Source organism: uncultured Lacinutrix sp., assembly GCF_947500325.1.
Classification (GTDB): Bacteria; Bacteroidota; Bacteroidia; order Flavobacteriales; family Flavobacteriaceae; genus Lacinutrix.
On record NZ_CANMRQ010000012.1, the window covers coordinates 1 to 107464 of the forward strand.

Genomic DNA, 107464 nt, shown 5'->3' on the forward strand with positions numbered 1-107464 from the left:
AAATCCTGTGAAGCTAGCTTCACAGGATAGTAATTAATTATTTTATAATCTGTCAACCTATTTTAGGACGACTCATAGATATAAGATTATAATTAACCACAGGCTCCAATAAGAGACCAGCCAGTAGCTGTTCGTTCGTATAAATTTCCTTGGTAAGTAACTCTATCACCTTGTGAGTAACTTTGTGTATTAGACCAAGGGGAAACACCATCACATATATCTGAAGTTACAGCTTCACAAGGACCTAAAAGCACCCAACTAGTAGCTGTGCGTTCATATAAATTACCTTGATAGGTTACCCTATCTCCTTGCTGATAATTTTGTGAACTTGACCATGCAGAAACACCATCACAAGTATTTCCTCCACCAGTTCCTCCTCCAGGATACATGATATTAACACCTTGAATATCTCCAGTAGAAAGACCATTTCGTTGAGTATTATATGTCGATCCATTTGTTCTAACAATGGTTGGTTGTCCATTAGCAGAAAAAGCATATGAACTGTACAACATAATAGAATTAAAATCTAAAGCAGAAGTGTATTCATCTCCATCTTGACCTTGCTGTGCATAGGTTTGAAAATTAAATGCTCTTCCTTGTTGAATATTCTGAAAATTTACAGTGATATAATTATCTCTATCTATTCTACTTTGTTCGTGCCATAAACCAATAGCATGGCCAATTTCATGAATTGTACTTCCTGTAGAGCAACCACTAGCGAGTGTAATATCTTGTTTTCCTCCAATTTTTCCAACAAAAGAAGAACAACCACCACCAGGTTTAAAATAAACATAACTTGATTGATTTGTGCGCTGTACAAACTCTATCGCTGTGTTATTTTCCCAATGTGCTATAGCGTCTATTACGCGTTGTTGGTTTGGGAGATTGGGATCTATACTATAATGTACAATATTATTTGGCCATCGTCCTCCAGTACGCCCTACACTCCTATTTTCATCATTAGATGGAGTCGTAGTTAACTGGTCTAAAGCAAATACAATGTCTCCGTCTAAAACGTAAGTGTCATTTATTTTTTCTACTGTAACTTCTGTTAAACCATAATAGAGTGTATGAATAGAGCCTTCAGTATCAGGATAAGCCAATTCTGTTTTAGTCAATAAAAGTTCATCTTCGAGTTGTTGTCCATCTTGATAGATTTCATTTTTTTGGCAAGAAGCCAATAATAAAGAAACTCCAATTGAACAAAATAAGAACTGTTTAATTTTCATAATTGTTGGTTTTGTGATGAATTTGATTAAGTCATCATGATTATTAAATACCTAAAAAAATAGGTCTTATTCCTATATACGGTATACTAATCTATTTTGGTTTTTTGGGAATTTCGATAAAGAGTAACGAGTTAAGTATTGACTTATATATTTAAGACTTTATCTAAAAAGTTTTTAATGCTTTCTTGGTTTGCTCTAATAAGTTCTAATCGAGCATTTTTAATATCCTTAGGTATTTTATCTTGAGAAAGTTTAAACTTACCTTCCCAATTAGTAATCTCTATTTCAAATAATTTTATATAGTCAAGGTTTTTATCTAATCTAGGGTTATTAGGCTCTAAAACATATTTATGATCAGGTTGCTCTAAAAACGTGGTCATATCAATTAATGATTGTTTAAGTAAGTTTTTATTTTCTATAGTATTTACTTTTCCTTTTAAGTGAACTTTAATGTAGTTCCATGTTGGCAGCTGTGTAGTTGTATATATGCTAGGGGAAATGTAGCATTGCGGTCCAGAAAATATAATTGTAATATCATTATCGTTTTTTAATAATTCAGCTTGAGGATTATAAATGTCTATATGGCCAATAAGTTTCCCTTTATTATTATAAATTAGAGGAAGATGAGTAATTAAAGGAGTATTATTTTTTATCGATATAATTGTAGCTAATGGATAAGTTTTAATCACTTCAATCATGTGATTAATATTATCATCTTGATGTTTTGGTGGCGGATACATGTCTTTTATTATCAATAAAGAATTATGGGATGCAATTTTGAATTAATGAATTTCCTATTCGTGATTGATCTTAGAGCTATGCTCCAAATTGTTTTAAATGATGATCTAAATGTTTAAACTGCATTTTTGCCCATTGCTCATTAGTGAATTTTCCAAAAACTGGATGTGGTTGCCAACTTTCCTTATCTTTTTCTTTATATAATTCTTTAATTAAATTAACAAGCGCTTTTTTTTCTGTTTTAAAATCTTTGCTTTCAATAATTTTAAAAACAGGAACGGTTGGTAAGTTTTTACGATAAGGTTTATCATTATATAATGATTTTTTTACAAAAATTTTTATTAACCAATTAGGTTTTAATCCATAGTCTTTTTTTTGCAACATAATATTTAAAGGACCTTGACAATGATAAAGCATTTGACCAACATCCATTTTTCCCCACTTAGCGCTTGAGGTTTCATTAATGTTTTCTATTCTATTTAGAATAGTATTATAAGTTTCAGTTTTAAAAATAGATTCCATAATGCGGTAAAATTATATTATAAATCTACAATAATTATTTCAGTATTTTTCGGTTTTATAAACTGCTTTAATAATTGAAATTAGATATGAAAAAAAGATGTAGATTTACTAAATGAGTAAAAAGCATGCTTCATTTTCAATAAAAAACTGGTCACAAGGTGATCAGCCAAGAGAAAAGCTATTATATAAAGGAAAAAAAACGTTAAGTGATGCTGAGTTGGTGGCTATATTAATAGGCTCAGGAAATAGGGAAGAAAGTGCAGTTGCTTTGTGTAAACGTATTTTAGATAGCGCAGAAAATAATTTAAGTGAATTAGGAAAGTTATCTATTAAACAGTTAATGCAATTTAAAGGTATTGGAGAAGCTAAAGCAATTACTATTATTGCTGCATTAGAATTAGGTAGACGTAGGAGAGGAAGTGAAGCATTAGAAAGAAAACAGATAACATCTAGTACAACCGTTTTCGAATTTATGCAACCAGAAATTGGGGAGTTACCTCATGAAGAATTTTGGATTATTTATTTAAACAATTCTAATAAAGTTATTCAAAAAAAACAATTAAGTAAAGGAGGTATTGCTGGAACATTAGTCGATGTTCGTTTAGCTCTAAAAACAGCTTTAGAGCTAGGAGCTGTGAGTATAGTACTAGCACATAATCATCCATCTGGAAATTTAAAACCTAGTCGTGCAGATAAGGAATTAACTCAAAAACTAAAAACGGCTACAGAAAGTTTAGATATAAAAGTCTTAGATCACCTAATCATCACAGAAAGTACTTATTTTAGCTTTGCAGACGAAGGTATATTATAAAATTTTAATTTAGAGCTTACTTTAATTAATGTTACTTGTTTATACACATAAAATAACACCAAGAGTTAAATACATTTTTAAGCAAATATGTACTCGTATATTAGGTATGCCAGTAAGTTTTACAACTAAGGTAGAAGATTTTATAGCACATAATAACCTTAAAATATCTTATACAAGACAACCATTAAGTAATGAAATATTTATACGTTCTCATGAATTACTTTTTGAACAAGGTTTAAGCGATTTAGATATAAAAGTTAATGACTGGGAAGAAACAAAATGCTTTTTTTCTAATGGAGAACAAAGTGCATTACCATTTGATATTTTTGCAGCATCTTTTTATTTGTTAAGTAGGTACGAAGAGTATTTGCCACATGTAAAAGATGAATTTGGGCGTTTTATGGCAGAAGAAAGCCTCGCTTTTAAATATAATTTTTTAAAGCAACCTGTAGTAGATATATGGGCTTATAAATTTAAAAAATTGTTAATGTCTCGTTTCCCAGAAGCAGTATTTCCAGAGCGAACTTATACAATCTGTCCAGTTATAGATGTGCCAAACGCTTATTTATTTAAAATGAAAGGGATTATGAGAACTCTAGGTGGTTCTTTAAAAGATGTTTTTAGTCTTAAATTTAAACAATTATATAATCGATATACTGTACTTTTTGGATTAAAAAATGACCCTTATGATACATTTAAATATATTATAAATAGACAAAAAAGTAGCTCGTTTAAGTTTGTTTTTTTCTTCTTAATTGGTGATTTTTCAACCTATGATAAGAATATCAATATTCAAAAGAGAAAATTTGTTTCATTAATTAAACAAGTGGGAGATTATTGTCGTATAGGTCTTAAAACATCTTATTTTGCTATAGAAAATAAAGATATATTGAAGACTGAAAAATCTAGAATGGAAAGTATTATAAATACGTCACTTAAAGCTTCTAGACATTCGTTTTCTAAATTAAATTTACCAGAGTCATATAGAAATTTAGTCGAAATTGAAGTGCCAGAAGACTTTACAATGGGGTATATAAACCATATTGGATTTAGAGCAGGTACTTGTACTCCTTTTTTGTTTTATGATTTAGATTACGAAATTCAGACACCTCTTAAAATTAATACTTATCATGTTTTGGATTATGCCTTGTTAAAACATCAATCTTTATTAGATAAAAAGATGATGTTGCAGCAAATAATCACTGAAGTGAAAAAAGTTAATGGCACCTTTGTATCAGTATTTCATAATTATACTTTTAGCAATACAAATCCATGGGAGAACTATAAAGAATTATTTAATGTGATATTAGATTCAGCTAATGAAAAATAAAATAACAGATGTGTTTTTTGATTTAGACCACACATTGTGGGATTTTGATAAAAACTCTAGAATTACTTTTAAAATGATTTTTGAAAGCAATAAAGTCGAGATAGCATTAAATGATTTTCTTGAAATATACGAGCCTATAAATCTTAAATATTGGAAACTTTATAGAGAAGAAAAAGTTACCAAAGCAGACTTACGTTATAGAAGACTTAAAGAAACTTTTGACGCTCTTAATCTTACAGTAAAAGATGAATTAATTAATAAACTATCAGAAGATTATATAACCTACTTAACAAATTATAATTATATTTTTGATGGTACTATTGAGATTCTAGATTATTTAAAACCTAAATACAAATTACATATCATAACTAATGGGTTTCAAGAAGTACAGCAACAAAAATTAGAAAAAGCGAAAATTTCTCATTATTTTGAAACAGTTACAGATTCTGAAATGGTAGGAGTAAAAAAACCTAACCCTAAAATATTTAACTATGCATTAAGTATAGCTAATATTGATAAGTCTAATGGCATAATGATTGGAGATAATTATGAAGCAGATGTTCTAGGTGCTATTAATATAGGTTTAGATGCTATATGCTTTAATTATCATAAAGAAAATTTAGCTAGTGATATAAAAGAAATAAATCATTTATTAGAATTAAAAAAATACTTATAACAAAAAAGATAAAGATGATAAAAAGAAATATAATAATTGTGTTTGTAATGCTTATTACTATTACTGGTTTTTCTCAAAACAGTTTAAATGATTATAAGTATGTTGTGGTGCCAAATCAATACGAGTTTTTTAAAATAGCAGATAAATATCAACTTAATTCATTAAGTAAGTTTTTATTTAATAAGTATGGTTTTAAAGCTTATATGAAGGATGAAAAATTGCCAGATGATGCAGTAATAAATAAATGTTTAATATTAAATGCAGATGTTTTAGAAAAGAAAACAATGTTTAAAACTAAGCTAGCAATAGAACTTAAGAATTGCAATGGGGATATTGTTTTTACTACACCACAAGGCGAGTCTAGAAAAAAAGAATACAAGTCATCATATAATGAAGCACTCCGAAATGCTTTTAAGAATTTTTCAACTATGAATTACAAATATGTAGAAAACAAAAATGCATTTCCTTCTACTGCAGCAATTGTTGAAACAAAAGAAAGTAAAGTGGAGATAGAAAAATTAAAAGAAGAAATTAAGGAACTTAAGGCAGATAAAGTTAGTGCTGTTAAAGAATCAAATAAATCGGTAGAGGAGAAAAAGATTATAAATGATGTTGAAGTGAAACCTGAAATGATTAAAAAAAATGAACATCAATTATATGCTCAAGCTATAGATGGTGGTTTTCAATTAGTAGATAAAACACCAAAAGTTGTTTACACTATTTATTATTCTGGTAAAAAAGATGTTTTTATTGTTAAAGGTAGAGATGCTATTATTCATAAAGTTAATGGAGTATGGACAGTTTCAGAATTTAAAAATAATGAAATGGAACTTAAAGCACTAGATATTAAATTTTAATACCCATATTTTTCTTTCCACCGTACTTTTAAAAACTCACGTTGTGCATTTTCTCTAGCATTATTACCTGGTTCATATAAGATGGTATTAATAATCTCTTTTGGTAAAAATTCTTGAGCAGCAAAGTTGTGTTCATAATTATGAGAATACTTATAGTTATCCCCATAACCAATGTCCTTCATTAATTTTGTTGGTGCATTTCTAATTGATAATGGTACTGATAAATCACCAGTATCTTTTACTAATTGTTGTGCCTTTCCAATTGCCATATAGGCAGCATTACTTTTTGGTGAACATGCTAAATAAGTAGCACATTGACTTAATATTATACGAGATTCTGGATAGCCTATTGTTGATACAGCTTGAAAAGTAGTATTGGCCATTACCAGAGCTGTTGGATTTGCATTACCTATATCTTCACTAGCTAGAATTAATAATCTTCTGGCTATAAATTTTACATCTTCGCCACCTTCAACCATTCTAGCTAAATAATACACTGCTGCATTTGGATCACTACCTCGAATAGATTTTATAAATGCAGATATAATATTATAATGTTGTTCTCCAGTTTTATCATAGCGAACAGTATTATTCTGTACTTTATCTAAAACACTTTTGTTAGTAATTGTTATAGAGTCTTTAGTTTCTGAATTAACAATGAGTTCAAAAATATTAAGTAATTTTCTAGCATCTCCGCCAGAAAGCCTTAAAAGAGCATCGGTTTCTTTTAGTTTTATTTTTTTTTTAGATATATGCTCATCTTTTTCTATAGCACGCTTTAAAAGCTGTTCTAAATCCTTTTTATCAAATGCATTTAGAATATAAACCTGACAACGTGACAATAATGCTGGAATAACTTCAAAACTTGGATTTTCGGTAGTAGCACCAATTAAGGTAACCCAACCTTTTTCTACAGCTTGTAATAAAGAGTCTTGTTGTGATTTACTAAACCTATGAATTTCATCTATAAATAGAATGGGGTTTTTTGTAGTAAATAATCCACCGCTTTGTTTTGCTTTATCAATAACATCACGTACATCTTTTACTCCAGAACTAATAGCACTTAAGGTATAGAAAGGTCTGCTAGATTCATTAGCGATAATATTCGCTAGAGTCGTTTTACCAATTCCCGGTGGACCCCAAAATATCATAGATGGTATTAAACCTTGAGCTATTTGTTTGGTTAAAGAGCCATTTTTTCCAACCAGATGTGCTTGGCTAATATAATCTTCTAGAGTTTCTGGTCTAAGTCTTTCTGCTAAAGGTATATTCATAATTGTAAAATTAAATATAAATTCTCATTTAAACAGAACCCCAATAGAGTCTATTTTTTACGTTTTGATAATTTTTTACTGACATTATATCAAAAAAATATTATTGGAAAGTTAATTGCTATATTTAAAATATAATGAAAAATGATAAAGAACCTTTCAAGTTTTCTATAGATGTAATTATCTATCCCATTTTATTTGTATTATTAATATGGTTAGTTTTTGCAGTAGAAATTCGTTTTGGTTACCGTTTTAATAAGTTTGGTGTTTTTCCGAAAACACTAAAAGGATTAAGAGGTGTATTGTTTAGTCCTTTTATACATTCAGGTATTTCTCACTTATACTCTAATACTATTCCTCTATTTGTTTTGTCATCAGCATTATTCTATTTCTATAGGCCGATAGCATTTAAAGTAATTGGTTATGGTATTTTATTATCCGGATTAATTACCTGGTTAATTGGTAGACCTTCATACCATATTGGGGCTAGTGGTTTAATATATGTACTATTTAGTTTTAATTTTTTTAAAGGAATATTTGCAAAACACTACAGGTTAATTGCTTTGTCAATGTTAGTTATTTTTTTATATGGAAGTATGTTTATATATGCTTTTCCTATAGATGAGCAAATTTCATGGGAAGGTCATACAGCAGGGCTAATAACTGGTTTTTTGTTTGCTCTTATATTTAGAAAAGAAATCGCAAAACCTAAAAAGTATATTTGGGAAGAAGCGCATTTTAATGAAGAAGAAGATGAATTCTTAAAACATTTTGACGAAAACGGTAATTTTATTGAAAGTATACCTGAAGATGAATCACTAAATGAACCAACAGAAATAGTATATACGTTTAAAGAAAATAAAGATTAAGAATTTATAAACGTTGTCTTACTGCCTCATACAAGAAAGCACCACAAGCAACAGATACATTAAGAGATTCTATTGTGCCAAGTAAAGGTAATTTAGCTTTAGCATCTGCTAATTTTAATACAGAAGGATTAATACCACGACCTTCACTTCCCATAATTATTGCGCAAGGCTCTTTAAAAGAAACATCATAAACTGTATTATTTGTTTTTTCTGTAGCTGCTATTACTTTTACTCCAGACGCTTGTAAATGAAACATGGCGTCTTTAATATGGTCTACTTTACAAATAGGAACTTTAAATACAGCACCAGCACTTGTTTTAATTGTATCACCATTTACTGGAGCTCCTCCTTTTTTCTGAATAATTATGCCATCTACACCAGTACATTCAGCCGTTCTTATAATTGCACCAAAATTTCTTACATCACTTAATTGGTCTAATAATAAAAATAGAGGAGTAGTTGTATTGGCTATGGTAGTATCAATTAGGGTTTCAAAATCATGGAAAGCGATAGGTGATATTTGAGCAACTGCTCCTTGATGATTGTTTTTTGTTAGCCTATTCAATTTTTCAATTGGTACGTACGATGAATTAATACCTTTTTGACGAACAAGTGTCAATAGTTCATTAAATAAATCACCGTTGAGTCCCTTTTGTAAAAAAACTTTATCTATAGTTTCGTTTGCACTTATGGCTTCTATAATAGCTCTTAATCCAAAAATCTGTGTACTCTTTTCCATGTCGCAAAGTTAAGTAATATGTATAAAAAAAGAGGCTGAAATTCAGCCTCTTTAATATTTATAATAAATAATATTGGTTTTTAGTCACCATTACCAGTTAATACAACATCTACAGTAAATGTTCCAGTAAATAATCCCTGAGAAATATTTAATACAAAAGTATCTGTACATCCGTTATATGTACCAGTACCACCAGTAGCATAACCAGCAGCTCCAGTTACTAAAACAGATCCATCATCTTCAATTGAAATTGTAGATGGGTAAGGGAATGATCCTGGAGGAACACAACCACCACATAAAGCATTAACAAAATCAGGTCCCCAAGTACTATCTAAAGTCCACATGTTAGTTTCACCTGCAACAGGTACTAAATTAACAGTATATGGAGCAAAAGCTCCTGCAGGAACTCCTAAATCATCAGAGTAAGCATCTCCAGCATATGAAGTAGAAGGGCTTATAGGTCCAATACAAATTCTTTGTGTTGTTTTAAAGCTTTCTCCAGCAACACCAGCAGTAACTGTACTTAAACTTGTACCTGTTAACACAACGTCAAATTCCATTGGTTCTGTTAAAGCAGGTAATTGTAATAAGTTAAATGTAATGTTACCTAAGTTTGCATAATTTATTCCAGTGTTATTATCTGGACCAGACCAGCTAGTTACACCAGCAGGAACAACAGTACTAGTTCCATAAACAGTATTAGGATTTAAACCAGAAATACTTACTAAGTCATACTTTACAGTCAAATCAGAGCTAGTATTAGGTACTTGAATGTTTAAATCAAGTACGATTTCATCAGCGAAACCTTGGTTTATTTGAATTAAAGCGTCGGAGTTTTGCATAAATTGAACCCAACCTAATTCTTCTTCTACAAAAGAATTTGAACCATCGTTATCATCACAAGAAAAGAATGAAATAACAAGAGTTATAAGGAAAAATGATTTTAATATATTTTTCATAATTTGTTTAGTTTATTTAATTTTACTATTGGTTAACGCAAAATGGAGTTGCTTGAGATCCACCGAAGTTTCCTCCACCAGTTGCATGAGTGATTACTGAACAACTTAATGTATAGTCTCCTGTAATGTTTCCGTCAAATTGACCATCACCAAAAGAATCATATATAGTGAAAGTATAACAACCATCAGCTAATGTGAAATTTTCAGTTATTTGTTGACCACCTGGTATTTGAGCATAAGGTCCTCCAGACTGTACTACAGCACCTGTAGAATCTGTTATATCCCATGTTCTTTCATCAGCATATTGATCTTCATTTAATACTAACATCATATCATTACAAACAACAAATTTTAAATAACTAAACTCAGTTGAAGCAGAACCAACTACAGCAACATTGCTAGGTAAATCTAAGTTTAAAATTAAAGTTTGATTTACTAATTCTGGTAAGTTAGCAAAATTTCCAAAAGTAACATCTAAAGTTCCATCATACTCACCAGCAGGAATTGTTAATGTTCCAATAGTATAATCAGCTGGGTTTCCTGTAGATTCTGGATCCACACTTACATTATATGATCTAGCTGAAGAAGATGTTGTAGTTGCCTGTACAGTTACTGTTTTTGTAACTTCTCCATCAATAGGTACGATAGCTGAAGTAAAAGTAGTTCTAAAACCAACACCTGTTTGACCACTATTGTCATAGATGTTATTTACGTTCGCATCATCTTGCGTACATGCCATAAAGCTAAAAGCTATAAGGCATGATAATATAAATTTAAATTTTTTCATAATATTATTTTTTTTTTGAATTAATAACCTGGGTTTTGTTGAACCGCTGCATTAGCAGTCACTTCAGATAAAGGAATAGGTAATGTAAATCTGAAATCTGAATTACTTAAAGTACATCCAGCTAAAAATGAACATTCCCAAGCATCTCTATCGATAGCTCTTCCACCCATGTCACCTAAACGCTTTAAATCAACCCAACGGTGACCTTCATATAATAACTCTAAACGTCTTTCATCTAAGATAGCTCCAAATGCTTCAGTTTGATTAGCATAAGATGGTATTGGCTGTGCAGTACCTAATCTAGCATCACGTAGTTGCTTAATAAATGTAGCAGCAGCAGTGAAATTAGAAGCACTAGCAGCAGCTTCAGCACGAATTAATAACATTTCTGCAGATCTAAATACTTTTAAATCATTCATTAATGGTTGTCCATCACTACCAGGGTATTTTTGAACTAATAATACATCATCATTTAAATAATTGTTATTTCCATCGTATCCAGTATCAACAGTTGAATCACCAGCATTAAAAGCTGTTGTTAATCTAACATCAGATGTTCCATCTAAAATGTTAAATACTGCACGGCTCATTTCCATGTATGGACCACCTCCAGCTGAAGAATCGATAAAAGCAAATAAGCTTCCAGCCCATCCACCACCAGTAAGACCTTGGCCATCGAATGAATCGTTTCTATTTCTTTCTAAACTAAAGATTATTTCAGTAAAATCAGAATCATTAAACATGTTAACGTACTGAGCTTGATTTGCAATAGGGTAAGATGCTAATAAACTAGCAGCATGACCATCGGCAACAGTGTATTGACCTCTATAGGCAGCCATTCTAGCTCTTAAAGCAGTTAAGAAATCTTGACCCATGAAAGTTTGGTTTGTATTACTAGTAATTAAACCAGCAGCAGCATTTAAATCAGATTCAATCTGAGCGTAAAAATCACCATTTGTACTTCTTGGTACATCTGCAAAAATGTCTGTAGCAGGCGCAGTTACTAAAATTCCAGCTAAAGCACTGTCATCTCTATAATCTGTTGAGAAATACGTAAGTATCTGAAAGAAAGAATATGCTCTAATTGCATAAGTTTGACCTAAAATATTGTCATATGCAGTTTGATCTTCACTTGAATCAACAGAACCAGCAGCAGCAATTATTCTATTTGCAGTACCTATAGCTCCGTAATATGATAACCAAATATTAGAAACATAACCATTTCCACTATTTAAGTTAAAGTTTTGGATATTAACATTTTGTCCTCCATTATCTCTACCTCTTGTAGATTCATCAGTAAATGCAGCAGTAAAGCCGATTTCATTCGTAGTATCTAAGAAATTATAAGCACCAAGTAAGCCTGCTTGTAAATCTGCAACACTTGTAAAGGCGTTTTCTGCGCCTAGTCTTCCAGGTTGCTCAATATCAATGGCATCGTTACAGCCAAAAAGAGAAACAATCATGAAAGCTCCAATAAGTTTATATATATTTTTCATATTTTCTATTTTCTATTTTCTATTTTTTAAAATCCAAGTTCTAAACCTACAGATAAAGTTTTAGGAGTTGGGTATCCATTTTGAGATGCACCTAATGCTTCAGCATCAAAACCTCTCCACTCAGTAAACGTAATTAAGTTCTCTCCGCTTACGAATAATTTAGCAGAAGAAAAACCAACTTTGTCTAATACATTACTAGGTAATGCATATCCTAATTGTACGAATCTTAATCTTACATAATCAGAATCTCTCTGGTGTCTGTCAGATAAACCTTCATCACTTAAGTTAGTTGCATTTAAAGATGGGATATCAGTAATATCACCTGGGTTTTGCCAAGCTCTTAAGATATCTCTAGAGTGTCTAAATTGACCAATAGCAGTTGGATCAATAAATCCAGAGTAATCAAAATCATAACGCTCAACACCTATAGTATAGTTGAATTGAGTAGTAAAGAAGAAATTTTTGTAGTCCATATCTAAACCAAAACTACCTTGCCAGTCTGGATAAATATTTTGACCTGTAGCTCTTTGATCTTCTTCTTGTAAATCTTCAGTAATATTATTGTTAATATCTAAGAATAATAAGTTACCATTCGCTGGGTTTACACCTACATAAGGAGCTGCATATATTTCAGCTAATGGACCTCCAACTCTGTTTCCAAAAGGAATATCTCCACCATCACCTAAGCTAATAAACTCTTGTTTGTTGTAGTTTGTTACTCCGTTTAATGTAAGATTGAAACCACCGTCCTTTTTAGCTTTAAAAAGATCGTAGTGTAATTCAATATCAACACCTCTGTTCTCTAATTCACCTACGTTTGCTCTAATTCCAGTTGTACCACCGTTTATAGAACCTGCAATAGGAGCATTAATAAATAAATCTTCAGTATTCTTCTTGTAGAAATCAACAGAACCTCTTAATCTTCTTTTTAATAATTCAAAATCAAGACCAATGTTAGCTTGTACTACAGTTTCCCATTTTAATTCATTGTTACCAATTTGGCTTACAGCGATACCATTTTGACCACCATATTGACCACCAGTAGCAAATAAATCTCTAGTTAAATCTGGTCCAGAGAAATATGCAAATTGACCAACAGCATCTACAATTCTTTGGTTACCTGTAGTACCATAAGAACCTCTTAACTTTAATACATCAAAGAATGAGTCTTGCATAAATGATTCATTAGAAATATTCCAACGACCAGCAACAGAATAAAAAGTACCCCATCTATTAGATTGTGAGAATCTATATGATGCATCTCTTCTTACCGTAGCAGAAAAACCATATCTCTTATCATAATCATAATCAGCAAACGCATAGTAAGAGAATAAACCAGCATTCTGGATATTAGCTCTACCTGTATCTACGTAATTATCATCATTTGCATTATCATTAACAAAACCTGAACCATCACCAGGGTAAAAAGTAGCAGGATCAAAACCTAATTGTCTAAATCCAAAACTTCTTAAGTGAGCTTTAAAATATTCAGTAAATAAAGAAACCTCTAAACCATGCTTTTCATTAAAAGTTTTAGCATACGTTAAGTTTTGATTAAAGTTAAATGCTAAAGTTCTTGTAACATCTTGATCAGAGAAACCAGGAGTGTTATCTCCTGTTGCTGCAAATAATTGAGCGTTAAAAGATGTAGGAGCTTCAACTCTTAATAATTGTTCATCAGTAAAATCTGCACCAATAGAAGCACCGTAAGTTAAATCATTAGTTAACTTATAACTAGCATTCACATTTGCAATTATTTTAATTTCATCCTCACGACGAGTATAAGTATCTAATCTATCTAAAAGGAATAATGGAGTGTTAGCAAACACTACAGGTATATTTCCTCCTTGACCAGCAACATAAGCATTAGGAGATATATAAGGAACAGATTGGTTCGCACCTAATACAAAGTTACGGTTAATAGCTCCACTTCCAATTGAATTTGGCTCATTAGATTCAGAATAGTTAATAGATACTGAAGTAGCATAGTTAAACTTATCGTCACTAGACTTTCCAGAAAGATTGTTTCTAAAATTGAAACGCTTTAATGTACTCGCTCTTTTTAAGATACCTTCTGTATCGTTATATCCAAAAGATGTAAATGAGTTTACATTTTCACCACCAGAAGATAAACCTAAAGTATGACTTTGAGATAATCCAGTTCCGAAAAATACATCAAGCCAGTTAGTATCTGCTTGTCTTGCTCTAATATCTAATTCTGTATCAGATAATGTTGCACCAAATCCAGAACCAAAATCTTTTTCTAGCTGTAATTGCTCTCTAGAATTCATTAAGTTGTAATCATGGTTTTGTAATGTAGAGAAACTAGTAGTTCCAGTATAAGTAATTTTTAAACCAGAATTATAGCTACCACGTTTTGTTGTAATTTTTACAACACCATTTGCACCTCTGTTACCATAAATTGACGTTGCACCGGCATCTTTTAATACAGATAACGATTCAATATCATTAGGGTTTAAACTTCTAAAGTTATCTTCATCAACAGGTACACCATCTATAATAAATAAAGGTTCTGTGTTACCAGATAAAGAAGATACACCTCTTAAGTTAATTGTACTATTTGCTCCAGGTTGACCACTACTTGTTGTAATGTTAAGACCTGCTACTTGACCTTGTAACGTTTGTACAAACGATGCATTAGGTCTAGCTTCTATTGTAGAAGCTGTAATAGTTGTAGAGGCAATATTAGACGTTTCTTTAGTAGAAGTTCTAAATGCTTCAATTACTACTTCATCAATAGCAGTAGCATCAATAGCCATAGCAAAACTAATGTTGTTTGCAGATCCAACTGTTTTTTCAATAGTCTTATATCCTACAAACGAATAAGATAATACGTCGCCAGTATTAGCAGATATTGAATAGTTACCATCAAAATCTGTTTGTGTACCATTGCTTGTACCGCTTACAATAATATTTACTCCAGGTAACGGTAGTCCATCCTCATCGGATATTGAACCTGAAATTGTTTTTCCTTGTGCGAACGAGAGTTGCACAACAAACGCTAGTAATAGCGTTAAAATTCCACTAAACTTTGTTTTCATTTTATATTTTATTTGAATTAGTCTGTGCCAAAAATCATAATAAAAAGTTAATTAACCAACTTTTTTGTCATAATATTTCATTTAGATTTGATAAAAATGGATATAATCCACATAATTTTGAATATATCTGAGTCTTAATATTTAAAATTAGTAAGCTTGTTTTAATAAGCTATTTCTTTATTATTTTTTTTATAAACGTTTCATTGTTGTTTGTACTTATACGTGCTATATACACCCCAACTTTCATATCTTTTAGGTTAATAGATTTTTGGTTTTTAATCTCTTTTACCTTCTTACCATATATATCATATAGAGTTATTAGGTGTACTAATGATTTTGATTCAATAGTAATAAAATCCATAGTGGGATTTGGATGCACTTTAATCTTAGGAGTATTAATATAACTATAGTCATCTACACTCAATATATTACAATTGTCTATGTTTGGGTTTAACTCTATAGGGGATGAAGGGGTTAAATCACGTCCTGTAAAGGCGACATAGTCTGTTGGATATTTTGTAGCGCGAAAGACGAAATTTGCTATTGGAGTATCACCTTGCGACAAAATCCCAGTATTGGAATCGGGATTTATATATTCCCAAACTATATTATTACTTGGATCAATTTCAAAAAAATAACCAGAATCACCATCACAAATAAGTGTGTTTCCATTTTCAAGCCTTGTAGCACTTGATAGAATGGCAGAAAAAAAATTTGAAGGCGTAGGATCACTATAAATCCATTCTGCAGAGTTTGGCCCATAAGCATCGCTAGTTGTAAGGTAAAATCCTGGCGATGATGTTGGTGGATTTATAATATCTATAGAGGAATAACCTCTAGAGTTACCATTGTTAAATATAATTATTTTACCTGCATCGGTTAATCCATCTTCAATCCAATGTGGAAAGTGTTGACCAAATAAAACTCTATCTGTAGCAGATCCTCTATTGTATGCTTGTGGATTTCCCCATCGGTACAAAATATCTCCACCTTTCCCGTAAGTTCCGCCTGTATGTGCTGCTGCTTCTGCTGTAGTAGTTGAATGATCAATAATATATATTTCACTCATTAATCTTGAGCTTAGTATTATTTGATCTAAATCTTCATTGTATTGTATTGAGTTTATATGTAACCAATTAGGATTTACATTATTGTTATTTAAGAAGTTTATATTCAATAATTGTGGATTGTCTGCAACTACACCATAATTACTTTTAGCTGGATCTATGTCTTGAATAAGATGGTCTTTAAAATTCCATTCCCATATAATATTAGCTGTATTTGTTCCGGTAGGCTCTAATTCTAATATTTGTTCATTATATAATTTCGATTCGCTTATTAAATTTGGATCTCTACCTGCTTCTATAGCATCAATTTCTGTAATAGTTGTTACAGCCAGCATAAGGATGTTTCCATTTGGTAAAGGGTATATATCATGGTGTTGACTAACAAGGTTCGTTGAGTATATGTATTCCCATATTAAATCTCCATCCCAATTATATTTTTCAATTTTTCCACCAACGCCTCCAAATGAAATGTCATTATTTGCAACTCTCCCTGCTTTTAATAAGTCTCCATTTTCTAATAGATAAACAGAATTACCTGGAGGCGTATTTGTTATCCATTCATGTACTCTTTCTCCACAATTATTTATTAAATATGTACTATTTGAATTGTTTGGAGCAAATAAAGTATATCCATTATATGCATCATTTTCATTAGTTATAATACCAACTGTATTTTGAGAATATAGTAGATTTATAAGTAAACTGATTATGATTATTAAGTATTTTCTTTTCATAATAAACGAGAAAGCCACCTCAATAGAGGTGGCTTAAATTTAATTTTTAATAAATTAATTACATGTGTTTGTTCCAGATGTTATATCACCATCTATAGGTGTTGGTCCATCAGCAAACATTGTAGTACCATCTGGTGCTGTCAATATATAAGTGTTTTCAGAATCGTATCCTGGTCCACCGCCATTTCCTGCTCCAGCATTATATGTAAATGTATATTGAGCGCCATCTTCAATAAAAACATCAATAACTTGAGTTTCTAAAGTATATCCTTGTACGCCATCTAAATCTTGATTTGAATAATTACTAATATTACCATTAACATCTAATGAAATGAAACCTCCGTTCCATCCATCACCATAAGAATCAGACATTGATAATGACCATGCACAACGTTCGTTGTGAGGATTAATAGTTATAGTAAATGTATCATCAACAAGAGCTTCTGCCTTAGAAACTGAAAATAATCTTAATTGTATCGTTTCTGCAGATTCAGCTTGATTGTTTTCTGCTATAGTTATAAAGTCACTCAAAGTATAACTTGTTAAGTATGCAGGCATTTCAGCGTAATAGCCGTCACCACCAAAAAAACCACCACCTTGATCGTCAACTGTACCTAGATTAAAACTGTAATCTTCTCCTTCAACTGCAGTACCTCCCACAACTTCAACTCGAACTTGAGATATACTTCCTATAGGAAATGACAACTCGAAATCCATAGAAACATTTTCCCCTTCAGTAGCTGTTGTTGATTTTGCTGCTAAACTTAATGTTGGCTTTCCTTCTCTTACTAGTGTCTCATCTTCATTACATGATGTAATAGAAAAAGAAAAAGTTAATAGTAAAGCTATTAGAGGAAGCTTATTATATATATAATTTTTCATGATTTTTAATGTATTTAATTGTTAATTTGGCACTAAGTCAAAGCTCATATCAATTCCGGTATTGGTATTTGCAACATCACAGTCATTGACTTGAATAGTTCCATTAGCTAGTAATATTCCCGAACCAGTTACTACATTAGAGAAATCTCCAAGAGTACCAGTGAAAGTTATTGAATTATCATCATTTAAGAAGAAATCTAAAGCGAATACACCGTTGAAATTTGGTAAATTATCCATCTGATAAAGGTTGCATCCTAGAGCAATGATATTTACAGCTTCACCATCTCCATTAGATGAACCATTTATAGTATTTGCAGCTGTATATGCGCCAACTAGTGGAGGATCACATCTAGTAACATTTATTACTAATTGACCGCCAACACTATCAGGACCTGATACAGGTACCAAATTAATAACTAATTGTTTTGGTTCGTCAAAAGGGATGTTTGTTGGTATAATTTCATAACTAAATAATTCATCAGCTACTTCTCTATTTGCTGGAATAGTAAAAGTATCAGAAGTACTAGTAATATTATAGTCTGCATCTGTAAGAGTAGTAGAACTGTCTACTTCATATCTAAAAACCATGTTAGAAGAAGCATAGATACCACTATTTCCACCTGTTAATTGAACGTGTATATCTCCAGATGATTGTGTGTCAGTAATTGTCGGAGTTAATACATAAGTGTCAGTAGATCTTTCAAAACCTACAACAAATGGTGTTTCAGCAAACACTTGAGAATCAGCTTCGTCATCAACTAAACATGAAGTGTAAGTGAGTGCGATAGCTATTAATGCGAATATTAATTTGATTTTTTTCATTTTCTTTTTTTTATTAGTTAACATCCCAGAAAATCTTTGTGCTAAATGCTGTCTGAGTCGTTTGACTTGGTACATTAGCTGAATTACCAGATATTTCCGATTGAGGATATAATAGTCTATTTGGTCTAGATCCTGTTTGTTGTGTTAAAGATAAAGGAACATTAGGAAAACCGGTTCTTGTCATTTCTATCCATGCTTCTGCTCCATTGATACAGCTTAATGCTATCCATTTTTGAGCTAATATAGCTTCAATTGGGTTAGAGCTATTCCATCCTAAACCTTCAGTGTTAGCAACACTAGCTATATAACCTGCAGCAGATCCAGCTCCTAACTGGTTAAATGAAGCCGTTATTCCACTTTCAAACAGGCTTTGAGCATTACCTCCAATATTATAACCTCTTTGTGTTGCTTCAGCTTGTAAAAATAAACTCTCGGCAGCAGTCATAATAATAGCATCTCTTGAAGCATTTGCATCACTAGCAGCTTCAACACCAACACCAACTCCCATTTTACAAAGTGTAGTTCCAGCTGGAAGACTACCTAATAAAGCACCTTGTTGTATACCTACGTATAAACCAGCATCATTAGTTCTAAATAATCTTTGTAATCTACTATCTCCATTATTTTGTAGTAAATCTATTATGTATTCAGAGCCAACTGCACTTCTATTACCTCCTGTAGGAACTCCGTTAGCTTGAAAACCAAAACTTCCATAAAAAGGAGTCTGTCTTCCAGCATCATTTGCATAACCAGGATTCATTGTAGCGCTTTCTCCGGCACCTAAGAAGTCTGATGTGGTTAACCCATTTAATTCACTAGTAATATGATTTTGAGTTTCAGCATCCGTCATTAAAGATTGACGCATTAATATTCTTAATTTAATAGTGTTAGCAAATTTTTTCCACATAGTCATATTTCCTTGAAATATTATATCAGAATTAGCTACAGATTCTGCGTCAGCGGAAGCATTATCAATTAAAGAATTTGCAATGTTTATTTCAGAAACTAAATCTCTGTATATAGATTTTGCATCATCATACGCAGGCGTAATATTCTCGTTTAATTGATGTCTTTCAGAATACGGAATATCACCATATAGGTCTACTAAGTATTGAAAATAGAAGGCTCTCATAATACGAGCTATAGCTTTATGGTTGTCATAATTTTCTTCACTTTCAAAATTAATGATACTTGTGAAATTTGAAGTTCTAGTATATAGATTATCCCATATATTATCATAGAATGTACTAGTAACATTGTATCTAAATTCGTCGTTATATGGCCCAGAAAACTCTAGAACATTACCACCCCAAGCTCCACCTACAGTATTTCCAAGATTATTCATTGTAACTATAAGCGTACTACCACTTCTTGTTAAAGCTCCAGGTAATACTATATCTGGATTTGTTTGGCTGCTTAATGGGTTGTTTGGATCATTATTTATATCTAAACTTCTTTCACATGATATAAGAAACATCATTGCTAAAGTAATAGATAGTATTTTATTTATTTTTTTCATAATTTTTTTTATTAAAAAGTTACGTTTAAACTAAGTGAATACGTTCTTGATGGTGGTGTTTGGCTATAGTTACCTAAACCTGTACCAACTTCAGGATCATTATATCCTCTGTTTTCTCTTGGTAAAAAAGTATATAAATTTCTTCCAGAAAGTCCAAGTCTTAAACTTTCTATAGGAGTATTTTTAAGATATTTGCTATTTAAATCATAATTTAAAGAGACCTCTCTAATTTTAAGAGCTGTTGCATCCAATACAAAGTTTTCATCAAAACTTTCATAGTTATCTTGTATATAAGATTGGAAAGCAGCAGGAGTAGACCCACCAGTTAAAACACTGTTATTAGTTACGCCTGTACCTTGTACAGTAGAATTTGGGAAAAGGAATGCTTTTCTTCCGTTTTGAGCAGATTCTATAGTACCACCAACTTGATTTAAGTTATTAGCTACATTTGAATAGAAACTATGTCCTGTTCTGTAATCTAAAACAGCATTAAACGTTAAATTCTTATATCTAATTCCTGTTTTGAAATTTAAAATATAGTCAGGAGTTACCTTTCCTAATGTTTGTAAATCTGAACTTTGTATAGGGTTTCCGTTAGCATCTAGAACAACTCTACCTTGGTCATCTCTAGTGTAGCCGGTTCCTCTAATAAGTGGATACTCTTCACCTTCTATAGCAAATACACCAACAGTACCTACTTGACCTCCAGCTCCGTTTTGATAAAATCTAGTTAAAATTTGTGTAGAATTATCAGTTACTTTGTTTACGATAGTTTTATATGTAGAGTAGCCTATAGCTGCATTCCATTCTATATCTTTCGTTTTTATAGGTGTAAATCCTAAATCTAATTCAAAAGCCTTAGTTTCTGTTTCTCCAACATTAAGTGTAGCATTAGTTAATCCAGAAGAAGAAGAAGCTGTAGTCGTTAATATTTGATCTGAGTTTGTTTGAAAACTATAAGCTATATCAAGATTTACACGAGGAATGTTATTCAATTTTAATAAGTCTAGATTGGCATTAAATTCAAGTGTGTTAACAAATTCATTAACAATATTAAAGTCTGTACCAGAAGTTGAATTGACGAATGAGTTTAAGTTTCCATACGGGAAACCTGGAGCTTGAGTTGCTAAATTATTAATGTCGTATGGACTTAAAGCATTTGCATTACCTGTTTTTATAAATGATGCAGAAATCTTTGCTTTATGTAAAATATCATTTTTTATACCTGGAAAAGCTTTAGTAGGTATAAAAGAAATACCAGCACTTGGATAGAAAAAAGATTGGTTAGCTTTGCTTAGTGCACTATCCCAGTCATTTCTTGCTGTAAGATTAACAAATACGAAATCTTTGTATCCAAATTGAGCATCTGCATAAGCACCTATAAATCTCCTTTCAGAAAAATTTTGAGTTGTTCTTGGTGTTCCAGTAATATTATCAATACTAAAAAGACCGTCTATAACTAAATTATTTCCTCCAAAACTAACAAGATCAGTTTTAATTTGAGTTGAGTTTAATCCACCATGCGCTAATAAAGAAATATTCTCTGTTAAATCATAATCAAAAGTTGCAATTAAATCTGTGTATAACGTTCTTTCTGTATTTTTTAATTTGTCAAAAGAAGAAGCTATACCTTGAGGTGTACCTAATATACTTATATCTGTTCCGTCTTCATTTGTGCTATCTAAACGGTCAAAATCTTCAAGATTTACAGAACTTCTTAAAAGAATGTTTATGTTATCGTTATAGAAATATTGTAATTCACCTTGAAGCTCAAAAGTATTAACTTTTGCTAATCTACGGTCATTTTCTACTAACCAATATGGATTGTCGGCATATAATGTCCAGTGGTCTATTATATTACCAGAATCAAAATCTTGAACTCTTACATTGGTAGGAGTTTGATTTAAATTTCTATATAAACCAGTCGCTGATCTATCCGTTTTTTCATCAATATATCTAGCAATAGCACTAACTCTAAATTTGCCGCTTCGTTTACCAGTATTAACACTAAAGTAGTTTTTAGTATACTTATCATTAGGTACTAAACCAGATGTTTCTCTTCTGTTTAAAGAAAGGTTAATGTAACCATCTTCATTACCAGAAGCAAAACTTAAAGAATTAAGAAAAGTTGTACCAGTATTAAAGAAAGGTTTAATGTTGTCTTCAATATGCTCATAAGGAGCAAATCTCCAATCTGTAGCTCCTGGAAACGGTATACCAACTACTTGAGAAGAACCGTCAAATTCAGGTCCCCAAGCACCTTGATCAGTCCAATCTAAGTCACCTTCCCATCCTTGTCCAAAACGATCTTGTCTTTGTGGTAAATATGCTATTTCTTCAACAGTAGCAGTTGAATTAAAGTTGATACTGAATTTAGAATCATCTTTAGTTCCTTTTTTTGTTGTAACAATTATAACACCATTAGAACCTCTTACTCCATATAAAGCTGCTCCACTGGCACCTTTCATCACATTAATATTATCTATAGTATTTGGATCTATAGTATTTAGAATCCCTGTGCTAGATATTACATTATCAATTACAATTAAAGCTTCATTACCTCCAGATATCGAACCTAAACCTCTTAAAACAATATCAGTATTAGGGTTTACACCTGTTGAAGTTGTATTAATCTGAAGACCAGACACCTTACCAGAAAGTGATTGAACAACGTCATTAGTTTGAGCATTAGTTAATTCTTCAGCTTTTACAACTTGACTAGAAGATGTTAACTCATCTGCTTTTCTTTTAATACCTAATGCTGTTATTACTACTTCATCTAAAGCAGAAACATCAGGTTCCATAGTGAAGCTAATATTGTTATCGCTTCCTACAGTTACTTCTTTATCAAAATACCCAATAAAAGTATATATTAATACATCACCAGTATTGGCCTCAATGCTGTAATTACCATCAAAATCTGTTTGAGTACCATTGTTTGTCCCTTTCATAATGATATTCACTCCAGCCATAGGTAGACCATCCTGATCTATAATAGTACCAGATATTGTTTTTTCTTGCGCAAAAGAGAATTGCACAACAAACGCTAGAAATAGCGTTAAAATTCCACTAAACTTTGTTTTCATGTTTGTTTTTTTGTTTGAATTAGTCAGAAGTAAAATTCCTAATTAATTATTAAAAAAACAACGTTTTAGTTAAATTTATTAATATCTACATGTTGGTATTTGATTTAAACTGAATTTTGAAGACTAAAATATAGCGGTTAAACTTAAATGAATTTTTGAATTTGAAAATTTAAATTGTTGACTTTCTGTTTTTCCATTTGCGTAGTTAAACCTTAGTAGGCCTGCTTTTGTTAGAATTCCAAAACCTAAGCCAAACCCGTATAGATTTTCTTTTATTTCATCAATTTCATTATTTAAATTTGCAAAATCAATTATGGTATGAGCATAAATATTATTGCTTAATTTATATCTATACTCAGTATTTAAAGCAATCAATTTTGTAGCTAAAAGACTACTTTCTTGAAATCCACGGATTGAATTAATTCCTCCAAATCTAAAAAGTTCATTTTTTAAATGGTTTTCAGAAATTAAAAAAGCGCCGTAAGTCCTAATAAATATACTATTCCTATCATTTAAATAGAGAATATGATGAGCGTTTAAAGTGAGTTTTGTTTGCTCTTCTTTAATGTTGTTTAAATTTCTTGATCCAAAACCTGCTTCTATAGATATTAGTGTGTTGAGTTGAAAAAGAGTATTGTAATTTTTTCTATTTTCATAGTCATAACGAATAGTGTAGAAATTGGATTTATAATCATCTAGAGAATTTATGTTTATATTGTTTAATAGATTGTTAGATTCAATGGACTCTATTCCTAGAAAAAATGTGTTTTTTGAATTTAGTAAATAAAATAATTTTGCTTTTTGATTTGTTGTAGAGAAGCTACTATCTTGTTTGAGTATGTTTAATTCCAATTCGGTTCCAATTGGAGTGCCTAATATATAGGGGAGATTTAGTTTGGCTTCGAAATTTTTTTGTTCTGTTTCATTACTCTTATATAAAAGTTTTAGTGACTCACCATAGTTAAAATTGTTTATTAGATTTAAATCTAAATACCCGTTAAAGTCTAGTTTGTTAGTTTCTTCATCTGTGCTAAAACCTAAAAAGCCATCAAAAGTATTACTGTTAGATTTTTCAATATATAAATATAATTGAGTAGAGTCTTTAGTAAATAAAATTTCGGGCGCTTTAATTTGATTTGCAAAACGTAAATTATCTAATGTATTAATCTTCTTTTTTATAGTTTCGATACTAAAAGTTTCTGAAGGTTTGATTTTTAAATAATGTTTTAAATACGATTTAGGAAACTTGTCATAGCCTTTTAATATAATTTTATCTAAACCTCTTTTAGATTCTCCTTCAATTATTATAAGGTTTGCAGTTAGTGTTTTGTTATCTTTTGGTTTTATTTCTGAAAGTCTAATTTTTGAAAAAGGAAAACCTTGATTAGCAATTTTACTATTAATAAAAGAAAGTACTCGTTCAGTTTCAGTAAAAGGAATGTTGAAAAAGTCGTCAAAACTTTCATTGGATACTATATCTATGATCTGTTTATTAACTTTTTTGTTGTCGTAATATATATTAATAGTTTCATATTTGTTATTTAGTTGAAGATTAAAAACAAAAGAACTGTCATTTGTTTTTTTTGATGAAATTATAGAGCTTTCAATATATCCCGTTTTAATTATGTTTTTATGTAGCGAATCAACTTCAGAAGAAATAGAACTATAATCTATATGATTTTTTTTATAGTTATAGTTATTAATAATTATAGTTTCTTTATCGTTCGCCCCGGTAACCTTAAGGTTTAAATTTTGGGCGATTAATTCCGTAGAAAAAAAAGAAAGGCATAATAAGTATAAAATAATTTGTTTTTGCAAGTTATGGATAGATTAAATATTGTGTAAAACTAACGGAAAAACTACTCATATAATATAGTCTGAAAAGGAAATTTAAAAAAGTATTGAAAATTAATCTTTTACGATTTGAAATTCAAAAATTAATTTCTACCTTTGCAGCCCTCTTAGAAGAGGTAAAATAAATTTATATATAATAGATATATGCCAACAATTTCACAATTAGTACGAAAAGGAAGAGCCAAAATAACCAAGAAGAGTAAATCGGCTGCTTTAAATTCGTGTCCTCAAAGAAGAGGAGTGTGCACGCGTGTATACACAACGACACCAAAAAAACCTAACTCAGCAATGCGTAAAGTAGCGCGTGTTAGATTAACAAATGGTAACGAAGTGAACGCTTACATTCCTGGAGAAGGTCACAATTTACAAGAGCACTCGATAGTATTGGTTAGAGGTGGAAGGGTAAAAGATTTGCCAGGAGTTAGATATCACATTGTTCGTGGAGCTTTAGATACCGCAGGTGTCGAGGGAAGAACGCAACGTAGATCTAAGTATGGAGCAAAACGCCCTAAAAAGTAATTTTTAAAAACTTTAAGAAGAAGACATGAGAAAAAGAGCAGCGAAAAAAAGACCGCTTTTACCAGATCCACGTTTTAATGATCAGTTAGTAACTCGTTTTGTTAACATGATGATGTGGGATGGAAAGAAGTCAGTAGCTTTTAAGGTATTTTACGATGCAATAGATATCGTAGAGTCGAAAAAAACAGATGAAGAAAAAACAGCATTAGAGGTTTGGAAAGATGCCTTGTCTAACGTTATGCCTCACGTAGAAGTGCGTAGTCGTAGAGTTGGTGGAGCAACATTTCAAATTCCTAACCCAATACGTGCAGACCGTAAGGTTTCTACAGCTATGAAATGGTTGATTAGTTTTTCAAGAAAGAGAAATGAAAAGTCTATGGCGCAACGTTTAGCTTCTGAGATTTTAGCGGCAGCTAAAGAAGAAGGAGCAGCGGTTAAGAAAAGAGTTGATACTCATAAAATGGCTGAAGCAAATAAAGCATTCTCTCACTTTAGATTTTAATTAGAAATGGCAAGAGATTTAAAATTCACAAGAAATATTGGAATCGCGGCTCATATTGATGCTGGTAAAACAACAACAACAGAGCGTGTTCTTTATTATACAGGGGTTTCACATAAGATTGGAGAAGTGCATGATGGTGCTGCTACAATGGACTGGATGGAGCAAGAGCAAGAACGTGGTATTACTATTACGTCTGCGGCTACAACATGTGAGTGGAAGTTCCCAATTGAAAACGGAGAACCTACACCAGAAACAAAAGGATATCATTTTAATATCATAGATACTCCAGGTCACGTAGATTTTACTGTAGAGGTAAATAGATCTTTACGTGTATTAGATGGTTTAGTATTTTTATTTAGTGCAGTTGATGGTGTTGAGCCACAATCTGAAACTAACTGGAGATTAGCAGATAACTATAAAGTGCCAAGAATTGGTTTTGTTAACAAAATGGACCGTCAAGGGTCAGACTTTTTAGGTGTTTGTCAACAAGTAAAAGACATGTTGAAATCTAACGCGGTGCCAATCGTTTTAAACATTGGTGATGAAGAAGATTTTAAAGGTGTTATTGATTTAGTGAAAAATCGTGCTATAGTATGGCATGATGCGACTCAAGGAGCAACTTTCGATGTTATCGAAATTCCTGAGGATATGAAAGAAGAAGCTCGTAAGTACCGTGCGCTTTTAATTGAAGAAGTAGCAAGTTATGATGAGAATCTTTTAGAGAAATTTATGGAAGATGAAGAGTCTATTACAGAGGAAGAAGTGCATGCTGCACTTAGGGCTGCTGTAATGGATATGGCAATTATTCCTATGATTTGTGGTTCTGCATTCAAAAACAAAGGTGTACAATTTTTATTAGATGCTGTATGTCGTTACTTACCTTCTCCAATAGATAAGGAAGGTATTGTTGGTATGAACCCAGATACAGAACAAGAAGAAATTCGTAAACCAGATGTAAAGGAGCCTTTCGCGGCTTTAGCATTTAAAATTGCTACCGATCCTTTTGTAGGGCGTTTAGCATTTTTTAGAGCGTATTCTGGACGTTTAGATGCGGGGTCTTATGTGTTAAATAATCGTTCTGGTAAGAAAGAGCGTATTTCACGTATCTACCAAATGCATGCTAACAAGCAAAATGCAATTGAGTATATAGAAGCTGGAGATATTGGAGCTGCTGTTGGATTTAAATCTATAAAAACAGGAGATACACTTTCAGCAGAAAAACATCCTATAGTTTTAGAGTCTATGGATTTTCCAGATCCAGTAATTGGTATCGCAGTAGAGCCAAAAACTAAAGCAGATGTAGATAAATTAGGTATTGGTTTGGCTAAACTAGCTGAAGAAGATCCAACATTTACAGTGCGTTCAGACGAAGCTTCAGGGCAAACTATTATATCAGGAATGGGTGAGCTTCACTTAGATGTAATTGTAGATCGTTTAAAACGTGAGTTTAAAGTTGAAGTGAATCAAGGGCAGCCTCAGGTTGAATATAAAGAAGCTATAACAGCTTCTGCAGACCATAGAGAAGTTTATAAAAAACAATCTGGTGGTCGTGGTAAATTCGCAGATATTGTATTTACTATTGAGCCTGCAGATGAAGGACAAGTTGGACTTCAGTTTGAATCTGTAATTAAAGGTGGTAATGTTCCTAAAGAGTTTATTCCTTCAATTGAAAAAGGGTTTAAGCAAGCAATGATAAATGGGCCATTAGCAGGTTTCGAAGTAGATGCTATGAAAATTACTTTAAAAGATGGTTCTTATCACGATGTGGATTCGGATCAATTATCTTTCGAATTAGCAGCTAAATTAGGTTTTAAAAACGTTGCCAAAGCAGCTAAAGCTGTAATAATGGAGCCTATTATGAAGCTAGAAGTTATTACTCCAGAAGAGAATATGGGTGATATAGTAGGTGATTTAAATAGAAGAAGAGGTCAGGTAAGTGACATGGGAGATAGAGCTGGTGCAAAAACTGTAAAAGCAACTGTGCCATTATCTGAAATGTTCGGTTATGTTACAACATTAAGAACATTGTCTTCTGGTAGAGCAACTTCAACAATGGAATTTTCACACTATGCGGAAACTCCTTCTAATATATCTGAAGAAGTAATTAAAGCAGCTAAAGGTATAGAAGCTTAAAACTAAAGAAAATGAGTCAAAAAATTAGAATAAAATTAAAGTCTTACGATCACAATTTAGTTGACAAGTCTGCTGATAAGATTGTAAAAACAGTAAAGAGTACTGGTGCTGTAGTAACTGGGCCAATTCCATTACCAACACACAAGAAAATTTTCACTGTATTACGTTCACCACACGTAAACAAGAAGTCTAGAGAACAATTTCAATTAAGCTCTTATAAGAGATTATTAGATATTTACTCTTCATCTTCTAAAACAATTGATGCTTTAATGAAACTTGAATTGCCAAGTGGAGTAGAAGTAGAAATTAAAGTTTAAGTAGAACTAACATGTCCTAAGCTGCGAGCGAAGGAAAAACGGTAAAAATACAATTCAAGGCTGAAACGTATTTTCAGCCTTGAATGTTTTTAATAAATAATAACAATAAATAAATAATAATTATGTCTGGGTTAATTGGAAAGAAAATCGGTATGACCAGCATCTTCGATGAGAATGGAAAAAACATTCCATGTACAGTAATCGAAGCTGGACCATGTATCGTTACCCAAGTCAGAACTGAAGAAGTTGACGGCTATGAAGCTATTCAACTTGGTTTCGATGACGCGACAGAAAAAAGTGCTACAAAAGCTGATTTAGGTCATGCTAAAAAAGCAGGTACTTCTGTTAAACGCAAAGTTGTTGAGTTTCAAGGTTTTGATGAGGAGTACAAGTTAGGTGATGCTATCACTGTAGAACACTTCACAGAAGGTGAATTTGTTGATGTTTCAGGAACATCAAAAGGTAAAGGATTTCAAGGTGTTGTAAAGCGTCATGGTTTTGGTGGTGTAGGTCAAGCTACTCACGGTCAACATAACCGTTTAAGAGCACCAGGATCTATTGGAGCTGCATCATACCCTGCTCGTGTTTTCAAAGGAATGAAAATGGCAGGAAGAATGGGTGGAGACACTATAAAAGTTCAAAATTTAAGAGTTTTAAAAGTAGTTACTGAAAAGAATCTACTTGTGGTTAAAGGATGTGTTCCTGGTCATAAAAACGCTTATGTAACGATTAGAAAATAATGAAAGTAGCAGTTTTAGATATAAACGGAAAAGAAACAGGTAGAAAGGCAGACCTTTCTAGCGATGTTTTTGCTATTGAGCCTAATAATCATGCAGTGTATTTGGATGTTAAACAATATTTAGCAAACCAAAGACAAGGTACTCATAAAGCTAAAGAAAGAGCTGAAATTACCGGATCTACACGTAAGATTAAGAAGCAAAAAGGAACTGGTACAGCGAGAGCAGGTTCTATTAAGTCTGGTGTTTTTAAAGGTGGAGGTCGTATGTTCGGTCCTAGACCAAGAAACTACAGTTTCAAACTTAATAAGAACTTAAAAAGATTAGCTCGTAAATCAGCTTTCAGTATTAAGGCAAGTGAGAAGGCAATTGTTGTTTTAGAAGACTTCAATTTCGACTCTCCAAAGACTAAAAATTTCACTAATATTTTGAAAGCTTTAGACTTACAAAACAAAAAATCTCTCTTCGTGTTGGGTGCGTCAAATAATAATGTATATTTGTCGTCACGCAATTTAAAAGGGTCTGAAGTTGTAACTAGCTCAGAATTAAGTACTTATAAGATTTTAAATGCAAATCAAGTAGTGCTTTTAGAAGGTTCTTTAGAAGGAATTGTAACGAATTTAAGTAAATAAGAAACAGATGAATATCTTAATTAAACCTATAATCACAGAAAAAGCGACTGCAAACAGTGAGTTAAACAACTGCTTCAGTTTCTTCGTGAACACAAAGGCGAACAAGGTAGAAATTAAAAAAGCAGTGGAAGCTGCTTATGGAGTTTCTGTTGAAAAAGTTCGTACTATAAATGTCCGTCCAGATAGAAGTACTAAGTATACAAAAACTGGTATTCAACATGGTAAAACAAATGCAATGAAAAAAGCAATTGTACAACTGGCGGAAGGTGAGATAATTGATTTATACACTAACATGTAATTAAAGACAAATGTCAGTAAGAAAATTAAAACCAATCACACCAGGACAGCGATTTAGAGTTGTTAATGGATTTGACGCCATTACAACTGATAAGCCGGAGAAAAGTTTATTAGCTCCGAAAAAACGTTCAGGTGGTAGAAACAGTCAAGGTCGTATGACTATGCGCTACAAAGGTGGTGGTCATAAGAAAAGGTATCGTATTATCGATTTTAAAAGAGCTAAAGCAGGAATTCCTGCAGAAGTTGCTTCAATCCAATACGATCCTAACCGTACAGCGTTTATCGCTTTATTAAATTACCAAGATGGTGAGAAAACTTATATCATTGCTCAAAATGGTTTGCAAGTTGGACAAACTGTTGTTTCAGGTGAAAATGTAGCTCCAGAAATTGGAAATGCAATGCCTTTAGCGAACATTCCATTAGGAACAATCATTTCTTGTGTAGAATTACGTCCAGGACAAGGAGCAGTTATGGCTCGTAGTGCAGGTGCTTTTGCTCAATTAATGGCAAGAGATGGTAAATTCGCAACTATCAAATTACCGTCAGGTGAAACAAGATTAATCTTAGTTACTTGTATGGCTACAATTGGTGTAGTATCTAATTCAGATCACCAATTATTAGTGTCAGGTAAAGCAGGTAGATCAAGATGGTTAGGTAGAAGACCAAGAACAAGACCAGTAGTAATGAACCCGGTAGATCATCCAATGGGTGGTGGGGAAGGTAAATCTGCAGGTGGTCATCCACGTTCTAGAAACGGTATACCAGCTAAAGGATATAGAACACGTTCTAAAACTAAAGCGAGTAATAAATATATTATTGAACGTAGAAAAAAATAAGACATGGCAAGATCATTAAAAAAAGGACCTTACGTTCATTATAAATTAGAAAGAAAAGTGGCTGCTAATGTAGAAGCTAACAAAAAAACAGTTATCAAAACTTGGTCAAGAGCAAGTATGATTACTCCGGATTTTGTTGGACAAACTATTGCAGTTCACAATGGCCGTCAATTTGTTCCAGTATATGTTACTGAAAACATGGTAGGTCATAAATTAGGAGAATTTTCACCAACAAGATCATTTAGAGGTCATGCTGGAGCTAAAAATAAAGGTAAAAAGTAGTAGCTATGGGAAGTCGTAAAAAACAAATGGCAGACGCTATTAAGGAAGGTAAAAAGCAAGTTGCTTTTGCTAAGCTTAATAACTGTCCTACATCACCGAGAAAAATGCGTTTAGTAGCCGATTTAGTAAGAGGTGAACGCGTAGAAAAAGCACTTAACATTTTAAAGTTTTCTCAAAAAGAAGCTTCTAATCGTTTAGAGACATTGTTGGTTTCTGCAATTGCAAACTGGCAAGCTAAAAATGAAGATGCATCTATTGAAGAGGCTGAACTTTTTGTTAAAGAGATTAGAGTTGACGGAGGATCTATGTTAAAAAGATTACGTCCAGCACCTCAAGGTCGTGCACACAGAATAAGAAAACGTTCTAACCACGTAACAATCGTAGTTGGAGCTAACAATAATACACAAAGCTAAGATAGATATGGGACAAAAGACAAATCCAATCGGGAATCGCTTAGGAATTATCAGAGGATGGGAATCTAACTGGTACGGAGGAAACGATTATGGTGATAAACTTGCCGAAGACGATAAGATTAGAAAATACGTTCACGCGCGTTTATCTAAAGCTAGTGTAAGTAGAGTAATCATCGAGAGAACTTTAAAACTTGTAACCGTTACTATTACAACTGCAAGACCAGGTATCATTATTGGTAAAGGTGGGCAGGAAGTAGACAAGTTAAAAGAAGAGCTTAAGAAAATTACTGGTAAAGAAGTTCAGATTAACATCTTTGAGATTAAAAGACCTGAACTTGATGCATTCTTAGTAGGAACAAGTATCGCTCGTCAAATTGAAAATAGAATTTCATATAGACGTGCAATTAAGATGGCTATTGCTGCTACTATGCGTATGAACGCTGAAGGAATTAAAATCCAAATTAGTGGTCGTTTAAATGGTGCTGAAATGGCACGTTCTGAACACTACAAAGAAGGACGTATTCCTTTATCAACTTTTAGAGCCGATATTGACTATGCTTTAGTTGAGGCACATACTACTTATGGTAGATTAGGTGTTAAAGTATGGATCATGAAAGGTGAAGTATATGGTAAAAGAGAACTTTCTCCTCTTGTTGGATTATCTAAGAAGCAAGGAAAAGGTGGACGTGGTGGTAGAGATAATAAGAACCAATCTCGTCGTAGAAAGTAATTTTTTAAAGAACAAGAAAAATGTTACAGCCTAAAAGAACAAAATTTCGTAAACAACAAAAAGGACGTATGAAAGGTAATGCCGGAAGAGGGCATCAACTTTCAAATGGAACTTTTGGAATAAAATCACTAGACTCGAATTTTTTAACTTCGCGTCAAATAGAAGCAGCACGTATTGCAGCTACTCGTTACATGAAAAGAGAAGGGCAACTTTGGATTAAGATATTTCCAGACAAGCCTATTACAAAGAAACCTCTTGAAGTACGTATGGGTAAAGGTAAAGGTGGTGTAGAATATTGGGCAGCAGTAGTTAAGCCAGGTAGAGTCCTTTTTGAAATAGGAGGAGTGCCATTAGACGTTGCAAAAGAAGCATTACGTTTAGCAGCACAAAAATTACCTGTAAAAACTAAGTTTTTAATCGCTAGAGATTACGAAGCATAATTTATTTGATATTATGAAACAATCAGAAATTAAAGAATTATCTGTAGCTGAGTTACAAGATAAACTTAGTGAGACAAAAAAGAGTTATTCAGACCTAAAAATGGCACATGCAATATCTCCTTTAGATAACCCAATCCAATTACGTTCTGTAAGAAGAGACGTGGCAAGATTGGCAACGGAATTAACTAAAAGAGAATTACAATAATTCTGCTTAATGATGGAAAAAAGAAACTTAAGAAAAGAACGTATAGGAGTTGTTACAAGTAACAAAATGATGAAATCAATTGTGGTTTCTGAAGTTAAAAAAGTAAAACACCCTATGTACGGAAAGTTCGTGTTAAAAACGAAGAAATACGTTGCACACGACGAGACAAACGATTGTAACATTGGAGATACTGTAAAGATCATGGAAACAAGACCTTTAAGTAAATCTAAATGTTGGAGATTAGTTGAAATAATTGAAAGAGCGAAGTAATTATGGTACAACAAGAATCAAGACTAAAAGTAGCAGATAACACTGGAGCAAAAGAAGTATTAACAATACGTGTTCTAGGTGGTACTAAAAGAAGATACGCTTCTGTAGGTGACAAAATTGTTGTTACAGTAAAAGATGCAACTCCTAATGGAAACATTAAAAAAGGAGCTGTTTCTACTGCAGTTGTTGTACGTACAAAAAAAGAAGTAAGACGTCCAGATGGATCTTATATTAGATTCGATGATAATGCTTGTGTACTTTTAAACCCAACGGGTGAAATGAGAGGAACACGTGTATTTGGACCTGTTGCTAGAGAACTTCGTGATAAACAATTCATGAAAATTGTATCATTGGCACCAGAGGTGCTTTAATTGATAAATCAAGATGACAAAGCTTAAAATAAAATCTGGAGATACTGTAAAAGTAATTGCTGGAGATCATAAAGGATCAGAAGGGAAAGTACAAAAAGTATTAGCCGATAAGAACAAAGCGATCGTTGAGGGTGTAAACATGGTGAAGAAACACACTAAGCCAAGTGCACAGAGCCCACAAGGAGGAATCGTAGAAAAAGAAGCTCCTATTCAAATATCGAACTTATCATTGTTAACTTCTAAAGGAGAAACAACAAGAGTTGGGTATAGAATGGAAGGAGATAAGAAAGTGAGATTTTCTAAAAAATCTAATGAAGTAATATAGTTATGGCATATTCACCGAGACTTAAAGAAGAGTATAAAAGCAGAGTAATTGCAGCTCTTACAGAAGAATTTGGTTATAGTAATGTAATGCAAGTACCAAAACTAAAAAAGATAGTAGTATCTAGAGGAGTTGGTGCAGCAGTTGCAGATAAAAAATTAGTTGACTACGCAGTAGATGAACTAACAACTATAACAGGACAAAAAGCTATAGCAACACTATCTAAAAAAGATGTTGCAACTTTCAAATTACGTAAAGGTATGCCAATTGGCGCTATGGTTACGTTAAGAGGAGAAAGAATGTACGAATTTTTAGATCGTTTAGTAACTTCAGCCTTACCACGTGTAAGAGATTTTGGAGGAATTAAAGCTAAAGGTTTTGATGGAAGAGGTAACTACAATTTAGGAGTTACTGAACAAATTATATTCCCTGAAATTGATATTGATAAAATCAATAAAATCTCAGGAATGGATATTACATTTGTAACTTCTGCTGAAACAGATAAAGAAGCAAAATCATTATTAACCGAATTAGGATTACCTTTTCAAAAAAACTAAGTTATGGCTAAAGAATCAATGAAAGCCCGCGAGGTGAAAAGAGCTAAAACAGTAGCTAAATATGCTGAGAAACGTAAAGCTTTAAAAGAAGCTGGAGATTATGAAGCATTACAAAAGTTACCTAAAAATGCTTCTCCAGTACGTATGCACAATCGTTGTAAATTAACTGGAAGGCCTAAAGGTTATATGCGTAATTTTGGTATTTCTCGTGTTACATTTAGAGAGATGGCAAATCAAGGTTTAATACCTGGCGTTAAAAAAGCAAGTTGGTAAAATTATAAATTGGTCTAAGGTTCGCAATAATGCGAAAACCAAGTCCGCAAATCAATACATATGTATACAGATCCAATTGCAGATTTCTTGACTAGAATTAGAAACGCAGTGCGTGCTAATCACAGAGTTGTAGAAATTCCTGCATCAAATTTAAAAAAGGACATAACTAAAATCTTATTCGATCAAGGATATATTTTAAGTTATAAGTTCGATGATTCTTCTGTACAAGGGACTATTAAAATAGCTCTTAAGTACAATAAAGAAACAAAAGAACCAGTAATTAGAAAATTACAAAGAATCAGTAAGCCTGGTTTACGTAAATATTCTAGTTCTACTGAATTACCACGTATTCTTAACGGGTTAGGTATTGCTATCGTTTCTACTTCTCATGGAGTAATGACAGGTAAGCAAGCACAACGTGAAAATGTTGGTGGTGAAGTTTTATGTTACGTTTACTAATCTAAAAGGGAGAAAGAGATGTCAAGAATAGGAAATAACCCAGTTGCAATTCCAGAAGGAGTTACTGTAGAAGTAAAAGATAACGTAATCACAGTAAAAGGTAAAATGGGAGAATTATCTCAGCCTTATGATACTGTAGATATTAAAGTTGAAGATGCTAATGTGTCAGTAACACGTTCATCAGATAATAAAGAAAGTAAAGCTAAGCATGGTTTATACAGATCACTTGTTAACAACATGGTTGAAGGTGTATCTAAAGGATTTACCAAAGAGCTTGAGCTAGTTGGAGTAGGATATAGAGCAAGTAACCAAGGTAACAGATTAGAGTTAGCTTTAGGTTTCTCTCATAACATTGTTATGAGTATTGCACCAGAAGTGAAAGTGGAAACAGTTTCAGATAAAGGTAAAAATCCATTAATTAAGTTAACATCACATGACAAACAACTTGTTGGACAAGTAGCTGCGAAAATTCGTGGATTTAGAAAACCTGAACCTTACAAAGGAAAAGGTATTAGATTTGTAGGTGAAATAATCAGAAGAAAAGCTGGTAAATCAGCATAATAATTAAGTTATGGCGTTAACAAAAAACGAAAGAAGACTAAGAATAAAAAACAGAATCCGTAAGATTGTTTCTGGTACAGAAGCGAGACCTAGATTAGCTGTTTTTAGAAGTAATAAAGAAATTTATGCTCAAGTAGTTGATGATGTTACAGGTAAAACTTTAGCAGCAGCATCTTCAAGAGATAAAGACATTAGTTCTGCAAAAGGTAATAAGTCTGAAGTAGCTACTTTAGTAGGGAAATCAGTTGCCGAAAAAGCAATCAAAGCTGGAATTAGTACAATCTCTTTTGATAGAGGTGGATACTTATATCACGGAAGAGTAAAATCATTAGCTGAAGGAGCTAGAGAAGCAGGACTTAAATTCTAAGAAATTATGTATCAAAAATACAAAAGCGCAGAGTTAGTAAAACCAAGTGGATTAGATCTTAAAGATCGTTTAGTTGGTGTACAGAGAGTTACTAAAGTAACAAAAGGTGGTAGAGCATTTGGTTTTTCAGCAATCGTTGTGGTTGGTGATGAAGCAGGTGTTGTAGGACATGGTTTAGGAAAATCTAAAGATGTAGCAAGTGCAATTGCAAAAGCTATTGAAGATGCTAAAAAGAACCTTGTACGTATTCCTATTATTAAGGGAACATTACCACATGAACAAAAAGGTAAGTATGGTGGAGCAAGAGTAAACATCATTCCTGCAGCTCCTGGTACAGGAGTTATTGCTGGTGGAGCTGTAAGAACAGTTCTTGAAGCAGTAGGAGTACATGATGTATTATCTAAGTCTCAAGGATCATCAAACCCACATAATGTAGTAAAAGCTACTTTTGATGCATTATTGCAATTAAGAAGTGCTCAAACTATTGCTCGTGAGAGAGGTATTTCATTAGAGAAAGTTTTTAACGGTTAATATTTACAGAAATGGCAAAAATAAAAGTAACAAAAGTTAAGAGCGCAATCAATCGTACTAAAAGACAAAAGTTAACATTATTAGCTTTAGGTTTAAAAAAGATTGGTCAAACTGTTGAGCACGAAAACACTCCTAATATTTTAGGAATGGTAAGAAAAGTTAATCACTTAGTTTCTGTAGAAGAAACTAAATAACAATATACTGAAATGAATTTAAGTAATTTAAAACCTGCAGAAGGTTCAGTAAAAAACCAAGGTAAAAGAATAGGTAGAGGACAAGGTTCTGGTAAAGGTGGTACTGCTACACGTGGTCACAAAGGAGCAAAGTCTCGTTCTGGTTATTCTAAGAAGGTAGGTTTTGAAGGTGGTCAAATGCCTATTCAAAGACGTGTACCTAAGTTTGGTTTTACAAACATCAACCGTAAAGAATATCAAGGAATAAACTTAGATACTTTACAACAATTAGTTGATGATAAGAAAATTAAAGATACATTAGACTTTGATACTATCGTTTCTTTAGGTTTAGCTGGAAAGAATGAACTAGTGAAAATCTTAGGAAGAGGAGAATTAAAAGCTAAATTAAATGTAACTGCACATAAATTTACTGCTACTGCTAAAGCTGCTATTGAAGCTGCTGGTGGAGAAGCAGGAACTTTATAAGACCTATTAAAGAATATGAAAATTATAGAAACGTTAAAGAATGTTTGGAAAATTGAGGAGCTAAGAAACCGAATCATATTTACATTAGGTTTATTATTAGTATACCGTTTTGGAGCACAAGTTGTACTTCCTGGTATAGATGCAGCTCAATTAACTAATTTACAAAATGAAGCTGGCGGTGGTGGTATTTTTGGTTTATTAAATGCCTTTACAGGTGGAGCATTTGCAAATGCTTCAGTATTTGCATTAGGTATTATGCCTTATATCTCCGCTTCAATTGTAGTGCAATTAATGGGAATAGCAATTCCTTATTTACAAAAATTACAAAAGGAAGGTGCTAGTGGGCAAAAGAAAATTACGCAAATCACGCGTTGGTTGACTATTGGTATTTGTTTAGTACAAGCGCCAGGTTATTTAGCTAGTTTAGGCCCAATGTTTGGTATTCCAGATTCTGCATTCTTGTTAGGTCAAGGTGGCGTATTCTATTTCTCATCTATAGTAATTCTAGTAACTGGCTGTATTTTTGCAATGTGGTTAGGTGAAAAAATTACAGATAAAGGAATTGGTAATGGTATTTCATTATTAATTATGGTAGGTATTATTGCTACATTACCAAAATCATTTTTACAAAATGCAGCATCTAGATTAGATACTGGAAATAATGTAATGATGATTCTTTTTGAAATGGTTATATGGTTTGCTATTATCGCAGCATCAATTCTATTAGTAATGGCAGTTAGAAAAATAGCTGTACAATATGCTAGAAGATCTGCAACTGGAGGTTATGAGAAAAATGTATTTGGAGGAGCGAGACAGTTTATTCCATTAAAGCTTAATGCTTCTGGAGTTATGCCAATTATCTTTGCTCAAGCAATTATGTTTGTTCCAGGTTTAATTGGAGGATCATCTTTATTAAAAGATACTTCTGCTGGAGCTTGGATGCAAGCTAACTTTTCTGATATGTTTGGATTTTGGTATAATTTAGTATTCGCTTTATTAATTATAATATTTACATATTTCTATACGGCGATTACAGTACCAACAAACAAAATGGCAGACGATTTAAAACGTAGTGGTGGTTTTATTCCTGGTATTCGTCCAGGTTCTGAAACTTCAGAATATTTAGACAAAATTATGTCTCAAATTACACTACCTGGTTCTATATTCTTAGCTTTAATAGCTGTGTTCCCAGCATTTGTATTTAAGCTAATGGGTGTGCAATCTGGTTGGGCATTGTTTTTTGGAGGTACATCACTTTTAATTATGGTTGGAGTTGCAATTGACACTATGCAACAAGTAAATTCTTACTTGTTAAATAGACACTATGACGGCTTAATGAAAACTGGTAAAAATAGAAAAGCAGTAGCTTAATATATTATACTATGGCAAAACAAGCAGCAATAGAACAAGACGGAACAATAATAGAAGCATTATCTAATGCTATGTTTCGTGTTGAATTAGAGAATGGTCACATTGTGACAGCACACATATCTGGTAAAATGCGTATGCATTACATTAAATTGTTACCAGGTGATAAAGTAAAATTAGAAATGAGTCCTTACGATTTAACTAAGGCTCGAATAACTTATAGATACTAAGACTTATGAAAGTAAGAGCATCAGTTAAAAAAAGAAGTGCAGATTGTAAGATCGTACGAAGAAAAGGCAGACTTTACGTCATTAACAAAAAGAATCCTAGATTCAAACAAAGACAAGGGTAATTATGGCAAGAATTGCAGGTGTAGACATACCAAAACAGAAAAGAGGAGTAATCTCTTTAACTTATATCTACGGAGTAGGTAGAAGTAGAGCAGTAGAAATTTTAGCAACAGCTAAAGTAGACGAAAGCATCAAAGTACAGGATTGGACAGATGATCAAATTGGAGCAATCCGTGAAGCTGTTGGAACATATACTATTGAAGGTGAATTACGTTCTGAAACACAATTAAACATTAAGCGATTAATGGATATTGGATGTTACAGAGGTATTCGTCATAGAGCTGGTTTACCTTTAAGAGGTCAACGTACTAAAAACAATTCTAGAACTAGAAAAGGTAGAAGAAAAACAGTTGCTAATAAGAAGAAAGCAACTAAATAATAATAAGAAATTTAGTCTTTAGTGTTTAGACGTTGGAAAGAATCTGTTTGAAATTTTATGTAGGTTTAGGATTCTAGCGACTATCAACTAATAAACTAAGAACTAGAAAAACATGGCAAAGACAAGTACTAAAAAACGTAAAGTTATAGTTGAATCTGTAGGTGAAGCTCACATTACTGCTTCTTTCAACAATATCATTATCTCTCTTACTAACAAAAAAGGTGACGTAATTTCATGGTCATCTGCAGGTAAAATGGGATTTAGAGGTTCTAAAAAGAACACACCATATGCAGCTCAGTTATGTGCTGAAGATGCTTCAGGAGTAGCTAAAGAAGCTGGTTTAAAGAAAGTAAAAGTATACGTAAAAGGACCAGGAAATGGTAGAGAATCTGCTATTCGTTCTATCCACAATTCAGGAATTGAAGTAACAGAAATTATTGATGTTACTCCATTACCTCACAATGGATGTCGTCCTCCAAAACGTAGAAGAGTATAATTTATATATTTTATAAAAATTAATATCAGCTATATTACATAGCTGATGTTGTTTTTTTATGTAAATTTGCAAACTGAAAAAATAATTAACAAGTATCAACGAGAGATCAACGATTATCGAAGGATAAGATTAAGACCTTAATTCATAATCACTCTCAAAAAACAATTAGAAATGGCAAGATATACTGGTCCTAAAACTAAAATAGCTCGTAAATTTGGCGAGGCAATCTTTGGAGAAGATAAAGCTTTTGAAAAAAGAAATTATCCTCCAGGACAACACGGAAACAATAGAAGACGTGGAAAAAAATCTGAATATGCAATCCAATTAATGGAAAAGCAAAAGGCTAAATATACATATGGTGTATTAGAGCGTCAATTCAGAAACATGTTTAAAAAAGCAACTGCAGCACCTGGAATTACAGGTGAAGTATTGTTACAATTATGTGAATCTCGTTTAGATAACGTAGTATTCAGAATGGGTATCGCTCCTTCAAGAAGTGCTGGTAGACAATTAGTATCTCACAGACATATTACAGTAAATGGTGAATTAGTAAATGTTCCTTCTTACCAATTAAAAGCTGGAGATGTTGTAGCTGTAAGAGAAAAGTCTAAGTCGCTTGAAACTATTGAGAGATCTTTATCTAACTCAAGTAATGTATTCGAGTGGATTACATGGAACAGTGAGAAAAAAGAAGGGACTTATGTTTCTATTCCTGCTAGAATCCAAATTCCAGAAAACATTAACGAGCAATTCATCGTAGAATTATACTCTAAATAATAAATTAATCATATTGGTATTTGGCCAAAGGATTTATTTGTCTTCTTCAAACTTATAGATCGCGCAACCAAATAACAATTAAAACGAAGAAAAATATGGCAGTATTCAATTTTCAGAAGCCCGACAAAGTAATAATGATTGATTCTACTGATTTCGAAGGTAAATTCGAATTCAGACCATTAGAACCAGGTTACGGTTTAACAGTAGGAAATGCTCTTAGAAGAGTTTTATTATCTTCTTTAGAAGGATTTGCAATTACATCTGTTAGAATAGAAGGCGTGGATCACGAATTTTCAACAATGGCTGGTGTAGTAGAAGATGTTACTGAAATTATTTTGAACTTAAAACAAATGCGTTTTAAGCGTCAAATAGAAGATGTAGATAACGAATCTGTTTCTATATCTATTTCAGGTCAAGATAAAATTACAGCAGGTGATTTTCAGAAATTCATTTCAGGTTTCCAAGTATTAAATTCAGAATTAGTAATCTGTAACTTAGATCCTAAGGTGAATGTTTCTATGGAAATTACAATTGAAAAGGGAAGAGGTTATGTTCCTGCAGAAGAAAATAAAAAGGCTTCAGCTCCAATAGGAACAATCTTTACAGATTCAATTTATACACCAATAAAAAATGTTAAGTATAGTATTGAGAACTACCGTGTAGAGCAAAAGACAGATTACGAAAAATTAGTTTTCGAAATCCAATCTGATGGTTCTATTACGCCTCAAGATGCTTTAACAGAAGCAGCAAAAACATTAATTCACCACTTCATGTTATTCTCTGATGAGCGTATCACATTAGAAGCTGATGAAATTGCACAAACTGAAACTTATGATGAAGAATCACTTCACATGAGACAGTTACTTAAAACTAAGTTAGTAGATATGGATTTATCTGTACGTGCACTTAACTGTTTAAAAGCTGCTGAAGTAGATACTTTAGGAGACTTAGTATCATTCAATAAAAATGATTTAATGAAGTTCCGTAACTTCGGTAAGAAATCTTTAACAGAGCTAGAAGAATTAGTGAATGTTAAAGGTCTTAATTTCGGGATGGACTTATCAAAATACAAACTAGATAAAGACTAATACATCATATTTTGCTCCTTGAAAGAGAGTTGAGCAAGATGGTGATTAAAACAAAATGTCATGAGACACGGAAAAAAAGTAAACCACTTAGGTAGACAAACTGCTCATAGAAAAGCAATGTTAGCAAACATGGCTTGTTCTTTAATAGAGCACAAACGTATCAACACTACAGTTGCTAAAGCAAAAGCTTTAAAACAATTCGTTGAGCCAATGATTACAAAATCTAAACAAGATACTACACATAATCGTCGTATAGTATTTTCAAGATTACGTCAAAAAGAAGCTGTTACAGAATTATTTAGAGATATAGCTGCTAAAGTTGGTGATCGTCCAGGTGGTTACACACGTATTATCAAGTTAGGTAATCGTTTAGGAGATAATGCTGATATGGCAATGATTGAGTTAGTAGATTATAATGAAATCTATAACGCAGATAAAAAAGCTAAGAAAACTACACGTAGAAGTCGTAGAGGAGGAAAAGCTACTGCTGCACCAGCTCAAACGCAAGCTTCAAACGAAGAAGAATAATGTTAATAAGCATTTAATATATAAAGGATAAACTATTTTAGTTTATCCTTTTTTTTTTAGATTTTTGCAAAACTTTTGTTCACCGTGTTAACGGAAATAAGAATACACAACTACTATAATGAAATATCAAAAATTAAAAAAAGCATTAATCCTATTAGCAGATGGAACAATTTTTCACGGGAAAGCTGTAGGTAAAGAAGGAAGTGCATTTGGAGAGGTTTGTTTCAATACTGGAATGACTGGTTACCAAGAAATCTTTACAGATCCATCCTATTATGGACAATTAATGGTAACTACCAATGCACATATTGGTAATTACGGAGTAAATAAAAATGAAGTAGAATCAGATTCTATTAAAATAGCAGGTCTTATTTGTAAGAACTTTAGTTACGAGTTTTCTCGTGATGATTCAGATGGTTCTTTAGAAGATTTTCTTAATGAAAATAATTTATTAGCAATATCTGATGTAGATACTCGTGCATTAGTAGCATATATTCGTGATAACGGAGCTATGAATGCTGTTATTTCAACAGATATAGATAATATTGACGGTCTTAAAAAAGAATTAGCAGCTACACCAGATATGAATGGTTTAGAATTGGCTTCAAAAGTATCAACTAAAGTACCATATTTTGTTGGTGATGAAAATGCCGAAATTAAAATCGCTGCTTTGGATATAGGTATTAAAAAGAATATATTACGTAACCTATCTAAAAGAGGTGCTTACATAAAAGTGTTTCCATATAATTCTACTTTTGATGAATTAAGTGCATGGAATCCTAATGGTTATTTTCTATCTAATGGACCTGGAGACCCAGAACCTTTAGTAGAAGCGCAAGCATTAGCTAAAGAAGTTATAGAAAGAGATTTACCATTATTTGGTATTTGTTTAGGACATCAAGTTATTGCGTTAGCAAATGGTATTTCTACTTATAAAATGCATAATGGGCATAGAGGTATAAACCATCCAGTTAAAAACTTAGTTACTGGTAAAGGTGAGATTACTTCTCAAAATCATGGGTTTGCCATTAATAGGGAAGAGACAGAAGCTCATAGTGATGTAGAAATTACTCATGTACATTTAAATGATGATACAGTAGCAGGAATTAAAATGAAATCTAAAAATGTATTTTCTGTACAATATCATCCAGAAGCTAGTCCTGGACCACACGATTCATCATATTTATTTGATGAATTTATTAATAATATAAAATCTAAATAATATAAAAAAGGCAATAAAAATATAGTTTTATTGCCTTTCTTATTTTACTAAAACGTTATAGAGTAAAATTTCAATATTTCTGAAAGGAAAACTATTTACAACCCAGAATTTAACTGTAAATTTGGGGTTTATTAAAATAAAATCAACTTATGAGTATTATAATCAACGTTCACGCAAGACAAATTTTCGATTCAAGAGGTAATCCTACAGTAGAAGTAGATGTAGAGACAGAAAACGGATATGTTGGAAGAGCAGCAGTGCCTTCTGGAGCATCAACTGGAGAACATGAAGCTGTAGAACTTAGAGATGGTGGTGATAAATTTATGGGCAAAGGCGTTACTAAAGCTGTAGATAATGTAAATTCTATTCTTGCTGAAGAGCTTTTAGGAGTAAATGTATTTGAACAAAATTATATTGATACTTTAATGTGTGAGATAGATGGTACTCCAAACAAATCTAAATTAGGAGCGAATGCTATTTTAGGAGTGTCATTAGCAGTTGCTAAAGCAGCAGCAGCAGAACTTGGTATGCCATTATATAGATATGTTGGAGGTGTTAGTGCCAACACACTTCCAGTACCAATGATGAATATTATAAATGGAGGATCGCATAGTGATGCACCAATAGCATTTCAAGAGTTTATGGTAATGCCTGTAAAAGCAGATAATTTTTCTCATGCTTTACAAATGGGAACCGAAATTTTTCATAATTTAAAGAAAGTATTACATGATAGAAACCTAAGTACTGCAGTTGGTGATGAAGGTGGTTTTGCTCCAACTTTAGATGGTACAGAAGATGCTTTAGATACTATTGCTATAGCTGTAAAAAACGCAGGTTATACTTTAGGAGATGATATTATGATTGCTTTAGATTGTGCAGCAGCAGAGTTTTATGTAGACGGAAAATACGATTATACAAAATTTGAAGGAGAATCAGGAAAAGAAAGAACAAGTAAAGAGCAAGCAGACTATTTAGCAGAATTATCTCGTAATTATCCAATTATCTCTATAGAAGATGGTATGGATGAAAATGATTGGGAAGGCTGGAAATATTTAACAGAACAAATTGGAGATAAAGTACAATTAGTTGGAGACGACTTATATGTTACTAATGTAGAGCGTTTATCTAAAGGAATTAGTCAAGATATAGCCAATTCTATTTTAATTAAAGTAAACCAAATAGGAACTTTAACAGAGACAATTGCTGCTGTAAATATGGCGCATAATGCAGGCTATACTTCTGTAATGTCACATAGATCTGGTGAAACAGAAGATAATACTATTGCAGATTTAGCTGTAGCGTTAAATTGTGGGCAAATAAAAACAGGTTCTGCTTCACGTAGTGATCGTATGGCAAAATACAATCAGTTAATACGTATTGAAGAAGAACTAGGAAACGTAGCTTATTATCCTAAAGAAAAAGCCTTTAAAGTAAAGCAGTAATATTTTATTAAATACAATTAAAAGCGATTATTTATTTTATAATAATCGCTTTTTTTATGCCATAACTTTTAACAATATTATAATTGTTAAATCCTTTGTTAACTAATTGGATAAATCGCGACTTATTTTGTAAATTAGCAATCCGCAAAAAAACAAGAAAATTCAAATAAAAATATGTCAAAAACTGCTACGCTAGAAATAGATGGACAAAAGTACGAGTTTCCTCTTATTACAGGAACAGAAAATGAAGTTGCAATAGATGTAAAAACCCTTAGAGGAGCTACGGGTGGTATCACAACAATAGACCCAGGTTATAAAAATACTGGTTCTTGTGAAAGTGGTATTACATTTTTAAATGGAGAAGAAGGTATCTTAAGGTACCGAGGGTATGCTATTGAAGATTTAGCAGAAAAAGCAGATTTTCTTGAAGTTGCGTATTTATTAATTTTTGGTGAATTACCAAATAAAGAACAGTTGGATAAGTTTCATGCAGATATTAAAGAAGAATCTGTAGTTGATGACGATATTAAGAAAATATTAGATGCTTTTCCTAAAGCAGCACATCCAATGGGAGTGTTATCTTCTTTAACAAGTGCTTTAACAGCATTTAATCCTTCTTCAGTAAACGTAGATTCTGAAGAAGATATGTATAAGACTGTTGTGAAGATCATGGGGAAATTTCCTGTATTAGTAGCTTGGACTATGCGTAAGAAAAGTGGTTTACCATTAAATTATGGAGATAATTCATTAGGCTATGTTGAGAACATTTTAAAAATGATGTTCGAAAAACCAAATGAAGAATACAAGCAAAATGAAATACTAGTAAATGCTTTAGACAAATTATTAATCTTGCATGCAGATCATGAACAAAACTGTTCTACATCTACAGTAAGAATTGTAGGGTCTTCTCATGCTGGTTTATTTGCATCTTTATCTTCGGGGATTTCTGCCCTTTGGGGACCATTACACGGTGGAGCTAATCAAGCAGTTCTAGAAATGCTAGAAGCTATCAAAGAAGATGGAGGCGATACTAAAAAGTTTATGGCTAAAGCTAAAGATAAAGCAGATCCTTTCCGCTTAATGGGCTTTGGGCATAGAGTTTATAAAAACTTTGATCCAAGAGCTAAAATTATTAAAGTAGCTGCAGACGAAGTGCTAGGTGATTTAGGTATTGAAGATCCAGTATTAGATATAGCAAAAGGATTAGCTTCTGAAGCATTAAGTGATGAGTATTTTGTAAAACGTAAGTTATATCCAAATGTAGATTTCTATTCTGGAATAATTTATAGAGCTATGGGAATACCTGTAGAAATGTTTACAGTAATGTTTGCTTTAGGTCGTTTACCAGGTTGGATTGCACAATGGAAAGAAATGAGAGCACGTAAGGAGCCAATTGGACGTCCAAGACAAGTTTATATTGGAGAAAATTATAGAGCATTTAAAGCTTTAGACAAAAGATAAAATTAAAATTTTATATACTAAGCTTCATAAGAAATTATGAAGCTTTTTTTATATTTACGCTATGCTAAAACTAAACGTAAAAAACGAAACTTCACGCTTAAGAGCTGTTGTTTTAGGTACTGCAAAAAGTAATGGTCCAACTCCAAAAGCAGAAGATTGTTACGATCCCAAAAGTAAATTACATGTCTTAGCTGGAACCTATCCAGTTGAAGAAGATATGGTAAATGAAATGGAAGCCGTAGCTGCCGTTTTTAAAAAGTACGACGTTCAGGTATTTAGACCTGAAATTATTGAAAATTATAATCAAATATTTTCAAGAGATATTGCATTTGTAATTGATGATAAATTAGTTAAAGCAAATATTTTACCAGATCGTGAACGTGAATACGAAGCAATACAACATGTTTTAGATCAAATTAATCCTGAAAAGATTATTGAATTACCAGAAGAATGTCATGTCGAAGGTGGCGATGTCATGCCTTGGGATAATTATATTTTTATTGGAACATATTCTGGAGAAGATTATCCAGATTATATTACAGCACGAACTAATACAGATGCTGTAATCGCTTTACAAGAACAATTTCCAGATAGAATAGTAAAAGCCTTTGAGCTTAGAAAAGATAATGTAGATCCTAAAGAAAACGCATTACATTTAGACTGTTGTTTTCAGCCTATTGGAACAGATAAAGCCATATTACATAAAAACGGATTTCTAGTAGATCGTGAATATGAATGGTTGGTGGATTATTTTGGAAAAGACAACATTTTTGAAATTACAAAAGAGGAGATGTATAATATGAATAGTAATATATTCTCTATCTCTGAAGACGTTATTATTTCTGAACAAAACTTCACACGTTTAAATACTTGGTTAAGAGAAAAAGGATTTACAGTAGAAGAAGTACCTTATGCAGAAATTGCAAAGCAAGAAGGTTTGTTACGTTGCAGTACAATGCCTTTGATTCGTGATTAAGTTTCAGTATTTCGTTTAGCGGTTTTTACCCAACTACTTTTCAGGTTTAAGTATACTTTAATAAAACGAAAAAACGGTTCAAGTTTCCACTTAAACCGCTATAGCTTATACACTATCTTGTGTACCGTTTTTTATTCTTTATGTTTAGAATTTTCCGTTATTATTTTTCCATTCTGATTGTGATGGAATAGTACTAATTACATCCCAATGTTCTACTATTTTCCCATCTTCAAGTCTAAATAAATCGTAAAATGCAGTATGCTCGCCTTTATCAAACTTCCCTTCACTTATTGAAAGAACAAAATTTCCTTCGCCTAATACTTTGTGTAGTTTAGTATATTCCATAACAAGTCCGTTTTCTGCAAAATATTTCATTGCTGCACCAAAACCATCTAAACCATCTGCAACGGCAGGATTGTGTTGTAAGTATTTTTCAGGATTGATATATGTAGTCAACTTGTCCATTTCGTGACCTAGCAATACTTTTTCAATAAAATTGGCAACTATTTTTTTATTAGCTTCAGTTTTGTCTAAATCTTTGATTTCGGTTGCTCCGTCAAATTGTGTTCTGCCGCTTGGATTTGGTTTTTGAACCTCCAACAAATTATCCCAATGCTCTACAATAAGTCCGTTTTCAAATCTAAAAACATCAAAACCAGCTTTTGGTCCAAAAAAATCATATTCTGTATGTGTAAATACATATTCTCCATCTTCAAAAGCTCTAATTACATTAGCTTTAAAACCTCCTTCTGGTGCATTTTGCATTACAGCTCCAAAACCAGCTAAACCATCAGCAACTCCTAGGTTGTGCTGTATGTACTTTTCAGGATTGATGTAAGAAATTGGTGTTTTGTCTCCATTATTAAAACTATTTAATAATGCAACTACTTTGTTTTTGTTTGTCATTTCTGTTTCTTTTAAATAAGTGAGTACTTGAGAACGAGTCATAACTATTGAAGGTTGGTTCATCATTCCCATAAATTCTTTTGAAGTGGAATTATTCATAAATGGCTGTAAATAAGCATTTGAGTCTTCTTGAGTATCCCAATAGATTAATACAACTTGTTTTCCTGATTCATCAACACCTGTTATACGTTGTATAAATCCTTTTTGAGTAGCTGTTTTATCTGCTACTTTCTCGTTTATTGCATTGAATGCTGTTTTGTCAATATTATCATTCAAATTAAAAGACATCATTTCTATAAACTTACTATTATTTGCATTAAAATCCGTATTGATAGTATAACGATTCATTTTCATTGTAGAACCTTCAATCATACTTGCATAATCTGCAACTGAGACATCTCCCATAAATTTTTTCATTGATGCTTCTGCATCTGTCATAGTTTTCCAATAAACTATTACTGTATAAACTCCATTTTCATTAACACCGCTTTCGCGTCTAATAAAACCAGGTTGTTTGCTTGTGAAATTATCTTGAATTTTTGAGTCTAGCTTATTAAATGTTTGGCTATTTGCTGTTGTTTTAAGTGAAAAAGTGGTTACTTCTAATACTGTATTCTTCATTTTTTTTTCTTTGTTTCCGCAGCTTACTAAACCTATTAATACAGTAAGCATTAAGATGATTTTTGTGATTTTCATTCTTTATTGATTTTAATGGTTATAAAAATTTGCTTAAATACACTTTCCCATTTTGAATAGATTGTGTGTTATATTCATTCTTTTTACTTAATAAATAGCTCGCATAATTATGCGTGTCAGACATATCCATATTATCTGCGTAGATTAAAGTACCTTTATTAAATAGAGGTTCTAATAGCTGAAAAAGCGGTAGGTATAAATTTTTCCAGCCATCGAGAAATAAAAAATCGATTGGTTTCGAAAGCGTTTTAAGAGTCTCCATAGCATCGCCAATTCGTATTTCAACGTAATCGCTTAAACCTACATCATCAATATTCTGTTTAGCTTTTATTGCTTTGCTTTCTAATAGTTCAGTAGTAATTACTTTTCCGTCAGTTGTACGAACAGCATCTGCTAAATAAATTGTTGAAATTCCAAAAGATGTACCAAATTCTACAACATTTTTAAAGTTATTTTCTATGATTATTTTGCTTATTTCTTTGCCTTGCTCTCTAGAAATAGGAAGGTATGCGTCTTTAAAATCGTCGGGCTGCATTGGACGGAACATAGATTTTATTATTCCTTTACCCATTCGCATAAAGTCATTTTTTGCATCACTGTGTAGGACGTCTAATTTTTGACTTACTCTATTTATATATAATGTACTCATTTATAGTTTTTATTTAATGTTGTTACAAAAGTACTTGCACAGTTAAATTATTTAACTATAAAAAAAAGATTAAAGACTGTAAAAATGAGAAAAACTATTTTCCTATTCTAAATTGTTCAGGAGTGGTTTCGGTTTGTCTTTTAAAATATTTGTAGAAGTTTGTTGTTTCTTCGAAACCAGATTTGTAAGCAATTTCTTTAATGGATAAATTAGTGTTAAGTAGCAACCTTTTAATCTGTTTAGTAGAAATTTCATCTACAAATTGTTTTGCAGATTTATTAACAATATTCTTTGTAATTGTATTTATGGTTTTGGTGCTTACCCCCATTAGACTAGCAAAATCTTTGATTTTTAGAGTTTTATTAACGTTTTTTTCTACCAATCTTTGAAATTCGATAAATTCATTTAGATATTTTTTTTCAAAATTAAATTGTTTTCCTTCTGATTTTATTCGAAATAGTTTGGTAATTAAAATATGTAATTCGCTTCTTATAATACTTAAAGAATGACCGTCATTTACAGAAAAATACTCATCATTAATTCGCTTTATGATTTGCTGAATATTTTTAAATTCCGAATCACTTAATTGTATTTTTGGAACACCTAATTGTTCGTTAAATAGCAACATTGTTTTTTGCGCTTCAATTTTTTCTAGATAACTCACTAAAAATTCATTGGTAAAAAGTAGCAGTGAGCCTTTTAGCTTTTGGCTTTTAAAAAATTTATGAATTTGGTCTTTTCTTATAGTAAGTAAAGTACCTTTTGAACATTTATAATCTGTAAAATCTATTGCGTGAAACCCATTCCCTTTTTCGATAAATAAGAGAATATAAAACTCTACTTTATGATGTGCTTCTATGGAATGGTCTAGATCGGTTCGTTGATATAACTCCTCTAGTTTGACGATATCAAAATGTGCTCTTGTATTTTGTTGGTTTTGAAATTTTATGTGTTTTGTTTGTTTTTTCTTCATTTTCTCAAATGGCATACAATATTTCGTTGATAAAAAATCGTTTTAATGTTTTTTATCAGACGTTAAACGAAATTAGTTAATTTTGTTGACAAAATCATGCTTCTAAAAAGCTACACGAAAGTTAATATTAGGTGTAAAACCAAGCGATTCGTTTTCAATTTTAGAAATAGAATCGTCAGGATTTAGAATATAGTAAGTATTTAAAATATTCTTGCGATTAAGAAGATTCCAAATAGAGATACCAACTTTAGCTTTTACCTTTTTAGCTAAATAAAAACTGTAAGTAGAAGAGAAGTCTGTTCTAAAATAGTCACTTAAATTAGAACTGTTAGGAGTATTGTAGTTTATTGTATCATCAAAAACTGGTGTTTCAGAATTTGGAGTTGTTATTGGTCTTCCAGAACGCCAATTTACACCTAAAGCTAATTTTAAATTCTTTATTGTATAAGTCTTAGCAAAAGTTATAGCATGAACTAAATTTGTATTATTTGAAAAATCTTGAGCATTATTTAAAGTTGGAAAGTTATATTCATTATTGCTAAACGAATAACTTAACCAAGTACTCATATTTGCAAACTGTTTATTAATTAAAAAATCGAAACCTTTAGTATTGTATTGTCCAATAGCGTTAATGCTTTGAAATTGATTTTGGAACCCTTGGCTTCGGGTTGTAATACCTTCTACTTTCTTAGAAAAAATTTCAGCACTAATGAGTAAATTGTTTTTGTTATAATGTAATCCTAAAGAGGTTTGGGTACTTCGTATTATTGGGAAGGTTGTATTGTTAGCTAAAACCCAACGCCGTTTTTCTATACCTAAAAAATCATTTTGTCGATCTATAACTTGTGATGTGGCTTGGCTTTTAAATTCTGCTAGAAACTCTACTTTAAAATGATCTAAGAAACGTTGATTAATACTCAATCTTGGTTCTACAAATAGTAAGTTAAATGGTTTGTAATAATTACTTCTTGCTCCAATTTTTAAATGTGTGTTTTTATTTTCAGAAGAAAAATTAACTTCACTAAAAGTAGCATGAGTTTCTACAACACGTTTTATATTACTTCTAAATGCGGGATTATTAATGTCTTCTAAATTAGTAATGCCAACTTCATTATATTGATAACCTATAAGCCAATTAAAACGATCATTAAAATCGATTAATGTTTTAAAAATAATGCTATTATCTAAAACTTCATTTTTTTGAATGAGTTCTTGGTTATTTGCTATATCAAAATTTGTGGCATTAAGATTATAATTAGAAAATTGAACTTTTAAATTAGTACTCAAAGTTTTATCCCATTGTCTATTATATGATATTCCAGATGCGATATTACCTTGCGTAATATTACTTTTACGAGACGTGTTAGCAGTGTTTTCAAGATAATCTAAAGCATTAAAAATCGAGGTAAAGCTTAATCTTATTTTATCTTTTTTAGATAAATCGTATAATAGTTTAGCACTTACATCGTAAAAATAAAAAGATTCATTAGAAGTATTACTTTGATTTGAATGGCTATCTGTGTTTTGAAAAATACGATCAAAATACCTATTATAAGTAGGTGTTTCTATGGCATCTGTAATAGAGCGTCTACCAGCTATTTGAAACTCTAAATTGTCCTTTAATTTAAGTTTAGCAAAGGCATCAGCTTGAATTAAATCTATACCAGCTCCAAACGTATTTTTTTTATTAATAGTATTATCTAAACGCATATCTATAGTACTAGATACACCATCTCCATAGATGGCACTTGTGCCATTTTTTGAGACAATAACTTCTTTGGTGAGATAAGGGTTAAAAGCAGATATCATACCAAAAAAATGCCCAGATTGATACATCTTTATTCCATCCCAAAGTATTAAGTTTTGGTCATGCGTTCCACCACGAATATTAAGGTTAGATACACTTTCGTCTATACTTAAAACACCTGGAAGGGCTTGAATAGTTTGTAAAACATCTGGTTCTATTAACCCAGGTAAAATGCCAAATTGCTTTGGTTTTAAAACTATTTCTCCTGTTTTACTTTTTTCTAAACCAGATGTTAAATAGCTGTTTAAATATACTACTTCAAGTTGTTCTACTGGTTTGTTTCCTGATGTAGATTTTACAATAGCCACAAAACGACTATTTATAATTTTAAAATCTAAACCTGTTTTTATTTCTAAATAGGTTAGTGTTTCGTTAAAGGATAAGTCTTGAGAAGGAGCAATAAGATTTTTATCTTTTACAGCTATATCTGCATAAGTAAATCGAATACTAAAACGTGTTTCTATAGTTTTTAAAATTGAGGCAAGCGGTAGTTTTTCAGTTTTATCAGTTTGGGCAAAACTGTTATAAAAACTAAAAACAAAGGTAAATATTAAGAGCGTAATCTTAAAGTTGTTACTCACGCTTTAGCGATATCTTATTACTATTTCTTGTAAAAGTTAAGTTAAGAGGTATTGTAATTGCTTTAATAGCGACGTCAATATTATCATGTCCAAAACTTCCTGTAAATAGCTTCTTTGTGTTAATATTATTAACGTCTATTGATACGTTATATTGTCTTTCAAACTCTGCAATAACTTGTGAAAACGGCATGCTTTTAAAGGCACTTTCGTTATTAATCCAATACGGATTTGTTTCTATTACTGTTAGGTCTTTTATAAAAATATTATCTAAAATTAAAAAGCGCTCTCCAGGTTTTAAAATTTTAGAATGTAATTCACTTTCTACTTTAACACTACCTTCATAGCAAATAACCTCAAAAAGGTCGTCTCTGTTTTTTACATTAAATTCTGTGCCTAATACAGAAATAGAACCAGATGTTGTGTTTACAGTAAACTTTTCTCCTTTAGCTACTTTAAAATAAGCTTCGCCATTAAGGTCTAAATTTCTATTACTATCCCAATTATTGTCGTTGTATGTTAAAGTAGACATGGCATTTAAAATAACTTGAGATTCATCAGGCAAGCTAATGCTTTCCTTTTGCGCAATTTCTGTTTTTATACTTGTGTCTATATTTGAAGTGAAATAATAGAACCCAAAACAAATGGTTATAACAGCTGCTACACGTAACAACGGTTTTAACCAATTGTTTTGTTTTTGCGTTCTATTTTTGAGGGATAAATTTAATTTTTCTAATTCACTATCTGTATCAAAATGATTCGGTTTAAAACGCTTAATAGCATTGTCCAACCTTATTAATTCAGTATAGTCATCAAGCTCTTTAAAAGCTTCTAACTCTTGCGAATTAAGGTTGTTATCTAACCATTTCGTTATTAAATCTTCTTTTTTCATAATGTCTATCAGTTATAAAACAACTTAAAACTAAAAACTCCTACTTAATTTATAGAAAATTATAATTCAGAAATAGTTTCACGTAGTTTTTTTAACGCACCATAAATACGTTTTTCTACTGCTTTGGTACTAATGTTTAATAATTCGGCAATTTCTTTATGTCTTTTTCCTTCTACTCTACTTAATAAAAAAGCTGTACGTTGGGCTTCAGTTAAGTTAGAAATAGCTTTTTGTAATTTCTGCATGTATTCACCTTCTTCCATTAAAAATTCTGGAGATTCATGTGTATGCGATTTAGGTTTGTTTTTTTGATAATTTAAAACAACTTTTTGATGCTTTACTTCATTGAGCATTAAATTATTTCCAATCGTAAATAAAAAACTTTTAGCCTTGCTGGGAGTTACTTTTTTACAATTTTCCCATAATTTAATAAAGGCTTCTTGGGTTTTATCTTTTGGGTTTAAATACTCTCCATATCTATAGTGTAAGAAATTGTAAAGGTCATTAGAATACTTTTTAAATAAACTATTAAAAAGGGCTTCTTCACAAATATTCTCATGCAATTTTTTTGCCATTGGTATTTTTTAGATTGCATAAATGTAAAAAAAATGAATATAGGATTAGGAATTTTTAAAAGTAAATTGTTTTAGTAGTATAAGAAAATAAAGTAATGCCATATTACTTTCTTTAGTTGGTTACTAAGTTGGAAGAGCTATTATTTGTGATAGCTCTTTTTTTAGTGTACAAGTTTAAAATTGTATTAGTATTTAATTAAAAGAGACTCTAAAACTAATATTTGGTGTCAATCCAAGTGATATGTTTTCTACTTTAGATACTGTTTCATTATTTATTATATAATAACTATTAATAGTGTTCTTTTTATTTAGAATATTCCATATAGAAGCACCAATAATTGCTTTTTTATTGTATAGTTTAAATTGATATGTAGTCGAAAAATCTGCTCTTAAATAATCATCTAAACGACTACTATTTGGTGCTTGGTAATTAATTGAATTATCAAAAATTGGATTAGTAGCTATTGGTGCAGTATTAGGTTTTCCTGAATGCCAATTGAAGCCCAATCCTATTTTTAATTTTTTTAAAGTATAAGTACTCGCGAAATTTATAACATGTCTTATATCTACATTATTAGGAAAGCTTTTTCCATTGTTTAAGGTGTTGAAAGTGTATAAATTAGAACTATAACTATAACTTAACCAGGCATTAAACTGGTTATTAAATTGCTTGTTAATTAAAAAATCTACACCTTTTATTTGATAGCCACCAATAGCGTTTACAAATTGATATTGATTAAGGAAACCTTGACTTCTAGTAGTAATTCCATCTACTTGTTTTATATAAGCTTCAGCACTAATTAAGAGCTTATTTTTATTATAACTTACGCCTAAACTAGTTTGTTTACTTTTAATAATTGGAATCGTTGTATTGTTTGCTAAAACCCATCTCCGTTTTTCTATTCCTAAGAAATCATTTTGTAAATCTATAATTTGCGAGGTACTTTGACTTTTATATTCACCTGAGATTTCTGCTCTGAAATGTTTTAAAAATTGTTGACTAAAATGTAAGCGAGGCTCTACTATATGCATATTAAACTTCCTATAATAATTATCTCTAACGCCAATTTTTAATAAGGTACTTTTATTTTTAGAGAAATAATTGACTTCCATATAGCCGGCATAACTTCTAATAACACGTTTTATAGAACTTCTAAATAAAGGGTTATTAACATCTTCTAGGTTACTAATACCAATTTCTGAAAATTGAAATCCAGCGTTTAGATTAATATGTTTGTTGAAATTATAATTAGCTTCAAATTTAAAACCATTATCAATGACTTTGTTTTCTTGAATTAAACGTTGATCATTTAAAATGTCATAATTAATAGCATCTAAGTCATAATTTGAATAATAAAATTGAACATCAGTACTAATCTTATTATTCCAATGACGTTGATAGCTTATACCAGAAACAATACTTTTTTGTTTTAATTTACTTTCTGAAGCTTCATTTATAGAGCTTATTATTGCTTGTTCTTCATAATTTAAGGCATTATATATATTAAGAAAATTGAATCGAAGTTTATCTTTTTTAGAAATATCATATAAAAATTTTAATGATAAATCGTAAAAATAAAAGTTTTCATTTTTTGAAATTGAGGCATCGTCTTCGTTAGTTAAATCAGAATCTTGAAATATACGTTCGAAATATTGATTATATGTAGGCGTGTTTACAATATCTGTTATAGAGCGTCTTGCAGCAATTTGTAGTTCTGTTTTTTTACTTAAAGGTAGTAAAGCAAAACCATCTACATTAATAGAATTAATACCTAAACCACTATCATGTTTTTGATTTAAATTGTCTGATAATCTCATATCAATAACACTAGAAACACCATCGCCATATTTTGCGCTAGTTCCATTTTTATACACAGAAACATTATTAGTTAGATAGGGATTAAAAGCAGATATTAATCCAAAAAAATGACCAGATTGATACATTTTTATACCATCATATAACAATAGGTTTTGATCATGCGTGCCTCCGCGAATATTTATATTTGAAATAGTTTCGTCTGCGCTTAAAACACCCGGAAGTGATTGTATAGTTTGTAAAACATCAGGTTCAATTAATCCCGGTAGAATACCAAATTGACTTGGCTTTATAGTAATACTTCCTGTATTATTTTTGTAAATTCCAGTAGTTAAATAGTTTGAAATAACAACATTTTCTAACTTTTGAAAATTAAAACTTTCAGAGTCTCTTCTATAGTTAGAGATCGTTATAAATTCATTGTTTAATTTGTTGAAAATAAGTTTGGTTTGCTTTTCTAATGAGACTAAAATAGTATCTAAATCGTTCGCATCGATATAAACAATATTAATGTTATTTATATCAGCATCTGCATAAGAAAAATTGACTTTGAATTTTTGTTCTATTATATTCAATACCTCTGCTAATGGTTGTTTTTTGTCTTGAGAAAAAACAGTAAAGCAACCAAAAAAAAATACAAATAGGGTAAGTTTTGTAAATTTAATCAAGCGACAATATAATGGTATTATTCTTTTTAGTATAGTTTAATTGTAATGGTTGAGTGATTGCTTTTATAGCAATTTCAATATTATTATGAGTGAATTTACCAGTATAAATTTTTGAAGTGTCAATTTTTGAAGCATCAATAATAACATCATACTGTCTTTCAAATTCATTTAAAACATTAGCTAAAGGCACACTTTTGAATGCACTCATATTATTTAACCAATAAGGTTCACTATTAGTAATTATATTGGCTTTTGTTGTTTTTTTGTTTAATGATAAAAAGGATTCGCCAGGTTTAAGTTTCATTTTCAAATTATTATATGCAACCTCAACTAAACCTTCATAACAAATAACTTCAAAATAATTTAAACGTTGTTTTACATTAAATTGGGTTCCTAAAACTGAAACAATGCCATTTTCTGTTTTAACGTGAAACGTACTTCCTTTTGCTACTTTAAAAAAAGCTTCTCCTTCAAGTAGCACCTCTCTATTTTTTTTCCAGTTTTTTTTATTGAATGTAATTTTAGACAATGCATTTAAATTCACTATTGATAAATCGGGTAACTCTACATTGGTTTTTTGTGCTAATTCTGTTCTGTAGTTTGTGTCTAAAGTGGTCGTGTAATAATAAGTAGATAAACAGATCGCTAGAATAGCTGCAACTTTAAGTAATGGATTTAACCAATTTTTAGAAGATTGTTTTTTACATCCAATCTTATGTGAAATTGTATTAAATGTAGCTTCTGCGTCAAAGTCAGGTGCTTTATATTCTTTAGTAAAGCTTGATAGCTTTATTAATGACTCGTAGTCCTCAAGTGCCTTAAAAGCTTTAAGTTCTTCAGGACTTAAGTCATTATCTAACCATTTTTTTATTAATTCTTCTTTTTCCATAACTATCTTCGTGTATAAGACAGGATACTTTTAAAATTTCCTACCTATTGATAAAAAAAATAATTTTATGTTTTATGTAATAGAGCTATATACCATCAATTTCTTTTCGTAATTTTTTTAAAGCTCCATAAATACGTTTTTCAACAGCTTTTGTACTAATATCTAAAATTTCTGCAATTTCTTTAAATCGTTTACCTTCAACTCTATTCATTAAAAAGGCAACGCGCTGGGGTTCTGTTAAATTAGCAATTGCTTTTTGTAATTTTTCTCTATATTCATTTTCTTCCATTAAAAACTCTGGAGATTCATTAGAGTAGTTTATAGGTTTAATCTTTGTGTATTTTAAAACTACTTTTTGATGCGCTATTTCGTTTAATGTCAAGTTGTTTGCTGTGCTATATAGGTAGCTTTTTACTTTTTCAGGAGTTATTTTTTTACAGTTCTCCCATAATTTTATAAAAGCTTCTTGAGTTTTGTCTTTGGGGCTTATTTGTTCACCAAATTTATAGTATAAGAAATTGTGTAAGTCTTTAGAATGCTTATTATAGAATGCTTGAAATCTGAATTCTTCACAAATGTCTTTATAAATATGTTTACTCATAGTCGAGTCAAATTAGTCTTTTATTTATTTAAATATAATTTTTTTTTATCAATAGGTAGGAAATTTTAAAAGTAACCTGTCTTATAATTGAAGCGAGGAAAAAAATGCTTTGAAAAAGAAAAATTAATTTAAAAACATTATTATGAAATCAACCTTTGAAATTATGAATTTAAAAAAACTATTTTTTCTGCCTTTTATTGTTTTGGCATTAATGGTATCCTGCCAAACAGAAGAAACAGATATTACAAACCCTCAAGAAGAAATTATTGAAGCCAATTCTACAGCTGCAGATTTAATGAGCAGAACAACGTTAAATGATGGCTCTGGAGATAATATTATTGATTATGCTAATTGTTTAGAAGTATTATTGCCTGTAACAGTAACAGCAAATGGTGTAACAATAACTATTGAAAGTTATACAGACTATGATGCTTTAGAAGAGCTTTTAGATGCATTTAGTAATGATAATGATGAGGTTGTAATTACTTTCCCTATTACGGTAATCTTAAATGATTATACAGAAATTGTAATTAATAATCAAGCAGAATTAGAAGCCCAAGTAGAATTATGTAATGGCGAAAATGAAGATGATGATGATATAGAATGTATTGATTTTCAGTATCCAATAAGTATTTCTATATACGATTCTACTTTTCAGGTTACAGATACAATTACTGTTGAAAATGATGAAGCTCTTTACGATTTTATAGAAAGCTTAGAAAATGGAGTATTAGCTAGTTTAAATTTCCCAATCACAATGATTTTAAGTGATGGGTCTACAGTTGAGGTAAATAGTAATCAAGAACTAGAAGCTGTGATTATAGATGCTGAAGATGATTGCGATGAAGATGATGATAATGATTGGAATGATGATGATGAATTAGATTGTGATGAAGAGACTGTAGCGTTAGCTTTAAAAGAATGCGAATGGATTATTGCTGCTTATACTAGTTTTCCAGAATTTGAAGGGTTTGAGTTAGAATTTGATGCTAATTATAATTTTGTAATTACACAAGATAATCAAGCAATTGGAGAAGGATCATGGTCTGTTGCACAAGACGGAGACGATATATTTTTACATTTAGATACTAATTTTGAAGATTTCGGAGTAAGTTGGTTACTTGTAGAATGTGATGATGATAGATTTCAATTTGAATCTGGAAATAATACAATGGTTTTAGAACAAGACTGTGACAATAATAACAATTCGCCTTTTGATTGTTTTGCAAGTTTTGATGCAGTAATTGAAAAGTGTGATGAAGGTAATGATGGCTTTGAGGTATATAATTTAACAACAGCTTTCGATAACTGTAATACTCCTAATTTCGAATTAACATATCATATAACAGAAGCAGATGCAGATGCAAATGCCAATGCTCTTGCTAATCCAGAAGCTTATACAAATTTAGCTTCACCTCAAACAATTTATGTTAGAGTGCAAATAGTTGGTAATGATTCTGAATTTGAGGTTTTTCCAATAGAATTGCTATTAAGTGATTGTGGAGGTAATATTCCCGGATCAGGATGTACAGAAACAGAAGTAGATAATATTTTAATGGAATGCGAATGGACAATTACAAGCTACCAAGGCGGTACGAGTTTCAATATTTTTAATATGAGTTTTATGGATAACCAAGATTTAATTATTGAATCTGATAATGATTCTTATACAGGAAATTGGTCAACATCTCAAGATGGAGATTATGTAATTGTTGAATTTTCAAATATCCCAGGAGGTAATATTCAAATACTAAATGGCTCTTTTAAAGTTGTAGAATGTACTGCAGAGCAAATGATTTTTCATGATGTTAATGATAGTAACAACGAATTAGTTCTAGATAGAGATTGTATTTAATTCGCATAACAAAATAATGCCATAATAACTTTGTTTGTTTAGTTATTATTAAGAAAGAGTTGCTAGTTTTAGCAGCTCTTTTTTTGATTTAATTATTGTAGTTTAAACTTTAAAAATACGCTTCAAATTCTTATTTTTGCAACTCTTAAAAAGAAAAGAGAACTATGTTTAATAATTTAAGTGAGAAGTTAGATAAAGCGTTACACGTATTAAAAGGTCATGGAAGCATTACAGAAGTTAATGTTGCCGAGACTCTAAAAGAGGTACGTCGAGCACTTTTAGATGCCGATGTTAACTTTAAAATTGCTAAGGAATTTACTAATAGAGTAAAAGAAAAAGCACTAGGCGAAAATGTATTAACAACATTGCAGCCAGGGCAATTAATGGTTAAAATCGTTAAAGATGAGCTAACCGAACTTATGGGTGGCGATGCAGAAGGTTTAAATCTATCTGGAGCACCAACAGTAATTTTAATGTCCGGTTTACAAGGTTCTGGTAAAACAACATTCTCTGGTAAATTAGCCAATTTCTTAAAAAGTAAAAAAACAAAAAAACCTTTACTAGTAGCTTGTGATGTTTATCGTCCTGCTGCAGTAGATCAATTACATGTTGTAGGAGATCAAATTAAGGTTGATGTATATAGTGATAAAGGTAATAACGATCCCGTAGCAATTGCGCAAGCAGGTATTGCTCACGCAAAAGAAAATGGACATAATGTTGTTATTATTGATACCGCTGGTCGTTTAGCTGTAGATGAAGCAATGATGACCGAAATCTCTAACATCCATACAGCAATTAAACCACAAGAAACATTATTTGTTGTAGATTCTATGACAGGTCAAGATGCTGTAAATACAGCAAAAGCATTTAACGATGTTTTAAATTTTGATGGTGTTATTCTTACCAAATTAGATGGTGATACTCGTGGTGGTGCAGCGATTTCTATTAAATCTGTAGTTAATAAACCAATTAAGTTTATAGGTACAGGAGAGAAGATGGAAGCAATAGATGTATTCTATCCATCTCGTATGGCAGATCGTATTCTTGGTATGGGAGATGTTGTCTCTTTAGTAGAAAGAGCACAAGAACAATTTGATGAAGCAGAAGCAAGAAAATTACAAAAGAAAATAGCTAAGAACCAATTCGGATTTGATGATTTCTTAAAACAGATTCAGCAAATTAAGAAAATGGGTAATATGAAAGATCTTGTTGGTATGATTCCTGGAGCAGGAAAAATGATGAAAGATGTTGATATAGATGATGATGCTTTTAAACATATTGAAGCTATTATCCATTCTATGACCATTAAAGAAAGAACAAATCCAGCTATTATAAATGCTAGTCGTAAAAAACGTATAGGAAAAGGATCGGGAACATCGGTAACTCAAGTTAATCAGTTATTAAAGCAGTTTGACCAAATGAGTAAAATGATGAAGATGATGCAAGGCGGAAAAGGAAAAGCTATGATGCAAGCAATGAAAAACATGAGGTAATACCTCGTGTTTTTTTATTTATAATAATAACTACTACAACCAACAATATAATGACAATTTTAGACGGAAAAAAAGTAAGCAATGATATTAAAGATGAAATTGCCGAAGAAGTAAAAAAAATGAAAGCTAATGGAGAAAAAGTTCCCCATTTAGCAGCCGTTATTGTTGGAAACGATGGTGCAAGTTTAACTTATGTTGGAAGTAAAGTTCGTGCTTGTGAACGTATTGGTTTCGAATCTACAATGGTTCGTTTATCTAACACTACAAGTGAAATTGAATTATTAGATAAGATTGAAGAATTAAATACTAATGATGATATTGACGGTTTCATTATTCAATTACCGTTACCGCCACAAATTGATACACAAAAAGTATTAATGGCCGTACATCCAGATAAAGATGTAGATGGTTTTCATCCTACTAATTTTGGTAAAATGGCATTAGATATGTCTACATTTATTCCTGCAACTCCTTTTGGGATATTAGAATTGCTAGATAGATATAGTGTAGATACAAAAGGAAAACATACAGTCGTTATAGGCCGTTCTCATATTGTAGGTAGACCAATGAGTATTTTAATGGGACGTAAAGGGTTTCCTGGAAATTCTACAGTAACATTAACGCATAGTCATACTAAAAATATTACACAAATCATTTCTCAGGCAGATATTATTATATCGGCATTAGGAGTGCCTAATTTCTTAAAGGCAGAAATGGTAAAAGATGATGCAGTAATAATTGATGTAGGTATTACTCGTGTTCCAGATGAGACACACCCAAAAGGTTATGTTATTACTGGCGATGTTGACTTTGAAAATGTGAGTAAAAAAGCAAGTTTTATTACTCCAGTTCCTGGTGGCGTTGGTCCAATGACAATTGCAATGTTATTAAAAAACACGTTATTAGCTAGAGAACGTCATAGATTGTCATAATATACATATTTGTATATTGCTACATTAATGATTGCATTACTTTATAAAATAAAACCTGTTTCTATTGGAAGCTTAGAGCATATTATACCAATAGTATTAGCATTTATTCTTGGGAGTCTTTTAATTCGTTTTTCAAAAAAAAGACTTAATACAAAACACCAAGAGTTACTATTTCATGCATTAGGTATTTTTGTTTCGTTAACAGTTTTTTTATATCACCTTAATCTTATTATAAAAGGCAATTATAGTTTAATAACAGACTTACCATTATTTCTTTGCAGTTTTATAGCGCTTTTTATTTTTGTGTTTACACACTATAAAAAATACTGGATGTATGAGATTTTGTTGTTTTGGATTATTGCTGGAACCTCTCAAGGCGTTATTACTCCAGATATACCAGAAGGTTTTCCTGTCTTAGATTATTTTCGTTATTGGATTGTGCATTTAGGATTATTAATTATAATATTTTATGCAACTTTTGTATTTAAAATGCAACCAACAATAAAGAGTCTCTTTAAATCATTTCTAGCAATTCATATTTATATGCTTATAGTTTTTGGTATAAATTACTTGCTGGGTTCAAATTACTCTTATTTAAATAGTAAACCATTATCTGCATCTGTTTTAGATTATTTAGGAGACTGGCCTAATTATATTTTCGTTGTTGAGGCTTTTCTTATTCCTTATTTTCTAATTATTTATTTGCCATTTTATATTTCAAGAAAACTACAGTTAAAATAAAAACTATTGATGATAATACATTTTACACATTGATGTATGTAGTTTTAATTTTTTCTTTTATTATTTGTTCTTTATAAAGTCATGTTTTAATAATATAAAACGTTATTGTAGTTTCGTTTTTATTTATAAATCTTTTGCAAAACATAAACTGTCTGGAATATCTTTTAATATACCGTATTTCTCTATAGGATTATAATTATTTCTTTGATAGAGTTTACTAGCTTCAGGTTGTTTTGACCCCATAAAGAGTACGCATCTAGAATAGCCTAATTCTTTAGACCAGTTTTCTAATTCAGATAAAATTTTTTCTCCAACTCTTTGACCTCTTGCTTCTGGTGATACATACATTCGTTTAATCTCCATAGCATTAAAATCGTATTCAGAGATTGCTCCGCAACCAATTGCTTTATCTTTTTTTAATACTATAACAACATAATTTAAATTGGAGATGTCATTGAATTGAGATAAAGGATGAGTTTTTCCGTCTCTACTTGCCAAGTCTAAATTTAGTGATTGTACCAGTCTTTTAAATTCTGGGTTTTGAGAATTTGTTCTTATTATTTCCATTATGTTTTAGTATGAATTAAATATTCGTAAAGAGACATGATATGCATAGGTTATAGGGTTATACTAAATTAATTCCTAATCTTTTGGTTAAACACTTATTAGCTATCTTCTATACACTACGTGTCTATTATTGGTTTTCAGATAATTTCATCAAAACTTTAATTGCTTTCTCCGAGTCTTTCTTATTGACAAAGATATGGTCGTGATAATATCCAGCAATTACATTGCAACTAATATTGTTTTTAGCTAACTCTGTTGAAAATATAGCAGTTAAACCTACTGCCTCTAGGGATGAGTGAATCATAAGAGTAATCCAAGATGCAATGTATTCATAGCTCAAATTTAGCTCGTCTGCTTTTTGTCTTTCAATAACAATAGTAGTGCCTTCTATTTCTTGGAATTCACAAACTGTATCATTTCGGCTAATTGCATTTAAATTCTTTACGGTAGTAAATACGTATTCTCCTATATTCAGTTTTGGAGTCATTCCTTTTAATAATTCAGAGATATTTGTTTCTCCAGGCATTTAATTTCTGTTTTATATACATTGTTAGTAAATGTTTATTCTAATGATCTTAACATTTCTGTTTTTTGTTCTTGAGAATATAACTTTGATTTTTTAAGACTAGTTTTAAAATCTATAATGGTTTTTTGTATATCAATATTCAATTTTTTTTTAGCCTTTATAATATTAAGATAAGCTTGACTAAAATTAGGGTAATAGTCTAATAAGATGTTCCAGGCTTCAATTGATTTTGCATATTCTTGTTTATTATAAAAAGCATTTGCTATTCCATTTATCGCGCCTAATGATAACGAAATATTATCTCCATAGTGATTTTTTACTTCTTGTTTGAAGTTTTCAACTTTATTAAATTCAGATTTATTGAAATAAAGTACATTTTGTTGTTTTGCCCAAAACTCATAAATATCATATAAGTTATCAGCAATAGTTAATCCTGGAACAGCATTATGATATGCTTCTGGTATAAATTTACCTTTTGAATTTATTTTTTGAGTTTTGAGTTTTTCAAATGCAATTTCGGTAGGTTTAATTTCACCAAAATTACTTTTACCTAAGCTATATCTAAAATATTTATGATGTTTAATATCCATATTGGGAAAATTGTTTAATTTTTCCAATATGGATATTTCCGTCAATAAAAAATGGATCCAAAGCTATTACAGCAGTTACATCATTTATATGATTAACAAATAGGTTTGCAGAAAAGAAAGCGTATCTCGAGTGCCCTATAAAAAGCCTGAATGTATTGGCTTTTAATTCTCGCTCTGCATATGGAATTAACTCCTTAAACAAAAAATCTATATTTTGATTTATTAGACCTTTATCATTATTTTCTTTATGCGATGTTTCTAAATAGCGTTTATTTCTTTTTGAATCGATGCTTATAATTATAGATGAAGGTATTTGAGTTGTTGCTGTTAAATAATCAATAGTATTAATAATATGCCCATTAATATTTTTATTTTGTCTATCAAAAACTATGGTTAACGGAAATGTGTTGTTAATATCTTCTTGCCATTCTTTTGGAAGATATATGCTTATTGGTTTAGCATATGACAAACTGTTAGACATAAATATAGTGTCATTTACTTTAGTATATGCTTGAAGGTTTTGAGAGTAAATACTTGTAGAGGAGAAAATTAATATAAGTATTAATAGTAATAGTTTTTTCATTCAATTGTATTATTTGCTAAAGTACTTGTGTATGTTTGGTTACATGTTTTATCAACTAAATTAGCAAATACAAAACGAATAGAAAAACAGCAAGTATTTATGTAAGTAGGCGAGTACTAATAGTAAATTATACACGGTGTTAACCAAAGTGATTTTTCTATTTATTTAATCAGGCCTAAATATAATTTTAAACGAATAATTTTCTTTACTGATTGATAAACCTGTTTTTTATAAATAGAATCATTTTTCATTTCATTTATAATTGAATTTATGGTTTTAGTTTCATCAATTGGCATTAATAACATATCGTTACCAGCTTTTGAAGCAAGTAATGGTGCATTGTCAATTATTGTAACGGCTTTCATTATATTTAAGGCATCAGTAATTACAAGTCCTTTAAAACCTAACTCATCTTTTAACAAACCTGTAACTATGTTTCTTGAACAACTTGCAGGAAGTCCATTAGTATTGTATTTTGGGTTATTGATTATTGTAATATGAGCCATCATTATAGAAAGAACACCAGCTTCTATGAGTGGTGGATAGACATCTAACTCTTGTAATTGTCCGTCTATGTATACCGATTTCTTATGAGTATCACCTTTAACTAAACCATGACCAGGGAAATGTTTTGCAGTTGCTATTATGCCTTGTTCTTGAGTTGTTTTAATAAACTGTTTACTTAATTCAATCACTTTTTCTTTATCGTTCCCAAAGCTCCTATTTTTAATAGCTTCATTCTCTGGGCTAATATCGGTAACAGGTGCAAAATTTTGGCGAAAACCAATTTCGAGTAAATTATGATTGATAATTCTAGCAATAGAATCAGATTGATTAATCGTTTTAATATCTATTGTATTTATAAGTGGATTAGTTCCTTTAAGTCTACCGTTGAAAAGACTTGGTTCTGCATCGATTGAATATAATAACGGTAAATGCTTCTTAGATTCATTTATTAAATTAATGTTGTTAATTAATTTTTTGTGACTTTCTTTTGAACCTTTCAGGAAGACAATTCCTCCAATTTTATTTTCTGTAACTAATTTTAAAATCGTTTTATCAGGTTTACCTAGTTCACCTGCTGAAGTTACAATCATTTGAGCAACTCTAGAGGTGTCATTTAGTGCATGGAAAATTTCGTCAACTCTATGTTCTATTGTTGAATCATAATTATAAAAACTTTGTAATTTATTTGATTGCCCGTTTACAAAACAAAAAGTAATTAGTGTAAAAGATAATGCAACTATTGTTTTTATCATATAGATGTAGAATTGATTTTAGTTATGGTTAACGTGTTTCTGTATGATTAGTGAGTGTTTAAGCACCTAATTTAGCAAATAAAAATCATTTTCGTTAGTAAGCTGGAATTAGCCATTAATTATACATGTTGTTAGCAACTGCTTTTTTGTACAGCTTGTGTCAAAATCTAAAAGCAATACCTGCATTTATGCTAATTGTATTTTCAAATAAACTTTCTTGGTTGGTTTCTATGGATAAGTTTTCTTGTCCATTTTCAAGAAATATTTTTCTTGGAAACAGTCCAGCTTCTCCTTTTTCACGAAACACTAGTCCATTTTTTTGATTCAAATGTAGATTATATGACGTAGAAATTAAAAAGCTTACATGTTTGCTGCTTTCTATAGACAAAACTAGACCTGGTTTTACCCGAAGCCCTCTTTGAGAAAGAAATACACTTACCTTTTCGCTGTTGATTTCTTTTCCATCAATTTCTATATCTTCTTCAAGATTATACTGTTTAAGATAATAACCTAGTTCATGATATCCAAAATGAAGTCTTGGTGAAATATTTATAGGCCTTCCATTAGGGTTTAAATTAAACTTGCCTGCAATAACAAAATCATTACTGTTAATTCCTGTTCTAGAAATTTTACTCTCGTTAGCATACCCAATCAAAAAATTTGGTGTAACAGCATAAAAAATAGATGTAGAAAAACTAACCGAACCTTTGTTTATTGCATTATTATTTTGTTGAATATTAATAACTGAATTGTTATAGTTTATGGTATTGGATGCTGTGTTCAAAGCTGTCCAAGTCAGCCCAATCTCAAATGTCATTCTTTTAACAAAATCTGGAATATTATCAGACTGTTTATTTACTTTAGTGTAATCAACAGATTTAAATAAAGATTCTGAAATTTCATTAGGTGTAATTATGGTATAATTATTCCAGAAGTCTGGATTGTATTCTTTTGTTTTGTCCAACAGAATTTCAGAAAACTGAAGTCTTTCTAGGTATGGAATTTTTGTATTGCTAGGTGTAATGTCTGTTGTTACATACTCGCTGGTTAAGTTAAGAATTTTCCCTTGCTTTTTAAAGGCTGTTCTGTAATAAGAATTCATAAACCTCCATCGTTTATCTTCACCTTGCTCGTAAGTTACTGTAAAATTGAAAAATTCTCGATTACCCAAATTGCCATAATCAGAGTTTAATTTAATATCTGCTTTTACTATCGCAAATGTTTCTTCTTGGATATATACGTATGCAGAGTTTTTGTTCTTTTTTTCAACAAGAACCTTATAAATATCTTTTTCATTCTGTCTTAATGTATCGATTATTCTATATTTATAACCTTTTGTATTTGACAGAAAAGCTTCTCTTCTAGCTACGATATCAAATCTATGTATGTGGTGGCTCCCAGCATAAATTCTAAAATTTAGAGAATCTAGCTCTTCACTTTCATATTTGCGCAATTCTACTAGTTTTACATCTCCTGACCTGTTTCTTTTAATATAACCCTTTTTAATTGCATCTATTACAGCTTCGTTTATATAGATTGGTTTTTTTTCATTTTCCCAAGTAGTGGTTTCTCTAAAAAAACCCGTGTGTCTCTCATCAGCTATTGGGTAGTTGTTTGGAATTGCATTTATTGCTTTTTCTATAAGTTCTTTTGCGTAATCTTTTGAAACAATAACAACTTCATTTAGCTGAGTAACATCTTCAGTCAAGGTTATTGCTTGATGTTCATTATTTAAAGTTATTTTTTCTGTTTTATACCCTAATGAAGAAATAATTAGAAGTTTGTTCTTATTCTTAATATGCACGACTAATTTAAACTCACCAATATCGTTAGAAATCGTTCCTATATTGGTGTTTTCTAGACGAATGTGGGCAAATGGTATTGGTTCGTTATTTGAGTCGACAATTTTTCCAGAAATAATGGACTGCGCTAGAATACATTGGAATGAAAAAAGAAAAAATAAAGTTGATAAAATAACCTTGTTACTATGAGTTGAAATTAGCTTATTTAAAATTTCTGACGTGATAAATTCTGATAATAATATCTTTCTCATAGAATTTTGTTTTTACAGTTCAAAATATAAGAAGTTTATTAATCAAGAATTATTCCGTTTTTCTTTAATTGTTGCTAACGTCTCGCGGGTATATTGCGTTTACTTACTGAAGAGTGTATATACAGACTGTTGTAAATTAAGCTTTATTCAATTGCTGATTCCAATTTTAGAAAACTGATATCAATCACTTTAGTTTTATCTTCCGATAATTTTAGCGCGATTTCATAATTTTCATATTCTGGTGATTTCGTGAATATAATTGCATTTACAGGATGATGATAATATTGGTAATTAAATCCCGCATTTTTTTCAGTTAATCCTATTTTTATATTCATAGCCTCATTCCATTCCACATAAGGGTAAAGAGTAGAGGACAAAGGGCTTCTGTTAGCAGATTTATGCCATTGCTTAAATTCAAATTTAGAATCCTGATTTTGATTGCAACTAATAGTTAAAAAACTAATAGTTAGAAATAAAGCAATTATTTTTTTCATTCAGCATTATTTTAATAACATTAGAGTAATTATTTCTTGCATTGTTTACAAAGGTTCGTATAACTGTTCGTAACGGGTTTTAAATTATGGTTTTACAGTTAAGCACTGTCTTTAGCAATTATGAATGGATTAGGACGTAGTCGAATCTGTCGTAATAGTGGTTATACATTGTTGTAAGCCGTTATTTTTTCAGCAATGTATTTTTCAATCAGTTCTTTATCCGTTTTGTTTTTTAAAATCAATAATTCATTGTTTTTTATGAGTCCGATAGTTCATTGAATATTTAGTTTTTCCACTCCGAGTTAATTCCGAATATTCAAATCGATTTGAGTCAAATTTGTTCGCAATCAATTCAGTTTTTTGGGTTCGGTCTAGTATTTTTTTTAGTCGTGTTATTTTTCCAGTTTGTTCGTCAATTTTTAATTCCGAGTAGTAAATCCAGGAAGCAAATCGGTAGAATACGTATCCAATTAAAGTTAAAATCGCAACAAGAATTCCAATTCCAATTCCGAGAAACCAAATCATAAATATGAGTGAAGCAGAAGAGAAAACCATTAATTCTTTCCAGTTAAATGGAATTCGGTCACTCAAGGTGTGAATATGTCCATTTTTAGAAATTCTGAAATAGTCTTCGTTTTCGTTCATAATTGTTTACAACATGCTTGTGTATGGGAAGTTGCGTGGTTAAGCAACTAATTTAGTAAAGAAAAACGTGCCAAAGAAAATTCCGAAGGAGTTTTCCAAATAATCACTTGCCAAAGCAATTAATTATACACGGTGTTAGCAATAGTATTTTATTTAGCTATTTTTATTTTTCCAGAGTTCAAATACTTTTTTCCAAAAACACCTTTCTGAAAAGCTATCTTTATTGTGTCTCCTTCTTTTATTTTATTCAAGTCAGATTCCGCAAACTTGTTTTCAGTTCTTTCGAAATATTGGTCTTCCAATGACCTAATTCCAACTCCTCCATTTTTCATAACGTAAGTAATTTTAAAACGTTCTGTCAAGTTATCAGAACTTGTCATTTGATTAATAAACAATCCAGAAGCAATTATGATATTTTGAATCCAAATAATATATACAAATCCCATAAATACAGAATATGCTAAAGCTTTCATTATTCTGAGCGTTTTGTCTTTTTCGATTGATAAAAAACGGTAAAAAATTAATAGGGAAATCAGGAATATAATTCCAATAACGACAAGCATATCAGTCAGGTCAAACCCAATTAAATCTCTTTCTAAATAGAAATTATATTGGTAGGGAACAAGAACCCAATAGATTAATAGAAAAATTCCAATTCCAACTATCCATTTCCAATCTCGTTTGAGTCTTTCCATATTATTGTCAACAATAATGTATAGTTACCATAAATAACTATACATCTGTTTATATGTACACTAATTTAATAATTATTAAACACATTAAAATAGTAGAGTGTTTTTTATATCTTATATATAGATAAGAGCTATTTAGCAAATAGTTGATTTATATCTTTAAAAGCTTTAAACTCTAAAGCGTTTCCTGAAGGATCTTTAAAGAACATGGTTGCTTGCTCACCTATGAGACCTTCAAATCTTATATAAGGTTCTATAATGAATGAGATCCCTTTTCGTTTTATATCGTTAGCAAAAGTATTAAATGTTTCCCAAGGTAATACAACGCCATAATGGGGCACAGGAACATGTTTTCCATCTACAGCATTGGTAATTGTGTCTTCTTGAGATTGGGCTTTATAATGAATAACTAATTGATGACCGAAAAAGTTGAAATCTACCCAAAGATTACTACTTCTACCTTCTTCGCAATTAAGAATATCTCTGTAGAAAACACGACATTCTTCTAGGTTGTGAACTGGTATTGCAATGTGAAAAGGACTAAGTTGTGACATACTATAATAATTAAATGTATTGTGAAAATAGTGTTTAATTATTACTTTTTATAATGCTTTATAGTATAATGTAACCCGTTTTGCATTTAGATAAAATTCGTCAATTCGAGTGAATTTCACGATTGAAAATGAATTAAATTTGTATCGAGACTAAGTAATTTTACTTTAAGTTAGTTCTCGATACAATTTTTTGCACCTTAAAATCACTCGAACAGGCGTATCATTTTTGTTTTTTATTTATAAACGCAAAACGGGTTAATATATTTAATAGCAATTATTATAATAAGGCTTCCTAGAAGCGTCATTATATTTTTTTAGACCGTGTACATTCTATTTTCCATGTAGGGAATACTATCGTTTCTGTTTTATCTACCCATTCACCTATCCATTTATAACCAGTTTTAGACATGTCGTAAAAACTTAAACGAACATAACCATCTGTTCCATTTGGTGCTTTTTGTTTTTTATATAATATAATTTTGCCATCTTTTTTATTGCCTTCCCAAACTGGAAGCTTGGTTGATGGTGTTTTTGATGAGTACCAATGAACATACCAGCGACTGCTATCTTTTATAAATTGTCTTATGCTACCTGTATGAGAACCATCTGTTTTTAAAGTTTGATCTTGAACGGCAGTGCCATTCATAATATACTTCCATTCCCAAACCATATCTTCAGCATCATTCCATGTGCCATCTTGTTTTCTTTTTGTGGATTTACAATTACAGATACCAATCATAGCTTCGTAATCTTTAATTTGCTTTGGAGCTTCAGGGTTTGCTTTTCCATATGGAAATTCTTTAGATGGAGAATAATCATATTGGGCAAATAGTGAAATCGAAAGTAAAATAAAGACTAATGAAAGTGTTGTTTTTTTCATGATGTTAATTTTTTTTGAATCAATCAAATCAATGAAAAAGTATAATGTTATTATACTAAAATGCAGTGAGTATTATTCTTTTTGCAGTGAAGCTAGTTAATAAAAAACTAATTTTTAAGAAATGAAATCTTTTACAATCTTTAGATTGCTTTTAGAAATGGGAATTTTTTCATCGTTTTCAAGAATTAACACTGGGCTTTGAGATAAGTTTATCTCTTTTACTAAGTCCATATTAACAATAGCTTTTCTATGTATTCTTAGAAAATTACTTTCTAGTTTTTGTTCTAAAGCTTTTAAAGAACTACGCATTGTATAGGTGTTCGATTTAGTAGTATGAACTTTTACACAATAATCATCAGCTTCTATCCAACTAATATCTTTAACGGGTATAATTTTGCGTTTATTTCCTATTTTAATATTTAAAATTGTCGCTTTATCATCTATAGAAGCGCTTAGCTTTTTATATAAATTTGTATTGAGTTCTTTTAAATCTGAAAGCGTTTGTATTTTAATTTGTAATTGTTCGTTAGCAAAATACAAATGAAGAATAATAGTAATTGCTATATAGCCTAAAGTATATATAGGCGCTTTTTGAAATGTAAAAAAAACAATATAGTCATTAACGATATTGGGTATTGTTATTTTATCTCCATTAAGAATAATTTGACTTATAGAAATTAAAAGAATATTTATAAAAACTAAGCCAGCAATAGCAATAGCATATTTTGCAAAATCTGATAGTGTTAATTTTTTAGTTGCTATATTGTTTTTTGTAAACCAAACTAAAAAATAAGATAAAATAACCCATATAATCCATCGATAAGTTTGTGTTTTTAGTAAGGAGAAAAAAGTAGCTTCATTACCCAAATTAAAACGTTTAATATAAAATAACTGTTGAGCTGTTTCGAAAGTAATCGCCATAATCAATATAGATAGTATGATTATGACAATTTTATTAGAACGAGATGTCTTATTGAAAAAAGCAATCATTAGTCTTTTCTTCTACTTATCGTTTTAGTTTTTACTGTTTCTGTAGTTTGTTTGTAATTTTTATTAGAATCTTCTAAAAGCAAGTGTAAAGTGTTTAATTCCTTTTCTGTAAACTCACGGTATTCTCCAATAGGTATGTCTAATTTAATATTCATTATTCTAGTACGCTTAAGTGAAGTAACTTCATAGGTTAAGTATTCGCACATACGTCGAATTTGTCTATTTAAACCTTGAGTTAAAATAATACTAAACGATTGAGAATCTATTTTTCTTACGGTACATTTTTTTGTTGTTTTATCTAAATCTTCTAGATAAATACCGCCAGCCATTCTTTTTATAAAAGTTTGAGAGATTGGTTTGTCTACGGTTACAATATATTCTTTCTCGTGATTGTTACTGGCACGTAGTATTTTGTTTACAATGTCGCCATCATCTGTTAAAAAAATAAGACCTTCACTTGGTTTATCTAATCGTCCTATAGGAAATATGCGTTTAGGGTATTTTATAAAATCTATGATATTATCTTTTTCAACACGAGTATCTGTAGTACAAACAATACCAACAGGTTTATTAAAAGCTAGATATACAAAATCAGACTTACGCTGGGTTATTGGTTTACCATCTACTTCAACTAGATCTTTTTGAGTGACTTTGGTTCCCATTTCTGGTACAACACCATTAATAGTAACGCGTCCGGCATCTATTAGACGATCTGCTTCACGACGTGAGCAATAACCAACTTCGCTTAGATATTTATTAAGCCTGGTGAGTTTTTCTTCCATAGGTCAAAAGTACTTAACTTTTAATAAAATCAGTGATATGATTGTTTACAACTTCGTTTCTTAAGCCATGTCCGTAACCTGTAGTAGAAATAAATTGAGCGTTTTTATGATTTTTAACAATCATTTTAGCATCATTATGAGGAATGATTTTATCCTCAACATCATGTATAATTAAGGTTTCTGTATCTATAGTCTTAGCAAAGTTAGATAAAGAGAAATAAGACGGTTTTTTATTGAAGCGTTCTACAACTAAGTTGTTTAAACCATTTTCAATACGTTCATTATATCCCATCATGTCTACATAACGTCTAAAAACACCAGTAAACTCAGATGGTGCTCCTAAAAGAACTAGTTTTTCTAATGCGTTATTTTGGTAATTATATTGATAAAAACCAGAAGACATACCACCTACAGAGTGTCCTATAAGTATTTGCGGTTTGTAATGTTTAGCTACAACGTTTATACATTCAGAATATAATACAGCATTAAATTGTTTCCCGCTAGAGCCGCCATGAGCTGGAGCATCTAGAGACACTATATTATAATCTAGTTTTTTAAGTTCAAGTATTAATGCTTCCCAGCGATGTGTATTACTTTCCCATCCATGGGCTAATAAAATAGTTTTACCATTGCCTTTCCAGTTGTAAGTGGCAATAGTAATATTTTCATGTTTTAACTCAAGCTTTTCAGAAGAATTTAAAAACAATTTTTGTGTATCTAAAATACGCCCTTGTCTTGGAGTAGCAAATAAATCTAAAGCTTTAGAAGAGGCATATCGTGAGGATACGTAACTAACGGCATTTAAAGAATTACCTATTATTTTAATAATTGGATTACTCATTTTACGCTTCTCTATTTACTTTATCCATAGAAAATGCTGGAGTACAAATAGCTATGTATTCGCAAGCAATGGTAAAAGGGTTTGAATACTGAACTCTTGTGTTACGCTCAATTTTTATAGATTGACCTGCTTCTAAGATGATTTCTTCTCCTTCAATAATAAATTGCTTTTTGCCTTTTATAATATAAGTGTATTCATCAAACTCTGGCGTTTGGAATGGTTCGCTCCAACCAGCAGGAGCTATCATATGAGCAATACTTATATTACTATTACCATCTGTTGCTTGCCCAAAATGTTCTTCAATAAGCTTTCCGTCTGTAGTTGGTACTACAAAAGGACTATTTTGGATTTGATATTTTTTGTCTTCTTCCATTATGGGCTTTTTACAAAGTATTGTAAACTGAATAGTTTCTTACCATCCAATCATAAAAAACTTGATTTTTGCAGCGTCTGGTATATTTAGAGCTTCAATTTTTTTAGACATGTCAAAGCGTAATTCACCTGGTAATTCTTTCTTGTCAATTGTAAAATATGTATTGTTGTCATTTACAAAAATAACAACGTTTCTTAATGTGTTTTCTATACTAGATATTTTACAATTTGCCTTAATATCTCCAAATGTGCTTAATGTGTTTATCCCTTTTTCAGTTTTAAAACGGCTGTCTATTATTTTTACGGTTCCAATAGTTGCAGTAGAATCTAAGGCTTGTTTTGGAGATAAAGATAATAAGTGTTTTCCGCCTTTTTCATAAATTTCGATATCATTTACGCTACCAAGAAATTCATCGCCTGCAATGTTTTTTACTATAGAATCTTTAGCGTAAATAATCTTTAAATCTTTAACCTGAGTAGAATCTGTTAGTAAACCTATATTTTGTTTTGTTATTAAAAATGGGTTTGCTTCTTTATTACAAGAAGTCATAATAATTGAAATCAATACTAGTGCGAATACTGTGTTTTTCATTAATTTTTTTGTTTTGTTTCTAATCTAAGAGAAACCTTATTGTTTTACTTTTATTGTTTAAGAATAGAACTTCAGTTCTAATTTACTTCATTACTTTTTTTAAAATTCCAAAAACACTACGTATAAAAGTAGCACTTGTTAAAACTTTTATTATTGGGTTTTGTGCAGTGCTACGTCTTCGTGTACTAGTCTTTCTTTTTGCTTTTTTTGCTTCAGCCTTTTCTTTAGCTTCTTTTGCATCTGCTTTAGCTTTAGTTTCTTCTGCTTTGCTTATTTTTTTGTTAAGCATTTCGTAAGCGCTTTCCCTATCGATTTCTTCATTATACTTCAAGACTAATTTAGAATCGTCTAATAATGTTTCTAATTCATTAGGAGTTAAAATATCCATACGACTCATTGGAGCTCTCATCATTGTAGCAGCTAATGGAGTGGGACGCCCTTTTTCATCTAATGCAGATACTAATGCTTCTCCAGTACCTAAAGATGTTAAAATTTCAGCAGTATCATAATACTCTGTATCTGGATAATTTTGAGCAGCTAACTTAATGGCTTTCCTGTCTTTAGCGGTAAAAGCTCTTAAAGCGTGTTGAATTTTTAAACCTAATTGACTTAAAACACCTTCAGGGACATCAGTTGGATTTTGAGTTACAAAATATAAACCAACACCTTTACTACGAATCAATTTTACAATACTTTCAATTTGATTAAGTAAGGCTTTAGAAGCTTCGTTAAAAATAAGATGTGCTTCATCTATAAACATAATAAGCTCTGGTCTTCCAGAATCACCTTGTTCTGGCATGGTTTCATATATCTCTGCTAATAAGCTTAGCATAAATGTTGAAAATAGTTTAGGTTTATCTTGAATATCTGTTAAGCGAATAATATTAATATAGCCTCTACTATCTCTAGTTGTTCTCATTAAATCTTCAATCTCAAAACTCTTTTCTCCAAAAAATAAATCGCCTCCTTGTTGCTCTATTTCTACAACTTTACGTAAAATAGCTCCAGTAGAAGCACTAGATATTCTTCCATATTCAGCTTCAAACTCTACTTTACCTTCTTTAGTTGCGTATTGTAATATTTTTTTGAAATCTTTTAAATCTAAAAGCGGTAATTTATTATCATCACAATATTTAAAAACAACTGCTACTACTCCAGATTGAGTTTCTGTTAAATCTAAAATACGAGATAGCAAAACGGGACCAAATTCGCTAATAGTAGCACGTAAACGTACACCATCTTGTTCGGATAAAGACATGATTTCAACAGGGAATCCTTTGGCTTCAAAATCTAATCCAATCTTAGCATGACGTTCATCTATTTTTGGGTGTCCAGGACTTGCTTTTGCCAATCCACTTAAATCACCTTTAATATCCATTAGTAAGACAGGAATACCTTGGTCGCTTAGATTTTCGGCTAAGACTTGTAATGTTTTTGTTTTTCCTGTTCCTGTTGCTCCAGCTATTAAACCATGACGATTCATAGTTTTTAAAGGGACTTTTACAAAAGCATCTTTAACAGTTTCACCATCTAACATTGCAGATCCTAAAGTTATAAAATCACCTTTAGTAGTGTTCCCGTCTGTAATATGCTTAAAGAATTCGTCTTGTCTACTCATGCTATATTAAAATTTTTGATAAAAATAGTGTAATTTTAATCAACTATAAAATTCTACAAGTATGATAAAAGCAAGATATTTACTATTACTATTGATTTTTTTTATGATAAGTTCTTGCCAAGAAAAATCGACTAAAACCATCTTCCATAAATCTCATGAAGTTAAAAAACAAAATGCACCATTTAGTGATGCTGTTGAAGCTAATGGTTTTTTGTTTTTATCTGGTCAAGTAGGAATGGACCATAAGACTAGAACTCTAGTCCATGGAGGGATAAAGGCAGAAACAAAACAAACCATAGAAAATATCAAATCTGTGTTAAATAATCATAATTTATCTTTAGATAATGTGGTGAAGTGTACAGTGATACTAAGTGACATTAATGACTTTTCGTCTTTTAATGAGGTTTATAAAACCTATTTTACAAAGAAACCAGCTCGAACTACTTTTGCAGCTTCAGGATTAGCTGTGAATGCTAAAATTGAAATAGAGGTAGTGGCTGTCAAATAAATCTATAAAACTTTTCGCTTCCAACTTTATAACTATCTTTGCAAGCTATGACGCAAGAAGTTCAAGATTTAGTAAATCAAGGAAAAATGTTGCCTTTAATGGAAGAGTTTTATACTATTCAAGGTGAAGGTTTTTATAAAGGTACAGCTGCTTATTTTATAAGAATAGGTGGATGTGATGTTGGTTGTCATTGGTGTGATGTTAAAGAAAGTTGGATCGCTCAATTACATCCGCCAACAGAAACAGAAAAAATTGTAGCTAATGCTAAAAAGTATAGTGATACTGTTGTTGTTACTGGTGGCGAACCATTAACATGGGATATGACTGAGCTAACAAGGCAATTAAAAGCAGAGCATATGAGTATTCATATTGAAACTTCTGGTGCTTATGAGTTGTCTGGTGATTGGGATTGGATTTGCCTATCTCCAAAAAAGATGAAGCTTCCAACTCAAGGAGTTTATGACAAAGCAAACGAGTTAAAGTGTATTGTATATAATAAAGATGATTTTCGTTTTGCTGAAGAGCAAGCAGAAAAAGTAAATGAAGATTGCATATTATACTTACAACCTGAGTGGAGTAAAAGAGATACTATGATTCCAATGATTGTAGATTATGTCATGGCTAATCCAAAATGGAAAGTGTCACTACAAACGCACAAGTATTTAAATATACCTTAAATAATTTATTTCTTTATAAATTTAATTGGTTGTCTGCCGCTATTGTTATGAAAATCTAAATAATAGAGCCCAGAAGGTAAAGCTTTTACAGTTATGTTATAATACTTTAAAGTACCTTGTGTTTTAATTATCTCTCGAGTAAGTTGTTTAATATATTTCCCAGTACTATCGTACAATTCTATAAGTAAATTATCATCTTCCTTAAAATTAATTGTAAATTTTAACTCATCATCAATTGGATTGTTCAAAAGAGTTATTTCTAACGGGGATTTTTCATTTGTTGTAAAAGCCTCAGTGCCTAATGTTTCTTGAGTATATTTATATATAGTAGTTCCAGAAGTATAAGCTATTGTTGGAGAAATAATAAATATTCTATTAAGGTTATTGCCAATATTTAAATTAGTCCATGTTACTCCGCCATCTGTAGTTTCATGAAAACCAGTAGTATGTCCTCCCATCCAGCCATGAGTTTCAGATATAAACCCAACAGCTTGCACTCGAGTTTCTGGTGCATCAAGACTAGTCCATGTATTTCCAGCATCATTAGATTTTAATAGCTTACCTATATTGGGAGCAACAGATTCTACCGAAGCAAAAATAATATTAGGATCGTTTTTAAAAACTTGTATTTTCCATACATATTCGCCTGAGATATTAGTGTTATATAATTCTGTCCATGTTGTGCCACCATCAATAGTTTTTAAAATAGTGCCACCTAATGTACTGCGACCAGCGGCATAACCAATAGATTCTGTTATAAATTGTATGTCTACTAAAGCATCAGCTTGTGCAGACATATCAATAGAATCCCAGGTATTACCACTATTTATAGATTTTATAATTACTGCTGGTGTAAAATAAGCACCACAACCATATACTGTTGAGCTTCCTACTGTACTTAAACCACAAATAGCCGCAGGATTAGGAGTAATATTATCTATTAATTCCCATGTAACGCCACCATCACCTGTTTTAAATATAGCGCCATTTAAAGTACCCAAAAAACCAATATCAGCATTTAAAAACTCAATAGTTCTAAAGTAATATGCGCCTCCTAAATCTGTTTGATTAACCTGTTCAGACCAAGTGTTACCTCCATCGGTTGTTTTGTATACAGCAGCATAAAAACCATTAGCAGCCCATCCAATATTCTCATCTAAAAAGAAAACATCATCAAAACGTTGGCCATTTGGATTAGAAAAGGCATTTGGCATGGCTTGCCAAGTAGATTGTGCTGTTAGATTAACACAGAAAAAAACAATAAATAGTTTGAGAAATTTCATTAGAAATAGATTGTCTTACAATTATGTAAAGTTAATCTTTATTTTTAATGGAAACGGAGTGTTGGTTTTTTTATAATATTTAGATTGAATTAATTAGTTTAATATGGTGTGATTAAGGATAGATTTATAGTTTTTAAGTTAAAGCTATTTTAAAAGATCAATTTGTTTATTATCTTAATTAAAAACAAGTAATAATTGATTAAGTGTAAGTGATTTTGGTGTTTATGTTTAATAAATAAAAGTTTAAACGCATATTTGTATCATAATTATTAATTAGATATGTTATGTGTGGAATTGTATGTGCTTTCGATTTGAAGCAAAAGTCTGAAGATTTAAGACCTCAGGTTCTAGAAATGTCAAAAACTATTCGTCATCGTGGACCAGATTGGTCTGGTATTTATAGTGATGAAAAAGCAATTTTGGCTCATGAGCGTTTAGCTATTGTTGATCCAGCATCAGGAAAACAACCTTTATTTAGTACTGATAAGAAATTAATTCTAGCTGCAAATGGAGAAATTTATAATCATAGAGCAATTAGAAAACAATTTGAAGGTAAGTATGAGTTTCAAACTGAAAGTGATTGTGAAGTAATTTTAGCATTATACAAAGAAAAAGGTGTAGATTTTGTAGATGAGATGAATGGTATTTTTGGTTTTGCTATTTATGATGTAGAGAATGATGAATATTTCATTGCTCGTGATCATATGGGTATTATACCGTTATATATTGGTTGGGATCAAAATGGAACATTTTATGTTGCTTCAGAATTAAAAGCTCTTGAAGGTATTTGTACTAAAATAGAGTTATTTCCACCAGGTCATTATATGTCTAGTAAAGATGGTGAGTTTGTAAAATGGTATAATAGAGATTGGAAAGAATATGATGCTGTAAAAGATAATGAGACAAGTATAGCTAAGGTGAAAGAAGCATTAGAGGCTGCTGTAAAAAGACAGCTAATGAGCGATGTTCCTTATGGTGTGTTATTGTCTGGTGGATTAGACTCTTCTGTTACTTCTGCAATAGCTAAAAAATATGCTCAAAAACGAGTTGAAAGTGATGGGACAAGTGATGCTTGGTATCCACAGTTACATTCTTTTTCAGTAGGACTGGAAGGTTCTCCGGATTTAGCTGCTGCTCAAAAAGTAGCCGATTTTATAGGTACTGTACATCATGAGATAAAATTCACCATTCAAGAAGGTTTAGATGCTATTCGTGATGTGATTTATAATATTGAAACTTATGATATTACTACTATACGATCAAGTACACCTATGTATTTAATGGCAAGAGTAATTAAATCTATGGGTATTAAAATGGTATTGTCTGGTGAAGGAGCTGATGAGATTTTTGGAGGCTATTTATATTTTCATAAAGCACCAAATGCTAAGGAGTTTCATGAAGAAACTGTACGTAAGTTAGATAAATTACATATGTACGATTGTTTACGAGCGAATAAGAGTTTAGCAGCATGGGGAATTGAAGGGCGAGTACCTTTTTTAGATAAAGAATTTATGGATGTGGCCATGAGTATTAACCCTCAAGATAAAATGATTAATGGAGAACGTATGGAGAAATGGGTTGTTCGTAAAGCATTTGAAGATATGTTGCCGGAAAGTGTGGCATGGAGACAAAAAGAACAATTTAGTGATGGTGTTGGTTATAGCTGGATAGATACACTTAAAGAGGTTGTGGATACTGCGGTAACAGATGAGCAAATGGAAAACGCTAAATTTAGATTTCCAATACAAACACCACAAAATAAAGAAGAGTTTTATTACCGTTCAATTTTCGAAGAGCATTTTCCAAGTGATGCAGCTGCTTATAGTGTGCCACAAGAAGCGAGTGTTGCTTGTAGTACAGCTATTGCTTTAGAATGGGATGAAGCTTTTAAGAATATGAATGAACCTTCTGGAAGAGCCATTGCTAATGTACACGATGATTCGTATTAGAGAAATGAATAGATTATTAGCTAAAACGACCAATCTCTCGATTGGTCGTTTTCTATTTTATTAAATGTGTTCAATGAAAAGACTACTTCTTAATAAATTTTTTAGTTGCGAACTTTCCAGATTCGGTTTCAATTTTTATAAGATAAAAACCGCTTGGTAAATCTTTAACAGATAAAGTGTTTAGATTTTTATTTGTTTTTAAAACGGCTTGTCCTGTAATATTGAAAATACTTATGACTTTTATTGTTTCATTAGTATTAGTTGAAATTGAAATGAAATCAGTTGCGGGATTTGGTAATAATTTAAATCCATCTATAAGTGTATTAGTTATAGTCGATAGCGTGTTTGGTGTGTTACGTTCTAATGTTTCCGTAGTTTGATTTATACCAAGAAATGCAGAAACAAGATTAGCGTTATTATATCTAAACACTAAGTCATTACTAGTATTGTCGTAGTAAAAGTATGAGGTTTGGTCTAATGTTCCAATGTTATTGAAAATAGGAGGGACACTAAAAAATAGTGACTGTTCTAGTTTTAATCGTGTTGCATTTCCATTATAAGCGCCGCTTCCAGTGTCATTTAAGCTTAAAGCGCCATAAGCATCAACTGTAATGGAGATTGTACCAACAAAAGTTCCATTAGTACCTTGATATGAAAATGTACCTGAAACAGGTGTGTTTAAAGCACTGTAACCAAAACTTAATGGAAACAAACCTATAAAAGCATTCGCTGTAGAGTAATTTAGTGTAATATCGCCTTGAGAAATAGCTGTTATAGAAGTGCCAGTAATATCATCCTTAAAAAAGGTTTTATTTACTATTGGCGTTCCTCCTTGAGATGTGGTAGATAATACTTCTGTAGTGCCCGGATAAGCTGTTATTTCTGCAGCTGTAGGTGAAGCATAAGTATCTATATTCGTTCCCGCTGCTGTTAAATTGTTAAAACTCCAAGAGGTGTTTGCTCCGTCTGAAGATTGATCTATACTTGGAGTAGAAGTTACGACTGTAAAATTTGTGTTAGGAGCACTCTTAAATGACGCAATAGGTGTTTGAGAGAAACAGATGCCACTATAAAGTGATAAAAGTAAAAGTAGTTTTGTTTTCATGAATATATAATATAAGATTAATAGCTATGTGTAAAATTATTAAAAAGAAAGAAATAAGAGTGTTCTTTTTTGATTTATTTATTAGAAGTAGTACTCATAAAACTAGACATGCTATTTGTTAAATATTAAGAATAGTAAAATGGTTATATATTTACCAGTTATTAGTGAATCTACTGGAAAAGAAAATGATGATTTTTTCTTTATTCTTAAGAAATATAAAGGTAAAAAGTGTTTTTATTAAAGTGAATTAAATTAGGATATAGTAATGCTGTTATAGCAAAAGTAAAATTAAATAGCTGTTATAATGCTGGGTTTTGTTTTCTAGTTTTTTAACACTAAATCTGGAGTTAAATGCTCTATACGGTCTATAACTTTAAATAATTTAGTTTTGTCTAGAGGTTTGGTAATACAATCTATAAAACCTGCGTCATAAACTTGGCTGTTAATGTCGGTTGAGGTATATGCTGTATGTGCTATTATTGGTAAGTAAGGTCTAAATCCTTTAATAATTTTTCTAGCTTCAAATCCATCCATTTTTGGCATTTTAATATCCATTATCACTAATTGAATATTGTTGTTTTCTTTGCAAATACGAACAGCTTCTTCACCATTTCTAGCTCTAGTAATGGTGTATTTTCTAATAGCCATAACACGTTTAATAAGCATGAAGTTAATGTCATCATCTTCAGCAATTAGAATATTTAATGGCTTTACTTTGTCTGCAGCATTAATCTCAATTTCTGTAATAGGTTTTGCCGGTAATCCATTTAATTTAAGAGGTGTTGTAAAAGAAAAAGTAGTACCAATATTTTCAGTAGATTCTAGCCATATGTCTCCACCTAACATTTCTACATAGGCTTTTGATATGGCTAAGCCTAAACCTAAACCGCTAAGGTTAATAGTGTGATCATTTTGAATTCTGTTAAACCTGCTAAAAATATTTTTAAATTCTCCTTCAGAAATACCGATTCCAGTATCTTTAATATAAAATTCAAGAGCATTAGTATCGGCATTTATTTTATATCCAAAATTAACAGAGCCTTTCTCTGTATATTTAACAGCATTATTGACTAGGTTAACAATAACTTGTCTCAATTTAGTTTCGTCACTTATAAGTTGATAAACTACAGGGAATTTTGGTTTGTCAAAGAATACTCTTAATGGTTTGTCTTTAGGTATAGTAACTTCTACTGTCTGTTTAATTTCATTTAAAACTTCATCTAAATTAAAGGCATCATAATTAGGTCTAACTTGATTGGTATCAATTTTAGACATTTCAATTAAATCATCAATAATAGAAACTAAATTTTTACCACTTCGTCTAATAACTTCTAAATATTCTTTTTTTTCAGATTCACTTAATTCTTGCGTATTTAATAAATCAGAAAACCCTAGAATTGCATTCATGGGAGTTCTAATTTCATGAGAAAGATTAGTTAAAAATGACGATTTTAACACTTCGCTTTCTTCAGCTTTTTCTTTTGCTTTTTTTAGCTCTTCTTTTTGTTTTTGGCTACTTAAAAATAAGTTTCCAATATGAAAAAACTCTTCTGAGGTTTGTTGGAGCTTATTGATTGAAGCTTTGTCATTATCTTCTACAATTTTTCTTATCAGTTTTAGAGGTTTGTTTATAAGCATTTTGTAGAAAATGATATAGCTGCTAATTGTAAATATAAATCCAATAGATATAATAGCTAAAACAATACCGTATTGCTTATCAGTGTAATAGAAGGATAAAAAACAGAGAGCAGTAAATAATAGACTAGTAATTGCAATTAATACTAAAACCTTCCTGTAGGTGGTAGAAAAATAACCTTTCATTTTATTAGTTAGTGTATTAGGGGTAGTAAATGTAATAAATTAAATAACAGTGAGTTAATTTATTTATGATATTTTTCTTACATCAATGATGGTATTTGTAATAATAGTTAAATTAAAATTATAGTAAATAATCATGGTTTAAGTTGTTTAAAAAAAACTAAAATATTGAAAATAGAGCATCATTTATTTATAATAATAAACTTAATGTTTTTTTCAATTTATATAATAATGCTTTTTAAACCCTATAAAATTTTAAGGTGACATTTAATAACAAGTAACAAATATCGATAATGGTGAGAGTATTCTTTATACTGTAAATAATGCAACATTTGATGCTTGGTTGCCATTTATAAGTTTCATTTTTATTTTTAATGGAGTGTTCTTATTTGTTACGTTTTTAATTTGGAAATGGGGCAGATTTCCAGATATTAAAAAGTTGGGAAAGTAATAAAATGTACTAAAAACTAATTATAGCTAGAATTTAAATTAGCACCTCTAAGCTGTTTTTGTAAAATGGTCGATTGCTGAAGAATAAAAAAGTTGTTGAAATTGAATTTAAAATGATTTTTAAGCGATTTAAGAGCTTTTTTTAGAAATTAACAATTGTTAATAAAAATTGCTTGAATCCGTTAAACGGCATAAAATAACCTTAATGATTTTGTATATTTGTTTGTCGCTGAAAATTCAGTTTTTTAGTAATTTAAAAATTAAATAAAAGCAATTAAAAATATATTTATGAGCGAAAAGAAAGAAGAGTTTAATAAGCATAATTATTCTGCTGATAGTATTCAGGCATTAGAAGGAATGGAACACGTGCGTATGCGACCTTCAATGTATATTGGAGATGTTGGCATACGTGGTTTACATCATTTGGTCTATGAGGTGGTAGATAACTCTATTGATGAGGCATTAGCGGGACATTGTGATAATATCACTGTAACTATAAACGAAGATAATTCGATTACTACAGAGGATGACGGTCGTGGTATTCCAGTGGGACTACACCAAAAAGAAGGTGTTTCTGCACTTGAGGTTGTAATGACCAAAATTGGTGCTGGTGGTAAATTTGATAAAGATTCTTATAAAGTGTCTGGTGGATTACACGGTGTTGGGGTAAGTTGTGTGAATGCGCTATCTGAACACCTAAGAGCTACTGTTTATAGAGATGGAAAAATTTGGGAGCAAGAATATGAAAGAGGGAAAGCTCTTTATCCAGTAAAAGCAATAGGTGATTCTGATAAAAGAGGAACTACAGTAACTTTTAAACCAGATTCAACAATATTTACGCAAACTTTAGAGTATAACTACGATACTTTAGCAAGTAGAATGCGAGAGTTAGCGTATTTAAATAAAGGAATTACGGTTCATTTAGTTGACAGAAGGCATATAAAAGAAGATGGTTCTTTTGAAGGTGAAACGTTTCATTCTGAAGAAGGATTAAAAGAGTTTATCAAATTCTTAGATGCAACAAGAGAGCCTTTAATGAAAGATGTTATTGCTTTTGAAGGTGAAAAAAATGGTGTGCCAGTTGAGGTTGCCATGATTTATAATACATCGTACGCTGAAAACTTACATTCGTATGTAAATAATATTAATACACATGAAGGCGGAACGCATTTATCTGGTTTTCGTCGTGGATTAACACATACGCTTAAAAAGTTTGCCGATAACTCAGGAATGTTAGATAAGCTTAAATTTGATATTGCTGGAGATGATTTTAGAGAAGGTTTAACGGCTATTATTTCTGTAAAAGTTCAGGAACCTCAATTTGAAGGACAAACAAAAACGAAACTAGGTAACCGTGAAGTATCTGCTTCTGTAAGTCAGGCGGTTTCTGAAATGCTAACGGATTATTTAGAAGAACATCCAGACGATGCTAAGACTATTGTTCAAAAAGTAATTTTAGCAGCACAAGCACGTCACGCAGCCCAAAAAGCGCGTGAAATGGTTCAGCGTAAAACAGTTATGAGTATTGGTGGTTTACCTGGTAAACTATCTGACTGTTCTGAGCAAGATCCTGAAATATGTGAAATTTATCTAGTTGAGGGAGATTCGGCAGGAGGAACGGCAAAAATGGGTCGTGATAGAGCGTTTCAAGCTATTTTACCATTGCGTGGTAAGATTTTGAATGTGGAGAAAGCAATGAGCCATAAAGTATTTGAAAATGAAGAGATTAAAAATATTTTTACTGCTTTAGGTGTCACAATTGGTACTGAGGAAGATAGTAAAGCATTAAACCTTTCAAAATTAAGATACCATAAAATTGTGATTATGTGTGATGCCGATATTGATGGTTCGCATATTGAAACTTTGATTTTAACATTCTTCTTTAGATATATGAAAGAGTTAATAGAAAATGGTCATATCTACATTGCAACGCCGCCTTTATATTTAGTGAAAAAAGGAACTAAAAAAGAATATGCTTGGAATGATGAAGAACGTTTAGCATTAATGGAGCGCTATGGAGATGGAGCGAAAATTCAACGTTATAAAGGTCTTGGAGAGATGAATGCAGTACAACTTTGGGATACAACAATGAATCCAGAGTTTAGAACATTACGTCAAATTCATATAGATAATGGTGTTGAAGCAGATCGTGTATTCTCAATGTTAATGGGAGATGAGGTGCCTCCACGTAGAGAATTCATAGAGAAAAATGCTATTTACGCAAATATTGATGCGTAAATTATTTTTTATAATTTTTATTTCGCCTGTAATATGCTTTTCTCAAAATCAAGATTTGGGAGATGTTGCAGGTGATTTAATATTTTTAACAGGAAAGTATGTTGAGCCAGCGGCTCAAGCTACCATATATCAATCGTCTAGTGGTTGGTTTAAAAATGCGAAATCAAAATCTCTATGGGATATAGAAGTGTCATTACAAGCAAATGTACTTTTTCTACCCAAGAAAAAAAGAAATATTGAAATCTCAGAATCTAATTTGGTCAATTTAAGCATTAAAGGAGATGAAACAGCTACTACAATACCATCAGCATTAGGAGGAGAAAGTGATGTGGTTTTTGAAGGTTCTATAAATGGTAATGCATTAGAAATTGATGCACCAGAAGGTTTAAATGAATCGTTTTTTAATCATTATCAATTGCAAGCTGGGTTAGGACTATGGAAAGGCACAACTTTAATAGCAAGATACTCTCCAAAAATTAAGATAAATAAAACGTATTATCAGGTGTTAGGTGTTGGGCTTCAACATAATATTTCGCAATGGATACCTACTATAGATACTTCTAAATTTAATATAGCAGCTTTAGCGTCTTATTCAAACTATAATGTAAGTGACGAATTTTCTCCAGCAGATTTAGTTTTAGGAACTATTAATGCCATTAATGTTGAAGGAGAATCTGTTCTATTAAGCCTTTTAGCGTCTAAAACAGTTAAGAAGTTTGATTTTACAGCGGCAATTGGTATAACTAAAAGCTGGTTTTCTTATGAAATAGGAGGAGAAGGCGAGTTGTTACTTTCAGTTTTAAATACCGCTTTAACAACCTTAGAAGGTGAAGAAACCAACTTCAAAGGAGATTTAGGGGTTAATTATAATTTGAAAAAATTCTCATTCAATTCAATAATAACGTTTGGAACATTTAATAACTTAATTATGGGAATAAATTATAATATATAAAGTATTGTATTTCATACTAAAAGCCTTGCTGTTTTAGACATTAAAACAATAAAAAATTCGTACTTTTGCAAAAGCAAAAAAACAACACAATTTTAATCATAAAATAAAAATAAAAATGAAAGTAACAGTAGTTGGAGCAGGAGCAGTTGGTGCAAGTTGCGCTGAATATATTGCAATTAAAGATTTTGCCAGTGAAGTAGTAATCTTAGATATTAAAGAAGGTTTTGCTGAAGGTAAAGCAATGGATTTAATGCAAACAGCTTCATTAAATAGTTTCGATACAAAAATTACAGGAAGTACTAACGATTATTCTAAAACAGCAGGTAGTGATGTTTGTGTTATTACTTCTGGAATTCCAAGAAAACCAGGTATGACTCGTGAGGAGTTAATAGGTATTAATGCAGGAATTGTAAAAATGGTATCTGCTAGCTTGATCGAGCATTCTCCAAATACAATAATTATTGTTGTATCTAATCCAATGGATACTATGACATATCTAGTGCATAAAACTACAGGTTTACCAAAAAACAGAATAATTGGTATGGGTGGAGCTTTAGATTCTGCACGTTTTAAGTATAGATTAGCAGAAGCATTAGGAGCTCCTATTAGCGATGTTGACGGTATGGTAATTGGTGGTCATAGTGATAAAGGTATGGTGCCATTAATTGGTAAAGCTGTTAGAAATAGTGTGTCTGTTTCAGAGTTTTTATCTGAAGAGCGTATGGATCAAGTAGTACAAGATACTAAAGTAGGTGGAGCAACATTAACAGGATTGTTAGGAACTTCTGCATGGTATGCTCCAGGAGCAGCTGTATCTGCAATGGTTCAAGCTATTGCTTGTGATACTAAAAAAATCTTTCCATGTTCAGCATTATTAGATGGTGAGTTTGGATTAAGCGATTTATCAATTGGAGTACCTTGTGTGTTAGGCGCGAACGGTATTGAGAAAATAGTAGAAATTAGTTTAAGTGATGCTGAAAAAGCTAAATTAGCTGAGTCTGCTGAAGGCGTTAAGAAAACAAACGGATTATTAGAGTTGTAATCTAAAATCAATAAATATTTAAACCTCACTTGTTATATACGAGTGAGGTTTTTTAGTATCATGATGTAACATTCTTTTAACTAGAAAGACTTATATTGTGTTCAATAAAATAAAATAATAAAATGAAAAAGATATTAATATTACTGGCATTATCATTAAGTGTAGTGGTTTATGCACAAGAAAAATTAGAAGAAGGAATTTTAATGGTTAAGGTGAGTATGTCAAGTGATGATGAGCAAATGAACACGCAATTAGCTATGGTTGGAGATATGGAATCAACCACATATTTTAAAGGGCAAAAATCAAGAAATGAAAATAATAATCCAATGACAGGTGAAATTATTACAATTCTTGATAATGAAAAGAAAGAGATGTTAATGTTAATGAACAATCCAATGTATGGAAAAATGTTTGCTAAAAGTAATATCGAGATGTCTGAAGAGGACGAGAAAGGAATCGTTATAAAAAAAGGTGAAGAATCTAAAAAAATATTGGGATACGATTGTGATCAGTATTTCGTCTCAGCAAATATACAAGGACAAGAGATGGAGATGGAGATTTTTTCGACAAAAGAAATTATAGCCTATTCGCAACAAACAGCTACTTATGGAAACAAAATAGAAGGTTTTCCATTATATGTTGAAATGACAATGAATCAAGGACCAGTAAAAATGACGATTGTTACAGAGACTACAGATATAAAAAAAGAATTAGTATCTGATGACAAATTTGATATGACACCACCTAAAGGATACGAGGAAATTAAACAATAAATTTAGTACATAACACTTAAGTTAGGGACGTAAAAAAAGGAGTAGCATAATTGCTACTCTTTTTTTGATTAAAAGTTATAGTATTCAATAATTTAAGACAGACATTTATATAAAAAATCTAGTAGTAAAAGCCTTTATTTTACTTATATTTGGCGCATGTTAAAAAAATGGTACATAAGTGCTTTAGTTGTTATCCTGACCATTATTGGTATTTCTCAGGAACAAGCTATTGTACCTAATCAAGAAATTGTACTACAATTCTCTAATAGTCATGTGTCTTCTAACGAGACTCAAGAGGCTATTGATTCTGTGAGAAATCAGCTTCAGGATATTGGAATTCAGAATGTTAATGTAAAGGAAGAGCAAAAAGGTCGGTTAGTAATTGCTTATTATAGTACTAAAGATGTTGCAAGTATAAAAGAAGCGTTCTTTAAAGACAATACGATAGGACTTGGACTTGATTATACAGGGTTAGATAAGAATACTAAAGATTCAGAACAGCCTTCAAATAAAAATCCAAATCACTATAACCTTGATATCTATGAAATCCAAAAAGGAGGAGATTTAGGATTAGGTTTTGGAGGAAAATATGTCTTTGAACTAAAACAAGAATATGTAAGGTTTTATAATCCAAATGTATTCTTATTTGCAACTATAATAGACTCTAACGAGAAAGATAGTACTATAAAAGTTGCTTATATAATTAACAGAGATATTGCATTAGCAATAGATAATACTTCATATAAAATTCCAGAGGTTCGTGCAGGACCTATTTGTTAAGACTTTCAAATAATATAGCTTTCATATTGTATTGGCAAAAGCTATAAATCACTTTAATAATCATAACAATTAATTGTCAAATTAATAGGTAAGTATATATTTGCCAAATTAATAATTTGACCAAAATAAAAACAAAATGCAAAACAAAGGATTAGTAAAACTATTTGCAGTTTTATTCGGATTGGTAAGTATTTACCAACTCTCTTTCTCTTTTAAAAACAGCTCAATTGAGAAAGAAGCAGAAACAGTAGCAGTAAGTAAATTTGATACTTCTGTAGATCAATTTAAAGATAAAAGAAGAGCACACGAAGTAAGTTATTTAGACTCTTTAGCAACGTCTAAAGAAAGTGTGTTTTTAGGAAGTACGTATGCAGAGGTTAAAGAAAACTCAATGAAGTTAGGTCTTGACCTTAAGGGAGGTTTAGAAGCAATTTTACAAGTATCTGTAAAAGACATCTTAAAAGGTTTAGCTAATAATAGTAAAGACCCTGTTTTTAATAAAGCATTGGATGATACAGATATACTTCAAACAAATTCTCAAAACGATTATATAGACGATTTCTATACTTCTTTTGATGCGATTAAAGGAGATAAAAAATTATCATCTCCAGATATTTTTGCAACTCGTTCTTTAGAAGATGAAATTAGAATGGATACTCCAGAGAGTGAAGTTAAAAATGTGATTTCTAGAAAAATAGATGAATCAATTACTTCAGCACTACAAGTATTACGTACTCGTATTGACCAATTTGGTGTAGCATCTCCAAATATTCAACGTTTAGGAACATCTGGAAGGATTTTAGTAGAATTACCTGGTGTTAAAGATGTAGAACGTGCTAAAGCATTAATTACTGGAACAGCACAACTAGAGTTCTGGTTTGCTATGAAAGCAGATGGGTTATTTCAATATGTTAGTGATGTAAATACATTACTTAAAAATGAATTAGAAGCTACTGAAGATACAGCAGAAGCAGCTACAGAAGATGCTGCAGATACAGAAGCTGAAAAAGATGAAACAGAAGATATTATTGGAGATTTAACGGGTGAAACAGATGAAACAACTAAAGTTGTTAACCCATTTTTAGATTTAATAAAAGGAGCAGGTTATCAAGGTGGACCAATTATTGGTATGTTTAATATTGCTGATAAGCAAAAAGTAATGGACATCTTAAATCGTCGTGATGTAAAGGCAATGTTACCAGCAAATGCTAAAGATGTAAAGTTTGTTTTTGGTAAGCCAGAAAAAGATAGTGAGTTAGTAGCATTATATTCTTTACAAGGAAATAGAGATAATGTAGCACCGTTAACAGGAAGTATTGATGATGCTAGACAAGATTATAGCTTAGCGAACCAAGTAGTAGTATCTATGCAAATGGATGCAAGAGGTGCTAAAATCTGGGAGCAAATGACAACTAAAGCCTATAAAGATAGAAGTCAAATAGCTATTGTTTTAGATGATCAAGTATATTCAGCACCAGGTATTAATAATGGTCCAATTGCTGGAGGTAGTTCTCAAATTTCTGGAGATTTTACAGTAAATGAAGCAATCGATTTAGCTAACGTATTACGTGCTGGTAAGTTACCTGCAAAAGCAACTATTATTCAAAGTGATGAAGTAGGACCAACTTTAGGTCAAGAAGCTATTGATAGTGGTACAATGTCATTTTTAATTGCATTAGTATTAGTATTAGTATGGATGGTGTTCTATTATGGTAAAGCTGGTTTATTTGCAGATATTGCTATGTTATTAAACATCTTATTAATCTTTGGTGTGTTATCTGGTATTGGAGCAGTACTAACTTTACCTGGTATAGCAGGTATAGTATTAACTATTGGTATGTCTGTGGATGCGAACGTACTTATTTTCGAGCGTATACGAGAGGAGTTATCTAAAGGTAAAGATTTGAAGTCATCTGTTAAAGATGGTTTTAGTAATGCATTATCGTCTATTTTAGATGCAAACGTTACAACAGGTTTAACGGCATTAATCTTATTCATTTTTGGAACAGGACCAATTAAAGGTTTTGCAACAACATTATTAATAGGTATTGGTACATCGTTATTTACTGCAATTTTTATTACTAGATTATTAGTAGACTGGTATGTAAACAAAGGAGGGAAATTAGATTTCTCTACAGGTGTAACTAAAAACTTATTTAGAAACATTGATATTGCTTTCTTAAAGAAGCGTAAAATGGCTTATATTATTTCTGGTATATTAATAGCAGGAAGTTTAGGATCATTATTTACAAATGGTTTAGATCAAGGTGTGGATTTTGTTGGAGGTAGAACGTATCAAGTACGTTTTGACCAACCAGTAAGTGCTTCAGAAATTTCTAAAACATTATCAGATCCAGCTGTGTTTGGTAGTGCAAATGCTAAAACTTTTGGACCAGACAATCAATTAAAAATAACAACAAAACATAGAATCGATGAAGCTACAGAAGAAGCTGACGAGGAAATGAGAAAAACATTATTTACTGCATTGCAACCACATTTAAATGGTATGGATTATGCAGCATTTATTGATAATAAAGAAGGTAAGACTGTAGGTTTACTTAAGAAATATAAAGTAAGTCCAACCATTGCCGATGATATTAAGAAAGCCTCTTTTTGGGCTGTTTTAGGATCGTTAATAGTTGTGTTCTTATATATATTATTGCGTTTTAAAAGATGGCAATTCTCACTTGGTGCAGTAGCTGCCGTATTCCATGATGTATTAATTGTATTAGGTGTATTCTCTGTAACATACAAGTTTATGCCGTTCTCAATGGAAATTGATCAAGCCTTTATTGCAGCCATTCTTACTGTAATTGGTTACTCGTTAAATGATACCGTGGTAGTATTTGATAGAATTCGTGAATTTTTCAACGAGCATACTAACTGGCCATTTAACAAAGTGATTGATAAATCATTAAGTAGTACATTAAGTAGAACATTAAATACTTCTTTAACTACATTAGTAGTGTTATTAGCAATCTTCATTTTTGGAGGAGAATCTATTAGAGGATTTATGTTTGCACTTATCGTAGGTGTTATTGTAGGTACTTATTCTTCATTATTTATCGCGACACCAATTATGTACGATACAGTGAAAAAAGGAGATGCTACAGAGGCGTTAAAGAATAAAGTAAAAGAAGAAGAATTAGAAGAAGTGAAAGCTTAATCTCATTTTTTAAAATAATAAAAAGCCTTTCAGTATGATACTGAAAGGCTTTTTTTGTGCCTTCAATTTAATAAAAACATAAAGCTGTTAATTTTTATTTGTGAGATGTCTGGATATTTAAATAAAACGCAATTATTACTTATTAGGCTCAAATTTGAATTAGTTCCTTGCGAATATATATTTGGGCTATGAATAAGAGATTCACTTAATTATTTTTATTTCTGAATATTATTTTAAATGATGTGATGTAATTCCTGATAAATTTTAGTTAAAAAAAGTATATGGCGTAGCATAAGAAATAGAAGCGTGTACTTATCTAGAAAATAATACATCTAATTTTACGCAACCTTTTATCAGTTTTGGTATCTATTGAATAGACTTCAATTTGTTGAAAATTAATAAAAATCTTAACTAACCAATAATAAAACTAACTATGAAAAAAACGCTACTAATAATTTTTACAATATTTTCATTACATACAAATGCACAAGACCTACTTATGCAAAATGGAACTGTCAATATGAGTTCAGGAACATTTTTAGATTCAGGAGGAAGTGCATCTAACTATTCAAATAATGAAGACTATGTTTTAACAATATGTCCAGATCAAGCAGGAGATAAAATTCAACTAACCTTCACAGAGTTTTCAACAGAGGCAGTTTTTGATATACTGTCTATATACAATGGTGTTAATACATCTAGTCCAATCTTAGGAACTTATAGCGGTGGAGGAGCTGCTAATTTACCAAGTGTTATGGTGGCAAGTATTAATAATAACTCTGGATGTTTAACTATTCGTTTTGTCTCAAATGGAGTAGCTAACACAATGGGTTGGTCTGCAAATATTTCTAATTTTACGCCTTGCCAAGACATTATTTCTCAGTTAGACTCTTCTACGCCTGTTGCAAATACAGAAGGTAATATTCAAGTATGTACAGGAGATAGTATAACTTTAAATGGTAGTGGTGTTTTTGAAATTGATGGAGCAGGAGCTACTTACGAATGGGATTTAGGTAATGGTACTACTCAAGCCGGTCAAACAGTAACATTTTCGTATGATACGCCAGGTTTTTATATTGTTAATCTAAATATTAGGGATACCAATACGGATTCAAATCCGTTAGGATGTTCAAACACAAATTCAATAAATCAAGTAATTAATGTATCTGGTGAACCCGATTTTACAGGAACTCAAGCTACAGATGATACATTGTGTTTTGGAGAGACAACTTCAATTGAAGGTATTGTTAATTCAGTTCCAGTGGTATACAATTGTCCTCCTCCAATTAGTGAAGAGACATTTTTGCCAGACGGAAGTGGAATAGCATATAGTACATGCGTAACAGTTAGTTGTTTTGCGCCAGATGCAGTATTGACAAGTCCATCTCAAATTCTTGATATTTGTTTAAATATGGAACATTCTTATTCTGGAGATTTAGATATAAAAATTATTTCTCCTAGTGGTCAGGAAGCTATTCTATTTGCTCAAGCTAGTGGTGGTGTTTACTTTGGAGGTGCTGATAATAATGATAATCCAGTACCAGGAATAGGCGCAGATTATTGTTTTTCTATGTCTGCTACTACTTTATTAGAAAACGCGGGAACAATTATTGCTGGGTGTTGTCCTCCTGCTGATTCATGGACTCCAGGAACTTATCTTCCAGTAGAGTCATTTAATGCATTAGTAGGAAGTCCTCTTAATGGAGATTGGTGTATTGAAATTTTAGATAACATTTTTGCAGATAATGGTTATATCTTTTCTTGGGAATTAAATTTTGACCCAAGCGTTCCTATGCAAGACTTTTCTTTTACACCAACAATTGTATCAGAATCTTGGGATAGCGACTCAACAATTACTGGAGTTAATGGAAATGAAATCACTGTAGCTCCTATGGCATCTGGTTTGTTTTGTTATACCTATAGAGTTGTAGATAGTTTTGGTTGTGAATATACAGAAGAGGTTTGTATAAATGTAGCAGATCAAAATGAGTCTCCTGTTACATATTATAGAGATAATGATAATGATGGTTATGGAGATTCTAATGTTTTTGTAAATGAGTGTTCTAGTGTGTCTCCAATTGGATTTGTAGCTAATGACTTAGATTGTGATGATACTAATAATTTAATTAATCCAGATGCTGTTGATGCTCTTGGTAATGGTATTGATGAAAATTGTGATGGTGTAGATGGAAATATACTTGGAGTGGAAGAAGTTGCAATTAATGATTTAAAGATTTCTCCAAATCCATTTAAAAATAATATTACAATTAATTTACCATTTAATATGATTACTGCTAGTTTAAATCTTTCTATTTACGATTTAAATGGACGATTAGTTTATGATGAAAATGTTTCAGGTCTTGATGGAGTTATTACAGTTAATAATCTAGATGAATTAGAAAATGCAACATATTTTCTCAAAATATCTAATAACCTAGAAGGCGTTTTGTTTATTAAAAAGTTAATCAAAATTTAAAATATTTTTTTTAAAATAATAAAAGCCTTTCAGTATGATGTTGAAAGGCTTTTTGTTTAAATTTTGTTTGTTATTATTTTTGAGGCTTAAATCTATTAACAAAAGACGTAAGGTTAGTAGCATATCCAACCATGAGTTGAGGATATATGTTATAGCTTTGTGTGTGATAAAAACCGCCTATTCTTGCAAAAATACCACCCTTTTTCCCTTTGGTAGGGTTTGTTAACCAATAAAAATCGGCTTTAACATTTACAACGTTATATTTAAAACCAAAATGATTAAAACCTTTATCTGTCATTAAGCTTTCTATGTTTGTTCCGCTTATTTCATTACCATTATTATAGGTTAAGTTTTCTAAACTAGCACTTATATCTGCGCCAAAATTTGTTTGTGGTCTTATTTCTACATTAATAACCGGGCCATGGCTCAATGAGAAAAGTTGAGCAGTTTCCACACTGTCTTCTTGACCAGTTACTGTTGTCGTTTGTTTAAAGGCTGTTCTATGAAAAGTAGCATTGTACCCTAAAGAAATATAAGAAAAATAACCTTTTGCTTCATGAGAGATTAAATCTAAATTTAACTTTCCGTTTAAGTTGCTTTTCTTTAGTAAATCAAAATTACTAAAAGTACTTCCGTCCTTACTTTCAATAATTCTAGTGTTGTCAGATGAGCCGTTATAAAGTGCAATGTTTACTTCTGTAAGCATTTGTCTAATAAAACTCCATTTTCCTATGTTTCTTTGATTTATTGGAATAAGTAGTTTTGCTTGGGCATTAATTAAACTATTACTATTATTTTGATCCAATGCCAATGCATCAGTAAATAACACAGCAGTAAAGAAATCGAAAAAACTTCTTTGTCTAACACTTCTAACTAAAGTGTCTTTTTTAAAATGTAATTCGCTGTTTGCTATAGAGTAATTAAAATGCTGATTTGCACCATAATCAAAAACATCGTTATAGTCAATCTCAAAACATTTTTTTCTATCATTATTAATAGAAAAGGAATTAGTACTACCATAGTTATTAAAATATCGAACAGGTACACTAAAGTCGTTATTTACTATAACTATTTTTTTTGTACTATCATTATCTATTTTTCCTTCTAAAACAATAGTAGAGGCTTTATTATTAAAAAAACTTATATAGGCTTTATTAATATTTAAAACAGGTTCAGAGTCTCCTAGAATTTTTTGTTTTTGATCTCCACACTCATCAGAGTCTGTAGTTTTTATCTTTACAATATTATTAAGGGTTATTGTGCCAGAATATTCAATAGGTTCGCCATCTATTGTCTCTGTGGTTTTTTGTAATACACTTTTTAGAGCTTCTCGTTTTTTTGATATTTTAGTTCTGGTGCCTTCAATAGCTGTAGTTTCTGGAACTGCAAAAGTGGCTGCAGAATCTAAGCTTAGAACTAATTGCTTAAATATATTAAAGAATACAGTGCTGTCTACTGCATTAATAATATTTCCACTTTCAGTAGAATTTGTACCATCTATAATTTTTAGTACAAAAGAACTGGGTTCATACTTTGCCTGTACTTCATATATGTTATTTTGAATAACAACATTGTCAACAGTTTGGTAGTCTTGACCATACAATGTTATGCTGATAAAGAGAATAAAAAGACTTGAGATTTTTTTCATAATAGACGTGTTTTAACTCATTAAAAAAAGAATAAGATTATTAGCTATTACTAAGTTAGTATATTAATCTAAATATCTAAACACCTAATGTTAGGTATTTTTACTATCTAAATGGATATTAATCCAATCATGAGTTAATTGCCATAGTGAAGATTCAAAACGTTCTCTAAAAAATCCAAAATGCCCAATATTAGGACTATCTATTTCTTCTGGTAATATATGGCGTCTGTCTACTTTTGCATTTTTAAAAATATTAGCTAACCAATCTACAGTTCGTTTAGGTGCAAATTCATCTTTTGGGAAGCTTAAAATTAACATAGAGCAATTAATTTTATCTAAAACTAAGTCTTCTTTTTTTGCATAATGTAGGAAGTAATTTTTTTTGTTTCCCCATTGCCTCCATTGATAAGTAACTTGTTTAGGTAAATTCTCAAAAAGCTTTAGTTTTTTAGCGGGGAAATAACCAAAAAATGGAATAGTAGCAGGAATGATTAAATTCCAGAACAAATACATTTTTAATTTGTTAAAACCATTAAACATATTCCAGTAACCAGATTGAGAAGCTACAGTAATAATGCTATCTACTAATTCGATATTATGATTAAAAGCAATAAGTTGTCCACCAATACTATGTGTAATTAAAATAATTTTGTGTTTAGGGTTTTGCTTATTTACATACTGTAAAACATGAGCCTGATTATTTGCCCAATCGTATAAATTAGACGTGTTATTTTTTATAGTCTTCGAATGTGATAAGCCAATTCCAGAATAGTCAAATGTATATACAGTAAAGCCTAAAGAGCAAAAATAAGTGGCAAATTTAGAATAGTAGTTTTGTAAAACACCAGTGGCAGATGAAATGACAATGCTTCTTGAGTTTGATTTTTTTGGAATAAAAAGAGTTGAAAAAATAGAATGTTCATTGTGAGATTCTATTTCAACAACTAACGGTGTCATTATTTTACAATTTTATATTCAAAATACTCCATACGATCTCCAACCTCAAGTAGCCATTTTTCTGCTAAACCAGCATTAACTTCTAGTACAAATTGAGCTAAAGCATTAGATGGTAAAGATGATTCATCTAAAGGCTGTGCATTTTCTTGAAAACTAACAACAGTTTTATTGTGATCTAAAAAGATTAAATCTAAAGGAATACGTGTGTTTTTCATATAGAAATTACGTTCGCGAATGTCATCGAAAACAAACAACATACCTTGGTTTTCTTTCATAGAGTCTCTATACATCAAGCCAGTTTCAATCTCAAAACTTGTTTTGGCAACTTCTATATTTAGTTTAGCTATAATAGAATCACTTGTGCTTTTGTAGAGTGTTAATTCTCCTTCTTTAATAAAAGAGACTTCAGCTTGTTTTATTGTTTTTGGTTCATTTTTACATGCTGTGAAACAAATTGCACATATAAATAGTGCTGCAAAAAAAATAGAATTATAAAATTTCATTATTTAGTAGATGTTTTTTGTTTGTAAATAAACATAAAATAAATTCCAATAATAATAAAAGGAATGCTTAGCCATTGGCCAGTATTTAAAAGCCAATCTGCTCTTTCAATATTTTGGGCTTCCTTTACAAATTCCACAAAGAATCTAACAGTCCATAGTAGTACTAAAAACAAACCAAACAAAAAACCTGGTTGATTTCCTTTATCAGTTTTTAAATAAAAATAAAGGAGAATAAGAAAAACAAAAATATAAGAAAATGATTCATATAATTGTGCAGGATGTCTATACGGTACAGCTTCTAAGAGGTTTTGGAATTGAGGGTTATTGGTTACTGCTTGATATGCTTCTTTGTAGTCTTTTATACCTGTTAAACGAGTAATAGTATTTTTACTATATTCTTCTTGAATAAAGCGAACACCAAAAGAAGAATCTGTAACTTTTCCTATAATTTCTGAATTAATAAAATTACCAAATCTAATAAAAACGGCACCTGAAGCAACAGTAATAACAACACGATCTAAAATCCACATTAAAGATTTGTATTTGTATTTTTTACGGTATAAATAGAGTGCTATAATAATACCTATAGCAGCACCATGGCTAGCTAAACCTTGAAATCCAGTAAATTCAAAGCCTCCTTTAAATTTAAAAGGAAGAAAGATGCTAAAAAAGTCTTGAGTAATTAATTCAGATTGATAAAAAAGCACATGACCTAAACGGGCACCTAACATAGTTGCTAAAACTGTATATATAAAAAGAGGATCTAGATATTCTACGTCTACTTTTTCTCTTTTAAAAATACGTTTCATGATATTCCAGCCTATAACAAAAGCTATAACCCACATTAAACTGTAAAAATGAATTTTGAAATTTCCAACGATATCAAATCCTGTTATCGGATTCCAATCGAACTGTAGTAAATACATAGATTTTTTTTTATGATTGTAAATATAATATTTATACTGAATTTAATTCAGTTTATAACAAATCATTAATACAATTATTCTTCTTTATAAGGAACAGGATCGTGACCTTTTCCTTCCCAAAGCGTCAGAACGTTAAAAAAAAATGTGCGGTGTACATTTTTAGTGAATGAGCGAGCTGGTGTGTTGGCTAGTTGTCATCCTTGTCAGGAACAGGATCGTAACCTTTTCCTCCCCAAGGATGACAACTAAAAATCCTTTTTACAGCTAATTTTCCGCCTTTAAGTAGTCCGTGTTTTTGTAAAGCTTCTTTAGTATAATGAGAGCAAGTTGGTTGGTAACGACAAGTTGCGGGCGTAAATGGAGATATTAAAGTTTGATATACTTTAATAATAAATAAAAACGGTGCAATTAAAATATGCTTCACTTTATTTTATTATAGCATCAACATATAAGTTAATGTTTATTATGCATTAATTGGTTGAAAAAGTTGTGCCGTCTCTTCCATCATTAAGTTGAATACCAACAGCTGCTAATTCATCACGTATTTTATCAGACAATGCGAAATCTTTATTTACTCTTGCTTCTTTTCTTAATGCAATAAGTAATTCAACAGCTCCAGTTAATTTATCAGTTCCAGATGCATTATCTTCAGAAGTCTTTTTTAGTCCCAAGATATCAAATACAAAAGTAGAGATGGTTTCTTTTAATAACTTTAAATCATCAGCAGTAATTGTTGCTCTTGTTTCTTTGATTGCATTAATATGGGTTACAACTTCAAATAAATTTGCTATTAAAATAGGAGTGTTAAAATCGTCATTCATTGCATTATAGCAATTCTGTTTCCATTTTTTTATATCAAAAGAACTGTTATTAGAAGTTTTTAAACTTTCTAAATCATCAACAGCATTCATTAAACGGTTAAAACCCTTTTCGCTTGCTAGTAGACCAGCATCAGTTAAATCTAAAACACTTCGGTAGGCAGATTGCATCATGAAGAATCTAATAACACTTGGGCTGTATCCTTTAGACATGATGTCGTTTTTACCAGAAAGTAACTCAGCAGGATTAATAATATTACCTGTAGACTTACTCATTCTTGCGCCATTAAGTTCTAACATATTGGCATGCATCCAATAATTTACAGGAGCTTGACCTTTTGCAGCTTGATTTTGCGCTATTTCACACTCGTGATGTGGGAATTTTAAATCCATTCCTCCACCATGAATATCAAATTGCTCTCCTAAATATTTAGTACTCATAGCTGTACATTCTAAATGCCAGCCAGGGAATCCATCACTCCAAGGAGAAGGCCAGCGCATAATATGAGTTGGTTCTGCTTTTTTCCATAGTGCAAAATCTTGAGGGTTTCTTTTGTCACTCTGCCCATCTAATGCACGTGTATTGTGAATTAAATCTTCTAGCTTACGCTTACTTAATATACCATAGTCGTTGGTCTCATTGTATTTATGTACATCAAAATAAACTGAACCATTTACCTCGTAAGCAAACCCGTTGTCAATAATTTTACTTATTAATTCTATTTGCTCAATAATATGACCTGTTGCTGTTGGCTCAATACTTGGTGGTAAAAAATTGAACTTGTCTAAAACATTATGGAAATCAACAGTATAACGCTGTACAATTTCCATTGGCTCAATCTCTTCTAATCTTGCTTTTTTAGTAATCTTATCTTCACCAACATCTGCATCATTCTCTAAATGACCAGCATCTGTAATATTTCGTACATATCTAACTTTATAACCTAAATGTTTAAGGTAGCGAAAAACCATGTCGAAAGACATAAATGTCCTTACATTACCTAAATGCACATTACTGTATACTGTTGGTCCACAAACATACATGCCAATATAACCACTGTTTATAGGTTTAAAGGTTTCTTTTTTTCCGGTTAAAGAATTATATATGTTTATATGCTGATTTTGATAAAGCTGCATTGCGATTGTTTGTAAAGATTAAAAATGATTGATTATTAAAAGATGAAAGCTAAATTGTTAAAATTTAGTGTCTAGTTTTATGTAATCTAAAAACTCACGTTTAGTTTCTTTGTTTTTAAATTGCCCGCCAAATTCAGAAGTAACAGTACTACTTTCAATATCACGTATTCCTCTAGAATTGACGCATAAATGTTTAGCGTCTATAACGCAGGCAACATCTTCAGTATTTAATACTTCTTGAAGTTCTTTAACAACTTGAATGGTTAAGCGTTCTTGTACTTGTGGGCGCTTTGCAAAATAATCTACAATACGATTCATTTTAGATAAACCTACTACTGTTCCATTAGAAATATAAGCGATATGAGCTTTCCCTACAATAGGCAGTAAATGGTGCTCACATGTAGAATATACAGTGATGTTTTTTTCAACTAACATTTCACCATATTTGTACTTATTATCAAAAGTTGAAGCACTTGGTTTTTTATTAGGGTCTAAGCCTCCAAAAATTTCATTAACGAACATTTTTGCTACACGTTTAGGTGTACCACTAAGACTATCATCAGTTAGGTCTAGACCTAAAGTTTCCATGATGTTTTTCACATCTTTTTTTATGCTTTCAATTTTTTCTTTGTCAGAAAGCTTAAAAGCGTCAGATTTCATAGGGGTTTCAGTAGATGTGCCTACATGGTTTTCACCTAAATCATCGTAATTTTTTGTGGAATTTTCAATTTTCATTTATTCAAAAAAAGCATTAGTCTGCAAAGATAAGTAATAAAAAAATTAGAGCGCTTAGGTAGGAGTTTTTTAATTTCAACTGTTTTATTAGTAAGTTAACTTATCGTTAACAAAAGTTAATTCTTTTTTTCTATTTTTAGAAACTTAAATCAACACGTAAAATGAAATTAAAATTACTCTACATGTTTGCTTTGGTATTTACATTTAGTATATATAATGTAACTGCACAGTCGCAAATAAAACAAATTCAAAAAACGGTAAAATATAAGGACAATGTAAATGCTCCTTTAACAGCTAAAGAGTTAGCAAACTTAAAAGAAGTGTATGCAGACAAATTAGAAGAATATGTTTTAAATAGACCAGAGTATCTAACATATATGAAGCATTTATTAAGAAATAGAATTGAAATTGTAAATAAAGCAGATTTAATTAAGCATAAAGACAAGTATGAGCTTTTAAGTGAAGTAGGCTTGTTTAATAATTACAATAGTAATTTAACTATGGATACAGGATATAATCCGGAAACTTTTAATGTCTTAAAATATAATGTAAGATACCATGGAAATGGAGCTAGTATATATAGGATTGATAATACCAATTATTTCATAATTATTAAATCACAACATCAATAAAAAATACAACAATGAAAAGGTTTACATTATTAATTTCATTTTTATTTATATCAACTGTTGCATTATCTCAAGATGTTTTGATGCAAAATGGCACTATTAATCAATGTTCTGGGACTTTTTTAGATTCTGGAGGAGCAGGGAATTATGGTAGTAATGAGAGTTTTACATTAACGATATGTCCAGATGTACCAGGTAATATGGTGCAATTAAATTTTACTCAGTTTAGTACACAGACTAATAGTGATGTTATGATGATTTATAACAGTACAATGGCAGATGCTGCAGTTATTCTAGGTACTTATTCTGGTGGCGGAGCTGCTAATAATCCTGGTTTCGTAACGGCTACACCTGTTGCTAATCCTTCAGGTTGTTTAACAATTGTGTTTACTTCAGATGCTTCTGCAACTACTACAGGTTGGGAAGCGGCTATATCATGTTCAGAACCATGTCAAGATATTACAGCTCAAATAGATTCAACAACACCTGCTATAAGTGCAGATGGTTCTATTAAAGTTTGTCAAGGTGATGATATTACTTTTAATGGTGGAGGAACATTTTCTGTGGATCCTACAGGGGCAACTTACGAATGGGATTTTGGAGACGGAACTACAGGTACTGGACAAACAGTTACTCATAATTATCCTAACGAAGGTGTGTATTTAGTTAATTTAACAATAACTGATGATAACACTTCTAATGCTCCCACTATGTGCTCTAGTACAAATTTTATAGACCAAATAGTACAAGTAGGAACAGATCCTAGTTTTCTCCTTCAAGCAGCTAATTCAACTTTATGTTTTGGAGAGTCGACAGATATTATTGGAGGTGTAATGCCTACTGAATTTATTTTTGATTGTACACCAGCCTCTGGTTCGCAAACGGCTTTACCAGATGGTAGTGGAGTGAGTTATGCTTCTAGTGCTATTGTAGAAAATTGCTATGCTGATACAGAGGTAATTGTATCAGGAAATCAAGTCGCTTCTGTTTGTCTCAATATAGAACACTCATATGCTGGTGATTTAGATATCTTTTTAACGAGTCCAAATGGAGTCCAAGTACAACTTTTTGCCCAAGCAGGTGGTGGTACTTATATGGGTGGAGCAGATAATAATGATAATGGCGTACCTGGTGTTGGTGCAGATTATTGTTTTTCAACTACAGGCGCAACAATATTAGCTAACGCACCAACAATTACTGCTGGTTCAAATCCGCCTAATGCTTCTTATACACCTGGTACTTATTTACCTATAGGTAATTTTGATGATTTCATAGGAAGTCCTATTAATGGTGATTGGATAATTACAATAACTGATAATATTTTTGCTGATGATGGAACTATATTTTTCTGGAGTATTGAATTTGATCCAGCTTTACAACCTCCATTGTTATCTTTTACTCCAGTAACAGTTACCGAAGGTTGGGATCCAGATCCAACAATTACGAATACAGTAGGGAATACAATAACAGTAGCACCGCCTGCTGCAGGTCAATATTGTTACACTTATAGAACAACAGATGATTTTGGTTGTGAATATACTGAGCAAGTATGTATTGACGTATTGCCAGAAATTATCACTGCTGCACCAGATAATTTGTTTTTATGTAATCCTGGTGCACCACCGTATATTTTTGACCTAACTCAGAATGATGCTGTAGTTACTGCTGCAGCTCCAAATCCTGGAGATTTAAATATCTCTTATTATGAGACTCAAATGGATGCGGATAATGAAACCAATCCTATACCAAATCCTAATGCCTATAGTTCTAGCGCAATTTTAGGAACACCGCAAACAATCTTTATTAGAGTAGAGTATTTAACGTCAGATTGTTATGAGACTGAATCTTTCACATTAAATATAACATCGCAACCTACAATTGATCCAGTAATGGATATGGAATTATGTGATGATGCTTCAAATGATGATACAGAACCTTTTGACTTAGAATCTCAATCTGCTACTATTTTAGGCGGTCAATCTGCTACAGATTATACCGTTACTTACCATTTAACTTTAGCTGAAGCAACTGCAGGAACTGGAGCATTAGTTAGTCTTTATAATAATATTGCTAATCCTCAACCTATATTTGTTCGTGTACAATTAAATAATGATGCATCTTGTTTTAATGTAACAACAGATCCTTTAGGAGAATTCGACCTTATAGTAAATGAAAGAGATGATTCTAGTTTTACAGCAACACCTACTTGTGGAGGAGGTACTATTGTAATAACAGGAGATGCAGGTGGTATGTTTGCTTTTAATCCTTTACCAGGAGATGGAGCGACTATAGATGCTAATACAGGTACTATTGCTAATGGATCATCAGGAGCTACTTACACAGTAGAGTATACTACTGCAGGTATATGCCCAAGCACAACTACTCAAGATGTTACAGTTATAACCACAGATGATTCTACATTTACAATGTTGCCAACATGTGATGGAGGGACTGTTGATACGGTAGTTACTCCTGGAGGAGCTTATACATTTAATCCTGCTCCAACAGACGCAGCTGTTATTGACCCTGCAACAGGTACAGTGACTGGTGGAACATCTGGAGCTACCTATACTGTTGAGTATACTACTACTGGAGCGTGTTCTGCAACAAGTTCTTTTAGTTTAACAGTTATTACAACTGATGATTCCACATTTACAATGATTCCTACATGTGATGGTGGAACAGTAGATTCAGTAGTTACACCAGGCGGAACTTATGTATTTAATCCATTACCTACAGATGCTGCAATAATAGACGCTACTACAGGAACAATAACCAATGGAACATCAGGAGCTTCTTATACTATAGATTATACTACTAATGGAACCTGCCCATCAACAAGTTCATTTACAGTAACAGTTAATATCACAAATGATGCGAGTTTTACAATGCTACCAGCATGTGATGGTGGAACAGTAGATTCAGTAGTTACACCAGGTGGTGTTTATGCCTTTAATCCATTACCAACAGATACC

Annotated in this window: 107 protein-coding genes; 57 read left to right on the top strand and 50 right to left on the bottom strand. The window is 31.2% G+C overall.

Features of this window, described 5'->3' with window-relative positions; all coding sequences use genetic code 11:
• Positions 1-92 precede the first annotated feature (92 nt).
• The 3 genes from Q0997_RS13680 to Q0997_RS13690 form a co-directional block, all read right to left on the bottom strand.
• Positions 93-1229 carry a M12 family metallopeptidase gene (locus Q0997_RS13680; RefSeq protein WP_299889806.1) on the bottom strand — a complete coding sequence of 379 codons (1137 nt, stop codon included), beginning with the start codon at positions 1227-1229 and terminating at the stop codon, positions 93-95.
• Between the two features lie 143 nt (positions 1230-1372).
• Positions 1373-1984: an FMN-binding negative transcriptional regulator gene (locus tag Q0997_RS13685; protein WP_299889808.1), complete on the bottom strand. Its 612-nt coding sequence runs from the start codon at positions 1982-1984 to the stop codon at positions 1373-1375.
• A gap of 61 nt (positions 1985-2045) precedes the next feature.
• Positions 2046-2489 (bottom strand): DUF1569 domain-containing protein, encoded by a 444-nt coding sequence (locus Q0997_RS13690; RefSeq protein ID WP_299889810.1) that lies wholly within the window; start codon positions 2487-2489, stop codon positions 2046-2048.
• Between the two features lie 112 nt (positions 2490-2601).
• On the opposite strand from Q0997_RS13690, the gene radC reads away from it, so the two are divergent.
• From radC to Q0997_RS13710, 4 genes are read left to right on the top strand one after another with little or no spacing between them, the layout of a single operon-like run.
• Positions 2602-3300, top strand: coding sequence for a DNA repair protein RadC (gene radC, locus Q0997_RS13695; protein ID WP_299889811.1), 699 nt, complete (start codon positions 2602-2604; stop codon positions 3298-3300).
• Between the two features lie 28 nt (positions 3301-3328).
• Complete coding sequence (locus Q0997_RS13700) at positions 3329-4630, top strand: polysaccharide deacetylase family protein (RefSeq protein ID WP_299889814.1); 1302 nt, start codon at positions 3329-3331, stop codon at positions 4628-4630.
• Positions 4620-5306 (top strand): YjjG family noncanonical pyrimidine nucleotidase, encoded by a 687-nt coding sequence (locus Q0997_RS13705; RefSeq protein ID WP_299889815.1) that lies wholly within the window; start codon positions 4620-4622, stop codon positions 5304-5306. The genes Q0997_RS13700 and Q0997_RS13705 overlap by 11 nt, the downstream gene beginning before the upstream one ends.
• A gap of 14 nt (positions 5307-5320) precedes the next feature.
• Positions 5321-6163, top strand: coding sequence for a hypothetical protein (locus tag Q0997_RS13710; RefSeq protein ID WP_299889817.1), 843 nt, complete (start codon positions 5321-5323; stop codon positions 6161-6163).
• Here the strand turns inward: Q0997_RS13710 and Q0997_RS13715 are convergent.
• The gene (locus tag Q0997_RS13715; protein WP_299889819.1) at positions 6160-7437 is read right to left on the bottom strand and encodes a replication-associated recombination protein A; all 1278 of its coding nucleotides are present in this window, start codon (positions 7435-7437) and stop codon (positions 6160-6162) included. The genes Q0997_RS13710 and Q0997_RS13715 overlap by 4 nt on opposite strands.
• Positions 7438-7571: 134 nt before the next feature.
• On the opposite strand from Q0997_RS13715, the gene Q0997_RS13720 reads away from it, so the two are divergent.
• Positions 7572-8303, top strand: coding sequence for a rhomboid family intramembrane serine protease (locus Q0997_RS13720; RefSeq protein WP_299889821.1), 732 nt, complete (start codon positions 7572-7574; stop codon positions 8301-8303).
• 4 nt (positions 8304-8307) lie between these two features.
• Here the strand turns inward: Q0997_RS13720 and rlmB are convergent, their stop codons facing one another.
• From rlmB to Q0997_RS13775, 11 genes are all read right to left on the bottom strand, one after another.
• The gene (gene rlmB / locus Q0997_RS13725; RefSeq protein ID WP_299889822.1) at positions 8308-9042 is read right to left on the bottom strand and encodes a 23S rRNA (guanosine(2251)-2'-O)-methyltransferase RlmB; all 735 of its coding nucleotides are present in this window, start codon (positions 9040-9042) and stop codon (positions 8308-8310) included.
• Between the two features lie 80 nt (positions 9043-9122).
• Positions 9123-10001 carry a hypothetical protein gene (locus Q0997_RS13730; RefSeq protein ID WP_299889824.1) on the bottom strand — a complete coding sequence of 293 codons (879 nt, stop codon included), beginning with the start codon at positions 9999-10001 and terminating at the stop codon, positions 9123-9125.
• Between the two features lie 25 nt (positions 10002-10026).
• Complete coding sequence (locus tag Q0997_RS13735; RefSeq protein ID WP_299889826.1) at positions 10027-10788, bottom strand: hypothetical protein; 762 nt, start codon at positions 10786-10788, stop codon at positions 10027-10029.
• Between the two features lie 20 nt (positions 10789-10808).
• On the bottom strand, positions 10809-12284 hold the full coding sequence (locus Q0997_RS13740; RefSeq protein WP_299889828.1) for a RagB/SusD family nutrient uptake outer membrane protein: 1476 nt from the start codon (positions 12282-12284) through the stop codon (positions 10809-10811).
• 26 nt (positions 12285-12310) lie between these two features.
• On the bottom strand, positions 12311-15346 hold the full coding sequence (locus tag Q0997_RS13745) for a SusC/RagA family TonB-linked outer membrane protein (protein WP_299889830.1): 3036 nt from the start codon (positions 15344-15346) through the stop codon (positions 12311-12313).
• A 169-nt stretch (positions 15347-15515) separates the two neighbouring features.
• Entirely contained in the window at positions 15516-17147 is a 1632-nt protein-coding gene (locus Q0997_RS13750) for an aryl-sulfate sulfotransferase (protein WP_299889832.1), read from the bottom strand.
• 54 nt (positions 17148-17201) lie between these two features.
• On the bottom strand, positions 17202-18029 hold the full coding sequence (locus Q0997_RS13755) for a hypothetical protein (protein WP_299889833.1): 828 nt from the start codon (positions 18027-18029) through the stop codon (positions 17202-17204).
• Between the two features lie 21 nt (positions 18030-18050).
• On the bottom strand, positions 18051-18851 hold the full coding sequence (locus Q0997_RS13760; protein ID WP_299889835.1) for a hypothetical protein: 801 nt from the start codon (positions 18849-18851) through the stop codon (positions 18051-18053).
• A gap of 13 nt (positions 18852-18864) precedes the next feature.
• On the bottom strand, positions 18865-20370 hold the full coding sequence (locus tag Q0997_RS13765; RefSeq protein ID WP_299889836.1) for a SusD/RagB family nutrient-binding outer membrane lipoprotein: 1506 nt from the start codon (positions 20368-20370) through the stop codon (positions 18865-18867).
• A gap of 11 nt (positions 20371-20381) precedes the next feature.
• Positions 20382-23456, bottom strand: coding sequence for a SusC/RagA family TonB-linked outer membrane protein (locus Q0997_RS13770; RefSeq protein ID WP_299889838.1), 3075 nt, complete (start codon positions 23454-23456; stop codon positions 20382-20384).
• Positions 23457-23579: 123 nt separating this feature from the next.
• The gene (locus Q0997_RS13775; RefSeq protein ID WP_299889841.1) at positions 23580-25274 is read right to left on the bottom strand and encodes a hypothetical protein; all 1695 of its coding nucleotides are present in this window, start codon (positions 25272-25274) and stop codon (positions 23580-23582) included.
• Positions 25275-25454: 180 nt separating this feature from the next.
• Here Q0997_RS13775 and rpsL point away from each other — a divergent pair, with 180 nt between their 5' ends.
• From rpsL to Q0997_RS13955, 36 genes are all read left to right on the top strand, one after another.
• A complete protein-coding gene (rpsL, locus tag Q0997_RS13780) occupies positions 25455-25829 on the top strand; it encodes a 30S ribosomal protein S12 (protein ID WP_044399731.1) in 375 nt (124 codons plus the stop codon).
• 25 nt (positions 25830-25854) lie between these two features.
• Positions 25855-26331, top strand: coding sequence for a 30S ribosomal protein S7 (gene rpsG / locus Q0997_RS13785; protein ID WP_299889845.1), 477 nt, complete (start codon positions 25855-25857; stop codon positions 26329-26331).
• A 6-nt stretch (positions 26332-26337) separates the two neighbouring features.
• Complete coding sequence (gene fusA / locus Q0997_RS13790; RefSeq protein WP_299889846.1) at positions 26338-28464, top strand: elongation factor G; 2127 nt, start codon at positions 26338-26340, stop codon at positions 28462-28464.
• 11 nt (positions 28465-28475) lie between these two features.
• Entirely contained in the window at positions 28476-28781 is a 306-nt protein-coding gene (rpsJ, locus tag Q0997_RS13795) for a 30S ribosomal protein S10 (RefSeq protein ID WP_007650482.1), read from the top strand.
• Positions 28782-28903: 122 nt separating this feature from the next.
• Positions 28904-29521: a 50S ribosomal protein L3 gene (gene rplC, locus Q0997_RS13800; RefSeq protein ID WP_299889848.1), complete on the top strand. Its 618-nt coding sequence runs from the start codon at positions 28904-28906 to the stop codon at positions 29519-29521.
• Complete coding sequence (gene rplD / locus Q0997_RS13805) at positions 29521-30150, top strand: 50S ribosomal protein L4 (protein ID WP_299889849.1); 630 nt, start codon at positions 29521-29523, stop codon at positions 30148-30150. The genes rplC and rplD overlap by 1 nt, the downstream gene beginning before the upstream one ends.
• 7 nt (positions 30151-30157) lie before the next feature.
• Complete coding sequence (gene rplW, locus Q0997_RS13810) at positions 30158-30448, top strand: 50S ribosomal protein L23 (protein WP_299889851.1); 291 nt, start codon at positions 30158-30160, stop codon at positions 30446-30448.
• Between the two features lie 10 nt (positions 30449-30458).
• Positions 30459-31283, top strand: coding sequence for a 50S ribosomal protein L2 (gene rplB, locus Q0997_RS13815; RefSeq protein ID WP_299889853.1), 825 nt, complete (start codon positions 30459-30461; stop codon positions 31281-31283).
• 3 nt (positions 31284-31286) lie between these two features.
• Positions 31287-31565, top strand: coding sequence for a 30S ribosomal protein S19 (rpsS, locus tag Q0997_RS13820; protein ID WP_013869040.1), 279 nt, complete (start codon positions 31287-31289; stop codon positions 31563-31565).
• A 5-nt stretch (positions 31566-31570) separates the two neighbouring features.
• A complete protein-coding gene (rplV, locus tag Q0997_RS13825) occupies positions 31571-31978 on the top strand; it encodes a 50S ribosomal protein L22 (RefSeq protein ID WP_299889855.1) in 408 nt (135 codons plus the stop codon).
• A gap of 7 nt (positions 31979-31985) precedes the next feature.
• Positions 31986-32708 (top strand): 30S ribosomal protein S3, encoded by a 723-nt coding sequence (gene rpsC, locus Q0997_RS13830; protein ID WP_013869038.1) that lies wholly within the window; start codon positions 31986-31988, stop codon positions 32706-32708.
• A 20-nt stretch (positions 32709-32728) separates the two neighbouring features.
• Entirely contained in the window at positions 32729-33148 is a 420-nt protein-coding gene (gene rplP, locus Q0997_RS13835) for a 50S ribosomal protein L16 (RefSeq protein WP_299889857.1), read from the top strand.
• Positions 33149-33161: 13 nt separating this feature from the next.
• On the top strand, positions 33162-33353 hold the full coding sequence (gene rpmC, locus Q0997_RS13840; protein WP_299889859.1) for a 50S ribosomal protein L29: 192 nt from the start codon (positions 33162-33164) through the stop codon (positions 33351-33353).
• A gap of 12 nt (positions 33354-33365) precedes the next feature.
• A complete protein-coding gene (rpsQ, locus tag Q0997_RS13845; protein WP_248027972.1) occupies positions 33366-33623 on the top strand; it encodes a 30S ribosomal protein S17 in 258 nt (85 codons plus the stop codon).
• A 2-nt stretch (positions 33624-33625) separates the two neighbouring features.
• Positions 33626-33994, top strand: coding sequence for a 50S ribosomal protein L14 (gene rplN, locus Q0997_RS13850; protein ID WP_111659928.1), 369 nt, complete (start codon positions 33626-33628; stop codon positions 33992-33994).
• A 13-nt stretch (positions 33995-34007) separates the two neighbouring features.
• Positions 34008-34319: a 50S ribosomal protein L24 gene (gene rplX, locus Q0997_RS13855; protein ID WP_299889862.1), complete on the top strand. Its 312-nt coding sequence runs from the start codon at positions 34008-34010 to the stop codon at positions 34317-34319.
• A gap of 2 nt (positions 34320-34321) precedes the next feature.
• A complete protein-coding gene (gene rplE / locus Q0997_RS13860; RefSeq protein ID WP_299889864.1) occupies positions 34322-34873 on the top strand; it encodes a 50S ribosomal protein L5 in 552 nt (183 codons plus the stop codon).
• Between the two features lie 3 nt (positions 34874-34876).
• Positions 34877-35146, top strand: a complete 270-nt coding sequence (gene rpsN, locus Q0997_RS13865; protein ID WP_299889866.1) for a 30S ribosomal protein S14 — start codon at positions 34877-34879, stop codon at positions 35144-35146.
• A gap of 60 nt (positions 35147-35206) precedes the next feature.
• The gene (gene rpsH, locus Q0997_RS13870) at positions 35207-35605 is read left to right on the top strand and encodes a 30S ribosomal protein S8 (protein ID WP_013869030.1); all 399 of its coding nucleotides are present in this window, start codon (positions 35207-35209) and stop codon (positions 35603-35605) included.
• Between the two features lie 18 nt (positions 35606-35623).
• Positions 35624-36166 carry a 50S ribosomal protein L6 gene (gene rplF / locus Q0997_RS13875; RefSeq protein ID WP_299889868.1) on the top strand — a complete coding sequence of 181 codons (543 nt, stop codon included), beginning with the start codon at positions 35624-35626 and terminating at the stop codon, positions 36164-36166.
• A 10-nt stretch (positions 36167-36176) separates the two neighbouring features.
• On the top strand, positions 36177-36533 hold the full coding sequence (rplR, locus tag Q0997_RS13880) for a 50S ribosomal protein L18 (protein WP_299889870.1): 357 nt from the start codon (positions 36177-36179) through the stop codon (positions 36531-36533).
• Between the two features lie 6 nt (positions 36534-36539).
• Entirely contained in the window at positions 36540-37064 is a 525-nt protein-coding gene (rpsE, locus tag Q0997_RS13885; RefSeq protein WP_299889871.1) for a 30S ribosomal protein S5, read from the top strand.
• 11 nt (positions 37065-37075) lie between these two features.
• Positions 37076-37258: a 50S ribosomal protein L30 gene (gene rpmD / locus Q0997_RS13890; RefSeq protein ID WP_267678201.1), complete on the top strand. Its 183-nt coding sequence runs from the start codon at positions 37076-37078 to the stop codon at positions 37256-37258.
• 12 nt (positions 37259-37270) lie between these two features.
• Complete coding sequence (gene rplO, locus Q0997_RS13895) at positions 37271-37723, top strand: 50S ribosomal protein L15 (protein WP_299889876.1); 453 nt, start codon at positions 37271-37273, stop codon at positions 37721-37723.
• Between the two features lie 15 nt (positions 37724-37738).
• Positions 37739-39094: a preprotein translocase subunit SecY gene (secY, locus tag Q0997_RS13900; RefSeq protein ID WP_299889878.1), complete on the top strand. Its 1356-nt coding sequence runs from the start codon at positions 37739-37741 to the stop codon at positions 39092-39094.
• Between the two features lie 11 nt (positions 39095-39105).
• Positions 39106-39321 carry a translation initiation factor IF-1 gene (gene infA, locus Q0997_RS13905; RefSeq protein ID WP_007094967.1) on the top strand — a complete coding sequence of 72 codons (216 nt, stop codon included), beginning with the start codon at positions 39106-39108 and terminating at the stop codon, positions 39319-39321.
• Between the two features lie 5 nt (positions 39322-39326).
• Complete coding sequence (ykgO, locus tag Q0997_RS13910) at positions 39327-39443, top strand: type B 50S ribosomal protein L36 (RefSeq protein WP_013305171.1); 117 nt, start codon at positions 39327-39329, stop codon at positions 39441-39443.
• Between the two features lie 2 nt (positions 39444-39445).
• Complete coding sequence (gene rpsM, locus Q0997_RS13915; RefSeq protein WP_299889880.1) at positions 39446-39820, top strand: 30S ribosomal protein S13; 375 nt, start codon at positions 39446-39448, stop codon at positions 39818-39820.
• A 112-nt stretch (positions 39821-39932) separates the two neighbouring features.
• Positions 39933-40316 (top strand): 30S ribosomal protein S11, encoded by a 384-nt coding sequence (rpsK, locus tag Q0997_RS13920; RefSeq protein WP_299889882.1) that lies wholly within the window; start codon positions 39933-39935, stop codon positions 40314-40316.
• A 171-nt stretch (positions 40317-40487) separates the two neighbouring features.
• Complete coding sequence (gene rpsD / locus Q0997_RS13925; protein ID WP_299889884.1) at positions 40488-41093, top strand: 30S ribosomal protein S4; 606 nt, start codon at positions 40488-40490, stop codon at positions 41091-41093.
• A gap of 95 nt (positions 41094-41188) precedes the next feature.
• Positions 41189-42181 carry a DNA-directed RNA polymerase subunit alpha gene (locus tag Q0997_RS13930; RefSeq protein WP_299889886.1) on the top strand — a complete coding sequence of 331 codons (993 nt, stop codon included), beginning with the start codon at positions 41189-41191 and terminating at the stop codon, positions 42179-42181.
• Positions 42182-42241: 60 nt separating this feature from the next.
• Entirely contained in the window at positions 42242-42709 is a 468-nt protein-coding gene (gene rplQ, locus Q0997_RS13935; protein WP_299889888.1) for a 50S ribosomal protein L17, read from the top strand.
• A gap of 118 nt (positions 42710-42827) precedes the next feature.
• Positions 42828-43931, top strand: a complete 1104-nt coding sequence (gene carA, locus Q0997_RS13940) for a glutamine-hydrolyzing carbamoyl-phosphate synthase small subunit (protein ID WP_299889889.1) — start codon at positions 42828-42830, stop codon at positions 43929-43931.
• Positions 43932-44080: 149 nt separating this feature from the next.
• Positions 44081-45373, top strand: coding sequence for a phosphopyruvate hydratase (gene eno / locus Q0997_RS13945; RefSeq protein WP_299889891.1), 1293 nt, complete (start codon positions 44081-44083; stop codon positions 45371-45373).
• 174 nt (positions 45374-45547) lie between these two features.
• Positions 45548-46834 (top strand): citrate synthase, encoded by a 1287-nt coding sequence (locus Q0997_RS13950; protein WP_299889893.1) that lies wholly within the window; start codon positions 45548-45550, stop codon positions 46832-46834.
• A 61-nt stretch (positions 46835-46895) separates the two neighbouring features.
• Positions 46896-47810: a dimethylarginine dimethylaminohydrolase family protein gene (locus Q0997_RS13955; RefSeq protein WP_299889894.1), complete on the top strand. Its 915-nt coding sequence runs from the start codon at positions 46896-46898 to the stop codon at positions 47808-47810.
• A 144-nt stretch (positions 47811-47954) separates the two neighbouring features.
• Here Q0997_RS13955 and Q0997_RS13960 read toward each other — a convergent pair whose 3' ends face one another.
• The 9 genes from Q0997_RS13960 to Q0997_RS14000 form a co-directional block, all read right to left on the bottom strand.
• Positions 47955-49412, bottom strand: a complete 1458-nt coding sequence (locus Q0997_RS13960; protein ID WP_299889896.1) for a nuclear transport factor 2 family protein — start codon at positions 49410-49412, stop codon at positions 47955-47957.
• A gap of 19 nt (positions 49413-49431) precedes the next feature.
• Positions 49432-50061 carry an O-methyltransferase gene (locus tag Q0997_RS13965; protein WP_299889897.1) on the bottom strand — a complete coding sequence of 210 codons (630 nt, stop codon included), beginning with the start codon at positions 50059-50061 and terminating at the stop codon, positions 49432-49434.
• A gap of 94 nt (positions 50062-50155) precedes the next feature.
• Positions 50156-51034 carry a helix-turn-helix domain-containing protein gene (locus Q0997_RS13970; protein WP_299889899.1) on the bottom strand — a complete coding sequence of 293 codons (879 nt, stop codon included), beginning with the start codon at positions 51032-51034 and terminating at the stop codon, positions 50156-50158.
• A 102-nt stretch (positions 51035-51136) separates the two neighbouring features.
• Positions 51137-53422: a TonB-dependent siderophore receptor gene (locus Q0997_RS13975; RefSeq protein WP_299889901.1), complete on the bottom strand. Its 2286-nt coding sequence runs from the start codon at positions 53420-53422 to the stop codon at positions 51137-51139.
• Positions 53415-54311 (bottom strand): FecR family protein, encoded by an 897-nt coding sequence (locus tag Q0997_RS13980; protein ID WP_299889902.1) that lies wholly within the window; start codon positions 54309-54311, stop codon positions 53415-53417. Before Q0997_RS13980 ends, Q0997_RS13975 begins: the two co-directional genes overlap by 8 nt.
• A gap of 59 nt (positions 54312-54370) precedes the next feature.
• On the bottom strand, positions 54371-54886 hold the full coding sequence (locus Q0997_RS13985; protein ID WP_299889904.1) for a sigma-70 family RNA polymerase sigma factor: 516 nt from the start codon (positions 54884-54886) through the stop codon (positions 54371-54373).
• Positions 54887-55078: 192 nt separating this feature from the next.
• Entirely contained in the window at positions 55079-57370 is a 2292-nt protein-coding gene (locus Q0997_RS13990) for a TonB-dependent siderophore receptor (protein ID WP_299889906.1), read from the bottom strand.
• Positions 57363-58259 carry a FecR family protein gene (locus Q0997_RS13995; protein ID WP_299889908.1) on the bottom strand — a complete coding sequence of 299 codons (897 nt, stop codon included), beginning with the start codon at positions 58257-58259 and terminating at the stop codon, positions 57363-57365. The genes Q0997_RS13990 and Q0997_RS13995 overlap by 8 nt, the downstream gene beginning before the upstream one ends.
• 85 nt (positions 58260-58344) lie before the next feature.
• Positions 58345-58860: a sigma-70 family RNA polymerase sigma factor gene (locus Q0997_RS14000; protein ID WP_299889910.1), complete on the bottom strand. Its 516-nt coding sequence runs from the start codon at positions 58858-58860 to the stop codon at positions 58345-58347.
• Positions 58861-59002: 142 nt separating this feature from the next.
• Between Q0997_RS14000 and Q0997_RS14005 the strand changes: the two genes are divergently transcribed.
• The 4 genes from Q0997_RS14005 (at position 59003) to Q0997_RS14020 (ending at position 63881) form a co-directional block, all read left to right on the top strand.
• Positions 59003-60715: a hypothetical protein gene (locus tag Q0997_RS14005; protein ID WP_299889911.1), complete on the top strand. Its 1713-nt coding sequence runs from the start codon at positions 59003-59005 to the stop codon at positions 60713-60715.
• A gap of 164 nt (positions 60716-60879) precedes the next feature.
• Positions 60880-62208: a signal recognition particle protein gene (gene ffh / locus Q0997_RS14010; RefSeq protein WP_299889913.1), complete on the top strand. Its 1329-nt coding sequence runs from the start codon at positions 60880-60882 to the stop codon at positions 62206-62208.
• A 50-nt stretch (positions 62209-62258) separates the two neighbouring features.
• Positions 62259-63140 carry a bifunctional 5,10-methylenetetrahydrofolate dehydrogenase/5,10-methenyltetrahydrofolate cyclohydrolase gene (locus Q0997_RS14015; protein ID WP_299889914.1) on the top strand — a complete coding sequence of 294 codons (882 nt, stop codon included), beginning with the start codon at positions 62259-62261 and terminating at the stop codon, positions 63138-63140.
• A 27-nt stretch (positions 63141-63167) separates the two neighbouring features.
• On the top strand, positions 63168-63881 hold the full coding sequence (locus Q0997_RS14020; protein ID WP_299889916.1) for a TIGR02206 family membrane protein: 714 nt from the start codon (positions 63168-63170) through the stop codon (positions 63879-63881).
• A 123-nt stretch (positions 63882-64004) separates the two neighbouring features.
• Here Q0997_RS14020 and Q0997_RS14025 read toward each other — a convergent pair whose 3' ends face one another.
• From Q0997_RS14025 to Q0997_RS14100, 16 genes are all read right to left on the bottom strand, one after another.
• Positions 64005-64448, bottom strand: a complete 444-nt coding sequence (locus Q0997_RS14025; protein WP_299889918.1) for a GNAT family N-acetyltransferase — start codon at positions 64446-64448, stop codon at positions 64005-64007.
• A gap of 127 nt (positions 64449-64575) precedes the next feature.
• Positions 64576-64974 (bottom strand): ACT domain-containing protein, encoded by a 399-nt coding sequence (locus Q0997_RS14030; protein WP_299889920.1) that lies wholly within the window; start codon positions 64972-64974, stop codon positions 64576-64578.
• Between the two features lie 35 nt (positions 64975-65009).
• The gene (locus Q0997_RS14035) at positions 65010-65564 is read right to left on the bottom strand and encodes a hypothetical protein (protein WP_299889922.1); all 555 of its coding nucleotides are present in this window, start codon (positions 65562-65564) and stop codon (positions 65010-65012) included.
• Positions 65554-66147 carry an alpha/beta hydrolase-fold protein gene (locus Q0997_RS14040; RefSeq protein ID WP_299889924.1) on the bottom strand — a complete coding sequence of 198 codons (594 nt, stop codon included), beginning with the start codon at positions 66145-66147 and terminating at the stop codon, positions 65554-65556. Before Q0997_RS14040 ends, Q0997_RS14035 begins: the two co-directional genes overlap by 11 nt.
• A 161-nt stretch (positions 66148-66308) precedes the next feature.
• A complete protein-coding gene (locus Q0997_RS14045) occupies positions 66309-67406 on the bottom strand; it encodes a glycoside hydrolase family 3 N-terminal domain-containing protein (RefSeq protein ID WP_299889926.1) in 1098 nt (365 codons plus the stop codon).
• Positions 67407-67566: 160 nt separating this feature from the next.
• Positions 67567-69459 carry a carboxypeptidase-like regulatory domain-containing protein gene (locus tag Q0997_RS14050; RefSeq protein ID WP_299889927.1) on the bottom strand — a complete coding sequence of 631 codons (1893 nt, stop codon included), beginning with the start codon at positions 69457-69459 and terminating at the stop codon, positions 67567-67569.
• Positions 69460-69602: 143 nt separating this feature from the next.
• Positions 69603-69953: a hypothetical protein gene (locus Q0997_RS14055; protein ID WP_299889929.1), complete on the bottom strand. Its 351-nt coding sequence runs from the start codon at positions 69951-69953 to the stop codon at positions 69603-69605.
• 794 nt (positions 69954-70747) lie between these two features.
• Complete coding sequence (locus Q0997_RS14060; protein WP_299889930.1) at positions 70748-71071, bottom strand: hypothetical protein; 324 nt, start codon at positions 71069-71071, stop codon at positions 70748-70750.
• 350 nt (positions 71072-71421) lie between these two features.
• Positions 71422-71844 carry a VOC family protein gene (locus Q0997_RS14065; RefSeq protein WP_299889933.1) on the bottom strand — a complete coding sequence of 141 codons (423 nt, stop codon included), beginning with the start codon at positions 71842-71844 and terminating at the stop codon, positions 71422-71424.
• A gap of 304 nt (positions 71845-72148) precedes the next feature.
• Entirely contained in the window at positions 72149-72724 is a 576-nt protein-coding gene (locus tag Q0997_RS14070) for a hypothetical protein (protein WP_299889935.1), read from the bottom strand.
• 114 nt (positions 72725-72838) lie between these two features.
• Complete coding sequence (locus tag Q0997_RS14075; protein ID WP_299889936.1) at positions 72839-73645, bottom strand: LytTR family DNA-binding domain-containing protein; 807 nt, start codon at positions 73643-73645, stop codon at positions 72839-72841.
• 68 nt (positions 73646-73713) lie between these two features.
• Positions 73714-74496, bottom strand: a complete 783-nt coding sequence (gene rluF, locus Q0997_RS14080; RefSeq protein ID WP_299889938.1) for a 23S rRNA pseudouridine(2604) synthase RluF — start codon at positions 74494-74496, stop codon at positions 73714-73716.
• Between the two features lie 13 nt (positions 74497-74509).
• On the bottom strand, positions 74510-75337 hold the full coding sequence (locus Q0997_RS14085) for an alpha/beta hydrolase (RefSeq protein WP_299889939.1): 828 nt from the start codon (positions 75335-75337) through the stop codon (positions 74510-74512).
• A 1-nt stretch (position 75338) separates the two neighbouring features.
• Positions 75339-75710: a cupin domain-containing protein gene (locus Q0997_RS14090; protein ID WP_299889941.1), complete on the bottom strand. Its 372-nt coding sequence runs from the start codon at positions 75708-75710 to the stop codon at positions 75339-75341.
• A 39-nt stretch (positions 75711-75749) separates the two neighbouring features.
• Positions 75750-76301, bottom strand: a complete 552-nt coding sequence (locus Q0997_RS14095; protein ID WP_299889943.1) for a hypothetical protein — start codon at positions 76299-76301, stop codon at positions 75750-75752.
• Positions 76302-76383: 82 nt separating this feature from the next.
• Positions 76384-77919 (bottom strand): helicase HerA-like domain-containing protein, encoded by a 1536-nt coding sequence (locus Q0997_RS14100; protein ID WP_299889945.1) that lies wholly within the window; start codon positions 77917-77919, stop codon positions 76384-76386.
• Between the two features lie 61 nt (positions 77920-77980).
• Here Q0997_RS14100 and Q0997_RS14105 point away from each other — a divergent pair, with 61 nt between their 5' ends.
• Positions 77981-78427 carry a RidA family protein gene (locus tag Q0997_RS14105; protein WP_299889947.1) on the top strand — a complete coding sequence of 149 codons (447 nt, stop codon included), beginning with the start codon at positions 77981-77983 and terminating at the stop codon, positions 78425-78427.
• Between the two features lie 47 nt (positions 78428-78474).
• Positions 78475-79104, top strand: a complete 630-nt coding sequence (locus Q0997_RS14110) for a 7-carboxy-7-deazaguanine synthase QueE (protein ID WP_299889949.1) — start codon at positions 78475-78477, stop codon at positions 79102-79104.
• Positions 79105-79109: 5 nt separating this feature from the next.
• Here Q0997_RS14110 and Q0997_RS14115 read toward each other — a convergent pair whose 3' ends face one another.
• Positions 79110-80387, bottom strand: a complete 1278-nt coding sequence (locus Q0997_RS14115; protein WP_299889951.1) for a YCF48-related protein — start codon at positions 80385-80387, stop codon at positions 79110-79112.
• 284 nt (positions 80388-80671) lie between these two features.
• On the opposite strand from Q0997_RS14115, the gene asnB reads away from it, so the two are divergent.
• Positions 80672-82336 carry an asparagine synthase B gene (asnB, locus tag Q0997_RS14120; RefSeq protein ID WP_299889953.1) on the top strand — a complete coding sequence of 555 codons (1665 nt, stop codon included), beginning with the start codon at positions 80672-80674 and terminating at the stop codon, positions 82334-82336.
• Between the two features lie 82 nt (positions 82337-82418).
• Here the strand turns inward: asnB and Q0997_RS14125 are convergent, their stop codons facing one another.
• A complete protein-coding gene (locus Q0997_RS14125; protein ID WP_299889955.1) occupies positions 82419-83441 on the bottom strand; it encodes a T9SS type A sorting domain-containing protein in 1023 nt (340 codons plus the stop codon).
• Between the two features lie 321 nt (positions 83442-83762).
• Entirely contained in the window at positions 83763-85262 is a 1500-nt protein-coding gene (locus tag Q0997_RS14130; protein ID WP_299889956.1) for an ATP-binding protein, read from the bottom strand.
• 735 nt (positions 85263-85997) lie between these two features.
• On the opposite strand from Q0997_RS14130, the gene gyrB reads away from it, so the two are divergent.
• The 7 genes from gyrB (at position 85998) to Q0997_RS14165 (ending at position 97136) form a co-directional block, all read left to right on the top strand.
• Positions 85998-87947, top strand: a complete 1950-nt coding sequence (gene gyrB, locus Q0997_RS14135) for a DNA topoisomerase (ATP-hydrolyzing) subunit B (RefSeq protein ID WP_299889958.1) — start codon at positions 85998-86000, stop codon at positions 87945-87947.
• On the top strand, positions 87940-88899 hold the full coding sequence (locus Q0997_RS14140; RefSeq protein WP_299889960.1) for a DUF6588 family protein: 960 nt from the start codon (positions 87940-87942) through the stop codon (positions 88897-88899). The genes gyrB and Q0997_RS14140 overlap by 8 nt, the downstream gene beginning before the upstream one ends.
• A gap of 115 nt (positions 88900-89014) precedes the next feature.
• Positions 89015-89941, top strand: a complete 927-nt coding sequence (locus tag Q0997_RS14145) for a malate dehydrogenase (RefSeq protein ID WP_299889962.1) — start codon at positions 89015-89017, stop codon at positions 89939-89941.
• A gap of 122 nt (positions 89942-90063) precedes the next feature.
• A complete protein-coding gene (locus tag Q0997_RS14150; protein WP_299889963.1) occupies positions 90064-90714 on the top strand; it encodes a hypothetical protein in 651 nt (216 codons plus the stop codon).
• Positions 90715-90870: 156 nt separating this feature from the next.
• Positions 90871-91494 carry a hypothetical protein gene (locus Q0997_RS14155; protein ID WP_299889965.1) on the top strand — a complete coding sequence of 208 codons (624 nt, stop codon included), beginning with the start codon at positions 90871-90873 and terminating at the stop codon, positions 91492-91494.
• A gap of 136 nt (positions 91495-91630) precedes the next feature.
• Positions 91631-94660, top strand: coding sequence for a protein translocase subunit SecDF (gene secDF / locus Q0997_RS14160; RefSeq protein ID WP_299889967.1), 3030 nt, complete (start codon positions 91631-91633; stop codon positions 94658-94660).
• 433 nt (positions 94661-95093) lie between these two features.
• On the top strand, positions 95094-97136 hold the full coding sequence (locus Q0997_RS14165) for a PKD domain-containing protein (RefSeq protein WP_299889969.1): 2043 nt from the start codon (positions 95094-95096) through the stop codon (positions 97134-97136).
• A gap of 73 nt (positions 97137-97209) precedes the next feature.
• On the opposite strand, the gene Q0997_RS14170 is transcribed toward Q0997_RS14165, so the two are convergent.
• The 7 genes from Q0997_RS14170 to folE form a co-directional block, all read right to left on the bottom strand.
• Positions 97210-98784, bottom strand: a complete 1575-nt coding sequence (locus Q0997_RS14170) for a hypothetical protein (protein WP_299889971.1) — start codon at positions 98782-98784, stop codon at positions 97210-97212.
• Positions 98785-98874: 90 nt separating this feature from the next.
• The gene (locus Q0997_RS14175; protein ID WP_299889973.1) at positions 98875-99741 is read right to left on the bottom strand and encodes an alpha/beta fold hydrolase; all 867 of its coding nucleotides are present in this window, start codon (positions 99739-99741) and stop codon (positions 98875-98877) included.
• Positions 99741-100244 (bottom strand): DUF192 domain-containing protein, encoded by a 504-nt coding sequence (locus Q0997_RS14180; protein WP_299889975.1) that lies wholly within the window; start codon positions 100242-100244, stop codon positions 99741-99743. Before Q0997_RS14180 ends, Q0997_RS14175 begins: the two co-directional genes overlap by 1 nt.
• Positions 100244-101170, bottom strand: a complete 927-nt coding sequence (gene lgt / locus Q0997_RS14185) for a prolipoprotein diacylglyceryl transferase (protein ID WP_299889977.1) — start codon at positions 101168-101170, stop codon at positions 100244-100246. Before lgt ends, Q0997_RS14180 begins: the two co-directional genes overlap by 1 nt.
• 187 nt (positions 101171-101357) lie before the next feature.
• Positions 101358-101594: a membrane protein insertion efficiency factor YidD gene (gene yidD, locus Q0997_RS14190; RefSeq protein ID WP_299889978.1), complete on the bottom strand. Its 237-nt coding sequence runs from the start codon at positions 101592-101594 to the stop codon at positions 101358-101360.
• A 46-nt stretch (positions 101595-101640) separates the two neighbouring features.
• The gene (gene cysS / locus Q0997_RS14195; RefSeq protein WP_299889980.1) at positions 101641-103125 is read right to left on the bottom strand and encodes a cysteine--tRNA ligase; all 1485 of its coding nucleotides are present in this window, start codon (positions 103123-103125) and stop codon (positions 101641-101643) included.
• Positions 103126-103182: 57 nt separating this feature from the next.
• The gene (gene folE / locus Q0997_RS14200) at positions 103183-103860 is read right to left on the bottom strand and encodes a GTP cyclohydrolase I FolE (RefSeq protein WP_299889982.1); all 678 of its coding nucleotides are present in this window, start codon (positions 103858-103860) and stop codon (positions 103183-103185) included.
• A 161-nt stretch (positions 103861-104021) separates the two neighbouring features.
• On the opposite strand from folE, the gene Q0997_RS14205 reads away from it, so the two are divergent.
• Positions 104022-104492, top strand: a complete 471-nt coding sequence (locus Q0997_RS14205) for a hypothetical protein (protein WP_299889983.1) — start codon at positions 104022-104024, stop codon at positions 104490-104492.
• Between the two features lie 11 nt (positions 104493-104503).
• Positions 104504-107464 (top strand): PKD domain-containing protein (locus Q0997_RS14210; RefSeq protein ID WP_299889985.1); only part of this gene is annotated, 2961 nt, incomplete at its 3' end.

Coding starts and splice junctions, on each gene's coding strand:
- Q0997_RS14110 (WP_299889949.1), top strand. CDS start 78,475: ATGACGCAAGAAGTTCAAGATTTAGTAAATCAAGGAAAAATGTTGCCT.
- Q0997_RS13750 (WP_299889832.1), bottom strand. CDS start 17,147: ATGAAAAGAAAATACTTAATAATCATAATCAGTTTACTTATAAATCTA.
- Q0997_RS13770 (WP_299889838.1), bottom strand. CDS start 23,456: ATGAAAACAAAGTTTAGTGGAATTTTAACGCTATTTCTAGCGTTTGTT.
- rpsJ (WP_007650482.1), top strand. CDS start 28,476: ATGAGTCAAAAAATTAGAATAAAATTAAAGTCTTACGATCACAATTTA.
- Q0997_RS13960 (WP_299889896.1), bottom strand. CDS start 49,412: ATGAAAATCACAAAAATCATCTTAATGCTTACTGTATTAATAGGTTTA.
- Q0997_RS14070 (WP_299889935.1), bottom strand. CDS start 72,724: ATGAAAAAAACAACACTTTCATTAGTCTTTATTTTACTTTCGATTTCA.
- Q0997_RS13970 (WP_299889899.1), bottom strand. CDS start 51,034: ATGAAGAAAAAACAAACAAAACACATAAAATTTCAAAACCAACAAAAT.
- Q0997_RS13950 (WP_299889893.1), top strand. CDS start 45,548: ATGTCAAAAACTGCTACGCTAGAAATAGATGGACAAAAGTACGAGTTT.
- Q0997_RS13765 (WP_299889836.1), bottom strand. CDS start 20,370: ATGAAAAAAATAAATAAAATACTATCTATTACTTTAGCAATGATGTTT.
- Q0997_RS13955 (WP_299889894.1), top strand. CDS start 46,896: ATGCTAAAACTAAACGTAAAAAACGAAACTTCACGCTTAAGAGCTGTT.
- Q0997_RS13760 (WP_299889835.1), bottom strand. CDS start 18,851: ATGAAAAAAATCAAATTAATATTCGCATTAATAGCTATCGCACTCACT.
- secDF (WP_299889967.1), top strand. CDS start 91,631: ATGCAAAACAAAGGATTAGTAAAACTATTTGCAGTTTTATTCGGATTG.
- Q0997_RS14055 (WP_299889929.1), bottom strand. CDS start 69,953: ATGAAAAAAATAATTGCTTTATTTCTAACTATTAGTTTTTTAACTATT.
- Q0997_RS13980 (WP_299889902.1), bottom strand. CDS start 54,311: ATGAAAAAAGAAGATTTAATAACGAAATGGTTAGATAACAACCTTAAT.
- Q0997_RS14095 (WP_299889943.1), bottom strand. CDS start 76,301: ATGAAAAACACAGTATTCGCACTAGTATTGATTTCAATTATTATGACT.
- cysS (WP_299889980.1), bottom strand. CDS start 103,125: ATGCAGCTTTATCAAAATCAGCATATAAACATATATAATTCTTTAACC.
- Q0997_RS14105 (WP_299889947.1), top strand. CDS start 77,981: ATGATAAAAGCAAGATATTTACTATTACTATTGATTTTTTTTATGATA.
- Q0997_RS14090 (WP_299889941.1), bottom strand. CDS start 75,710: ATGGAAGAAGACAAAAAATATCAAATCCAAAATAGTCCTTTTGTAGTA.
- Q0997_RS13680 (WP_299889806.1), bottom strand. CDS start 1,229: ATGAAAATTAAACAGTTCTTATTTTGTTCAATTGGAGTTTCTTTATTA.
- Q0997_RS14035 (WP_299889922.1), bottom strand. CDS start 65,564: ATGGATATTAAACATCATAAATATTTTAGATATAGCTTAGGTAAAAGT.
- Q0997_RS14025 (WP_299889918.1), bottom strand. CDS start 64,448: ATGGAAATAATAAGAACAAATTCTCAAAACCCAGAATTTAAAAGACTG.
- Q0997_RS14075 (WP_299889936.1), bottom strand. CDS start 73,645: ATGGCGATTACTTTCGAAACAGCTCAACAGTTATTTTATATTAAACGT.
- Q0997_RS14115 (WP_299889951.1), bottom strand. CDS start 80,387: ATGAAATTTCTCAAACTATTTATTGTTTTTTTCTGTGTTAATCTAACA.
- Q0997_RS14150 (WP_299889963.1), top strand. CDS start 90,064: ATGAAAAAGATATTAATATTACTGGCATTATCATTAAGTGTAGTGGTT.
- rpsM (WP_299889880.1), top strand. CDS start 39,446: ATGGCAAGAATTGCAGGTGTAGACATACCAAAACAGAAAAGAGGAGTA.
- Q0997_RS13720 (WP_299889821.1), top strand. CDS start 7,572: ATGAAAAATGATAAAGAACCTTTCAAGTTTTCTATAGATGTAATTATC.
- rpsQ (WP_248027972.1), top strand. CDS start 33,366: ATGGAAAAAAGAAACTTAAGAAAAGAACGTATAGGAGTTGTTACAAGT.
- Q0997_RS14165 (WP_299889969.1), top strand. CDS start 95,094: ATGAAAAAAACGCTACTAATAATTTTTACAATATTTTCATTACATACA.
- radC (WP_299889811.1), top strand. CDS start 2,602: ATGAGTAAAAAGCATGCTTCATTTTCAATAAAAAACTGGTCACAAGGT.
- Q0997_RS14045 (WP_299889926.1), bottom strand. CDS start 67,406: ATGATAAAAACAATAGTTGCATTATCTTTTACACTAATTACTTTTTGT.
- Q0997_RS14170 (WP_299889971.1), bottom strand. CDS start 98,784: ATGAAAAAAATCTCAAGTCTTTTTATTCTCTTTATCAGCATAACATTG.
- Q0997_RS14000 (WP_299889910.1), bottom strand. CDS start 58,860: ATGAGTAAACATATTTATAAAGACATTTGTGAAGAATTCAGATTTCAA.
- rpsL (WP_044399731.1), top strand. CDS start 25,455: ATGCCAACAATTTCACAATTAGTACGAAAAGGAAGAGCCAAAATAACC.
- Q0997_RS13740 (WP_299889828.1), bottom strand. CDS start 12,284: ATGAAAAATATATATAAACTTATTGGAGCTTTCATGATTGTTTCTCTT.
- rplD (WP_299889849.1), top strand. CDS start 29,521: ATGAAAGTAGCAGTTTTAGATATAAACGGAAAAGAAACAGGTAGAAAG.
- Q0997_RS13715 (WP_299889819.1), bottom strand. CDS start 7,437: ATGAATATACCTTTAGCAGAAAGACTTAGACCAGAAACTCTAGAAGAT.
- rplX (WP_299889862.1), top strand. CDS start 34,008: ATGACAAAGCTTAAAATAAAATCTGGAGATACTGTAAAAGTAATTGCT.
- rpsN (WP_299889866.1), top strand. CDS start 34,877: ATGGCTAAAGAATCAATGAAAGCCCGCGAGGTGAAAAGAGCTAAAACA.
- rpsH (WP_013869030.1), top strand. CDS start 35,207: ATGTATACAGATCCAATTGCAGATTTCTTGACTAGAATTAGAAACGCA.
- fusA (WP_299889846.1), top strand. CDS start 26,338: ATGGCAAGAGATTTAAAATTCACAAGAAATATTGGAATCGCGGCTCAT.
- rluF (WP_299889938.1), bottom strand. CDS start 74,496: ATGGAAGAAAAACTCACCAGGCTTAATAAATATCTAAGCGAAGTTGGT.
- rplW (WP_299889851.1), top strand. CDS start 30,158: ATGAATATCTTAATTAAACCTATAATCACAGAAAAAGCGACTGCAAAC.
- Q0997_RS13965 (WP_299889897.1), bottom strand. CDS start 50,061: ATGAGTACATTATATATAAATAGAGTAAGTCAAAAATTAGACGTCCTA.
- rpsE (WP_299889871.1), top strand. CDS start 36,540: ATGTATCAAAAATACAAAAGCGCAGAGTTAGTAAAACCAAGTGGATTA.
- rplE (WP_299889864.1), top strand. CDS start 34,322: ATGGCATATTCACCGAGACTTAAAGAAGAGTATAAAAGCAGAGTAATT.
- Q0997_RS14060 (WP_299889930.1), bottom strand. CDS start 71,071: ATGAAAGCTTTAGCATATTCTGTATTTATGGGATTTGTATATATTATT.
- Q0997_RS14155 (WP_299889965.1), top strand. CDS start 90,871: ATGTTAAAAAAATGGTACATAAGTGCTTTAGTTGTTATCCTGACCATT.
- Q0997_RS14205 (WP_299889983.1), top strand. CDS start 104,022: ATGAAATTAAAATTACTCTACATGTTTGCTTTGGTATTTACATTTAGT.
- rplV (WP_299889855.1), top strand. CDS start 31,571: ATGGGAAGTCGTAAAAAACAAATGGCAGACGCTATTAAGGAAGGTAAA.
- Q0997_RS13705 (WP_299889815.1), top strand. CDS start 4,620: ATGAAAAATAAAATAACAGATGTGTTTTTTGATTTAGACCACACATTG.
- gyrB (WP_299889958.1), top strand. CDS start 85,998: ATGAGCGAAAAGAAAGAAGAGTTTAATAAGCATAATTATTCTGCTGAT.
- rpmC (WP_299889859.1), top strand. CDS start 33,162: ATGAAACAATCAGAAATTAAAGAATTATCTGTAGCTGAGTTACAAGAT.
- rpmD (WP_267678201.1), top strand. CDS start 37,076: ATGGCAAAAATAAAAGTAACAAAAGTTAAGAGCGCAATCAATCGTACT.
- Q0997_RS14140 (WP_299889960.1), top strand. CDS start 87,940: ATGCGTAAATTATTTTTTATAATTTTTATTTCGCCTGTAATATGCTTT.
- Q0997_RS14175 (WP_299889973.1), bottom strand. CDS start 99,741: ATGACACCGTTAGTTGTTGAAATAGAATCTCACAATGAACATTCTATT.
- rpsK (WP_299889882.1), top strand. CDS start 39,933: ATGGCAAAGACAAGTACTAAAAAACGTAAAGTTATAGTTGAATCTGTA.
- rplO (WP_299889876.1), top strand. CDS start 37,271: ATGAATTTAAGTAATTTAAAACCTGCAGAAGGTTCAGTAAAAAACCAA.
- Q0997_RS13930 (WP_299889886.1), top strand. CDS start 41,189: ATGGCAGTATTCAATTTTCAGAAGCCCGACAAAGTAATAATGATTGAT.
- Q0997_RS14065 (WP_299889933.1), bottom strand. CDS start 71,844: ATGTCACAACTTAGTCCTTTTCACATTGCAATACCAGTTCACAACCTA.
- Q0997_RS14085 (WP_299889939.1), bottom strand. CDS start 75,337: ATGAGTAATCCAATTATTAAAATAATAGGTAATTCTTTAAATGCCGTT.
- rplQ (WP_299889888.1), top strand. CDS start 42,242: ATGAGACACGGAAAAAAAGTAAACCACTTAGGTAGACAAACTGCTCAT.
- Q0997_RS13690 (WP_299889810.1), bottom strand. CDS start 2,489: ATGGAATCTATTTTTAAAACTGAAACTTATAATACTATTCTAAATAGA.
- Q0997_RS13745 (WP_299889830.1), bottom strand. CDS start 15,346: ATGAAAACAAAGTTTAGTGGAATTTTAACGCTATTACTAGCGTTTGTT.
- Q0997_RS14125 (WP_299889955.1), bottom strand. CDS start 83,441: ATGAAAACAAAACTACTTTTACTTTTATCACTTTATAGTGGCATCTGT.
- Q0997_RS14050 (WP_299889927.1), bottom strand. CDS start 69,459: ATGAGAAAGATATTATTATCAGAATTTATCACGTCAGAAATTTTAAAT.
- rpsD (WP_299889884.1), top strand. CDS start 40,488: ATGGCAAGATATACTGGTCCTAAAACTAAAATAGCTCGTAAATTTGGC.
- eno (WP_299889891.1), top strand. CDS start 44,081: ATGAGTATTATAATCAACGTTCACGCAAGACAAATTTTCGATTCAAGA.
- rpsG (WP_299889845.1), top strand. CDS start 25,855: ATGAGAAAAAGAGCAGCGAAAAAAAGACCGCTTTTACCAGATCCACGT.
- carA (WP_299889889.1), top strand. CDS start 42,828: ATGAAATATCAAAAATTAAAAAAAGCATTAATCCTATTAGCAGATGGA.
- Q0997_RS13755 (WP_299889833.1), bottom strand. CDS start 18,029: ATGAAAAATTATATATATAATAAGCTTCCTCTAATAGCTTTACTATTA.
- ykgO (WP_013305171.1), top strand. CDS start 39,327: ATGAAAGTAAGAGCATCAGTTAAAAAAAGAAGTGCAGATTGTAAGATC.
- Q0997_RS13735 (WP_299889826.1), bottom strand. CDS start 10,788: ATGAAAAAATTTAAATTTATATTATCATGCCTTATAGCTTTTAGCTTT.
- ffh (WP_299889913.1), top strand. CDS start 60,880: ATGTTTAATAATTTAAGTGAGAAGTTAGATAAAGCGTTACACGTATTA.
- Q0997_RS13710 (WP_299889817.1), top strand. CDS start 5,321: ATGATAAAAAGAAATATAATAATTGTGTTTGTAATGCTTATTACTATT.
- rplR (WP_299889870.1), top strand. CDS start 36,177: ATGGCGTTAACAAAAAACGAAAGAAGACTAAGAATAAAAAACAGAATC.
- Q0997_RS14180 (WP_299889975.1), bottom strand. CDS start 100,244: ATGAAATTTTATAATTCTATTTTTTTTGCAGCACTATTTATATGTGCA.
- Q0997_RS13700 (WP_299889814.1), top strand. CDS start 3,329: ATGTTACTTGTTTATACACATAAAATAACACCAAGAGTTAAATACATT.
- rpsC (WP_013869038.1), top strand. CDS start 31,986: ATGGGACAAAAGACAAATCCAATCGGGAATCGCTTAGGAATTATCAGA.
- infA (WP_007094967.1), top strand. CDS start 39,106: ATGGCAAAACAAGCAGCAATAGAACAAGACGGAACAATAATAGAAGCA.
- rplP (WP_299889857.1), top strand. CDS start 32,729: ATGTTACAGCCTAAAAGAACAAAATTTCGTAAACAACAAAAAGGACGT.
- Q0997_RS14100 (WP_299889945.1), bottom strand. CDS start 77,919: ATGAGTAGACAAGACGAATTCTTTAAGCATATTACAGACGGGAACACT.
- rplC (WP_299889848.1), top strand. CDS start 28,904: ATGTCTGGGTTAATTGGAAAGAAAATCGGTATGACCAGCATCTTCGAT.
- Q0997_RS14145 (WP_299889962.1), top strand. CDS start 89,015: ATGAAAGTAACAGTAGTTGGAGCAGGAGCAGTTGGTGCAAGTTGCGCT.
- Q0997_RS14020 (WP_299889916.1), top strand. CDS start 63,168: ATGATTGCATTACTTTATAAAATAAAACCTGTTTCTATTGGAAGCTTA.
- Q0997_RS13730 (WP_299889824.1), bottom strand. CDS start 10,001: ATGAAAAATATATTAAAATCATTTTTCCTTATAACTCTTGTTATTTCA.
- Q0997_RS14005 (WP_299889911.1), top strand. CDS start 59,003: ATGAAATCAACCTTTGAAATTATGAATTTAAAAAAACTATTTTTTCTG.
- Q0997_RS14130 (WP_299889956.1), bottom strand. CDS start 85,262: ATGAAAGGTTATTTTTCTACCACCTACAGGAAGGTTTTAGTATTAATT.
- lgt (WP_299889977.1), bottom strand. CDS start 101,170: ATGTATTTACTACAGTTCGATTGGAATCCGATAACAGGATTTGATATC.
- rplB (WP_299889853.1), top strand. CDS start 30,459: ATGTCAGTAAGAAAATTAAAACCAATCACACCAGGACAGCGATTTAGA.
- Q0997_RS13995 (WP_299889908.1), bottom strand. CDS start 58,259: ATGGAAAAAGAAGAATTAATAAAAAAATGGTTAGATAATGACTTAAGT.
- asnB (WP_299889953.1), top strand. CDS start 80,672: ATGTGTGGAATTGTATGTGCTTTCGATTTGAAGCAAAAGTCTGAAGAT.
- secY (WP_299889878.1), top strand. CDS start 37,739: ATGAAAATTATAGAAACGTTAAAGAATGTTTGGAAAATTGAGGAGCTA.
- rplF (WP_299889868.1), top strand. CDS start 35,624: ATGTCAAGAATAGGAAATAACCCAGTTGCAATTCCAGAAGGAGTTACT.
- rplN (WP_111659928.1), top strand. CDS start 33,626: ATGGTACAACAAGAATCAAGACTAAAAGTAGCAGATAACACTGGAGCA.
- rpsS (WP_013869040.1), top strand. CDS start 31,287: ATGGCAAGATCATTAAAAAAAGGACCTTACGTTCATTATAAATTAGAA.
- Q0997_RS13985 (WP_299889904.1), bottom strand. CDS start 54,886: ATGGCAAAAAAATTGCATGAGAATATTTGTGAAGAAGCCCTTTTTAAT.
- rlmB (WP_299889822.1), bottom strand. CDS start 9,042: ATGGAAAAGAGTACACAGATTTTTGGATTAAGAGCTATTATAGAAGCC.
- Q0997_RS14040 (WP_299889924.1), bottom strand. CDS start 66,147: ATGAAAAAACTATTACTATTAATACTTATATTAATTTTCTCCTCTACA.
- folE (WP_299889982.1), bottom strand. CDS start 103,860: ATGAAAATTGAAAATTCCACAAAAAATTACGATGATTTAGGTGAAAAC.
- Q0997_RS14015 (WP_299889914.1), top strand. CDS start 62,259: ATGACAATTTTAGACGGAAAAAAAGTAAGCAATGATATTAAAGATGAA.
- Q0997_RS14030 (WP_299889920.1), bottom strand. CDS start 64,974: ATGCCTGGAGAAACAAATATCTCTGAATTATTAAAAGGAATGACTCCA.